The following is a 115,343-nucleotide window of genomic DNA, read 5'->3' on the forward strand; positions in this document are numbered from 1 at the left end:
TTTTTTTTTATTACTTCGCCGCTCTTTCTTTGTGGCGTTTGTGGTTGTTTTCCTATCTTTTTCTTGCCCCCTAGCCCAACTGGGCGGGGCTCCCCCCCACCCCCGGGCCCCCCCTGCTCCTGACAACCAGGCGCCGATCAATAGGCGCTGATCCCGGTGCCCTTGTAGACCTTGTCGAACTCGGCCTTGACCTTCTCGTTCTGGTAGGACGCGACCAGCGTCTTTACCCAGCCCTCGTTCTCGTTGCCGGATTTGACGGCGATGAAGTTGCGGTAGGGGTTGTCAGCCACCGGCTCCTGGGCGATGCGGTTATCCGGGCCGAGACCGCTCTTCAGCGCCCAGTCGGTGTTGACGACGGCCGCATCGAGATCCTCGACCGAGCGCCCGACAATGCCGGCATCGAGTTCCTTGATGACGACCTTCTTCGGGTTCTCGGCAATGTCGGCGGTGGTCGCCAGGATGCCGGTGCCGTCCTTCAGCTTGATCACGCCTTCGTTCTGCAGAACGCGCAACGCGCGGCCCTCATTCGAGGGGTCGTTGGGCAAGCCGATGACGGCGCCTTCGGGCAGGTCGGCAACCTTGGTGTATTTCTTGGAGTAGAGGCCGATCGGCCAGACGCCGGTGTAGCCGACGCGCACGATGTGGTACCCTTGGGTCTTGATCTGGTTGTCGAGATAGGGCTGGTGCTGGAAGGCGTTGGCGTCGATCTCGCCGCGCTCGAGCGCCTCGTTGGGCTGGGTGTAGTCGTTGAACACCACGGTCTCGACGGTCAGGCCTTTTTCGGCGGCCTGGGCGACGACGACGCGCCAGACATCCTCATCCTCGCCGCTGATGATGCCGACCTTGATAGACTTCTTGTCCTCGGCGAAGGACGGCGTCGGCTGAGCCAGACCGGCAAGCGTGACGGCCGAGGCAAAAAGTGCCGCAAGGGCAGCTCGCCGGCTGATGGCTGAAAAAAGAAGAGAGCTGGAAGCGTTTCCGCGTTCGGACATTGTCGATCCCTCGTAATCCTGAAGTCATTGCGGCGAGGTGGAATACCAAGCCTTGACGACATCATCGGCAATGCTGCTTGCCGGATCAAAGAACCGCATTTCTTCTCAAACACGAAGCCGGGAATATTCTCTCAAAGATTTCGCAATTGCGAGAACGGTCACGCCGGACCGGTCAGAATGTCTCGACAAAGGGCCGCAGCTCGACCTCGAAGCTCCAGGCGCTGCGATGCTGGCGATGGGTCGCGAGATAGGTCTGCGCGATCGCATCGGGCGACAGCTGGCTGTCCGGTCGCTCGGGCTTCGTCCCGACCGGCTCGATCTGGCCGTCGATAATGAAATGGGCGACATGGATGTTCTTCGGGAAGAGTTCGCGCGCCATCGACTGAGCCAGACCGCGCAGGCCGAATTTCGGCATGGCAAAGCCGGCGGAGTTGGGAAAGCCCTTGATGCTGGCGGAGGCGCCGGTGAAAAGAATCGAACCGGAGCCGCGCGCAAGCAGCCGCCGCGCCGCTTGCTGGCCGACCAGGAAGCCGCCATAGGCGCCGACAAGCAAGGCTTGTTTGACCGCATCGGGATCGACCTCGGCGATCGGGCCGCGCGTGCGGCCGCTGGCATTGAAGACGGCAAGGGCCAGCGGGCCTTGCTTGTCGGCGGCGTCAAACAGGCCGGCGACGGAGGCCGGATCGGCGACGTCGGTTTCGACGGCCAGCGCGCCGGTTTCCCCGACCAGCGCCGCGAGTTTGGCCGTGTTGCGGGCGGCCAGCACCACACGATAGCCTTCCGTGGTGAGAAGGCGTGCCAAAGAGGCGCTCAGGCCCGCACCCGCGCCGGCGATCACTGCGACTTCGGATGCCATGTCGTTTCTCCTTGGCGATGACGTGTTCGTCTCATAGCTGGCGTCTTGAGCGGCGAGACGCAAGAACGACGTTGCTCGATTTTCGCTGTTCGGTGAAAAACCCTGCCGGCAGGTTCGGAGCAATCGACCGCGGCCAGGGTCTTGCCTGGCGAGACAATCCGTCCGACAGGTGATTGCGTTGGAATCGCAAACGGTGTCGCAAGGGAGTCGACCGTGGAACCAATCTGGGCCGTCGGCCTGATGACCGGCACCGTGCTTGACGGCAATATCGACGTGGCGCTGATCAAGACCGATGGCGAGCGGATCGCCGATTTCGGCACCTATACGCTGGCCCCCTACCCCGCAGCGATCCGTGCCTTGCTGGAGGAGACGCTGCGTCAGGCCCGGGTGTGGAATTTCGACGGGCCGGAGCCGGCGATCTTTGCCGAAGCCGAGGAGGCGCTGACGCGGGCGCAGTCGGCGGCGGTGAAGGACCTTGTCGAAAGCTACGGCCTGACCATGGGCGATATCGGCGTGGTCGGTTTTCACGGCCAAACCGTGCTGCATCGTGCCCCGCAACCCGGGCGGCGCGGCGATACGCGCCAGTTGGGCGACGGCGCGCTGATGCATTCCATTTTGGGCGCCAAGGTCGCCTATGATTTCCGCTCGGACGATGTGCGCGCCGGCGGCCAGGGCGCACCACTGGCGGCTGCCTACCACGCGGCGCTTTTGAGGGAAGCCGACGCCAGCGGGGACACCGCTGTGCTCAATCTCGGCGGTGTCGGCAACGTCACTTGGTGGGACGGCAAGGACAACATCGTCGCCTTCGACACTGGCCCGGCCAACGCGCCGCTCAACGATTTCATCAAGGCAAACGGCCTCGGCGAGATGGACCGCGACGGCGCACTGGGCGCGGCCGGCACCGTCGATGAAGTGCGGCTGGCCAAATTGCTCCAGCATCCGTATCTGACCAAGCCCTATCCGAAATCGCTCGACCGTTTCGACTTCGGCGCCGCCATGGCCGACGGCCTCGGCGCAGAGGATGGGGCGGCGACGCTGACGGCCTTCACCGTCTCGGCCGTCGGCAAGGCGCTCGATTTGTTGCCGCGCCGGCCGAAGCGGCTGGCGGTCAGTGGCGGCGGCCGCCGCAACCCGACGATGATGGCGATGCTGGCGAGGCGCGCCAACGTCGAGGTTGTGCAGGCCGAGACACTGGGCTGGAAAGGCGATGCGGTGGAGGCCGAATGCTTTGCCTTCCTTGCCGTGCGCGTGCTGCGCGGCCTGCCGATCAGCTTTCCCAGCACCACCGGCGTGCCGCGGCCGATGCAAGGCGGGCGGCTGGCAGGTTAGAGCTTCTTCTGCAGGAAGATGCGGCTGCGGCCGACGGGAAAGTCAGGCAGTTCGCCGAAGCGCCGGTAGCCTTGCCGCTCATAGACTTTGGCCGCTGTCGGATTGAACGTATCAATCCAGGCGTTTTGGCAGCCGCGCTTGACCGCTTCCTCCTCGGCAGCGCCCAGCATGTCGCCGGCCATATGCCGGCCGCGCAGGCGTTCGTCGACCCACAGCCACTGCACATAGAGCCAGCCCCAGGCGGTGTATCCCGAAATGCCGGCGACGACAGCGCCGTGCTCATCACGAACGAAGACGGCGATCGGCTTGCGGCCGGAGGGGCCGACATCGCCGTCATTGAACGCCGTCAGCCGCTCGGCCAGGAAGGCGAGGTCGTCTGACGAGGGGTCGGCAGTGGTTTCAAGCGTCGTCTTCATCCGGGCGGGGCTCGCATGGCAAGCCAAGCTCTAGCGAAGGACGGGATGAGAACGCAAGCTTTACGGCTTGATGGGCAGCGGCGATCGCCATGACCCCGCTGCTGCCGCAACCAGCATCAGCACGGCGGCGACGATGGCGCAGATGGCAAAGCCGAACGATGAATAAAGCGGCCCGAAGCTGGTGGTGCCGATGAAGACGGCGAGGTAGGTGACCGAGCTGTTCAGGCCCATGATGGTGCCACGGCGCGACGGATCGAGCGCGGTAAGGCGCATCACCAGCACGTTCAGGCCGAAATGATTGGCAAGGCCCCAGATGGCGATCATAGCCAGGATCAGCACGAAATTGCTGCTTGCGAGCGCGATCGCGACATAGACGACGGCGACCAGCAGATAGGCGAAAGGCATGACGCGCCGTGCGCCGATGCGGTCGATGACGCCGTCGAGGAAGGCCGCGGCGCCGAAGCCGGCGCCGTAGGCGAGTGCGGCCAGCGCATTGGCGCTGACGGGCTCGCCCAGATCCTGGTGCAGATGATCGCCGAGATAGCCGTAGACGCCGTAAAAAGCGGTCATGAAGGCAGTGCAGGCGATGAGCAGCGGCACGATGCCCGGAATGGCCAGCGCAACGAACGGCGACGGCGCCGGGCCGCTCTTCCTGACGTCGCTGAGCGAGGTCATCGACAAGGCAGCAAGCGCAATGGCGGAAAGCACCGCGACGGCGGCGAAGACGGCGCGCCAGTGCACGAGATCGGCAAGCACGGCCGACAGCGACACGCCGGCCACCATGGAGACCGTCCAGCCGGTCAGCACGACGCCGATCGTGCCGCTTTCGCGGCCGGGCGGCGCAATTGCCGCTGCACTGGCATAGATGGCCGGCATGGCGACGCCGGCGGCGATGCCGGCGACGGCCTGGGCCGCGACCAGCATGATCACCGTCGGCGCCAGCGCGCTGGCGAGAAGCCCGACCGTCAGCAACAGCAGAGCGCCCTGCAGCATGCGGCGGGCGCCGACGCCGTCGATATAGCGGGCGAGGAACAAAGCGCTGGCGGAAGTGCCGAGACCGAAGGCAGCCGACGCGGCCATCACCGCCGGCACGCTGGTGCCGAAGGATGCGGCGACTGCCGGAGCAATTGGACCCAGGACCAGCGAGTTCGAGCCGATGACGGCGATGCAGCCGGTCAGGAGATAGGCCAGCGCCGGGATCGGCTGATGGAGCGTTGCAGCTTGATGCGCGTTCGTCATCGGGTCATAATGGCCGAACTGAATTCCGCGACAACAAGGAATTTCGATATGGACGAAGAAACAGATGGGGTTCTGCAGAATAAGGTAGCTCCCCGAGAGCTCGACGCAATCGACCGAAAAATATTAGGCGTGCTGGTCGAGGATGCGACGATCAGCTACGCCGAACTTGGCGAACGCGTCTGCCTGTCGCCGCCGGCGGCGCATGAGCGGGTCAAGCGCCTGCGGCGCAGCGGCGCCATCCGCGGCACGGCTGTGATCATCGACCCGAAGGCGGTGAAAAAGCCGCTGCTCACCTTCGTGCATATCGATACCAAGGGCTGGGGCAAGACGCCGGAGCTGATGGCCGTTTCGCAATATCCTGAGGTCGAGGAAATCCATTCGGTGGCCGGCGACACCTGCCTGCTGCTCAAGGTCCGCACCGAGGACACCAGGGCGCTCGAAGGCCTGCTGGCGCGTCTCTACGAAACGCCCGGCGTCACCTCGACGCGAAGCTATGTCGTGCTGTCGACCTATCTCGAGCGCCCGGTGCAGCCCGAGATCACCGCGCAATGGCCGACGCCCCGGCATATGGCCACGCCGTTGTACTGATCTGCGCTATCTTCGTCTTGCCGGGGCCACAACAATCCTTCACAAACGGCACCCTATATTGATGCCAGGCATTGATTTGGGGTGACGAGAGGCGCGGCTTGGAATTCGAACTGAAAACCATCGAGGCGCTGGCCCCCGATCAGGCGTCGCTAAGCGCCGCCTCGAAGCTCACCAAGCGCTCGAACTGGCCGCGGCTGGAGAAGAACGAGCAGCAGGCGCTGATCTGGGGCGAATGCCAGGGCTCGGGATCCAACCCCTATCGCACCGTCGTCGACACCGGCGACCACGGCTACAAATGCACCTGCCCGTCGCGAAAATTTCCCTGCAAGCACACGCTGGCGCTGATGTGGATCGCCGCCACGGCGCCGGCCAGCTTCACATCAGCCGAAACAACGCCGGAATGGGTCAATGACTGGCTTGGCCGGCGCAGGAAGAGTGCGCCCCCGCCGGTCGACGCAAAGTCTGGCAGGGGCGCGTCTGGCAAGAGCATTGGCGAGGCCTCGCAGGCAGAGGAAAGCACCGTCGATGACGCCGCCGCGACGGAGCGCCGCGAGACGGCGCAGCGCAAGCGGGCGGAAGATACGCGCACCGCGGTGGCAGGCGCGCTGGACGAACTCGACCAGTGGATTGCCGACCAGCTGCGGCTCGGCCTTTCCGCCTTTGCCGACGCCAGCAGCGAGCGCTGCCGCCGCATTGCCGCCAGGCTGGTCGACATGAAAGCAACGGCGCTTGCGGGACGCATCGACGAAATCCCGGCCCGGCTAATGGCGCTGCGCAGCGAGGAACGGCCGGACGCGGCGATCCGCGAACTCGGCAAGCTGGTTTTGCTGGCCAAGGCCTGGCGCTCGGCGCCAGACGATCCCGAATTGAAGCGGCTGGTGTCGGCATCCGAAACCCGCGACCAGGTGCTGGCCAATCCCGATGCAAGACAGGTCGACAGCCAGTGGGAAGTCATCGGCGAGAAGATCGAGACCCGCCGCGACGGCCTTGTCAGCCATTCTACCTGGCTGCTCGACCTGAAAAGCCCGACGCCGCAATTTGCGCTGCTACTCGATTTCTTTCCGGCCTCGGCCGGCCGCCGCTCTGCCGCGTTCACACCTGGCGACCGGTTCGATGCAAGGCTGGTGTTCTATCCGTCACGCCAACGGCTGCGGGCGCTGGTAGCGGAGCGCAAGGGCGATGTCGTGTCGGGCGCCTGGCCGGATTTCGGCCTCGGCATTGTCAAGGATCCGCTGGCGGCGCATGCGGCGCACCAGGACGCAGCACCCTGGTCGACCGATAGCCCGCTGATGCTGCCTGCCGGCGCGATCCTGCTCGATGAGCGCGGCACCGCCTGGTGGCAAGCGGCGCACGACCCGCAAGGGATCGCCCTGCCTGTCGCCGGAACCGTCGATCAAACCGTGCTCGGTCTCGACCTTTCGGCAACGGCAGCCCTGTGGAACGGCGCGCGGCTCGATCTGCTCGCCGCGCAAAGCGGCTTCGGGAGGCTCGATCTGTCATGAACGAGCTCGAGCAAACCGGCCTGGCGACGATGCGCGACTGCTGGATCACCGGCGGAACTGCGTTCGATCTGGCGCCAGCCGCGTGGAAGGAAATCGCCGGCGGCGCAAGCCCGGACGAACGGGAGCGGCTGTTGCTGGCCATCGCCGCGCAGGCGCTCGATGTGGGCTTAAGGCCAGCCGCGCCGAAGTCGCTGAAGCGGCGCCCGCCGCTGCCGAGGCTTGGCCTGCCGCTGCTGCCGGAGCGGTTGCGGCCGCTGTTGCGGGCTGCCTTGAAGAACACCGCCGATGCGCGGCGCAAGGCGCGCGTGGCGACGCTCGTCGCCGGCCGTGGCTACGTGCTGCATCCGATGGACTGGATGCCGTCGGCATCAGACCAGAACAGCCCTGACATCTATGCGCCGTGGATCGACTGGCAGGCCAGCGTCGAGGGGCTGAAGATTGCGCCGCAGGAGCAACTGACGGTGCAGAACTGGGATGACTTTTACCCCGCCGCGCGCCGTATCGCGTTGACCGAGATGCGCCGTCGCGATCCGGCCACGGCCCGCAGCCTGATGGAAGCGAAGGCGCCCGGCGAGCCGGCGGAAGTCCGGCTGGCACTGATCGAACTCATGCATTTCGGCCTGACGCCTGAGGACGCGCCGTTCCTGAAAAGCCTGGCCACTGACCGCTCCGGCAAGGTGCAGGAACTGGCGAGCCGGCTGCTGGCGAGGTTGGGCGAGCACGGTCGTGTTGGTGGCGGTGCCGACGATCCCGTTGCCGAACTTGCCACCTTCATCGCAGAAGGCAAATCCGGCTTTATCCGCCGCCGCACCACCTACACCCCGGCAAAACTCAAATCCCCGGCGCAGGAAAAGCGCCGCGCCGAACTGTTCGAGACCTGCAATCTGGTCGACCTTGCTTCCCGATTTGGGGTCAGCGAACCCGATTTCATTGCAGCCTGGCAGTTCGGTGCCGACAACAATGCCGACATCCAGATCTCACGAATGGTCGCCGCGTCGGGCAGCGACGCTGCAGTAACGCAGATGGCCGACACGCTGATCGCCGAGGGTGGCAAGCCGGCACTGTTCGTGCTGCACCTGACACCGCGCCTGGATAGCCGCAGGAAGCGTGTCCTGGTCAGATTGATCCTGAAAGATACGCCGCAGTATGTTAGCACGCTCACCCTTGCCGAGGGCTTCGAAGCCAACTGGCTGGATTGGCCCGACCTGACGAACGGCCAGAGCTTGGCGGTGTTGCGTTCGGCTGTCGCCGGCAATGATGACGCGATGAAGCGAACCGTCGACGACCTGTTGGAAACTTTGGGCTTTCTGGCCACTGCGGCGACAGCGGAAAAATTGATCGAGCATGTCGTTGCGGCCGGCATGCCGCCGGCGGCAGCCTCGCTCGCTTTCCTGCGCCTCAACGCGGCCCTGACGGGAACCAACCCATGACAATCCGGAGAACAGCACCATGAACGCAGCCATCCGCCTCCCTGTCGAGCAGGTCTATGCCGCTGAACTGCAGGCGCTGGCGCGCAATGACGAACGCCAGAAGCCGGCCGGATGGAGCCTGTCGCCGAAGGCCGTGCTGACCTATCTGCTCGGCGGCAAGGCAAGCGACGGCACCGTGATATCGCCGAAATATGTTGGCCGCCGCCGGCTGATGGAAACCGCGGTGGCGACACTCGCTACCGACCGCGCGCTGCTGTTGCTCGGCGTTCCCGGCACCGCCAAGTCCTGGGTGTCGGAACATCTCGCCGCCGCCATCATGGGCAACTCGACGCTGATCGTGCAGTGCACGGCCGGCACCGACGAGAACCAGATCCGCTACGGCTGGAACTATGCGCAGCTTTTGGCCAAAGGGCCGAGCCAGGAGGCGCTGGTGCCGACGCCGCTCTACCGCGCCATGGAGAGCGGCAAGCTATGCCGCCTGGAAGAGTTGACGCGCATGGGCTCCGATGTACAGGATACGCTGATCACCGTGCTGTCGGAAAAGATGATGCCGATCCCGGAACTCAACACCTCGCTCTATGCCCAGCGCGGCTTCAACATCATCGCCACCGCAAACAACCGCGACAAGGGCGTCAACGAGCTGTCCTCGGCGCTGAAACGCCGCTTCAATGTGGTGGTGCTGCCGCTGCCCGAGGACATGGCGGAAGAGGTGGCGATCGTCTCCAAGCGGGTCGACGAGATGGCCGGCGGGCTCGACCTGCCGGTGCCGAAAAATGTCGGCGAGGAGATCGCTCGCGTGTTGACCATTTTCCGCGAGCTGCGCTCGGGCGCGACCGCCGACGGCAAGGTGACGCTGAAGACGCCTTCGGGTTCGCTCTCGACCGCCGAGGCGATCGCCACCATGGTCGGCGGCCTCAGCCAGGCGGCGTGGTTCGACAGCGGCAAGCTCGGCGCCGAAGGCCTCGCCGCCAGCCTTGTCGGCGCCATCGTCAAGGACCCGGTGCAGGACAAGGTGGTGCTGGAGGAATATCTCGAAACGGTGCTCAAGAAGCGGCCGGACTATGCCGGCTATTACGCGGCGCTGAACGCAGCGATCTGAGGTCATGAGCGACGTCGCCTATTTCGGCATCCGCCATCACGGGCCGGGCTCCGCCGACAGCCTGGTGCAGGCGCTGCGGGACTTGCAGCCGGTCGCGGTGCTGATCGAAGGGCCGAGCGACGCGTCCGCCCTGCTGCCATTGCTGGCGCGCCCGCAGATGCAGCCGCCGGTGGCGCTGCTCTGCTACCCCGAGGACGATCCGGCCGCGACAAGTTTCTGGCCGTTCGCCGAGTTCTCGCCGGAATACCAGGCGGCGGTGTGGGCGGTGGAGAACAAGGCGGCATTGCGGTTCATCGACCTGCCGTCATCGGCACGGTTCGCGGCACCGGCAACCGACGACACCGACAAAACGGCTGACGCCGACATGCCCGAACCCAAGGACGAAACCGGTGAGGATGGCGAGCCCGCATCGCATCGCGACCCGATCGGCACGCTGGCTGCGGCCGCCGGCTATGAAGATGGCGAAAGCTGGTGGGCCGACATTATCGAGCAGAATCCGCAGCCGGGTCCAATCTTCGCTGCCATCACCGATGCGATGACGACGCTGCGCGACGGCGAAGGTGCGATCGCGCCGTTCGAGGCCAAGCGTGAAGCGCATATGCGATTGGAAATCGCTGCCGCGCGCAAGGAATTCGCCGGACCGATCGCCGTCGTCTGCGGCGCATGGCATGTGCCGGCCCTGCAGGCCGCGCACACGCAGAAGAAAGACCAGGCGCTGATCAAGGGAATTGCCCGGCGCAAAAGCATCATGACATGGGCGCCATGGACCGGGCCGCGTCTTGCGCTGGGCTATGGTTATGGCGCTGGCGTCGTCGCGCCCGGCTGGTGCAAGCATCTGTGGCGCACACGAGGGCGGCGCGACGCCGCGACGCTGTGGCTGGCGACGATCGCGGCGGTGCTGCGGGCGAAGGGCCATCTGGTGTCGACCGCGTCGCTGATCGAGGCCGAGCGGCTTGCGCGCACACTGGCTGCCATTCGCGAGCGGCCGAAGCCCGGCTTCGAGGAATTGCGCGATGCCGCGATCGCGGCGCTGTTCAACGGCGAAGCGGTGCTGTGGGCGCTGGTCGAGGCCGAGCTGCTTTTGGGCGCGGATGTCGGCGAGATTCCGCCCGACACGCCGCTGGCGCCGCTGATCGAGGACCTGCAGCGCAACCAGAAGGCGGCGCGGCTGAAGCCGGAGGCGCTGGAACGCGAGCTGTCGGTCGATCTGCGCAGCGAAAGCGGACTGTTTCGTTCGACATTGCTGCACCGGCTGAACGTGCTTGGCGTGCAATGGGGCAGGCTGGCCGACGCCGGCCGCAGCCGCGGCACCTTTCGCGAAAAATGGACGCTGGCCTGGGAGCCGGAATATGCCGTGCGCCTGGTCGAGAACCTGATCTACGGCCCGACTATCGAAAAGGCCGCCAATGGCCGCCTGATCCAGATGCTCGGTGCGGCCGCGAGCCTCGACACGCTTGCCGCCCTTGTCCAGAGCGCCATTACGGCGGATCTGTCGGAGGCCGCGAGCGCCGGCCTTGTAGCGTTGGAGGCGCGCGCAGCGCACAGCAGCGAATGCCTGGAGATGCTGGCCTCGGTGCCGCCGCTTGCCGACATCATCCGTTACGGCGAGGCGCGCAAGACCGAAACCAACCGGCTGTCCGGTTTGTTGGAACGGTTGATCGTCGAAGGCGCGATCGCGCTGCCCTATGCGGTGCGCGACCTGGACGAGCAGGCCGCCACCACGCTGGTCGGTGCTGTGCGCAAGGCCGACACGGCGATCCGGCTGGTCGAGCCCGGCGAAGGCGTGCTCGATGCATGGCGCAACGGCCTGACCGGCGTGCTGGAAGGTCCGGGCTCGACGGCGCTGCTCGCCGGCTGCGCCGCGCATCTGCTCTATGAAGCCGGCCAACTGTCGGCAGAGGACGCCGCCGGGCTGCTCGGACGCAGGCTGTCGCCGGGGACGCCGGTCGCCCAGGCAGCGGGGTTCTTCGAAGGTTTCTTCAGCACTGCCGGCCAGCGGCTGATCTACGACGAGGGCCTGCGCGGCGCCGTCGATGGGTGGCTGAAATCGCTCGACGAGGAAGCTTTCATCGCGCATCTGCCATTGCTGCGCCGCGTCTTCTCCAATCTGGACTCGATGGAGCGGCAGCGGTTGATCGAGGCCGTGCTCGGCCGCACCGCAAGGTTGCCGGCCGGCCTGACGCCGGCGCCGGATGGCGGCGAGGGCTGGCGCCGTCACCTGGAGCGGCTTGGGCCATTGCTGGCGGGCGGAGTGTGACAATGGATGACGAAGCCGAAGTGCCCGAACCCGGCCCAGCATCCTCCGATAGCGGGCGCGAGCGCCGCTGGCGGCTGGCGATCGGCGCCGATGACGAGGCTTCCTCCGCCCTTTCCAGTGATGACAAAAAACTGTCTTCGGCGCTCGATGCGCTTTACGGCGACGGCGCCAATGCCGATGCCGACCCGCGCAAGCGGCGCGGCGGGCTCGGCCGCTCGGCGCCACGCGTGGCGCAATGGATGGGCGATATCCGCTCCTTCTTTCCCGCCCAGGTGGTCCAGATCGTCCAGAAGGATGCCTTTGAGCGGCTGAACCTGAAGCAGATGCTGATGGAGCCGGAATTCCTCAAGGCGATCGAGGCCGACGTCAACCTCGTCGCCGACCTGATCTCGCTGCGTTCGGTGATGCCGGCCAAGACCAAGGACATCGCCCGCACCATCATCGCCGACATCGTTGCCAAGCTGATGCAGCGGCTGGAGCAGAAGACCGCCGAGGCGATCCGTGGCGCGCTCGACAAGTCGCGACGCACCAACCGGCCGCGCCAACGCGACATCGACTGGCCGCGCACCATCTCGGCCAATCTTCGCCACTACCAGCCTGAGCACAAAACCGTCGTGCCGGAAAAACTGGTCGGCTTCATGCGCAAGCAACGCCGGCTGGTCGATCTCGACGAAGTGGTGCTGTGCGTCGACCAGTCCGGCTCGATGGCGAGCTCGGTGATCTACGCCTCGATTTTCGCCGCGGTGATGGCGTCGCTGCCGGTCGTGCGCACCAAGCTGGTCTGTTTCGACACGGCCATCGTCGACCTGACCGAAGAGCTCAGCGACCCGGTCGAGGTGCTGTTTGGCGTGCAGCTCGGCGGCGGCACCGACATCAACCAGGCGGTCGCCTATTGCGCCGACCGCATCGAGCGGCCGACCAAATCCCACTTCGTGCTGATCACCGACCTCTATGAGGGCGGCAACGGCCAGGACTTGCTGCGGCGGCTTGCGGCGCTGGTCCGGTCCGGCGTCAATGTCATCGTGCTGCTGGCGCTGACCGATCAGGGCCGGCCGGGCTATGATCCGGCGATGTCGGCTTCGGTCGCGGCACTTGGCATACCGGTCTTCGCCTGCACGCCGGACCTGTTTCCCGACATGATGGCGGCGGCGTTGCGGCGCGAGGATATCGGCGCCTGGGCAGCCGGCGCCGACATCAAGCTGATCCGCGCCGAGACGGAGCCGAGCAGTCAGGCCTGACTATTCGAACGAATAGGCAAACCCGTCAGTGGAAGCGCTGACGGTCACCTTGGTCATCTTCTCGCCGTCGAGCGACCGGTTCAGCACGCCGCGGCTGAGTTCCGGCAACAGCGTGTTGGTGAGGATGGCGTCGATCATGCGGCCACCGGACTCGATTTCGGTGCAGCGCGCCCTGACCAGCGCCATGACGCCGTCGCCGATCACCAGTTCGGCGTCGTGGCTGGCGCGCAGCCGCCGCGCGATCTTGCCGAACTGATGGCGGGTGATGGCCTCGATCATCGAATCCGAGAGCGGATAGTAAGGGATGGTCACGACGCGGCCGAGGAAGGCCGCTGGAAACACCTTCAGCAGTGGAGCGCGCAGTGCAGCATCGAGGCCGTCGAGCCCTGCCCTCACCGTGCCGTTGCCGGTCCGCTCCATGATGACTTCGGAGCCGACATTGGACGTCAGCAGGATCAGCGTGTTCTTGAAGTCGATGCGCCTTCCCTCGCTGTCATCCATCATGCCCTTGTCGAAGACCTGGAAAAAGATCTCGTGGACGTCGGGATGCGCCTTCTCGACCTCGTCGAGCAGGATCACCGAATAGGGTTTTCGGCGCACGGCCTCGGTGAGAATGCCACCCTTGCCGTAGCCGACATAGCCGGGCGGTGCGCCCTTGAGCGTCGAGACGGTGTGCGCCTCCTGGAATTCGGACATGTTGATCGAGATCAGGTTCTGTTCGCCGCCATAGAGCGTCTCGGCCAACGCCAGGGCCGTCTCGGTCTTGCCGACTCCCGAGGGGCCGCAGAGCAGGAACACGCCGACCGGCTTTTCCGGCGCTCCGAGCCCGGCGCGGCTGGTCTGCACGCGCTTGGCAATCATCTCCATGGCGTGATCCTGGCCGACGACACGTTCGGACAGCGTGGTGGCCAGCTTGAGCGCCTTTTCGGTCTGGCTGGACAGCATCCGTCCCGTCGGGATGCCGGTCCAGTCCTGGACCACGGCAGCTACCGCATTGCGGTCGACCGACGGCAGGATCAGCGGCGTCTCGCCTTGCGCGGTGGCAAGCTCGGCCATGAGTTCACGCAGCCGCGCCAGATCGGCGGCAGGATCTGACGGCGCAGCTTCGGCAGCCGGCGCTTCGGTCTCGGACGTTTCGGCCTTGGGCGTCTCGGCCTTGGGCACCTTGGTCTTTTCTTCGTCCGGCGCTGCCGGTTCGGCTTCGGCCTCAGCTGTCGCCACCGCATCGAGCGGGACGCCGTCGCCGCGCAGCCGCGCGCGCAGTTCGAGGATCTCGGCAACCAGCGCCTTTTCGCGCTCCCAGCGCTCCTCGGCGGCGGCGAGCATGGTCCCGGCTTCAGTGAGCCCGGCCTCGACCCGCGCCTGCCGGTCAGTTACTTCGATGCCGATCGCGGCCTCGCGGCCGATGATGCCGCTTTCGACTTCCAGCGCCTGGCGGCGCCGCAAAATGTCCTCGACCTCGGCCGGCGTCGCATGCTGCGAGATCGCCACCCTGGCGCAAGCGGTGTCGAGCAGGCTGACCGCCTTGTCGGGCAATTGCCGCGCCGGGATGTAACGATGCGACAGGCCGACCGCCGCCTCGATCGCCTCGTCCAGGATCTGCACTTCGTGATGCTGTTCGAGCACGCCGGCTACACCGCGCAGCATGAGCACAGCGACCGCTTCCGACGGCTCATCGATCTTGACCACCTGGAAACGGCGGGTCAGCGCCGGGTCCTTTTCGATGTGCTGCTTGTACTCGGCCCAGGTGGTTGCGGCGATGGTGCGCAATTCGCCGCGCGCCAGCGCCGGCTTCAAGAGATTGGCGGCATCGCCGGTTCCGGCGGCACCACCGGCGCCGATCAGCGTGTGCGCCTCGTCGATGAACAGGATGACCGGCGTCTCGGATGACTGAACTTCGTCGATCACCGCCTTCAGGCGCTTCTCGAACTCGCCCTTGACGCTGGCGCCGGCCTGCATCAGGCCGACGTCGAGCATACGCACGCTGATGCCCTGCAGGGGCGGCGGCACGTCGCCCTGGGCGATGCGCAGGGCAAACCCCTCGACCACCGCGGTCTTGCCGACACCGGCCTCGCCGGTCAGGATCGGGTTGTTCTGCCGGCGCCGCATCAGGATATCGATGATCTGCCGGATCTCCGGGTCTCGGCCGACGACCGGGTCGATCTTGCCGTCATGGGCGCGCTGGGTGAGGTCTGTGGCGTATTTGGCCAGCGCGGAGTCCCCGCCCGGAGCTCGCCGCGGCGCCTCCGCGGTGGGAGCCACTGCTGCCGTGGCGCCGGCTTCGAGCGAACCGTCCACCACCTCGGCAAAGCGGGCGATGACCCCGTCGGCGTCGATCTGGTCGAATTCGCCGCTGATCTTCGCCACCAGGCCTTCCAGCACCGGCGTCTTCAGGCAGGCGAGCACGACATGGGCGCTGCGGACCTCCTCCATGCCGAATTCCAGCGTCGCCAGATTCCAGGCTTCCTGGATGGCGTGGAAAATGTGGTCGGAAAATTCCTCGATCGAGGTGGCGCCGTAGGGCAGCTTGTCGACGGCGCGGGTCATTTCGCTGGTAAGCCGGCTGGCATCGACGCCGGCATCGGCAATGATCATCTGCACATCCGAACGCTCGGACAGCACCAGTTGTTCTATGAAATGGACGAGTTCGACGTAAGGATTGCCGCGCAGCTTGGCGCTGTCGGCGGCGGCCTTGAAGGCGCGCAGGCAGACCGGATTGAGCTTGCCAACCAGTTCCTTGCGTTTGAACCCCTGCGACGACCGGCGCTGTTCCATCGAACGTGCTCCTGCAATCTGCCCCGTCGACAGCCTGCCACATAAGCAGCCGCTTGACAAAGCGCTTGATGCAGCCGGCCTTTTCCCTTTGTGGAGAGTCCCGCGCCGCCAAATGCAGACAACCACGATTTTTTCTAATCCTATGCGATGCGCTTCACATACGAGGTTGGCCAAGCACGCCATGAATTGCGCCATCCGAGACGCAGTTGCACCGACATTCATTAGCGCTCGTTAACTTTTGAGCGGATGGCGAATTGTGGGAATATGCAACCGTGTGCTAACGTTGGGTCACGTACGGTTTTAGAGCCGGTCGCCGGGGGTATCTGTGATCGATCTCGCACTCTGGCTTGCTCCGCTGGACGGTGAAAATCCGTCAGGCGAAGACTTGCGCAACGATCCGGCTTTTCATGAGCTGGAGCGGCTCACGGAGCCGCAGGTCAAGGTCGTCCATGACGGGCGCAACAAGCCAGCCGCGCAATCGACCATTCCGGTCGACTGGCCTGCCGTGCTCGGCAAGGCCGAGGAGTTGCGTTCGCATGGCCGCGACCTGCGCCTGCTCGTCATTGTCGCCCGGGCGCTGGCCAATGAAGAGGGATTGGCCGGACTGGCACAGGGCCTGACCCTGATTGCAAGGACCTTCGAGACGCATTGGGAGACGATGCACCCGGCGCTGCGGGCCAGCCCCCAACCACGCGAGGCCGCCCTGCGCCGCCTCAACGCGCTGGCCGACCTGCAGAACGGCCAGGAAGGCCTGCTGGCGAACCTCAGGCAGATGGTCTTCTTCGCGCCGCGTCCCATCGGGCCGATCAGTGGACGCGATCTCGAACAGGGTGCGCTCGACGATCGCGTCATGCTTCAGGAAGCGGCGTCGGGATTGAATGCCACGGAGAAGGCAGCACTGGTCAGCGCGCACGGACAGCTCCTGAACCGGGTGGGCAGCGGTTGTGCCGCCCATCAGGACCAGGCCGGTGAACAGATGACGGCGCTCATCGCCGGGGCGCACGCAGCGATCGAGGCGCTCGACGCGGTCGATGCGGCGCTGAATGCCCGCCTTGACAGCAACGGGGCCGCCGTCCCGGACCTGAAACGATTTTTGCAGCGCGTGCTGACGACGCTGGAACGCAATACGGCGGTCGAGACCACGGAAGAGGCAGCGACGAAGGGGGCGGCCAGCCCGGCTGCTCCCCCGGCAAGCCCGGCCGCGCCGGTCAGAAACGGTCATGGAGCCGAGACGATGGCAAGCTACGCGGAGACCGGTGCGGGGCTCCCGGACAGGATTTCCTCGCGCGACGATGTGGTGAAGTGCCTCGACCTTGTGGTCGCGTTCTACGACCGCACCGAGCCGTCGAGCCCGATCCCGCATCTCGCCCGCCGGGTGCGCAGGATGGTGCACATGGATTTCGTTGAACTGATGGAAGACCTCGCCCCGTCGGGGCTCAAGGAATTCCGGCTGCTCGCCGGCGTTCCCGACGCCAAGAAGACTGCCCAGAAGGATGAAAGGTAGCAACACATGCCAGCCGAAAGCAAAGCGAAGGTCATCGAGCGAAATCGCGCCCCGCGCGTGCAGATCGCCTACGATGTCGAAACCTACGGCAGCCCGACGACGATCGAACTGCCGTTCGTCATGGGCGTGATGGCCGACCTGTCGGGCGCATCGCAGACCAGGGAAGCGTCCAAGACGGTGCTCGACCGTTCCTTTGTCGAGACCGATGCCAACCGCTTCCCCAAATTCATGGAAGCGCTGGGACCCAGGGTCAAGGCGCGGGTGAAGAACACGCTGCCGCAGGCCGAGGGACAGGAGCGCGACGAAGAACTGGCGCTCGACCTGACCTTCACCAAGATGGGCGATTTCGCCCCCGACAAGATCGCCGAACAGGTCCCGCAACTGGCCGAAATCCTCAAGATGCGGCGCCAGCTCGAGGAGCTGCTCGGCTTCATGGACGGCCGCGTCGATGCCGAAAAGCGCATCGCCCAATTGCTGAACAACCAGCCGCTGCTTGGCCAGATCGCCGCCCAGGCGCTGTCCGACGACAAGGGTGAGGAATAGATCATGGCCGAACAGCAAAAGACCGCAGCATCCGTCGCCGAGGCCGAGGCCGTCGATCTCGGCGAATTCAGCCAGCTCTTGGAGAAGGACTTCAAGGTCAAGAAGGACGACAGCGAGAAGCTGCAGCAGCTGGTTCGCAACCTGGCTCTGGCGGCGCAGTCGCGCTCCGAGACGACGACGATTTCGTCCAACTCGATCAAGTCGATCAAGTCGTTGATCGCCGGCATCGACAAGATGCTGACGACCCAGGTCAACGAAATCCTGCACGCGCCGGAAGTGCGGCAGATGGAAGGCACCTGGCGCGGCCTCTGGTACCTCATCAACAACACCGAGACGGATCAGAAGCTGAAGATCCGGGTGATGAACATTTCCAAGGAGCAGCTGGCCGATACGCTCGAAGACTATGAAGGCCAGATGTGGGACCAGAGCCCGATCTTCAAGAAGGTCTACACCGACGAGTATTCGATGCTCGGCGGCGAACCGATCGGCTGCGTCATCGGCGCCTACGAGTTCTCCAACCACCCGCGCGACGTCGGCCTGTTGCGCAACATCTCCGGCATCTGCGCCTCGGCGCACACGCCATTCATCGCCGCCGCCTCGCCACGGCTGTTCCGCATGGACAGCTGGCAGGAACTGCCCAACCCGCAGGACCTGCAGCAGATCGTCTCCAACCCGGCCTACGCCTCGTGGCAATCGCTGCGCGAGAGCGAGGATGCGCGCTATATCGGGCTGACCATGCCGCGCGTGCTGGCGCGGCTGCCCTACGGCTCGGAGACAGTCCCGGTCAAGGGCTTCTCCTTCGAGGAGGAAGTGCAGGGCGACCACAACAAATATGTCTGGATGAACGCTGCCTTCCCGATGGGCGTCAACATCAACCGCAGCCACAAGCTCTATGGCTGGGGCACCCAGATCCGCGGCGTCGAAAATGGCGGCACTGTGCTTAACCTGCCGGTGCACTCCTTCCCGACCGATGACGGCTCGATCGCGATGAAATGCCCGACGGAAGTCGCCATCGACGACCGGCGCGAGGCGGAACTGGCCAAGCTCGGGCTGATGCCGATCCTGCACCGCAAGAACACCGATCTCGCGGCCTTCATCGGCGCCCATTCGCTGCAGGACGACGAGACGCGGGCGGGCCGCCTGGTCGACCCCGACGCCCAGTCCAACGAGCGGCTCTCCGCCAACCTGCCCTACCTGTTCCCGGTCTCGCGCTTCGCCCACTACCTCAAGGCGATTGCGCGCGACAAGGTCGGATCGTTCAAGGAACGCACCGACATGCAGATCTGGTTGACCGAATGGATCAACCGGTACGTGCTGGCCAACCCGGCCTTCGCCGACGACAAGGCGCGCGCCAAGCGTCCGCTTGCCGCCGCCGAGGTGCAGGTCGACAGCGTGGAGGGCCGGCCGGGCTACTACAACGCCCGCTTCTATCTGCGCCCGCACTACCAGCTGGAGGGCATCAACGCCTCGCTCAGGCTGGTGTCGGAATTGCCGTCCGTGAAGACCTGATTGCAGCAACCAAACCTTTGTTTGAAAGCGGTGGAGAACGAAAATGCCCACAATGAAGATCGACGGTTTTCTGAAAGTTCCGGATATCAAGGGGCCTAGCACACGCGACGGCCATGACGACGAGATCGAAATCCATGGCGTCGATTACAAGATGGTCGCGCCCTACGACCCCAATTCCCTCTCGCGCCGAGGCCGCGTGTCGATGGGCATGATCAAGTTCACCAAGCACTATGACAAGGCCTCACCCTATCTGGCCAAGGCCCTGTTCGAAAACAAGGCGCTGGACGAGGTCAAATTCTCCGCGCGGCGGACCATCGACGGCGAGAGCAAGGACTATCTGGTCGTTACCCTGACCGACGCCTCGATCATGGAATACGACATGTCGCAGGCCGATGATGAAGCCGACCTGATCCAGGAGGAAGTCTCCTTCGCCTACAAGAAGATCAAGTTCGTCTATGACGACAATGACGAAGCCGAAATGGATGTCTATGTCGGCAAGTGAGGGGCGAGCAAAGCGCCCTGCCGCCGACAAGGTACAGGCGGGCGGTTCACGGGCCAAGCGCGAGGCGGTACAGCCTTCGCTGTGGGACCGCCTCGTCAACGATCTGCCGGGCCTGAGCTCGGAGATAGACGGGCTCAGGCAGGCTCTGCAGGAGGAGCTTGGCGCAGAGCGCCTGGACGAGCTGCTGGCAGACGGACCGAGGCGCATCGACGCCGATGACGCATTGAACCCCGATCAGAAGCGCCGGCTGCACCGGCTGGCGTTTCAGAACCGGCACCGTGGCGAGCTTGAAAGCCGAGGCATCGTGGTGTCGCCCGATGTGCTGCGCGAGGCCGTGCGGCGCGACATCGAGGCGCTGTTCAACACCGAGCGTTTCGAATCCGCGCCGCTGCTATCCGATCTCGAGGCCGAGCAGATGACCGACAGTCCGACATCGCTGGCCGACTTTCCGGAGGTGCGCCGCAGCGTTGTCAATTATGGCGTGCCGTCCTTCTCCGGCCGGTCGTCGCGCGACTTCGATCGCGATGTTCTGGCACGCGAGATCCGCGCCGTGCTCGCCGCATTCGAGCCGCGGCTGAAGGAGAGCGCGACGAAAGTCACGGTCAACCTCGGCGACAAGACCGGCCTGAAGATCGAGATCGACGCCGTGCTGATCATGACGCCGACGCCCGAGCGCATGCGCCTGCGCACGACGATCAATCTCGACAACGGACTGGCGCGCACCGAGTTCAGGGAAGCCTGAGAGATGGACCGGGTCTTCGTAGAATATTACGAGGAGGAACTGTCCCACATACGCGGGCTGGCGGCGGAGTTCGCCGACATGCATCCGGCGGTTGCCCGCAATTTGTCGCTGGATACGGTGCCGTGTCCCGACCCCTATGTCGAGCGGCTGCTCGACGGCGTCGCCTTCCTCGCCGCGCGCACGCGCCTGAAGGTGGATGCCGAGCGCTCGCGGTTTTCGCGCAGCATCCTCGACGTGCTTTATCCCGATCTCGTCACGCCGGTGCCGGCAACCGCCATGGTGGTGCTGAAGCCCGGCCAGCAGGTGCAGACAATGCTTGCCGGCCACGTCGTCAAGCGCGGCACGCGGCTGGTCTCCAGCCTGCAGGCCGGCCTGTCGACACGCTGCACCTTCACCACCGCGCAGGACATGACGCTGTTTCCGATCGCGATCAGTTCGGTCGGCTATTTCCAGGACCGCAGCGCGCTTGCCGCCGCCGGCATCGGCCCGATCGCCGGCAAGGCCGGCGAAGCGGCACTTCGCATCACGCTGGCGCGGACCGGCAAAGGCAAGCTCGACGAACTGGCGCTCGACCGGCTCGACTTCTATTTCGCCAACCGCACCAAGGCGCCGCTAATCTTCGACGCCATCTTCGGAGTCTGCTCTGGTGTCGGCGCTCGACCGGAAGGCAAGACCAATCCATTGTCGCCGCTACCGCCGCCGGAGATGGTCGGCATTGCCGATGCCGAGGCGCTGATGCCGCGCACGCGGCCGACCTTCGAAGGCTACCGCCTGCTGCGCGAATATTTCATGATGCCCGAGCGCTTCCATTATGGGCGCGTCACCGGCTTGCTGCCGGTCGTGCGCAAATGCCAGGCCGGGCTCGAAATCATCTTCCTGTTCCGGCGTCCGGTGCCCGAACTCGCCGATCTGACGCCGGCGGATTTCGATCTCTTCGCCACCCCGATCATCAATCTCTTCGAGCGCGAGTGCAACATCGTCGAGCTCGACCAGCGCAAGACACGCCAGGTGCTGCATGCCGACCGCACGCGGGCGCGCGACTTTGAAATCTACCGCGTCATCCGCGTCGAAGACGCCGATGCCGAGGGACCCGACGCGGAGATACCGGAACTCTTCAGCCTTGGGCAAAATCGCGGCAGCGGCTGGGTCTATTCGACGGAGCGGCGGCCGCGCCGGCCGACCGAGGACGAGCGGCGCCAGGGCGTGACGCGGACCTCCTATGCCGGCGACGACGTCTTCCTGGCGGTGTCGCGCCCAGTCAACAGTCAGGCCAACCGGCCGCTCAAGCGCGTCGACGTCGTGGCACTGTGCACAAACCGCGATCTTGCCATCCTCGACGACACGCCAACGCTGACGCTGGAAGCGGGCGACCCGGTGGAATCGGTCAGGCTGCTCGGCGCGCTGCGTTCGCCGCAGCCGGCCATCCCGGCAGCGCTGCCGACCGGCGCCGACAGCGAGTCGCGCGCCGACGATCTGGCCTGGCGGCTGGTGTCGCAGCTGGCGCTGAACTTCCTCAGCCTGGCCAAGGAAGGGCGCGGCGTCGATCCGCTGCATGCGCTGCTCGATCTCTATGCCGAACGCGGCGATCCCGGGCTTGCCCGCAATGTACGCTCGATCGTGCGCATCGATTCGCGCGCGGTGATCGAAAGGCTGGCGATCGAAGGGCCGATGTGCTTCGGCCGCGGCACGGAGGTGACGCTGCATGTCGACCAGTCGGTGCTGGCTGGGCAGAGCACCTTGCTGATGTCGGGGCTGCTGTCGCGGCTGTTTGCCCGTCATGCCGGAATAAACGGGTTCGTGCGCACGCGCACGCGATTGCTCCAGAAACAGGAGGATGTGCCATGGCCGATGACGCCCGGCAATCGCTACCTGATCTAGAGCGAGCCGCAACCCTGTCCGAGAGTTTCGACTTCTTCGAACTGCTGCGCCGACTCGAGCGGCAAGGCGGCCTGTTCGGCCATTCCGGCCGGCCGGACCGCGAGCCGGCAAGGCTCGGCCAGAATGTGCGGCTGTCCTTCGCAGTGCAGGACGTGGTGGATTTCCGCGAACCGACGGACAAGTCGCCGGCGCGGGTGACGGTCAACAATCTGGGCCTGCTCGGGCCTGAAGGGCCGATGCCGCTGCATATGACGCGCTGGGTGCTCGATCGGCTGTCGCAGCGCTGGTATGCGGGCGCCGAGGCGCGGCAGACGAGCGACACGACCTTCGTCGATTTCGTCAACATCCTGCAGCACCGGATGATCGCGCTTTATTATCGCGCCTGGGCGGATGCGCATCCGGCCGTGCAGGTCGAACGCGGTGTCGGCGGCCGCGTCCGTTCCATGCTGGAAGCGATGGCCGGCATCGGGCTGCCGGGCACGCAGGACGCCGAACTCGATGCGGTAAAGCTTCGCCAGGCCGCCTCGCTCGCCAGCCAGGTCGACGGTCCCGAGCGGCTGACCCTGTTCCTGGCCGAAGCCTTCAAGGTTCCGGTGGTGCTGAAGGAATTCGTCGGCGCCTGGATGACCATTCCCAAGGCGCTGCAGAGCCGGCTGGCCGGCAGCTATGCCACACTCGGCCGCAGCGCCACCATCGGCCCGCGCAGCTTCAGCCGGCAAAGCCGGATCGAACTGCGCATCGGTGCGCTCAGCTATATCGACTACAAGGCGTTCCTGCCCGGCGGCGAGCGGCTGAAGTTGTTGAAGCAGGCGGTGCGCGACCTGATCGGCGAGACCATCGATGTCGATCTCAGGATCGTGCTTGCGGCAAAGGCAGTGCCGCCGGCAAAGCTCGGCACCGTCCAGCTTGCCCGCACCACCTGGCTGGCGCGCAACCCTGCGCGAGGCGATGCCGAAGACATGCGGCTGCGCACCATCGTCGGCTGGCGCGAAGAGGTGGCGGCATGAGCCTGCTGCTGACGCTCGAACAGGGACCCCGCGCGCAAGTCACGCGGCAGGCGCGGCTGGACGAGGGTGAGCTGGTGATCGGCCGCAGCGCCGACGCCGACTGGCAGATCAACGATCCCGACATGTTCGTCTCGCGCGCCCACTGCAAGATCACCAGCAAGCGGGGCGGCTATTTCGTCACCGACACTTCCAGCAGCGGGCTGTTCATCGACGATGCCAGCAGCCCACTCGGCGCGGGAAATACCGAGCGCCTGCAAAGCGGCATGCGGCTGCGGCTGGGCGACTATGTGGTGTGCGTCGATTTGCAGACAGCGAAGACCGAGGCGCCGGCCTTGAGGCCTTCGATGCCCAGCAAGCCGACCGCGTCGCGGGCGCCGGTCAGTCTCGGTGGCGACGATTTCTTTTCGTCCACGACCCAAGAAGAGCCGGGACGGCCACGCCCTGCCGACCTGCCCGATCCGTTCGAAAAGCCGGTGCCCGGGGCCTTCGCGCGTGCAGATGAACGCAGCTCGCAGGCGTTCGATGATCCATTCAGCCTCGACCCGGTGGCGACGCCTGCGCCCGAGACCGCCCCCGACAAGGGTGTTGGCAAGCCGCTGTTCGACGATCCCTTCGGCCTCGATTCCGCACCGCTGTCGCGAGAGCCGAGCAGATCCAGTTCCGAGAAGCCGCCGGCCTACGATGACGGGTTTGGTTTTGGCCCGGCCGAGTCCACCAGTCTCGACGCAGGCGCGACGGATGGCGGCGCGAGCGATGCGGCCTCGCCTGCTCCCTCCGCCGCGCCTTGGGAGCTGCCGGCTCGCGCGGCCGAGCCATCGCCACCGCAGCCACCGCCTCCCCCGTCTCCACCGCCACCACGCGCTCCTGTCCGCCAATCCGCGGCGCGGCCGTCAGCCGGACCGTCGGACGCGGAATTGCGCGCCGCTTTCCTGCGCGGCATGGGCATGGACGAGCCCGGCTTTCCCGGCCGCGATCCGGTTGCCGACATGGAGAAATTCGGCCGCGAGTACCGGCTGATGATGGAAGGGCTGATGCAGCTTTTGCGCAAGCGCGCCGAAGAGAAGGGCAACGCTCGCGTCGCTCAAACGGTGGTTGGCGCATCCGAAGTCAACCCGCTCAAATTCCTGCCCTCGGTCGACGATGCGCTGGTAACCATCCTGGCCGAGCGCAGCCCCGGTTTCCTCGGCGCCGAGGCGGCGATCAAGGACGCGGTGCGCGATCTGGCGCAGCATCACGTTCGCGCCTGGCGCGGCGTGCAGGGCGCGCTCAAGCGCATGATCGACCGCTTCGATCCGGCGGCGATCGAGCAGGAACTGAAGTCGAGTTCGGCGATCGGCAATCTGCTGACCGGCGGGCGCGGCGCCAAGCTCTGGGAATTGTACCAGAAACGCCACCGTGAAATCGCTCACAGCGCCGAGACGCGTTTTCTGGGCGAGATCGGCGCTGATTTTCGTGATGCATATGAGGAGGACTGAGACATGATCGACAGACGCCAATTTATCCTTGCCATCGGGGCGACGGGACTGCTGACGGCTTGTCAGAGCGGCCCGCCTAAACCCTCCGTCATAACGGTCAATTTGGCCGGTGGGGCCGGCATGAACCCGGGACCGGGCGGCGGGGACAGGCCGGTAACGGTAATGGTCTTACGGCTGAAGAGCACCGGCGCCTTCAATTCGGCCGATTATTTTGCCCTGCAGGGCGGTGCCGGCGCGGCACTTGGCGGCGATCTCATCGGCTCCGACACGGTTTCCGTCGGACCCGGCAAGACCGCATCGAAGACCATCACGGTCGAGCCAGAAGTGGCAGCACTCGGCTTCGTCGCGCTGATCAGGGAACCCGGCGGACGCAACTGGCGCACGACCAAATCGGTTTCGCCGGGATCGAAGTTCACGGTCAATGTGAAGCTCGGCAGCGGCGGGATTTCCGCCTAAAGCGCGTCGCGTTTGAACGGATTCAGGCGACGCGCTTTAGATCTTTATTTTTATGCATGTCGTTCTCTCAAAACCGTGACCACTTTTGAGCGACATGCATTGGCGGCAAAAGTCCGCAAGCCGCGCAACATGATGAGCAGGAAGCAGAGAGTGCCGGCATGAGCGATGCAAACAGGGTGCTGTGGTCGGAGGGACTGTTCCTCCGCACCCAGCATTTCCAGCAACAGGACCGCTTCTTCGAAGCGACGGTGCGCGGCGCCTTGCAGGCCGGGCATCTGCATACGTTCGGCTTTCGAACGCTGATGCTCGATCAGGCACAGCTCGATGCCGGCCAGATCTCGGTGCTCTCGGCACGCGGCATCTTTCCAGACGGGACGCCGTTCGCGATCCCCGAGACGATGGATGCGCCGCGGCCGCTGGCGGTGACGCCGGAGATGGGCGCTGGACCGGTGCTGATAGCGCTGCCGCTCGAACCGCCAGGCGGCGTCGGCTTCGACCCCGCTCACGCCGAGCCGTCCGGCGCGCGCTATCGCGGCCGGATCGTGTCGGTGCGCGACGCCGTGCATGGCGGCTCCGATCCAGAGGAAATCGAGATCGCACGGCCGCAGGCGCTGTTGCTGGCGCCGGGCACCGCCGTCGGCGGCTACACCGCGCTGCCGGTGGCCGAACTCAAGGGCGTGCGCGCCGATGGCGGCGTGGCCCTGGACGACACCTTCCTGCCGCCGACCTTGGTCATCGGCGCGGCGTCCTGGTACAGCCGGCTGCTGCAGGAAGTGGTCACCGGCCTCGACCAGATCGCCGAGGCGCATGGCAAGATGGTGCTGGGCGGCCCCGGGCGCAGCGTCGAGGATCTTCTGATCCTCAATTTGGTCAACGCCGCGCGGCCGCGGCTGGCGCACATGCTTGTGCAGGATGTCTTCCATCCAGCCGAGGTCTATATGGAGCTGGCTGGCTTAGCCGGCTCGATGGCGACCTATGGCTCGAGCGCAAGGCGGCTCGGCGAACTGCCTGTCTACGACCACATGGCGCCCGGACCCGCCTATTCGGCGCTGGCCGATGCGCTGCGTTCGCTGATCCTCAGCCTGCGCTACATCGAGCCGAAATCGCGCGCCCTGCCGGTCATGCGCCATGCCACCAATGTGTGGAAGATCCGCATCGACAACCCGAAACTTCTGGTGGCGAGCCGCATCGTGGTGCGGATCGGCTCCGAACTCTCGGAGGATGCCTTGCGCAAGATTTTCGTCAACCAGGCGACCGTCGGCTCGGCCAGCGAATTCGAAGGGCTGTGGAAATCACGCCTGCCCGGCATTCCGCTGAAGCCCCTGCATTCGCAGCCGCGCGAAATTCCCTATGACGGCGACCGGCTGTGCCTCGAACTGGACCAGAAAAGCGAGCACTGGGCCTCGCTGCTCGAAGCGCCCGGGTTTGTGATCGGCGTTTCGGGCGTGCTGCCCAGCGAACCGCAGGTCGACTGCTACTCGGTCAACAGGTGAGATGATGAGCAGGGACGATCCATTCGGACTGTCCGAGGATCGGGAGCGGACGCGCATTCGGCTGAGCGGAGCGCCAACGCCGCGCGCCATGCCGCTGCCGGCGTCAGGGGTGACCGCGAAACGCTCCGCGCGCGCGCATCCGAACGTGCTCGTCAACGCGTTCTCGCCGCTGCTGGAATTTGCACCCGAACTCGAAAACGCGCAGCCGCCTGAGAACCCGGAAGCCCTGCGCACCAGGCTGCTCGACGAACTCGTGCGCTGCCGCGACGCCACCATGGCACAGGGATCGTCACTTGAGCGCGCCGACCAGGCCGCGTGGCTGGTGGCCGCGTTGCTCGATGATCTGGCGCTGAACACGCCGTGGGGCGGCGCCAGCGCATGGCCACGCCAGCCGCTGGTGGTGATGCTGCGCGGCGACGTCGATGCCGGCGCGCAGTTCTTCGCCCGTCTTGAAGAGCTGGAGCGCCATCCCAATCGCGACCGCGAAATGCTGGAGTTGCAATATCATTGCATGGCGCTCGGCTTCCGCGGCAAATATCGCGTGCCGGGCCGCTCCGGCGACCGTTCGCTCAATGCCGTGCGTGTGGCCGCGGCGCGCTTCCTGCGCGACAGCGACGCCGAAGGCGCACAGCTTTCGCCCAACTGGAAGGGCGTGATCGCCTCCGACGAGCCGCAGCGCTTCATCGTGCCGATCTGGGTGATGGTTGCGGCAGCGGCGGTGATCGCCACCGCCATTCATATCGGGCTGTCGATGAGCCTGAGCAGCCAGGCGGTCGAGCTTTCGGCGCTGGTTCGCGCCTTGCCGCCGCCGACGCGTACGGATGTCACCCGCGCTTCGCCGAAGGTCGACGCGCCGCCGCCGGTGGCGGTGGATTTCGCGCTGCTGCCGGAATTCCAGGCGGCAGCACCCGACGAGATCAAGAGAGCGCTGAGCGGCACGGAGAGCGTGTCGCTGGCGCGGCTGGTCATCCAGGCCTCCAATCCCGAACTCTTCCAGTCGTCGCGCGCGCAGCTGACAGACGGCTTCGATCCGCTCATCGCCTCGGTCGCCAAGGTGATCCTCGAGAACCAGGAGCTGATCGGCGATATCACCGTGGTCGGCCACACCGACGGCGTTCCGTTGCAGAAGACCAACCCACTGTCCACCAACCAGCGGCTGTCGGAAGCCCGCGCCGCGGAAATTGCCGATATCCTGATTCAGAACGGCGTGCCGAAGGAGCGCGTGCGCTCCGAAGGCCGGGCCGCCACCGATCCGGTGGCCGACGACGGCACACGCGAAGGCCGGGCCTTGAACCGCCGCGTCGAAGTGCTGGTCGAAAAGAGGCTGTGACATGTTCATCCTGCGCTTCCTCTGGGCGGTCCTGACTTCGCGTTTCCTGTGGACGCTGATCGGCCTGGCGCTGCTGTCGCTGATCATCTGGGTATTCGGCCCGATCGTACGGGTCGGCGACTATGTGCCGATGGCGTCGGAGACGGTGCGCATCGTCATCATCGCTCTTCTGGTGATCTTCTGGCTGATCTGGCTGATCGTCGCGCAGCGCCGCGCGATCCGCGCCAACCGCATGTTCGTCGCCGAGATTTCCGCCCCGGTCGAGGAAAAGCGGCTCAGCCCGGGCGAGGAAAACGTCGCCGCGGTCGGCGCCAAGTTCCAGGACGTCATGGTCGAGTTGAAGCGCCGCAAGCTCGGCGGCCGCAAGTTCCTGCGCGAGATGCCGTGGTATGTGATCGTCGGCCCCCCGGCGACCGGCAAGACGACGGCATTGCGCCAATCCGGCCTCAACTTTCCGATCGACCTCACCGACGATCTGCAGGGCATCGGCGGTACCCGCAACTGCGACTGGTTCTTCTCCGAAAACGCAGTGATGATCGACACCGCCGGGCGCTATGTCCAGCAGGAAAGCCAGCCCGATGTCGACGCCGTGGAATGGCTGGGCTTCCTCGACCTGTTGAAGAAGCACCGTGGCCGCCGTGCGCTGAACGGCGTCATCGTTGCGCTTGGGATCGACGCGCTGTCCGAGGGCGACGAAGCCGTCAAGGCGCATGGCCGCAAGATCCGCAGGCGCCTGGCCGAACTCGAGGAGCGGCTGGAGATCCGCCTGCCGGTCTATCTGATGCTGACCAAGGCCGACCTGATCAGAGGCTTCGAGGCCTTCTTCGGCGGCCTGTCGACGGCGGCGCGCGAACAGGTGTGGGGGACGACCTTCCCACTCGACGCGCGCGTCGACGCCAAGACGATCGCGGGCGAAATCACGACGCTGTCGAGGGAGCTGGAAAAGCGGCTGGTGCCGCGGCTGGAGGACGAGGACAAGCTGGCCGAACGGGCCGAGATCTTCCGCTTTCCCGCACAGCTGCAAAGCCTGTCCGAGCCGATCCAGGTGCTGGTCGAGGCGATGTTCGGCGAGAGCCGCTACGAGGAGGCAGCCTGGCTGCGCGGCCTCTATCTGACCTCGGCCACCCAGGAAGGCGCGCCGATCGACCGGCTGACCGCGGCGCTGGCCTCCTCCTTCGGCCTGCCGGCACGACGCTCGATGCCGGCGCAGCGTTTCGAGAAGCGCAGCTTCTTCCTCAAGAACCTTCTGACCGAGGTGATCTTCAAGGAGGCCGGGCTCGGCACCTTCGATCCGCTGGCGCAGCGCCGCCGCAGCTGGATCTGGCGCGGTGCCGCTGCTGCCAGCGCGGCTGCGGCCATACTCGCCGGCGGCCTGTTCACCTGGTCCTACTACGACAATCGCAACGCCATCGCCGCGCAAGCCGGCCAGTTCGAAGCGCTGCAGGCGCCGCTGACGTCGACCGCGGCGACGCCCGCCTCGGTGCTGCAGCCGGCGATGGACGTTGCCCTGACCGCCATGGACGAAGTCGTCAATGCCAGGACTGCGCCTCCGAACAAGGCGCAGGACCTGCTCGGACCATCGGCTTCGGCCGAGATGATGCGGGCGCAGACCGACACCTATGACCACGCTCTGCGCAACGTGCTGGAGCCGCGCATGGTGGCGCTGCTCGAAGCGACCATGTGGCGGCAGATCCGCGATCCGGACTTCATGCTGGGGGCGCTCAAGACCTACCGCATGATGACCGGCCTGTCTCAGATGGACTCCGACTTCGTCGAGAATTGGTGGGTGAACGACCTGCCCGAATTCGCGCCGGCCGCGCCCTTCCCGACCGCCGATGCGGAAGAACATCAGTTGGCCGCGATCCGGCGCATGGCGGTCGACGACAGCTACATCGCGCCCGACCAGGCGCTGGTCGCCGAAGCGCTGAAAACGGTCTGCACGATCTCGCTGCCGGCGCGGGCCTACAAGCAATTGCTGGCCGATCCGGCGGTGGCCGGATTGAAGGAATGGATCCCCGCCAATTTCGCCGGGCCGAACGGCGCCAAGGTGTTTTCGCGACGCTCCGACAAGACGCTGCGCGTCGGCATATCAGGCGCCTTCACCTATGACGGCTTCCACGACGCGATCCTCGACCGGGTCGAGGATGTCGCCGCCCAGGCGGCACTCGACCGCGCCGTGTTTGCCGGCGGCTGCTCGGAAAATTCCGAGACCTCGGTGTCGGCGCTGTCGGAAGATATCCTGAAGCTCTACTATGACGATTACATCGCGCAGTGGGACAGTTTTTTGCGCGACATGCGGCTGGCGCCGCTCAGCGACCTCAACATTGCCAGCGAGAATCTGAAAGACCTTTCCAGTGCCGATTCCGCGTTGAAGCGGCTGTTGACGGCGGTGGTCCAGGAGGTCGACCTCACCCGCTCGGACGACGCGCCGGCCGGTGACGACAAGGCGGCGGCGAAGGGCGGCTCGAAACTGCTGGGCAAGCTCGGCAAACTGGGCAAGATCGTCAAGACCGGCGCCAAGCTGTTGCCGCGCGCAGGATCGGCCAGCGAAGTCGACCTGACCGGCACGTTGGTGGCCGAACACTTCAAGCCGCTCAAGAGCACGATTGCCGAGGTCGACGGCCAGCCGCCGGCGCTCGATGCCGCGGTCGTCGCGCTGACGGCGCTGTCCAACGTGCTGCAGACGGTGACCGCCAATCCCGACCCGCAGGACGCGATCAAGAAACAGGGCGGGCTTGCCGAACTGACCGGCGCCGTCGCCCGCCAGGCGCAAATCCTGCCCGACCCGGTCAACACCTGGCTGAGCGGCATTGCCGGCGACACCAGCGGGTTGACGCAGAAGGCCGTGGCCTCCGAGCTCAACGCCATCTGGCGCGCCGATATCCTGCCCTTCTGCCAGGCCGCGCTCAACGACCGCTATCCGTTCAGCCCAGACAGCGCCGTCGACGTCAATGTGCGCGACTTCGCCCGCCTGTTCGGACCGGCAGGGATGATCGACGGCTTCATCAACGACCATCTGATCGGCTATGTCGACACCTCGGCGCAGCCTTGGAAATGGCGTGCCGATTTCGGCCTCGACCCATCGGCGCTCGCCGCCTTCGAGCAGGCGCGGCGCATCCGCGACGATCTCTTTCCCGGCGGTCAGGGCCCGGTGATGGCCTTCACGCTCGAGCCGACCGACCTGTCGCCCAACGTGACCCGCGTCACGCTCAACCTCGATGGCCAGAACCTGGTCTATTTCAACAATGCGACGCGGCCGCAGCCGATGACCTGGCCAGGCAAGGATGGCACCGGCGTCATCTCGCTCGCCTTCCAGCCGATCGACGGCTCGCCCGAAATCATGCTCAACGAGACCGGCAGCTGGGCATGGCTGAGGATGCTTCGCGGCGGCCGCTTCACCGGGACGTCGCTGTCCGATGTCTACAGCCTGCGGCTGGGGACGAAAGGCATGTACGCCGATTTCAAGCTCAAGGCGGCGAGCGTCGAAAATCCCTACAACCTCCAGATGTTCAAGAAATTCTCATGTCCGCCGCAGATCTGAACATCGGCTTCTTCGGCAAGATTCCGGCCACCGGAGATTTCGTTGCCGTAAACCTGCCGCGGACCTTCATCGACCGCTGGGACCGCTGGATGTCGATGGAGTTGCGCGAGAGGCCAGACGGCGGTGAACTCGACCCGCGTGTGTGGCGCTTTAGGGTGCCGGCTGGCATATTTTGCGACCAGCCTTGCTCGGGCGCGTGGCGGATGAGCGAGGATCGTGTCGGGCGGAGATATCCATTCGTGGTCGCCGCCATCGGACTCTCGCCCCGCATGGATGACGGATGGTTCGATGCGGTTTCCGGGATCGCGGGCGACGCGGTGTCGCACTACTGGACGAGCGCCATGGTCACCGAGCGTCTCCACGCGGTTCCGTTGCCGTCAACCAACAGCACGGAGCCCGGAATAGTCTTCTGGTGCGACGGCTGGAGCGTCCACGAATGCCATTTCAAAGATATTCATGATCTGGCCGACAACGGCCTGCCTATCATGCGCACGGCGCCTCTGCCGGCAGAGGAAAGCTGAACATGGCCATTACCGTCTTTGCTGAGAACATGGGTTTCTTCCATAAGGGCAGCAATGGCAAGGGAATCGCGCCGGGCGATGTCTGTCTGTCGCCGCCGTCACCGCCGGCAGGCCCGGTGCCGGTGCCCTATGTCAATATGCTGTCCTCCTCCGACCTGTCGAATGGCACCAAAAGCGTCAAGATCGACGGCGAACCCACGGCGATCGAGAATTCTTCAGAGATATCGACCAGCACCGGCAACGAGCCGGCAACCCAAGGTCTTGGTGCAGGCGTCATCACCCACAAGATCAAGGGCAAGGGTGTCTTCAAACTGTGGTCGTTTACGGTCAAGGCCGAAGGCAAGGGGGTCGACCGCCATGGCGACATGATGGCGCAGAACACGGCCAGCGATCTGCCCAACTGCATCGATCAGACGGCGATCAATACCTTCAAGGCGTTGTTGAGACGCAAAGGTATCCCGCCAGGCCCCTGTCCCAGCAAGCCTTACGATGCAACGGTCCACCGGCCAGACAAGGATCCTTCCCCAGAGCAGAAGAAGGCAGTCCGCAATAAACCATGTTGGGAATGCGCGCGAGACGACAAACGGGTGAAGCGTGCGCACTGGCGCACTGTAAGGCCAAGCGGCGGAACGCTTACGCGATACGAGGATCCTGTCCATGGAAAGGATATGGCGCGCGGCCCAGGTCATATGACCCACGACCACCAGCCACCGCTGTGCGTGGCCTGGGCGCTTGGAGGATGCAATATGAAACTTGCGGATTTCAAGAAGTATTTCGAACGGGCAAGTCGGGTGAAACCTCACTGTGAAGCGCATTATCGCAGTCAGGGAAGTCAGGCTGAAGCTTATGCCGCCAAGCTGTGAGACAGATGAGCCATGATCGAGATTGCCAAGAGCTATGACGACATCCAGCAGCGCTACATAGCGGAACTGCGCGCGCTCCTCCCTGAGATCAAAGCCTGGTGGAACGGCATCGTCGCGGCAGAAACCTTTGATGCCATCTCCCTAATCTGGCCGACTGGAATCTCCGGACACCCGCGCTTTCTCAATGTCTTTAGAATGTCCTATTTCGAGGTGGAGAACCTAAACCGAAAGAACGAGCACGAGTTCGTGGAAGAGGCCGAGAAGTCACCTGAGGAGAAATGGGGTGTCGACGACCTTGGCGACAGCCCGCGCTATGTTGGCCACATAGACCTGCTAATCGACGATATCCCCAGCAAAGCGCCTGATCTGACCGAGGTGGTCAACGGCTTCATTTTCGTGCCGATAGGGCTCGACCAGGACGAAGAGATCACCTGATGGCGCTGATCACTTACTTTGAAACTGATCGCGGCATTCGTCGCCTGCTACGCCAGCCCGGCTACGTCGAGCCTCGGGATGCGAAAATCGCGGCGCGTAAGCTCGCCCAAAGTTCCGATCGGCACCAGGATCTTTTCGACGGTTACCTGGACGATATCCAAATGGCATACGAGATGGCGGCGCCTTGGTGGGCCGACACGGTCAAGGCGCAACAACAGCAGGGGTTGGGCCGCGACGAGGCTATCCGCAAGGCGTTCAACAAGCGCGCAGCCGGTGCAGCCGGGCATGGGAATGTGGTCTGGATTGTACGCAACTACTGGCTCGATTGCTGCGATCTCAACAAGAGTTCTGGAGAGATCGTCTACCCTGAAACCCTGCTTCTGCAATGGCTGATCGACGCCAAGAAGAAGGAACTGGTACGGCTGATCGCCTGTATGCCGTACTGGCCGGTCGGCATGGATGAGAACAGAGCCTGGTGCTGAGCGATGAGCTTTGCTGTCTGGTTGGAAAACCGTACGCCTTTCGAGACTGCGTCTTACACGCTGCCTGACGCGGACGGTCAGGAGGTTTTTCTGGGCCTTTTCTCAGCGAGCTTCGACGGCGCGGAGGACATGACCTTCCTGAAACCTGCCGAGGAACAACTGCCGGTGACGCTCAGCGATGTCCCTTTCGGCGATCCTGCCCTTTCATCGACGCGATACGAGGCCGATATTGCGATACTGAAGCCCGGCATCGACGTCATCGTCAACGGCACCGCTTATGCACCAAACGGCAAGCCGGTCCGGGAAATGCAGGCGGGACTGAAGTTCGGACCACTGCAAAAGGTGCTTAGTATCGTCGGAGACCGTATCTACGATGCCGGCAGCTATAGCGCGCCGCATCCATTCACACGGATGCCCATCATCTATGAACGCGCCTATGGCGGCACCAACGCTGATCTGAAGACCGATCCACGCAACCCGCTGGGAGTCGGCTTCGCCCATGCCCGCTCAGTTGATCCAGCAGTGAAGACGCAGGCACCAAACATAACCTACCCGGCCGAACCATTCATGAGTCCCTCGGACAAGCCGCGGCCGGCCGGTTTCGGGGCGCTCGGACGCGGTTGGCAACCGCGCCTGCGGTTGGCAGGGACCTATGATCAGAATTGGATCGACAACCAGTGGCCGTTACCGCCGAAGGACTACGATCCGCGCTACAATCTTGCGGCGCCGGCAGATCAGCAACTTCCAGATCTCAACGGCAGCGATCAGGTCACGCTGATAGGACTGACTCCCGGTGGCCGCTGGAGCTTCAAGCTGCCGCGCGTGGTCGCGCCCATCCGCCTGATCTTCGATGACCGTGTCGAAGATCACATTTTCAAGGCAGATACGATCATCATCGAGCCCGATATGTTTCGGGTGACGCTTAAGGCCCGGGTGACCGTGACGACGCGACGCAATCGACCTGCATTGCGGGAGCTTGTCTTCGGCCATGTCACGCCGGCGCTGATTGCGGCGAAGCGAAAGGGCAAGGACTATTTCGCGCTGCGCGGAACTGACGGTACCATCACCGAACGCCCGGCGTGGCTGCCGTGACGCGGCCACTCTACATCGTCGGCGGTGGCGCGGTGACGCCTGCTGGCCTGAACAGGCGGCAAACGCTCGCCGCGATCCGCGCCGGGCTCTCCGCCTACGAAGAGTACCTGCTGGCCGAGCCTATGGGTGCGTCGCAGGTCGTCTCGCGCATTCCCACTCACTGGTCGTTGAGAACCACGGGTTGGGACTGGCTGGTCAACATGGCGGCGCGCGCGATCATTGACGCGCTTGCATCGACAGGAGCGGACCCGCGCACGACCGTACTTCTGCTGGTATTGCCGGAGCCGTTCAGGAATCATGCAGCCTTCGAAGAAGAAGATCCGTCCAGCTTCCTGAATGCCGTTGTGCGCGCGTGCGGCAACCCATTTCATGAAGCGTCGCGCGCGCTCGACGGCGGTGCCGCCGCAAGCATCGGCGTGCTTGGCCAACTATCCGAGATACTTGGCCAGCCTGGCGTCGAGCGTATCCTGCTCGGCGGCGTCGACAGTATGGTCAACGACAAGGATATTGCGCGGCTCGCCGAGGCGGGGCGGCTGAAGGGCTCCGACAACGCTCAAGGGCTCGTTCCCGGAGAGGCGGCAGCCTTCGTTTGCCTCCAATCGAGGCCGGATCCGAAGTCGCCGGGTCTCGCCGCCATCCACGGCGCTGGCTTTGCCCAAGAAGCCGATACTGTTCTGACGGAGCGATATAGCCAAGGCAAGGCACTGCTCGGTGCGCTTCAAGGTGCGCTGAATGGGACCGGCAATGGTCCGCGCGAGCCCGACATCGTCTTTGTCGTCAGCAATGGCAATGGGGAGCGTTATAGCGGGTGGGAGGCAAACATCGCACGGTCTCGGTTCTATCGCACACGGCGCGAAATCTTGCCGATTGCCTATCCAGCAATGACTGTCGGCGAGGTGGGAGCGGCCGGCGGAGCGCTGGCGCTTCTGGTGGCGGCCGACAGTTTCACCGAAGGCTATGCGCCGGGTCCGGTCGCCATGTGCGAGGTCGCGTCCGAAGCCGGGTTGCGCGCGGCGGCGCTGGTCAGCCAAGTCAAGTCCGCCTGACTACATCCAGGCAGGGAAGCGCTGCGTACGCCGCCAGTCGGCCAAAGGGAGGTCAGGGTTGGCGAAAGAGGCGTGGATCGCGGCGAGCCGCTGCCGACGCATCGAGCGGAATGCGACGTGTTTGCCCGGTCCCCGCCCATGGTCCCACCACGCACTCGCGCGTTCGGCTATTGGAAGCGGCGAGTCCTCAATCTTGGCGAATTGCTTTCCAAGCAGCGCGGGATCGACAGTGAAGACGTTGGTGTCGTTGAAATCGACTTCGAACAGATCGCGCCAAGCTAGGCCCGCGGCATAGGCCGACTGCGGCTCGCGCATGCGTTCGATCAGCCATGGGACGATCGATCTGTCGCCAAGCAGTCCGATGGCGGCTAGAGCCGGCTGTCGCAACGACGATTTGTCCAGACATTTCTGAAGCCAGGCCTTTGCGGAAGTTTGGTCCGAGGCGAGTAAGCGGATGTCGATCACCTCACCTTGCGGAACACTGGCGGAGGCGAGCAAATCATCAAGGACAGGCAGAGCTGTGCGGCTCGCGCCGAGCAGACAAGCGGCGAAAGAGCCTGCCAGCCGCTCCCGCGGCTGGTCGGCAGCGAGACGCTCGATTACCATCGGGAGCAGATCACGGCGTCGCAACCCGCCTGCCAACCGCAGCGCCCGCATGCGGACCTCAGTCTGGCCATTTGTGACCAGTACGCCCAGGCTCGACCTGGCATCGGCGCGATGATGCCAGAGCGCCGCAAGCCCGATGCATTTGAGTATCGTTTCCCTGGAATCGACCCACGTGGCGACAAAAGGACGGAGTTTTTCGCGCGATGTCCGGGCAATGGCGCCTGATATGCCCTTGATTCCAGTCTCGCCAAGCGCGGCGGCGGCTTCGATCACCGCTGCAAGCGGCTTTTCCAATCCCCAATGAAGAGCCAGGCAAGCCATGACAAAGAGTTCTGGGGCTTCCGGATAATCAGAGAAACGTTTGTTTGCCGCCGCCCATGCGGCCTCACCCGATGCGAACAAGCCTTCAAGATTGGCGTCGAGCCGCTGATCGATACGGCCGATATCGATTTCGCCCAGAACCGGACCGTCGATCTCGCGGCGCCGCCGAGACCAGAGGAACGCAGCGTCCTCCGCGTGCTGGTCGACGATGACGGGGATAGTTGCTAGGCGCTGCATTGGCTCGGCCTAATTCAGGTGGACGGCCGCCCCTCGTATCCAGTTCGTACCGGTCGCATGACTGCTGAGCTGTGTGCCGCGGATAGAGACGCGCCCGTTCTTCTCCATAATGATGGACGCCAAGCCGCATCTGAGCTCGATCCGATCGCGCGCGTCCAATGTCACCGCCTCGCCGTCGCGCAACACTTCAACGGGATGCGCACTGGGCCGCGGATCGACTATCCGTCCGACCACAAGCGGCCGGGCGGGGTCACCTGCTTCGAACAGGAGCGCCACTTCCGAGCCGACCGAGGAAGCGTCGAGAGAGGCGAGGCTGCGAGCCTTGAGCGCCGTATCACTTGGGTTGCCAACAAAAACGACGAGCGGCGAACCTCCATCGAAGCCAATCAGAAGGCCGATGACCACACCGTCGATACGCTCCACAACGTCCATCGCTTCGCCCTCAATTGTTGTGAACACTGCTGCCTTTGATCTTGGTCTTGCCATCGGCCTTCACGTCGATGTCGCCACTGCCGTCGAGCCTTATGTCCTTGCCCTTGAGGCTGATTGTGCCGTCCTTCTTGAGGATGATGCTGGCGTCGCCACATTTGAGCGTAATCTCGTCGGCCGCCTCGATGTACAGCTTCTTGCCGAATTTCATCACGCCATCTTCGCCGACGATGACACTGCTTGCCTTGGCTACTTTTAACGAATAGGCCCCGCCGACTTCGATCCCCTCGTCCGCCGCAATCTTGGCCAGACGCGCCTTGCCAACCTGCGAGGAATGGGCCCCACCGACAGTAAAACTCTGGTCGGCGGCGACGTCAACCGTCTGCGCGGCGCCGATTTGCCATTTGTCTGCCGCGCCAATCGTATGGCTTTGCGCCGCGCCCACAGTGACCGACCGCGTCGCACCGATCGTGTTCGTCTGCGGACCGCCCACAGTTCGGGTCTCGGATGCTCCGACCGAATCGACCCGGGCCGCGCCAACGGTCACTGTCTGGACGATTGCAACCGTCTGGGTGTGGTTGGCACCTATGGTCTCCGTGGAGTTCGAGCCGATGTTGATCGTCTCATCGACCCCCACCGTCAGTGAGCGGTTCTTGCCCACCGTCTCAGTGTCGTTCGACCCGATATTGGTCGTCTGGTCGACGCCGACCTTGACCGTCTTGTTGTTGCCGACGTCCTCGTCGAGGTTGTGACCGACGGAGTGCTTGGCGTCGTGGTCTATGCGGTCGGACTGGTCGTGCTGGACCAGCTTCTGGCGATCATTCTTGATCAGAAGGTGATGGTCCTTCTGCGCCTGGAAATTGACCAGTTCGGAGCCGGCCTTGTCCTCGAACATCAGCTCGTTGTAGCCGCCACCGCCCTTCGACGAGTTGGATTTCCAGCCCGACTGCGTGGCGTTGCCGGGCAGCCCGTAGGGCGGCATCTGCGAGGCGTTGTAGACCCGGCCGGTGATGATCGGCAGATCCGGATTGCCTTCGATGAAATCGACGATCACTTCCTGGCCGATGCGGGGAATCTGGATGAAGCCCCAGCCGCTGCCGGCCCAGGTCTGCGACACGCGCACGAAGCAGGAGCTCTTCTGGTCCTTCTTGCCCAGGCGGTCCCAGTGGAACTGCACCTTCACCCTGGCATATTTGTCGGTGAAGATTTCCTCGCCGGACGGACCGACGACCGTCGCCGTCTGTGGCCCGCGCATGATCGGCCGCGTCGTGATGCGCGGTGGCCGATAGGCGACTGAAGTCGGCGCCACGCCGAGCACGACCTTGAAATTCTCGCCATCGGTGTCGACGCCGGCGCGGTAGCCCGGATCGAACAGCCGGTATTCGGCGCTGACGACCAGATACTCCTTGTTCTGGTCTTTGCGCGGAAAGCCGTCGAGCTTGAAGGTGCAGCCGGAGAACAGGCCGCGCACGGTGCCGACGGCGGCAATGCGCATATGCGGCGCCTGGATTTCTTCGCGCCTGATCGCCGCCAGGCTGTCGCCGCGGCCGACTTCCAGATGCGCGCCGGGGTGGCGATAGTTCTCGCCGGCAGCCTGCTTGTGGCCGAAGGGCTGTGCCGACTTCGCCATCAAATCGGCGGCGGGCTTCTCGAAATCATAGTCGGTGTGGGCATAGGCGCCCGGGCGCACCGCACTGCCTGGAATCCACTCGGTGATGTATTCGACGTCGCGGCGCGAGCCCTGTCCTTCGAACTGATAGAGCACGGTCTCATAGCCAGGCGCCGGCTTCAGCTTGCTCATGGCGTCGGCCAGGATCAGTGTGTGCTCACCCTCGGCATGCTCGAAGAAGTACATTATGCCTTCATGCTCGAGCAGCCGCTGCACGAAATCGAGGTCGCTCTCGTCGTACTGCACGCAATATTCGCGCGGCGGATAGGAGCCTTGCAAGCGCTTCTCGAACTTGGCGATGCCGCCATATTTGGAGAAAATCTCCTCCACGATCTCGACGGCGGTCTTGTCCTGGAAAATGCGGCAGTCGGTGGTATTGCCGAGGAACCACAGCCACGGCCTGACGACCGCCTCATAGTGAGCCAGCCGATCTTCGATGCGGGTAAGGCGAAACTCGGCGATGAGGCCGCTGAACCAGCGCTTGGGGTCGGCCTCGCCTTCGATCGAAACGGCGCCGCCCAGCATCTTCAGCGGGTCGATATCGGCATTGGTCGAAACAAATCCAACGGTGTAGGCAAGGCAGCGGCTGATCTCGTCGCGGCCGACGAGATGCGTGAAAGTCAACAGTTCGGCGCCGACCGGCGTCTGCACAAGCGCGGCGCGTTGTTCACTCGGCATGGGTCGTGCCCCTCCTGAGCGCTAGTGTGGCAGGTTCGAAGCCCTTCTTGTGTTAACGACCTCACGTTCAGGGATATTTCGCAACTTGCCACCCAAGCCATGTTGAGCCTACCACATGTTCTATGGCAGACCAAAGAGGACAAGCGGCAGGCCGTTGCTGTTTGCGCCGCTTTCGCCAGTGTGAAACGCCGCTCTCCCGCTGTGCCCGCAAGCTGCTAGACTGTGGCACATCGGATCAACGGAAACGGCAGCGGTCGACGGTCCATAGCGCATGTTCATCAGTCTGCAGATCAGCAATGTCGATGTCCTGCCTGCCGGGCTGCCGCCCGGCTACGCATCGCGCGACCGCGGCTTCGAGATCGGGCGGGAGAACTGCGCCTGGACCTTGCCCGATCCGGACAAGTTCATCTCCGGCCGACATTGCGAAATCCGCTACGAAGGCGGCGCCTTTTTTCTCCACGACGTCTCGCGCAACGGCACATTCGTCAACGGGTCGAGCCAGCGCCTGACCGGCCCGCATCGGTTGGCGCAAGGTGACCGGCTCCGGATCGGCCGCTATATCGTCTCGGTGTCGATCGATGACGGGAACCCAGCCTTCGGTGGCCATGGTTCGACGCAACGGCAGATGCCAGTTGCCGGATCCTTTCCAGACCATGTCGCATCGCCACGGTCACCGACCGCGCCACCCGCTTCGGTCTCCAGCCGGCCGCAGCAAGCCGACGAGATCCTGCGCGCGATTGCCGCCGGCGCCGGCATTCCGCCAGAGGTGCTTTTGCTGCGCCAACCGCAGGAGGTAGCCGGCGAGATCGGCGCGGTGCTGCGCATCGTCGTCGACGAGCTGGTGTTGCTGTTGAAGGCGCGCGCCGCTGCAAAAGTCCTGGCCAAGACCAGCGACCGGACCATGATCAATTCCGCCGACAACAATCCGCTGAAGTTCGTGCCCGGGACAGACGAAATCCTCGACATCATGTTCGCGCGGCGCAGGGCCGGCTATCTCGATGCCAGGCACAGCATCGAAGACGCTTTCCACGACCTCAAAACACATGAATTCGCCACCTTCGCCGCCATGCAGGCAGCGCTGTCGCGGTTGCTTGACGATCTGTCGCCCGAGGCGATTGCGAAAAAACTGCCGCCATCCTCCTTTGCCTCGAAGAAGACGCGCGCCTGGGACGCGCTGGTCGCGACCTGGCGGGCCAAGGAGGAAGCGCACGAGAACGGCATGCTGGACATATTCCTCACCTATTTCAGTGAAGCCTATGCCAAGGCCGCCAAACAGAAGACCGGCAAGGGCTAAGCCCGCGCACCGCTGAAGACACCGTGAAGGCGACCCGAGCACGGGCCGGCCACCAAAATTGCGCCGGGTTTCCATCGCAACCTTCTGAGACTACGATCACATACGACGATTGAGCACGCGGGTACGGTTGGTCGACCTCGGGGGTCTGCGGCACATGTCATGTCACGGCGAGATAGCGTCCTGCGGTCCGCGTTTGCGCGGACATGGCGCTGTGCGTCGCGGCGCGCGGGCGTAGAGGCAGGGATCGGCGATGAGCTCGAAGGATGATCCTTTCGATCCGACCGGCAAAACCGTCATCCGCCCCAGCCGCCCCAATCCCGGCCGCAAGCAAAAGACGGTTCTCGCCCGCGATGCGCCGGCCCCCGGCAGTACGGTGATCGCCCCTGCCAGCGTCCCGGAACCCACGGTTTTCGATCCCAACGCCGGCCGCCAGCCGCCGTCCGACGTCACGGGGACGGTGATCTATCAGGGAACGCCCTTCGCCAACGCGCCGGCCGATCCGCCCGTTCACGGCTCAGCCGGGACGGCGGGGAAAACGCCATGGGATGCGCTGCACGGCGCCAGCGATGCCGTCGATTATGGCGCGGCCAACCCGATCGTCGCTGCCGCGGCGCCCTTGCTGATACTGCTTGGGCATCTGCGGCTGATGGCTGTCGAAAGACCGGCCGAGCCGCTGGCGCAGCATGTCGCCGGCCTGATCGAGGATTTCGACCGCAAGATCGCCAGGACCGATACCTCGGAAGAGGATGCGCGCATCGCCAGCTATGTGCTTTGCGAAACCGCCGACGATATCGTCGCCAATCTGCCCGGTTCCAGCCGGGATGCGTGGGCGCAGCACGCCATGCTGCAGCGCTTCTTCCAGGTCAAACCCACCGGCGCCGGTTTTTTCCAGGCGCTGAACACGGTGCTGGCGACGCCGGAACCTCATCGCAATCTCATCGAGCTGATGCATGTCTGCCTGTCGCTTGGCTTCGAAGGCCAGTATCGCGGCCAGCCGCGCGAGAGCCTCGAACGGGTCCGCCGCGACGCCTACGAGACATCAGCCTATTTCCGCGTCCTCGGTGACGACGACATTTCGCCGCGCTGGCAAGGCTTGTCGGTCACATCGGCGCAAGGCTCCAGGCGGGTTCCGCTCTGGGCCATAGCCGCTGCAACCGCGGCAGTTTTGACCGCAGCCTTTTTCACGCTGCGCGTGCTCATCACCAATGATGGCGAGGCTGTTGCCGGCGAGTTGCTGGCGCTCAATCCGGCGACGCCGGTCACCATCGAGCGCACCGGTTTCGTGCCGCTGACCGAGGAGGTGAAAGTCGTCGCAGCGCCAACGACGATTGCGCAGGTCGATCGCATCCGCACTGCCTTGGCCAAGGAGATCGAAGGCGGCGGCGTCAGCGTCGGCACCAAGGGTGATTTCATCATCGTGGAAATCAGCAACGCCCTGCTGTTCCAGTCGGGACGAGCCGAGGTCAAGCCGGAGTTCGAGCCGGTGGCCGCCAGCATCGCGGCGGCTCTCGACGCGGAGCGCGGGCCGATCCGGATCGTCGGCCACACCGACAACGTCAAACCGAAGAAGACCAGCGCCTTCAAATCGAATTTCGACCTCTCCGTCGCACGTGCCCAGTCGGTGGAAAAGATGATCGCAGCGCATTTCAGCGATCCGTCGCGGACAAAGGTCGAGGGCAAGGGCGAGGACGAGCCCATCGCCGACAATGCAACGCCGGACGGCCGCGCCAAAAACCGCCGTGTCGATGTAATGATCCCGCGGGAGGAGATGCTGTGACCGGCTGGCTGCTGCGCATCTTCAGCGCGCTCGCGCTCGCCGGCTTTGCCGCCGCGGTCTGGTACGCCGGCCCGTTAATCCGCTTTGCCGGCGCCCGGCCGTTGGATCCCATCTGGCTGCGGGCAGCGATCATCGGCATCGTCGTCGGAACGGTGGCGATCATCTATGCAATCCGGTTCTGGCGCAGGCGCAAGGCGCAGAAGGCGCTGGAGGCCGCCATGGCCAGCGCCGAGGATGACGGCAGCGATGCAAAGGTGCTGGAAGCTCGCATGAACGAAGCAGTCGCGACGCTCAGGCAGTCGAGCGGCAAGCGCAACTTCCTCTACGACGTCCCCTGGTACATCGTCATCGGCCCGCCGGGCGCCGGCAAGACCACCGCGCTGGTCAATTCCGGCCTGAACTTTCCGCTTGCCGGGTCGGGCCAGGCGCAGCCGGTGGCGGGTGTCGGCGGTACGCGCAATTGCGACTGGTGGTTCACCGACGAGGCGGTGCTGATCGACACGGCCGGGCGCTACACGACGCAGGATTCCCATGCACGGACCGACAGCAAAAGCTGGCTGGCGTTCCTGTCGCTGCTCAAGCGGCACCGGACGCGTCAGCCGATCAATGGCGTCATCCTGGCGATCAGCCTTGCCGATCTGATGGCGGACGGAGAGCAGGCGGCCCGTGTCGCCGAGATCCGCAGCCGCCTGCAGGAAATCCACGAGGTCCTGAAGGTCCGCTTTCCCGTCTACGTGCTGTTCACCAAGGCCGACCTGGTCTCCGGATTCATGGAATATTTCGGCGGTTTCGACGAAGCACGCCGGCGCAAGGTGTGGGGCGCGACCTTCCAGACCGCCGAGCGCGGCCTGAACATGGTCGCAGAAGCGCCAGCCGAATTCGACGCGCTGGTGAAGCGCCTGACCGAAGAGATGAGCGAGCGGCTGCAGGCGGAGACCGATCCGGTCGCGCGCATCGCCATTTTCGGCTTCGCCGCGCAGCTCGGTGCGCTGAAAGGCCGGATCGTGAATTTCCTCGAGGGCGTTTTCGAGCCGACGCGCAAGCAGCTGAACGCCCCCCTGCGCGGCCTGTATTTTTCTTCCGGCACGCAGGAAGGCACGCCGATCGACCAGTTGCTGGGCAGCATAGGCCGCAGTTTCGGCAGGAATGCCCAGGCGCATCTTTCCGGCACCGGCAAAAGCTTCTTCCTGCACGATCTGTTGAGCCGCGTCATTTTCGCCGAGTCCGGCTGGGTGTCCTATGACAGGGCGGCCGACAGGCGCGTTGCGATCGCCCGCTACGCCGGCCTGACAGCGATCGCGGCCATAGCGATCGCCGCGCTTGGCGTTCTCGGCCTGAGCTTTACGACCAACAAATCGCTGGTCGCCGCGACCGGCCAGGCGGCAGGCCAATACCGCGCGACAGCCGCGCCGCTGCTGGCCAGCACGACGGTGTTGGATGCCGACCTCGAAACCGTCATCGGCGCGCTCGATGCGCTGCGCGGCCTGCCGGCCGGCTACGATACGAGAGACCAGCCCACCCCGGCCACGGCGACGTTCGGCCTCAGCCAGCGTGAGCGTATCCTTTCGGCCTCCGAGACCGCCTACCGGCAGGGGCTGGAGCGGATGTTCCGCTCGCGCCTGCTGTTCCAGCTCGAACGCACGATCGAGGCCAGGATGGCCGATCCGATGGCGCTGTACGAGCCGTTGAAGATTTACCTGATGCTGGGCGGCAAGGCGCCGAAAGTGGATGACGAGCTGGTCGTCACCTGGCTGAAGCGGGACTGGGAACAGAACCGCTATCCCGGCGCCCACAATCGCGACGGCCGCGCGCAACTGGAGAAGCATTTGCGCGCCATGCTGGCCCTCGACGATGACCAGGATCCCTCGTTCGAACTCAACCGCGCGCTGGTCGAATCCGCCCAGCGCTCGCTCGGCCGCATGAGCCTTGCCGATCGCGCCACCGCGCTCATCCAGTCGGCCACCTATGCGGCGGCGCTGGACGATTTTTCGGTGTCATCGCAAGCCGGCGCGGAGGCGCCGATGCTGTTCGAGCGCAATGACGGAAACGATCTCGCCGGCCTTCGCGTCCCCGGTCTCTACACCCATGCCGGCTTCGACTTCTATCTGGCGCAACTTGCCAGGAGCGCGCAGGCGCTGGTCGACGATCAATGGGTGATCGGCTCGAGCGGCGAGCAAGGCGGTTTCGACCAGGAACTGCTCAAGCTCGGCCCGGAGCTGCTCGATCGCTATGGCAAGGGCTTTGCGGCGGCGTGGAACGAGGTGCTCGACAGGTTGAAGTTCAAGGCAATGGCCGCCGACAAACCGCAATATCTGGCGCTGTCCGCAGCGGGATCACCGAGTTCGCCGCTGATGCAGCTGTTCGAGGCGATCGCGCGCGAAACAGCTTTGACGCAAGAGCGCAATCCGGCTGCGCCGTCTCAAGACAGCGACCAGGAAATCGCCGCGCGCGCCAAGGGCCTCGCCCGCATCGGCATCGAGATTGCGGCGCGCAAATCGCAGAGCAGGGCCGGGACCGCCTTTGTCAGCACCCAGAACCAGGATCCCGGCGCCAACATCGAAGCCCAGTTCCGGTCTTTCCAGGCTTTGGTGGCCGGGGCGCCGGGGCAGCGGCCGCTCGACGCTCTGACCCAGAATTTCCGCGAAATCTACCAAAGCGTGCGGCTGGCGGCCGATGTCCCCGCGCAGACCGACCAGGCCAACGCCAATCTGCAGCTGCAGATCTCGACGCTGCGCGCCAATGCCTCGCGGCTGCCGAAGGCGCTGGCCAGGATGGTGAGCGCGGCGGCGGACGATTTCGAGGGCACCGTCGCCGAAACATCGACCACGCGTCTCAACGAGATGCTGGAGGAGACCGTCGGCCGTCCGTGCGAAGAGATGATTGCCGGGCGCTTTCCATTCGCCCCCGCCGGTACCGACGATGTCGCCATGGCGGATTTTGCCAGATTGTTTTCTCCAGGCGGGGTTCTCGACCGGTTCTTCGCGCAGAACCTGGCGTCGCTGGTCGACATGAGCGGCCAGGACTGGGACTGGAAGCAGGACACCAGGTTCGGCCGCAATCTGGCGAAATCGACGCTGAAGAACTTTCAGCTCGCGGCACAAATCCGCGCGGCTTTCTTTCCGCTCGGCGGGCCGGTGCCGTCGATCAACATCACCTTCACGCCGCTGTCGCTGCATGGCGATGCCGACATGGCGCTGCTCAATATCGACGGCCAGGTGCTGCAGGCCACCCAGGCCGGCAACACGCCGGGCCTGATTCCGTGGCCGGGCAAGACCGGTTCGGCCAGTCTCAGCCTGACGCCGGAGCTGCCCGGCCGCGAGTCCGCAATCAAGTTCGACGGTCCCTGGGCGTTGAAACGATTGCTGGACAAGGGGCAGGTCACCGCCAATGGCGACAGTCTCGAAGCGCATTTCCTCATCGGCGGGCGCGATGTCGCCTACACGATCAAGACCGGGGAGGACGGTAATCCGTTCACGCTGCCGGCGCTCTCCGCGTTCAGCTGTCCGAAGGCTTTCTGATGGGGAATTGCATGGCAGGACCAGCGATTGCAGGACGCAGAGACAGCGGCGGCACCACACGGTCCGTCATCAGCGGCTTAGATTTCGATACTCTAATGAATGGGGCTGTGGCAGACTGGCCAGGCACGTCAGCCAAGGCGTTGCGGAGCGTAGGCAAGTGAACGATGCCGCCTTTGAGAGCTACGGCGTGAGCCACAAGGGCTGCGTGCGCGACCACAATGAGGACAGCTTTCTGGTCGAGCCGCGGATCGGCCTCTGGGTGGTGGCCGACGGCATGGGCGGGCACGAGGCCGGAGAAGTCGCTTCGGCAAGCATTGTCGAGCATCTGGCGACGATCGGCATCGCCAGTTCGGCGCCGGATCTGCGCGCCCGCTTTGAGGATCGGCTGAACCGGGCGCATGCCGAGATCCGCCGGATTTCGCGCTCACGCGGCGTGACCATCGGCTCCACCGTTGCCGCACTGCTGGCCATGGACGGCAGGTTCGCCTGCCTGTGGTCGGGCGACAGCCGCGTCTATCTCGTGCGCAACGCCGCGATCTCGCAGATTTCGCGCGACCACACCGAGGTCCAGGAACTGCTCGACAGCGGCGCGATCAGCGCGGCCGAAGCGGAGAACTGGCCGCGCCGCAACGTCATCACCCGCGCCATCGGCGTCAACGACGAAATCGCCATCGACTTCCAGCAGGGAGAGACCCTTGCCGGCGACATTTTCATCCTCAGCACGGACGGCCTGACGGCGCATGTCAGTGACGCGGAGATTGCGGCTGCAGTGCTCTCGGCAGCGCCGCAGGCTGCCTGCGAAAAGCTGCTTTCCATGGTGCTTGAGCGCGGCGGCACGGACAACGTCACCATCGTTCTGGTCAAGATCAGAGACAAAGGCAATGGCCTGTCCCGAGCAGAAGGCCGCGACCGATGAGCTCCGACGACAAGACCCGGCTATTGCCCAACATGGCGGATACCAGCGTCGGCACGCAGCTCAGCGGCATCTACGAGCTCGACGAACGCATCGCGTCGGGCGGCATGGGCGAAGTCTATCGCGGCCACAACATCCAGACCGGCGATCATGTCGCGATCAAGATCGTGCTGCCGGAATTCGCCCGCGATCAGACGATCCTGTCGCTGTTTCGCAAGGAAGCCTCGATCCTCAACCATCTGTCGCATGACGCGGTCGTGCGCTACCACGTCTTCACCATAGATCCCGGCATCGGGCGGCCCTATCTGGCGATGGAATTCGTCGACGGCCAGTCGCTGTACGACGTCATGCGCGGCGGGGCGATGGCGACTCCGGATGTGCGCAAACTGTGCCACCGGCTAGCCTCGGGCCTGAGCGCCGTGCACCAGGCCGGCGCCATCCACCGCGATCTGTCGCCCGACAACATCATCCTGCCGGGCGGCCGGGTCGAGCGGGCAAAGATCATCGATTTCGGCATTGCGCGATCGGCCGCGGTCGGTGGCGAGACGCTGATCGGCGGCAAGTTTGCCGGAAAATACAATTACGTCTCCCCCGAGCAACTCGGGCTCTATGGCGGCGAGGTCAGCGAACAGTCCGACATCTACAGCCTGGGGCTGGTGCTGGCGGCGGCGCTGCGCGGCAAGCCGATCGATATGGGCGGCTCGCAATACGAGATCGTCGAAAAACGGCGGACCGTCCCTGATCTCTCCGGCATCGATGCCGATTTCAGGGACATTGTCGAAGCGATGCTGCAGCCTGACCCGGATGATCGACCGGCCAGCATGGCCGAAATCGCCCGGTTGACGCGCGACGACAGCGACGCGACCTTGCCGCCGGCATCGCTCGCGCCCCGGCCCGGTCTGCCGCGAACCGGGCAGACCGCAGGGCCTGTCTCGAAGGTCGGGGACTCGCCGGCCCAAGGCTTCGGTTCGGCCCCGCCAAGCGGCACGGCGGAGCCGTCTTTCGTGCCGCACGTGCGCCCGGCGCACCTGTCGCACCCGAAACCGGCTGCTGAAACTCCCAAGCGAGCAAGCACACCACCGAAGCGTGCTACTACAGGCAGAAATCTGACGATCGCGGTGCTGTCGGCGGTGGCCGTGGTATCGCTTGGAGGGCTCTATGCATCGGGTATCGTGGGATTCGGAGACCGGCCTCGCGTCACCGACACCGGCAAGCCGCTCCAACCCGAACTGACAAAGCCGATCGTCGCTGACAAGCCCGTTTCGGACACTGCGCCGGTCGAGAAGACGGTGCCAAAGCCGCAACCAGCGGAGACTCCGGCTGAAGATCAGGCCAAAGCGCCGGTCGAGCCGCAGCCGACGCCGCCAGTCGCGTCGAGCGCCACGGCCCCGCTGCCGGCCGCACCAACCGACAAGACCGTCGCGCTGCAACCGCCATCCGGCCCGTCACAGTCCGATGCCGCGAAGAACCCCGAGCCTGTCAGTCCGCCGGTAGAGCCCAAGGCGACAGCGCCAGCCACGCAAACACCTGAACCGACGGCCGAGGCCCCCAAACCCACAGCACCGACGCCGGAACCCACCGCTCAAGCGCCCGAGCCCAAGGCGCAGGCGCCTGAACCGACCGCGCAGGCGCCCAAGCCGGACACGCAGGCGCCTGAACCGACCGCGGAGCCTAAGCCGAGCCAGCCCGATATCGCCAGCGGTGAGCAGGCCGACAAGCCGGCAGAGCCCGACATTGCCATGAACGTGCCCAAGCCGGAGGTGCCGCCACCGGCCGATGCGGCCGCGGAGCGGGTCACCTGGGTACGCGCCTTCAATGGTGGTGATTGTTTTTTTGCGACGGTGACGTCGGTCGCCGACAAGGGTGTCGCGATCGAGGGCTTCGGCACGTCGGTGCCACCCTTCGAACAGTTGCTTGGGGAATTCCAGGCGAAGTTCCATGTCGAGCCGGATATCAGCGTCCGCCTTATCCAGCCCCCGCAATGCGGGATCACCGGCTTCCTGCGTTTCATGGGCGCGAGCACGGCCGACAGGCCGCAGCTTGTCCTCGACCAGACATCGGTGCCGGACGGCTCGCCGATCGACGGCACGCTGATGACGCATGGCGGGCTGGTGTCGAGCGTGTTCCTGATCGACCACAGGGGCATCGCGTTCAACCTCGACGATCATGTTGTCGTACAAGCCGACAAGGCGACCTTCTCGATCCCGATCGGGCTCGGCGCCGCCGACAAGGCGGCAGGCAAGGCGTTGCCGCAGATCATCATGGTGATCACCGGGCCGCAGGACATAAAGGCGGCGGACTTCACAACGCCGACGCCGGCCTCGGTGCTGTTGCCCAGGATCCTCGACGAGATCGGCGCCAGGAGTTCGGCATTTTCGGCGACCGCCAAATACTTCCGCCTCGGCGGCTAGCACCGACGCCGATGCAACGCCGTCGCCGAGATCCCGTCCTGCTTGCCCGGAACGTGCGCGTGAAGCTCGCCGCGAGCGCGGTCGCGACGCTGTTGCTGGCGCTTCTTTCCACCGGGCATGCGCGCGCCGAATTCACCGTCTGCAACCAGACGCTCGACGTCGTCAATCTTGCCGTCGGTCAGAAGGTCGACGATGCCGACCAGACCGATGGCTGGTGGACCATCGGCGCCAATCAATGCGTCAACGTCATTCGCGAGGAGCTGACCAACCGCTACATCTACATCTACGCGACGGATGTCTTCGGCCACGCCATTCTGGCAGGCTCCACCGACATGTGCATCGAGCGGCGGCGGTTCTCGATCCGCGGCATCGATGAATGCTGGCAGCGCGGCCATATCGCGGCGAAGTTTCTCGAAGTCGACACGCAGGAACAGGTGCGCTGGACCTTCTTCCTGACCGGAAGCGCACCGTGACGCACAGCATCGACACCAGCTTCAAGGCAAAGAAGCAGGCGCGCGCCGCGCTGCGCAGGCGCAGGATCTGGATCGGGCTGGCGGCTGGCCTGGCGACAATCGTCCTCGCCGCGATTGCCACCGGCTTTTATCTTACCGCCGACTACTGGTCGTTCGGCGACGAAGACGAGGAACTGCAAGCCGTCGAAGGCTCGGACGACGTGCCGGCCGACGCATCGGTCTACGTGCCGGCCATCATCGACCTTGCCGGCGACCCGATGTGGATCACACTGGCGCCGGAGGCGGGCGCCGCCAAGAGCCGCGGGATGCCGCGCCCGACGGAGCTCGACCAGGCCGGCATCTCCCCTCAGATCATGGTTCTCTCCGACGTGATGCTGAGCGCCAGCGAAAAATTCATGACGACGATCCCCTCGACGCAGGAGGATTTCGCCTTCTTCCAGGCGCAGCGGAAGACCGCGGTCGCGCCACCGGCCGAAACCGGCGATCCGCAGAATGACCTGCAGAACGATCTGAAGCCATCGCCCGGCGCGGACGGGGCTCCGGCGGCCTCCGGCCCAGCTCCTGACCCGCAGGTCGCTCCGGGTGCATCGACGGCGGCCGATGACCCCGAGGCCGGCTGGGGCGAGACCATCGATGAGGGCGAAGCAGCACTCCCCGCCTTTCAGAAGACAGCGGTCGAAAACAACACCAGCGTTGCCAACGTCAGCTCGGAATACCAGCGCTTCGAGGCGACCCAGGACATTTTCGTGAAAATCCTCAACGACCGCAGCCTGGACAGCGTGGCGCTCGATGCGCATTTTTCCGCCGACGACGCAAAGCTTGCCGGCGAGGCGCTGAAGGCGCTGTTCGACAAGGACGGCCTGCAGCCTGGTTATGTCGTGGCGATGCGCGGCTTTAGGCCGACGCGCGAGACCACGACGATGTCGCTGATGCAGGTCTCGATCTACGCCAGGAACGTCTTTGTCGGCACGCTGACACGCAACGCGGCCGGTGCCTTCGTGTCGGGCGTCGACCCGTGGGTGCGCGAGGACCTGTTCAATTATTCGGGCGCCGAGACCGAAGGCACGCAGAAACGGCAATACCGCCTGCTCGACGCGATCTATTCGACGGCGGCCCGCAACAATGTGCCGAGCGGCATCATTGGCGAAGCCATCATGTATCTGTCGCGGGGACAGGATCTGGATGCTTTCGCCAGCGAGGACCAGCGTCTTGTGCTGATCTATTCGCAGACGCCGCGCGGCAAGAACGAGACCGACGGACGGGTGCTCTATGTCGGTATCCAAGGCACGCAAAAGAGCTTGGATTGTTTCGTTTTCCAGCAGAGCGACGGCCAGTTTTCCTGCGTCTCGGGCGATGACCAGGTGCGCTCGCTGACGGTGGCCAACGGCATGGTGACGCCGGTCAACGGTGTCATGACGTCGACCTTCGGGCCGCGCAAGCATCCGATCCTGGGCGTTGTTCGCATCCACAAGGGCGTCGACTGGGCAGCACCCGTGGGGACCCCGATCGCAGCAGCCTTCGACGGCGAGATCATCTTCCAGGGCGACGGCGGCGGCTACGGCAATGTGGTCAAGATCGCCCATGGCGGCGGCCGCGAGACGCGCTACGCGCATATGTCGAAATTCGCCATTGCCAGCGGTGTCGGCACCAAGGTGAAGGCCGGCGACATCATCGGCTATATCGGCACCACCGGCCTGTCGACCGGGCCACATTTGCATTTCGAACTCTACCAGAGCGGTCAGGCGATCGATCCGCTCGGAACAGTGACCGCTGCAATCGCCGTCACTTCCAGCGATCCCGCCGTCGAAACGCTGACCGACCGTATCGTCCACGTCGAATCGGGCGGTAGCGCGCGGGCCAAGAACCCGCTGTCTTCGGCGACAGGCGCCGGCCAGTTCATATCCAAGACCTGGATCCGGATGATGAACACCTATCGTCCCGAACTCGCGCGATCGCTGTCGACCGCAGACCTGCTCGCTTTGCGCTACGACGCCACCATCTCGCGTGAGATGGTGCGCAATCTGGCGCGCGAGGGCGAAGCCTATCTCAAGGCGCGCGGCCATCAGATTACCGCCGGCCGGCTCTATCTCTGCCATTTCCTCGGCATGGAAGGCGCACATCAGGTGCTGGCGTCGCCGGGATCGGCGCAGTTGAGCGCCGTGCTCGGCTCGTCCGTTATCCAGGCCAACCCGTTTCTTGCCGGCAAGACCGCCAGCTACGTCGTCGACTGGGCGGAACGGAAGATGGGCCGCAAATTGCCGACGCCCGCCACCACCGATGCGGGCCAGCAGACGACGACGGAAGTCCGCCAGACATCGCCGGAGTTCGAAAAATACAAGCAGGCGATAACGGCACTGGTCGGCTCGATCCAAAATACTCTTGAGCCGGGCTAGAGCTGGCAGTTCGCCCCGGCTTTCGCCAAGCCGATTGGTTCTGAGGCCGGCGAATGGTATGTTTGCGGATATTTGGGAAGGTTTTTGGGTCCTTGTGAACCAAAACTGTGGCTGGGATCACATACGCCCAACAGCCATTTTGGCAGAAGCGATACAGTCGCTGGTGAAATTTAGCATGCGCAGCCATCAATAACGCGCCCCATTGGGGCGGAGGGCCGATCCCATGAAAGCGTTTGCCGTCCTTTTGAGCGGATTTTTTCTGTTAATGCTGACCGCGCTTGGCACCGTCCAGGCGGCGGCGCCGGATGCCGGTGGCGTCAAACGCGTCGCGCTGGTCATCGGCAACAGCAAATACGTCCATGCCGTCGAATTGCCCAATCCGGCCAATGACGCGCATCTCATCGCATCGACGCTGCGCAATGCCGGCTTCGAGGTGATCGAGGGCGTCGACCAGGACAATGCCGGCATGCACAGCCTGATCAGCAAATTCACCGAGCAGTCCTACGATGCCGACCTCGCCGTCATTTTCTATGCCGGCCACGGCATGCAGGTCGACGGCAAGAACTTTTTGATCCCGGTCGACGCCGAACTGACGTCACCTGCCTATCTCAAGACCCGCACCGTCCAGATCGACGACTTCATGGCCGCATTGCCACCCGACCCGGCGGTCGGCGTCATCATCCTCGATGCCTGCCGCGACAATCCGCTGGCACGCACACTGGCGGCCGCGATGCCGAAGACCCGCTCCACCGCGCTGGGCACCGGCCTGGCGCCGATCGACCCTAAATCAGAGGGCGTCGGCACCGGCGGCATCCTGATTGCTTATGCCACCGACCCGGGCGCCATCGCCTTTGACGGCAACGGCGTCGACAGCCCCTACTCGACCGCGCTCGCCAGGCACCTGACCGAACCCGGCATCGAGATCCAGAGCGCGCTGACGCGGGTGCGCGGCGAAGTGGCCGAGACCACGCAAGGCCGCCAGCGGCCATGGCACAACGCATCGCTGGGCCGCGAGGTTTTCCTTGGCAAACCGGCCGCCGAAGCCGTGCCGGTGGCAAAACCGGCCGCCGACGACGCGAACGCCGCGACAGCGCCCGCCCCTGCCCCCGTCACCAGCGAACCGCCTTCGTGGGAAGTCGAGCAGCGGCTTTGGGACGAGGCCTCGAAGCGCAACACCGCGCCATTCTACGAAGCCTATCTCGAACAGTTCCCGAATGGCCGCTTCGCCACGGTGGCGCGGCTCAACATCGATGCGCTGAACGATCCGAAAGCCCAGGAACGGCAGGTGGCAGCGCTCGATGCCGACGAAGCGAACTCGGGTTCTGCCGTGCGCACCTCGGTCGGCATTTCGGACGACATGAAGAAGGTGCTGGGCACCGAGGCGACGGAGAACGCGATCGGTCTCGATCGCCAGGGCCGCATCGACCTGCAATTGCGCGTCGAGGCGCTGGGCAACGAGCTTGGCCGCGTTGACGGCAATATCGGCGCCAAGACCCGGCAAGCGATCGGCGACTGGCAAGAGGGGAACGGGCTGCCTCCGACCACCTTCCTGACGCGCGAGCAACTGGCATTCCTGGTTATCCAGACGGATCCGATGATGGAGGCCGTGCGTGCCAAGCATGAGGCCGACCAGGCCGGCGTGGACAAGCCGAAAAAACAGATGGTGCAGAAGGCCCGCACGCTGAAGCCGGTGGCGGAAAAGCCACGCAAGAAGCAGTACGCCCAGAAGCCGCGCCGACAGCAGCAGTTCGTGCAGAAAAGGCGCAACCGGGAGGTCGTGCGCGAGGATGAGCCGCCGCCGCGGGACAACAATGATTTCCTGACCAAGGCGCTGATCTTCGGCACCGGCGTAGCGGTCGGCGGCGTGCTCAAGAACTGATCGATCATGTCAAACAATAAAAGCGCCGCGTGTCCGTTGGACGCGCGGCGTTGTGTTTGACGACGGCCGGAAGACGCAGCCGGCGAAGCTACTGCGCCTTGATCCGCATCTCGACCCGCCGGTTGACGGGATCGTAGGGATCGGGATTGCGTGGATTGGCCTCGCCGAGACCGACCGCCTTGATGCGGGTGGATTCGATGCCGTTGGATTCGAGGAAGGCGGTGACCGATTGCGCCCTGCGCTGCGACAGGCCTTCATTGTAGGTCGCCGAGCCGGATGCGTCGGTATAGCCTTCGACGACGAAGGACAGCTTGCTCAGCCGATCGTCCTTCAGCGCCTTGGCGAATTCGTCGAGTTCGCTGCGCGCCTTGGCGTCGAGCTCGGACGAATCCAGGCTGAAATTGATCAGCATATCGAGGCCGGTCTTCTCCGGAGGCTTTTCTTTCTGGTTGGTCTTGCTCTTGCACTCGTCCTCGGTGCCGACACAAATCCCGCGTGCCGCGCCGTGATCGATAGCGCCGGCAAAGAACTTCACAATGTCTTCCGATTTCTGAAGTGGGTCGGCATAGACGTGCGTCGAGAAAAGCACGGTCGCCAATGCCAAGACTGAAATGTGCCGCTGCATAACGGTTACTCCCGTTTCGAGCATCCGATTTTCACTCAGGCCCGATCCATGGATCCGGGCCAACTCTTCCTGTTCGACAATGATCTGTCGAGATCACGGTCGGCTGTGGAATATACCAAACCGTGAGGCGTTTGTCTGTGAACAACGTCATGGACATGTGGTGGTCGACAGACTTGACCCGCGCCTCGCAGGCGGGTTGAGTGAGGGCTGGGGGAGGATAACAGCAGCGATGGTCAACGGGCTTCGATTCCAGACCGCACGCGATCTCTTCGCCGCGAACACGGCTGTCGCCCGGGACATGACGGCTGTTCCGACCGACCAACCCTCGCTCGAGTTCTGCCGCCGGCTGATGGCCGGGCGCATCCCGGAGGAAGCGATTACCTTTTGCGCCTATCTCCTGCCTGACCGGGCCGCAATCTGGTGGGGCCATGAGTGCCTGGGGCATCTGACCGAGCTGCTCGAAGAGCAGGACCTCGCAACGCTGGCACTGATCCAGGAGTGGGTCGGCGACCCCAACAATGCAACCCGCCGGGAGGCTGTCGCCGGGGCGGCGATGACGCAGCAGCACACGCCTGCCGGCTGGATCGCGCTAGCGGCGCAACGGCACATCAATGGCCTGACGCCGCAGACCAACGGGTCGAGGCTGCGGCCGCTGCCGGCTGCGCATGCCGTCAATGCCGGCATACTGGCCGGACTGGCGCGGGTTGCGGTGGCGGACCGTTTCTCCGTGCTCACCGCCTTTGTCGAGATGGGCATCCATCTGGCCGAAACCGAGGCGCTGCGCCGAGCCTGATTGCTCCTAGATCATGACGAGATTTAGTTGAAATCTGATCTTTGATCTAAAATCGGTACCCGTTTTTTGGGTCATGCTCTAAATTAACTTGCGGCGGTTTCATTTGCAGCCGTTTTGCGCCCATTTGCCGAGCGCCACCTTGAAGCGCGTGCCCAGCGGGTGTTGCAGGCGCAACACCGAGACGTCATTGGTGACGTAGGTCTTGGCCTGGTCGCACAGCCGCTCCTCGGTCCATTGATGACAGTTGCTGCACTGGTTGTCCCAGACGGATTTTTCCAGGCCCTCGACGGGACTGAAGTGCGGCTTTCCCTGAATGAGCTGGGCGATGCTCTTGCCGTCGATCGCCGGGTCGCCAAAATTGACCGGAACGTCGAAAAGGACTGGCGCGTCCGAGCCCAGCTTCGGAATTTCCTCACGCAGCTGTTCCAGCGCCTGCTCGCCGGCGTCCGTACCCGGCGGATTGGCGGCCGCGCCGGTGCGCGCCTGCGTATCGCCTTCGGGCGCAGCCGCGCCGGAATCGCCGACGATCAGCGGCGCCTTGAGATCGACCTTGTGAAGCACGACATCGGTGGTCAGCGAAACGTTGACCCAGGGCTGCTGGCGTCCGGCTGTGGCCTTGAACACATCCGACGTAACCCGGTTCATCGCTTCGGTGATCGAGACGTTGACCTCGCCGATATGGGCAAGCAGCGCCGCCGAAAATGGCGAGTGCTCGCCCGGTCCGTCATAGGCGAGCTGGTTGGGACTGGCAGCGAAGGCGACCAGCGTGCCGGCGCCGCCATTCTCGATCGGTACTTCGGCAAGGCCGCTGCTTGCCGTGCTGTCGCCGCCAGTCTCCTTGGCAAGCACATCGGCGAGCGGGTTGTCGCGGCAGGCGTCGAGGAACACCAGCCTGATGCTGGTCTCGCGCGACATCTGCCGCAGGATGAAGTCCACCTGCACGGCTTCGAAGTCGAGCGAGGTCTCGTCCTCCAGCGCCGCATCGACAGGCAGCAGGTAATTCCTGCCCGAGACCTGCAGGCCATGACCGGCATAGAAGAACAGCGCGATATCGGCGCCACGCACCTGCCGCGCGAATTGCGCGATCTTTTCCTGCGTCTGCGCCTTGGTGAGATCGAGGCCGGAGACGATTTCGAAGCCCAGCCCCTTCAGGCGATCGGACATTGCCTGCGCATCGTTCACCGGATTGGGCAGCACCGGCGCGTTCCGGTAATGGGAATTGCCGAGCACCAGGGCGATGCGGCGTTCGGCACTGGCCGCGGTCATGGTAATGGTCATGGTCAACGCAAGCGCCAGCACGGCGAGGCCGATGCCGCGCATGAAGTTGCCGCAACTTGCAATCATGTCCAAACGCACCGGATTCCTTTTCGGTTGACGGGCCTTCTCAGTTAAGGACCGGCTCAGTTGGAGAGCGGCGTGGCGGAGAACTCGATCCGCCGGTTCAGCGCCTTGTTCTTCGGCGTATCGTTCGGCGCCACCGGCTTTTCCTCGCCATAGCCGGAAGCCGTGATCTGCGCCGATGGAATGCCCGCAGCGATGATCGCGTCGGCGACCGCCTTGGCGCGCCGTTCCGACAGGTTCTTGTTGGCCGTCGGCGAGCCGTCGGAATCGGTATGGCCCGAAACCTCGACCTTCAGTTTCGGACATTTGCCGACGACGCCGACCACCTCGGCCAGCAGTGGGCGGCTCTTTTCATCGAGCCGAGCGCTGGCTGGGCGAAAATAGACGGCGCCGGTGCGCGACAGCACCTCGAACCTGTTCAGGCATTCATCGTCGCTGAAGGACGTCTTGCCTGCATCTGTGGCGACCGGCCCGGCATCGGCTGGGGCTGCGGCGGCGACGGCAGGCGCCGCCGCCGGCTTGGCCCCATCAGCGGTGAAGACGAAGTCGAACGACACCGAAGCCGTCGGGACGATGCTGCTGACATTGGCCGCCTGCTGGAGTTTTTCGATGTTGGGCAACAGGCCGAAATCCTCGACATGCACGGCGACCGGCGCCTCCGAGGCGATCGACACCATGCTGTCGGTGATCATGGTGACCACGACATTGGCCTCAAGGTCCTTGTCGACGCCGTGCAGGCTCAGGCGAAACGGGATATGCGCGCTCATGCGCCGTTTGGTGGCGAGATCGGCAAAAGCGGCGGGATCGACTTTCGCCGTCACTTCCGCCGTCGGGAATTTGAAGGTTTCGAAGAACAGGAAGCGCATGCGGACATTGCGAAGGTCGATACCGGTGTCGACCGAGTTGAGGTCGAACGTGACCTTGGCGGCGCCATCCGATGTCAGCGTGCCCGAGAGGTTCCTGATCTTGTTGGTTTCGACAATGGTGTTCTTCTTCACCGATTGATAGGTGAGTGTCGAATTCGCCGGATCGAGCGTCCAGTTCGGCTGCGCATTCGCAACTTCCGGCGCAAGCAGCAACAGGCCGAACACCACGACCACCAGAGCCGGCGGACGCCAGCGCTGCGACGACTTTCCATGCCTTACTAGTCCGACGACCCCGAACATGCATGTCCCCCGTGACAACACATTTCAGTTGCGATGACGGCGGTCGAACGCCGTGACCTCAGCCAGCATAGAGCGTTAGCCGCGGCTTAGCGAGTAGCGGAGGCGTGATATCGCCGTTGCTTGCTCGGACAGGCCCCGGTTACCGGCTGGCCCACAGCACGCCACGCTCGAAGATGGTGCGCATTTGCGGGACGGAAAACTCATCCGCGGTGTGGCCGAGCGCGCTGAAGAAGACGCGGCCCTTGCCGTAGCGGCGCTTCCAGACCACGGGCATGACGACGCCGTCGATGAAGTCGAGATGCTCACCGCTGAACGTCGTCGTCGCCAGCACCTCGTTGCTCGGGTCGACATGCATGTAATACTGCTCGGAATGGTAGGCGAAACCCTCGATACCCCTGACGATCGGATCGTCGCTGATGATGTCGACACGGTAGTCGATGATGTCGCCGGGGTGCGCGACCCATTGGCCGCCGGTCATGAACTGATAGGCCGGCTCGTTGCGAAAACTGTCGCCCATTGTGCCGTGGAAGCCGGCAAGGCCGGTTCCGCCGCTGACGGCGGCGGTGAGGTTTTGCAGCTCCGGTTTCTCGATCGTCGACATGGTGATCACCGGCACGATCAGATCGATGACCGGGAGCTGCGGATCGGCGAGCGCGGATGTGCCCTCTTCTATCCGCACCTCGAAGCCATGCCCGGTCAATATCTCGCTGACGACAGCGGCGCTGCGGGCCGGCGTGTGACCCTCCCATCCGCCCCAGAAAATCAGTGCCGTCTTGCTCATGCTCGTCTCTCCTTTGGTCGGCAATATTGATAGGCAAGCGGAACGCTTTTGTCTTCCCTTCCATGATGGGCATTCTGGGACGGGCATTTCTGGTCGGAAATCACGACCCGGCGATGAATTCCGTGGATGAGGACCGATTGGCCGCGCTGGCGTCTTGTTTCAATGCCGGGCTGCACTCAAATCGGCTGTCTTCGCGTTTGCGCAGACATCGGTCCGATCCGCCGCAACCAGCCGGAGCCTTCCGGGGAGACCGCTCTATGAGTTTCGACCAGACGACTGTCGCCGCCTATCTGGAAGTCATCACCATTAACCTTGTGCTGTCTGGCGACAATGTCGTGGTGATCGGCATGGCGGCCGCAGGCCTCGCCAAGGCGTTGCGGCAGAAGGCGATCATCGCCGGCATTGCCGCGGCGGCGGTGATCCGCATCGTCTTTGCGGTGATCGCGGTGCAGCTGCTGGAAATTCCGGGCATCATGCTGGTCGGCGGCATGCTTTTGTTCTGGGTGTGCTGGAACATGTTCCAGGAGTTGCGCTCGGCCGGCGACGGCGAGGACGTCGACACTGAAGCCGCAGCACTTGCGACGGCGCGGCCGGCCAAGGCGCTGCGCACCGCGATCCTGCAGATCGTCGTCGCCGATGTCTCGATGTCGCTGGACAATGTGCTGGCCGTGGCGGGCGCCGCCGCCCACGACATGAATGCGCTGGTGTTCGGTCTCATCCTGTCGGTGGTTCTGATGGCGGTCGCCTCGACGCTGGTGGCGGCGCTGCTTGCCAGGTATCGCTGGATCGGCTGGCTCGGTCTGGCGATCATCGTCTATGTCGCGGGAAATATGACTCTGGACGGCATCGAGCAGATGAGAACGGTCGACTTCCACGCGCTGCTCTCGCCAGCTGCAAGTTAGATCCCTCCTGGCGATCGAACGATATCGAAAATCCGCCCGGGATTGAGGATGTTGTGCGGATCGAACGCCGCCTTCAGCCGGCGCATGGCCGATATCTCGGCGTCGCTGCGCACGAGGTTCAGCCATTTCTTCTTGTCGAGGCCGATGCCGTGCTCGGCCGAGACGGCGCCACCGCATGCCGCCACGCCGCGATAGATAATCTCATAGGCGGCCGCCGGTTCCGTGGTGTCGACCTGATAGTGCAGATTGCCGTCGCCGAGATGGCCGAAGACGTAGATCTCGGCGCTGCTGTCGACGGCGTGGATCGCGGCTTCGGCGTTGCGCAGGAAATCCGCCATGGCCGCCAACGGGATGCTAATGTCGACGCCGAGCATTCCCTCGATCGCAAACAGGAATCGGTTAGCCTCTTCGCGCACATCCCATAGCGCACGGAATTCGCGTGGCGACTGCGAGACGACCACGTCGTCGACGATGCCGTCCTCGACCGCCTGCATCAGCACCGAAGCGAAACGCTCGCCGTCCAGCTCGGCCTGGCTGCCCTGGATCTCGGCCAGCACATAGACGGGCGCGCCGACAGGCAGCGGCGCCGGCGCGGCCATGCCGGCAATCATGGCGCCGTAGAGCGGCGAGAAGTTTACCTCATAGGCCGAAAGCAAGGGCCCGAGCCGCTGCTTGAGCAACCCCAGCAACGCAATCGCCGCCTCCAGCGAGCCAAGGGCGCAAAAGGCGGCAACCTCGGTGGCGGGCTTGGGATGCAGCCGCAGGCAGGCGCGAGTAACCACGCCCAGCGTGCCTTCGCTGCCAATGAAAAGCTGGTTGAGATCGTATCCCGAATTGTCCTTGGCCAGGCCACGCAACGAAGTCAGGATCGAGCCGTCGGCAAGCACGGCCTCCAGCCCCAGCACCTGGGCGCGGTACATGCCGTAGCGCAGCACGCGAATGCCGCCAGCATTGGTGGCGATGTTGCCGCCGACCGTCGCCGTGCCGCGCGCGCCGATATCGACGCCGAACATCAGGCCGGACGCATCGGCCGCTTCCTGCACCATTTGCAGCGGCGCGCCGGCTTCCGCGATGATGGTTGCCGCGGCGCGGTCGGGCGCTTCGACCGCGGTCATGCGCTCCAGCGACAGCACCGCTTCGCCCGGCTGCACGCGCGCGCCGCCGGCCAGCCCGGTGCGGCCGCCATGGACGACCAGCTTCTGGCCGATACCACTGCATAGGCGCAGGATTTCGGCGACGTCGGCGGCGTTGCGCGGACGCAAGACCAGTTCGGGCTGGCCGCCGCCCTTGCCGGAGAGGTCGTCGCCATAGCGCGGATCGATAGCATCGCCGATCACAATCGCGGCGGCATCGAGCCGACGATATAGCTGGGAAAGAAGCCGATCGATCTGTTGTGTCATGGTGCCTGGACTTTTCAGCGCTCTTTGTGACCGAGACTTTGATGCGCGACAATTTTCGCGTCAATTGAACAAATTTACGCACGGTATAATCTGTCATTGCGCGTTGAACCCACTGACGTTTCCTGTAAATTTCGTCTGCCGTTGCGTGGCGGACGCGCCGGCTGCAGGACCGTGGGCAGCGTCAAGGGATGACCGAGGTTCTGGCGCGTGCCAGACGAGGATTGAATGCCAATGACGCACAAGACGATGGAGGATTTCGCCCGCTCCTGCGGCGTCTCCAGGCCGACGCTGTCGAAATATTTCGACGATCCGACCAGCGTCAAGCCGGCAACGCGCAAGCGCATCGAAGAGGCGTTGCGGTCGTCCGACTACCAGCCCAATCTGTTTGCCCGCAACCTCAACCGCAAGCGCACCCGCGCCATCGGCATTGTCGTACCGACGGTCACCGATCCCTTCTATTCCGAAATGGTCAGCCGCATCGAGCTCAGGCTGCGCGACGAGGGCTACTGGCCGATCGTCATCTCCTCGCATGGCTCAACCGAGCTCGAAATGGAGGCGACACGTACCATCCTGTCGCTGAAAGTTTCGGGCGCGCTGATCGCGCCGCTCGGCTTGCGTTCGGACCGGCGCACGCTGGAGAAGCTGACCCAGACAATGCCGGTCGTCTATTTCGACACCTATCTTGAAGGCGGCACGCCCTTTGTCGGCAACAACAATGCCCAGAGCGTCTCGACCATCGTCGACTATCTCTGCCGCTCCGGCGACGCCCCGATCTATTTCGACATCCCGCATGTCAATCACAATTCGCCGGAGCGCCTGAACAGTTACGTCGCCGCGATGCGTCAGCTTGGCCAGGAGCCGGTGGTTATCGGCAACACCCGAGACTACACATGGGATTTCGAGCGCATCGGCTACGAGCAGATGGAACAGATGCTCGGGGCCAGCGGCCTGCCGGGCAAGACCAGAGGTCTGCCCCCCAAGACCGGGGGTCTGCCCGGCAAGACCGGGGGTCTGCCCGGCAAGACCATACTGTGTGCGAATGACCGCCTGGCCTTCGGCGTGATGGCGGCAGCCTTCGCGAAAGGGCTGAAGATCGGCCGCAAGGCCGATTGCGACCTGCGTATCGCCGCCCATGACGACCATCCGCTGAGCCGCTACACCTGCCCCGCACTGACCACCATCGCGCAGGATTTTGCCGCCATGGCGGGGCGCAGCGTCGAGACACTGCTCGCTTTGCTCAACGAGGATACGGCAAACGTCGCGCCGAAGGTCAGCCTCGACGCCGCCCTGGTGATGCGTCAGTCCGCTTGAGCCTTTCCAAAGGCAGGATCGAAGCTTCGCCACGCGGCAATGGCGGCGGCAACCGCCTGTCTCGCTGCCGGGCCGTGACGGCCCATCGAGACGAAGCCGTGGATCTGACCGGGCCAGTGTTCCAGCACGACCGGCACGCCGGCCTGCTGCAGACGCCTGGCATAGGCCTCGCCTTCGTCGGCGAGGATGTCGTGACCGGCGATGGCGATGAAGGTGGGCGGCGCACCGGCGAGGCTTTCCGCCTTCAGCGGTGAGGTACGCCAGTCGCCGATGTCGGCGGCATTGCGGATATAATGGTCGCGGAACCAGGCCATGGTCGAGGCGGTCAGGCCAAAGCCTGCGGCGAAGCGGCGATAGCTGTCGGCCGTCTGCCCGGCATCGGTGTTGGGATAAAACAGAAGCTGCGCTGCCGGCGGATTTTTGTCCCCCCGCGTGAGCAGGCCGAGCACCGTGGCGAGATTGCCGCCGGCGCTGTCGCCGGCAACCGCGATGCGGGCAGCGTCGATGCCGAGTTCGTCCGCGGCGCTTTGCATGAAGGCAAGTGCCGCTCGGCAATCCTCTATTGCCGCCGGGAATTTGTGTTCCGGCGCCAGCCGGTAGTCGACGGAAACGACGACAGCGCCTGCCTCGTTGGCGAACCAGCGGCAGATCTCGTCATGCGAGTCGAGATTGCCGATTACCCAGCCGCCGCCATGGAGATAAAGCAGCGCCGGAGCGCCTGCCGAAGGCGCGCCCTGCCCGCGATAGATCCTGAGCCTCAGCGGACCGCCGGGTCCTGCAATGATGCGCTCGCTGATCGACGCGACCAGCTTGCGCTCGCCTTGCAGGGTCGGGAAGCCTTCATTGTAGGCGCGGCGCGCCTGCTCAGGCGTTCCCGTTTCGAACGGCGGCGCGCCGGCCTGGCTGCCGAGCTCGAGCACATGCCGGGCCTCCGGATCTAGGGGCGACGGGGACGGTGGCGATGGCGTCACGGGCGAACCTCCGTCAGGCAAGCAGGGTTGCGGCTTCGTCTTCGCCAAGCAGCGGCGGCTGGTCGACCGTGCCGTTGACGGCAACCGAGCCACGGCTTTCGCCCGAAGCCAGGATCGCCTCCATGATCTCAAGCACATGCAGCGCCAGCTCACCGGAGGCGCGCGGCTTTCTGCCCGTGGCCAGCGCGCGCGCCAGATCGGCGACGCCGAGCATGCGGTAATTGGCGCGGTCGGGCGCGGAATAGGGCCAGTTGCGGGCGCCGTAGAGTTCGCTCTCGCTGGCGAAAACGGCCCAGTCGGCGCCACGTTCCGACAGCGAGACCGTGCCGCCGAACGTGTCGGGATCGGGCAGCCTGAGCGAGCCTTCGGTGCCGTGCAGTTCGATCGGATGGTTGGAGTGTTTGAACACATCCCATGAGGCGCCGAAGGTGACGGTGGCGCCCGAGCGGAATTCGAGCAGCGACATTATGTTGGTCGGCGTGCCGACCTTGAATGTCGTGTTCTTGAACGGCCCGTCGGCCGTGATCAGCCTCTCCTCCTGGCCGCGCGTCGCCATCGCCATGACGCGCTCGACCGGCCCGAGCAGGTTGACCAGCACGGTCAGGTAATAGGGACCCATGTCGAACACCGGACCGCCGCCGGGCTGATAATAGAATTGCGGATTGGGATGCCAGTGCTCCATGCCCCGTCCCATCATGAAGGCGGTGCCGGTCACCGGCTTGCCGATCGCGCCGTCATCCATCAGCCGGCGCGCGCGGCGGCCGGCTGCACCCAGGAATGTGTCCGGCGCCGAGCCGATCAGCAGGCCGCGCTTCGCGGCCTCGGCGACAAGGCGGCGGCCGTCGGCGGCGGAAGTTGCCAGCGGCTTTTCGGTGAAGACATGCTTGCCCGCCGAGAGCGCTGATAACGAAATGTCGAAATGCGCCGCGGGGATTGTCAGGTTCAGCACGAGGTCGATATCGGGGTCGGCCAGCAGCGCGTCAACGCCCAGGGCGCGGATGCCGTATTCCCTGGCGCGCAGCTCAGCCATGTCAGCGGAAATGTCGGCGCAGGCGCGTAGCTCGACACCACCGAAGAGCGCTGCATTGCGCAGATAGGTCATCGAGATGTTGCCGCAGCCGATGACACCGATGCCGAGCTTTGTCTCTGATTTTCCGTGCATTTCCAGCTTTCCTCCCAAGCCAAGGGCATGCTGCGCAACCGTTGCAGTTCCCACGACCCCCCCCAATCCGCTATACAGGACTTTAAATGTTGACGCGCGTAAAATTTTTATAGAGCATGTGAGAGTTCTGGCGCAGGATTGGGAGGCCGCCAGCGTGAGGAGGAGAACATGACCGGCATGAAAAACGGCCGACGGCCGCTGCGAAGCCCGTGGGTCATGCGCGCTTTCCGTCGCGCATCAGAGACCGGGATGGGTTCAGGCATAGATCACCTTGGCCCCGATCCTATCAAGCTCGCTGCGTATTGGACCGGGCAGGCCATCGTCGGTGATCACCACATCGACGGCCGACAGCGAAAATGCCTTGGACGTCCCGCTGACGCCCCATTTGCTCGAATCGGCGAGCAAGACAACGCGCCGGGCCATGCGAACGAGGTTTCGCTTCGTTCGCGCCATGTCTTCGTTCACGTCGACCACATCCAGTGACGAGTCTATCGCATGCGCTCCAACAAAGACCTGATGCGCTACCAGGCCGCCGAGAGCCGTATCGGCATCGGTGATCAGCGTGCTCACCGTGTCGGGATAGACCCGGCCGCCGATCATATGAACGTCGAGCCCGGGACGATGCATAAGATGCTGCACGATGTTCATGGCCGTGGCCGCGACCACGACATTGCTGAGCGGCGGTAACTGCATGGCAAGCTGCATCAAGGTCGAGCCACCGTCGAAGATGACCGACTGGTTGTGCTCGAAAAGGTCGAGCGCCGCCCGGGCGATGCGCTTCTTTGCGTCGATGTTCGTTTGCATCCGCCGCGCGAACGCGGCCGTCGTCGAATCGGTGGTCCGGGTCACCGCCCCTCCACGGGTCTTGGTCAGCAGTCCCTTGCGGTCCAGTATTTCGAGGTCGGAGCGCACCGTGACCTCCGACACGCCAAACCCGTCCGACAGGTCCTTGATGCGAACCTGTCCGCTGCGTTGCACCTCGCCCAGGATCGATTGGCGTCTCTGCTCCGACAACATTGCCCTGCCCTTGCCTGCCTGCGCCGAGCAATCGCGCCGGCCTCGGCTCACCTTACCGAAAAATATGGAGATTCGAAAGCTTTCGAAAGATTGTTTTTCTTTTTTCTTTCGGAAACACTGGATCGAGCATTTTTAAATCAACCGATCAGGGAATTTTGGACTCATGAGCCTAGGAACCAAGGTGCGCCTCGCGCGCCTCTTCTCGCATCCATCGGGGAACCTTTTTGGCGGCGCGGTCGACCACTTCGTCGGCTATGGCGACGTGCGCAAAGGCGGCCTTGCCGACCTGCCGGGTGCGCTCGCACGCGTCATGGCGGGCAAACCCGACTACGTCAGCATCCAGCCTGGCACCGCGCGCCATCTGTGGCCGCAATATGCGGGCAAAGCTTCCCTGGTGATTCAGGCGGGCTGCTTCACCGCGGACGATCGCATCAGCGAGTTGATCGCAACGCCCGAGGACGCGGTGCGCGCGGGGGCCGATGCGTTGGCCGTGGCCATTCCGGTGCGCGGCGCGACGGAGGGCAAATACATACGCTGGCTGACCGATTCGGTGAATGCGGCGGCCCGCTACGGCATGCCTGTGGTGGCGCATATCTACCCTCGCGATTTCACCGACGGAGCAAAGATCGTCTTCACCCCCGACGAGATCGCCTATGCGGCGCGCATCGGCTACGAGTCCGGCGTCGACGTGATCAAGATCGGCTACACCGGGGATTTCGAGTCATTCAAAGAGACCGTCCGGACCTGCCCGGTGCCGGTTGTCATCGCGGGCGGTCCAAAGACCGATACGCTGCTCGGCGCGCTTCAGCAGACGGCGGACGCCATCCGTGCCGGCGCGCACGGCGCCGTGGTCGGCCGCAATCTCTGGGGGCACGGCGATCCGGAGAAGGCAGCGCTTGCCTTTCGCGGCGTCATCCATGACGGCCTTTCGGCGCAAGACGCCCTGGCGAAGGCGGGTGCCTGAACGATGCCCACCATCCCCTCGATCCTCGGCTTCGGCGCTATTGCGATCGACGACATCGTCTACGTCGATCAGCCATTGTCGGCGGGCAAGGGTAAGGTTCTGCAAAGTACCCGCGCCTTCGGGGGAAATGTCGCGACGGCGCTGGCCGCTGTCGCGCGGCTCGGCGGAACCGCCGGGTTCGTCGGATGGCTGGCCAGTGCCGCGGACGACGCGGTGCAGCTCGATCTCGTGGCGAGCGGTATTGAAACCGCATTCGCGCCGCGCCATCCCGACGCGCGCCCGGTGCACTCGCGGATCACCGTCGGCTCGGACGGGGAAAGGTTCATCGCGTATGACGACGATGCGATGCTGGGCACCGCTCCGGATTTTCCGGACGATATCCTCAGCCGCGCAACCGTCCTGATCGTCGATAGCTATGCGACCGGGTCGCTGGATGTCGTGGCTCGGGCTCGCGATCTCGGCCTTGCGATCCTCGGCGATATCGAATGGAGCAGCGGCCCCGCCACGGAGCGGCTGATCGCGCTCTGCGACCATCTCATTCTTCCACTTAGCTTTGCACGGACTGCCACGGGGCGCCGATCGCCTGCCGAGATGCTCGATGCCTTGTGGTTGCCATCGCGATCCGCCGTGGTTCTGACCGATGGAGGCAGGGGTGTGTACTATCGCGGCCGTGAAGAGACAGGTCTCTGGCACCTGCCCCCGCACCGGGTTGCGGTCGTCGACTCCACAGGCGCGGGTGACTGCTTTCATGGCGCCTATGCCCATGCGTTGACGCGCGGAGCCGACACCGCGGGCCGGATCGCATTCGCGGCCGCGGCGGCGGCCGTTTCGATAACGGGGCGTGGCGGGCGCGAGGCGCTTCCGACCGAGGACCAGGTCACGCAACTCCTGGCATCGGCGAACGCGCCGTCAGCAGTCGACCTGAAAAATGCGCATGTGGATGCTGGAGCATGACCTGAAACGATCCGACGAAACATTTCGCAGGCGAACACAAGCCCAGGAGAATCATAAAAATCAGGGCTTATACTTGTGGAGGGAGGAATATGGCAGAAGTCATTCTTGAGAAGATCTGCAAAACCTACGGGAACAGTTTTCGCGCAATCGACCAGTTGAACCTGTCGGTCAAGGACGGCGAGTTCTTGATCCTCGTCGGGCCTTCCGGCTGCGGCAAATCCACGGCGTTGCGAATGATCGCGGGGTTGGAAGACATCACCAGCGGCAGCCTTCGGATCGGCGGGGTCGACGTCGTCGACATGCCGCCCAAGGACCGCGACATCGCGATGGTGTTCCAGAGCTACGCGCTCTACCCGCATATGACGGTATCCGAAAACATCGCCTTTTCGATGCGGCTGGCAGGCAAGCCGAAGGCCGAGCGCAAGAAGCGCGTGGACGAGATCGCCAAAACTCTTCAGCTGACGTCTTTGCTGGACAGCAAACCCGCGAACCTGTCAGGCGGGCAGCGTCAACGGGTTGCCATGGGCCGCGCCATGGTGCGCGAGCCGGCCGCCTTTCTCATGGACGAGCCGCTTTCCAATCTGGATGCGAAACTGCGTGTGCAAATGCGCGCCGAAATCACCAGCCTGCAAAAGCAGCTCGGCGTCACGACCATTTACGTGACCCACGATCAGATCGAAGCGATGACGATGGGCGACAGAGTCGCGGTGTTGAAAGGCGGTGTGCTGCAGCAGGTCGACACACCCAAGAGGCTCTATGAATCGCCGGTTAACGCCTTCGTTGCCGGCTTCATCGGCTCTCCTTCGATGAACCTTTTCGAGGCGACCCTGAAGGGCGGCGAGCTCGCTTTTCGCGACTTCGCCGTCCGGCTGCAGGATGCAGCCTTCGTGCGCAGGCCGGCCTTGAGGTCGTATGCGGGGCGCAAGGTCGTGTTCGGGATCAGACCGGAGGATCTTTATGACAGCAGCCTTGAATCCGGTCGCAAGTATCAGACGATACCGGCCAGGGTGACCTCGATCGAGGAACTCGGCTCCGAACAGATCGTCCACATGAACATCGACGCGGTCCGGGTGGACTCCGGCGATCCGGATGCGGTGGATGATTTCGGCCTGGCGTCGAACGCGGTGGCGAGGTTCGAGCCGATCAGCGCCGTCCGCTCCGGCTCGGAAATCCGGTTGGCCGTGGATGATGCCAAGTTCCATTTCTTCGATCCCGAAACGCATCTGGCGATCTGAAGATCTGCGGAAGACCGCGGGCGGGAGCGAGGTGCCTGCGGAAGATACAAGAAGGCTTCTGAATGAACAGACGATCGTCCGCATTGTGCGGCCGATCTTGAAGAAGGAGGAGAAAATGATGTTTCGGATACGACCCGCGATGCTGAAAATAGCCGCGGCCGCATGGTTGCTTGGTGCAACCGGCGCCATGGCGGACACGACGCTGGAATTCACCCAATGGTGGGAGCCCGAATTGCCGGCGGGATCGCTCAGGGCAATCATGAACGACTTCGAGGCTGCAAACCCCGGCATCAAGGTGACGCTGGTCAGCGGTCCCTATGCGACCACGCGAGACCAGATCTCGGTCGGCGCCGCAACCGGAACGCTCAGCGACGTCGTCGGTCTCGACGGCGCCTGGGTGAACAATCTGAACGCGCAGGGTGCGCTAGCCGACATGAACCCGATGATGGATGCGAGCGGGTTCGACAAGACCCAGGTCGCGGATATCATCAAGGTGGACGGCAAGGCGGTGATGTTTCCCGTGGCTTCGTTCGTCTATCCGGTCTTCGTCAATCTGGACCTCGCCGCACAGGCAGGCGTCACCAAGCTGCCGTCGACCCGCGCGGAGTTTCTCGAAGCCGCCAAGAAGATGACCCATGCCGACAAGAACCAGTATGGCTGGGTGCTGCCGCTGTCGCTGCAAACGCCGTCCGGTGTCCAGAACGACCTGATGTCGTGGGTCTGGGCCTCGGGTCAATCGATGATGGTTGAAGGCAAGCCGGCTCTCGAGGGCAAGCCGGTCGTCGATATGCTCACCTTCGTCAAATCGCTGAACGACGCCGGCGTCATCTCGCCCGGCATTGCCACCAAGACCGAGCAGGAAAAGGTCGAGGAATTCGTCAACGATCGGGTCGGAATGATGATCGACTCGCTCGCGCATGTGAATCTCATCCGCAAACGCAATCCCAAGCTGAACTTCGACCTCATCCCGGTCCCAGTCGTGGCGGACTACAACGGCAAGCGCGGCCTTCCCTATGCCTCCTGGGGCATCGGCATCTCTGCCGCCTCGAAACATCAGGATGAAGCCTGGAAGCTCGTCCAATATCTGATGAGTGAAAAGGTGAATGCCAAGCTCGTGTCGCTTGCAAACGCCTTCCCGGGGAACGTCAACGCCAAGCCCGATTTCGTGACCTCGGACAAGGCTTTCGCCAAGGCTTTCGAAATCTTCAAGACCGGCTATCTCGCCAACGAGTTCACGGGCCTGCCGGTGGCTGAAGACCTGATGACCCAGTTCGACGTGGAGGCTCAGAAGATGCTTGCCGGCGAGCAGTCTCCGGAACAAGCCGCAACCAACGCTCAAAAGGGCTGGATGGCGAAATTCTGAGCGGCCCATTGCCCGTTTGCTATCTTCCACCGGGTGGCCCGGCCTCGGCCAGGCCACCCGTCAACAACGGATCGCAATTTGAGATGGACCTGTTTTTGAAGCGCACCTTCCTCCTGAAGGCACATCCCAGGGGTCGCACATGACCGGGCAGAAGCGCTCCCACCATCGACTGAAACGAGCGGTCGCACCCTATCTCTATCTGTCACCATCGCTCCTCATAGTCGGCCTTCTGATGCTGCTGCCGATGGTGACGGTGATTGGCTATTCGTTCCAGAACAGCGCGGTGCTGCGTCGCGACCCGTCCTTTGCCGGACTGAAACACTACCAGGCGATCTTTGCCGATCCGGTGTTCTGGGCCTCGCTGTGGCACACGCTCTACTTCACCTGCATGAGTGTCGTCTTCCATATGACCATCGGCATGCTCTTCGCACTCATGCTGAACAGCGACCGCATCAATCCGACGCTGCGCAACATTCTGCGCGTGCTGTACATACTGCCCTGGCTGTTCACCGCGGTAATTATCGCGGTGATCTGGCGCCTTCTGCTTGAGCCGAATGGTGTCGTGAACAGCGTTCTCATGCAGATGGGCATCATCGGTTCCAAGGTCGAGTGGTTTTCCTCGCCCGCGACCGCGCTGCACGCCGTCACCTTCGCCAATATCTGGGCGGGCTACCCGCTTTTCATGGTCAGCCTGCTCGCAGGCTTGCAGGGCATTCCCAAGGATTTCTACGAGGCCGCCGATATCGACGGCGCGAAGGCCTACCAGAAGTTGATCTTCATCACCATTCCGCAGCTGATGCCGATCATCATCAGCATCTCGCTGCTCGACTTCATCTGGACCATGCAGGTCTTTCCATTGATCTGGATAACGACGGGTGGCGGTCCGATCTACTCGACCGAGGTCCTCAGCACCTACACATACAAGCTGGCGTTTTCGAGCTACAACCTGTCGCAGGCCTCGGCGAGCGCCGTGGTCATCCTGCTGATCTCTCTCGGCCTGACGCTGTTCTACATCCGCTATCAAAAGGCTCGGTAGTCACATGAGGAAAATGCACACGCCGAAAGACAGGCTGATCACCGCCGCGCTCCATGTCGCGCTTGCCGCAGGGCTCTTTTTCGCGGCCTTCCCGATCTACTGGATGCTGAGCAGCTCGTTCAAGTCGAACACCGAAATCTTTGCCCTGCCACCAACCGTCCTGCCGAAGGCCTTCACGCTGGAAGCGTATGCGGCCATCCTGGGCGACCCGGTAAAGCTGCGCTTCTTCTTCAACAGCTACTTCGTGGCCGGAGCGGTGACCGTGCTGACGGTGCTGATCGCCTTGCTGGCGGCCTATGGGTTCAGCCGTTTCAATTTCCGCGGCAAGGGCAGCCTCAACACTCTCATCATCAGCACGCAGACGATCCCGCCGATCACGCTTTTGATCCCCTTTTTCGGGCTTGTCGTCTCGTATGGCATCTTCGACACCTATGTCGCGCTGATCCTGACCTATCTGGTGTTTACGCTGCCCTATGCGATCCTGCTGATGACGGGATATCTGAACACCTTGCCCCGCGACCTCGATGAAGCGGTGGCTGTCGACGGCGGCACCAGTTGGACCGCGCTGTGGCGGGTGATCGTGCCGATTTCACTGCCCGGTATCGTGGCGACGTCGGTCTACACCTTCCTGTTGTGCTGGAACGAATTTCTCTTTGCGCTGACGCTGACGAAGTCAACGTCCATGCGCACCGTCCCGATCGGCATCCAGCTGTTGATGGGACAACACGCCTTCGAATGGAACCAGATGATGGCGATGAGCGTGCTCGGCTCGCTGCCGCTCCTGGTCATCTACCTGGTTGCCCAGAGGTTCTTCCTCGCCGGCATGACCGCAGGGTCGGTCAAATAGGATGTCCCTCCAACGGAGAGTGGAATCAAGAAACGAAAGGATGACCGTGAAAGACCTGAAAGTCGGTTGCCAGACCTTTACCTGGGAAATGCTCGGCGACCGTTTTGCCGGCAGCCCGGACGATCTGCTCAAGGCGATCGCCGATGGCGGCTATGCCGGCATCGAGATCACCGACACGATGATCGGCCGCTATGCCGGCAAGCCAACGGAGTTCGCCGCCGCGCTGAAGTCATCCGGGCTGACGCTCGTCTCCTTCGCCTTCGGCTCCAAGAGCGGTTTCACGCTTAGGGATGAGATCGGCGCCGACCTGGAGACCGCCAAACGCTGGATCGACTTCGCCGCCGCCTTTCCCGGCGCGCTGGTGTCGATGGGCTCGGCCACGATCGTTTCCGACGGGCCGCGCGACGACAAGTTTGCCATCGCCGCCGAGGTCTACAACAAAGCCGGCGAGCTCGGGCGCGAGGCCGGCGTCCAGGTCGCGGTGCATCCAAGCTCGCATCACAACACGCTGCTGTTCGACCGCGCCGACTATGATCGCATCTTCGGGCTGGTCGACGCCTCGCTGGTCGGCTGGGTGCCGGACACCGGCCACATCTTGCGCGGCGGCCAGGACATGGCGGATACGCTCACCACTTATCGCGACCGCATCCGCTATGTGCATCTGAAGGATGTCGACGCGAATGGAACCTGGGCGATGCTCGGCAAGGGCGTCTGTGACACGGCGAAGGTGATCGAGATCGCTGGTGCTGCACCCAATTTCACCGGCTGGCTGGTGCTGGAGGAAGAGTCCGAAACGGCCGCCGCCGACCCTGCCGGCGCCGTCAAAACCAACCGCCAGACAATGCGCGGCTACGGAGCCTGAGACGATGACGACGAACAAGCCCCTGTCCGGCCCCGCCGCAATTGCCGCCCTGCCGCGCAACCGGCTTATCGGCGAGTTTTCGCTGTGGTCGGCCGACCTCGCCAATATGGAGCGCGATTTGAAGCGCATCGAGACCCATGCCGATGTCCATCATATCGACGTCGCCGATGCCCGCTTCACCCCTGGCTTCCTGTTCTTCCCGGACCTGGTGGCGCACATCGCCAAGCTCACCGCAAAGCCTATCCATGTCCATTTGATGGTCGAAGCCGAGATCGTCGAGGAACAGACGCGCCAGTTCATCGAGGCCGGCGCCGACCTGATCAGTGTGCACGCCGAAAACGGCGAGACCGGTCTGCGCGCCGTGAAACTGGCGCGTGAACTCGGGGCCGAGGCCGGCGTGGTGCTGCGGCTGGAAACACCGGTCGCGGCCGTCACGCCCTTCCTGCCGGAAGTGGCGTTCGTGACGCTGCTCGGCACTTCCATCGGCGTCAAGGGCCAGAGCCTGTCCGATCAAGCGTGTCCGCGCCTGATCGAGGCGCGCGCGCTGATGCGCAAAGCCGGCCGCGAGGCCGACATCGTGCTCGCCGCCGATGGCGGCATCCGCCATGAGACAGTGCCTTTGCTGCGCGCCGCAGGTGCGCAGACCGTGGTGCTGGGCTCGCTGGCCTTCGGCGATCCCGACCTTGCCCGGCGCATGGCCTGGCTGCACGGACTGGAGGTCGCCGCCTGATGAACAAGATTGCGCTCGCCTTCGATCTCGGCGGCACGGCGCTGCGCGGTGCGCTGGTCGAAAGCGATGGCAATATCGTCGCCCATGCTTCAGCGCCGACGCTTGCCGGTGCGGGATCGGAGGCGGTGATCGGCCAGATCGTCGCTCTGGCAGGCACGCTGCTTAGGGAACACCCGCAGGCAAAGGTCGCCGGCATCGGCGTCGGAGCACCGGGACCGCTCGACCCCAAGGCGGGGATCGTGATTGCGCCGCCGACGCTGGCCGGCTGGCACGACGTGCCGCTGATCGACATTCTGGGGCAGCATTTCGGCTTGCCGGTGCGGCTGGAGAATGACGCCAATGCGGCGGCGCTCGGCGAATGGCGTTTTGGCGCCGGACGTGGCAGCGGATCGCTGGTGTTCGTGACCGTATCGACCGGCATTGGCGGCGGCGTCGTCGCCGATGGCCACATCTATCACGGCAGGCGCGGACTGGCGGCCGAGATCGGCCACATGACCATCACCGGTGAAGGCGACCGCTGCTTTTGCGGCGCCATCGGCTGCTTCGAGGCCGTTGCCTCCGGAACCGCGCTCGGCCGCCGCGCCACGCGACTGACCGCGCCGGGCGACGGCTCGCTCTTACGACGGCTGTCAAATGACGGCGACGTCTCGGCCAGGCATGTCGTAGAGGCTGCCAAGGCCGGCGACGCCAACGCTCTCGACCTGATCGAGGCGGAAGCACAATGGCTGGGCATCGGCTTCACCAACCTGCTTCATCTCTATTCGCCCGATCTGATTGTCATGGGAGGCGGCCTTTCCAACGGGTTCGACCTTCTGGCACCGTCGATCAGAGCGGTCATCCAGCAGCGGGCGATGCCGGCCTATCGCGACGTGCCGATCGTGCAGGCTGAACTCGGCGACCGGGCCGGGCTGATCGGCGCCGCCAGCCTGATCCTGTGGGAAGGCGAACCGGGTGCGCCGCTGGCGATGGCGCAGGACGACAAGGACAGAGGCGCGACAGCCGATGCCACGGAGGCACGCCATGGCTGAACTCGAGCTGCGCGGCGCGCGCGAAGATGGTGAATGGTCCAGTTTGAATGCAGCGCCAAGGTCCCCGAAGAGGACCCCTACCCTTCGCGATTCCACCTGGCGTATTTTCGGATCGTTTGCCGCTTGTCTTCCGACAAGCCAACAAGGAGATTCTCCTCGAGATAGCCTTGCCGGATGAGATTGGCGAAGACCTGTATTAGCTGTGAATAGCGATAGTCGAACATCTGGTCGATCTTCCGTCGCTGCTGCAGCAGAAGTCTTCGACATCCCACATTTCGTAAGGCGTTGCCGCAACGTGGGCCCTGCTCTTGAGTTCAGCCAGCGTCTTGTCGAGCGCCACCTTCAGCGCTGCGTCATAGGCAGTGCGGGCGACTTTCTTTTCGGACGGAGACCATTTCTCACCAGCGGTCATCGACTGTCTCTATCGTGTTCGCGGCGGCCGTCATCCGGTAACCCTGGGACGCAGGACCCCGCCTTTGGGACCAATCTACTTTCCGCAATGGTGATCGTTGACCTTGTTCAGCGCATTCGCGTCCGGCCCGACCCGGTCGTAAGAGCACGGGCCGGCCGCCGTGGTGATCAGCATTTTGTCATAGTAGCGCGGGCCGCCGAACAGGGCGTAGATGAGGTCGCGATGGGCGGGGACGTAGCGTTCGGGTTCTGGCTGACGATGGCGATGCTTGTCCTTGGCGACACCCGCTGTGGACAGGCTGCAGCCGACAGCGAGAGCGAGCATGCAGGTCGCAAAGATCTTGGTGGTCATCGGCAGTACCCCTTCTGACGGTTCGGAATCGCAGCATATCCAAAAGCGCCTGCCGAACAAAGGTTCCCTCGCCGGCATTGCCGGCCGGTGCCGAAATCAGCCCGCACTGCGCGCGCGCCGCCGTTCGGCTGCAACCAGGAGGTCGACGAAAGCGCGCACCTTGGCCGGCCTGAAGCGCGCCGGCGGGAAGACGGCATGGATGCCACCGGACGGCAAGGTCCAGTCCGCGAACACCCGCACCAGCCGGCCGCGCGCAATGTCGTCGGCGACACTGTAATCCGGAAAGATGCCGAGGCCGATGCCGGCCAGCACGCAGGACAGCACGCCTGGTGTCTTGTCGCAGCTGACGACGGGGTTGAGTTCGGCCAGCACCGTTTCCGTGCCCCTCGAGAACAGCCATTGGCCGACCCCGCGCAACTGGGCGTTGCCGACCCAGGGCAGCGACTTCGCCTGCCTGGGGCTGGCTTCCCCAGGCAGCCTGGCGGCCAGTTCCGGGCTGGCGACGACGAATTGCTGCAGGCTGCCCAGCCGCCGCGCCAGATTGCTGGAATCGGCAAGCCAGCCGACGCGGATGCCAAGATCGATCTGCTCGTCGACCAGGTTGCTGACCGCATCGTCGAAGATCGTCTCGACCCGCATTTTCGGGTATTTTCTGATGTAGGCGGCGATGGTCGGCGCCACGACCTTCTCGCCATAATCGAGCGGCGCCGTCAGCCGCAGCGTCCCCGTCGGCTGCGCCGCTCGCTGCGAAATGTCGCCATAGGCTGCCTCCGCCTCGCGCAGGATGATCGCGGTCCGGTCATAGAACAGACGACCCTCTTCGGTCGCCGTCACGCGCCGGGTCGTGCGCCGCAACAGCGTGGCGCCAAGCTCTTCTTCGAGCTTGCCGACCTGATGGCTGACCACAGCCTTGGCAACATCGAGACGGTCGGCAGCGGCCGTGAACGAGCCGGTCTCCACCACGGTGGCGAAGTAGACGAGCCGATTGAGATTGAGGAGTTCGGTCACAGGCCACTCATTGTCTGATTTTATCAGACAGTTTGTATGATTGATCGCTATTTTTCGCAAGCGGTCCAGCTGTCATCTATCGGGCAACAGAATGAGGCCGCCATGACCAATGCAACCCTAACCTATCTTTTCGACCCGCTCTGCGGTTGGTGCTATGGCGCCACGCCGATGCTTGATCGACTGGCCGCCGGCGGGACCGCGCTCCAACTGCTGCCGGTGGGGCTTTTCTCCGGTGCCGGCGCGCGGCCGCTGGATACAGGTTTTGCCGCCCACGCCTGGGACAATGACCAGCGCATCGCGCGGCTGAGCGGACAGCGCTTCAGCCAGGCCTATCTCGACAATGTGCTCAATGTCAGCGGCACCTTGCTCGATTCTTCCGCTGCCACCATGGGCATCAACGCCGCCGGGCTGGACGACTGGCGCCAGGAACTTGCGGCACTGAAGGCGATCCAGCATGCGCGCTATGTCGACGGCCGCGATATTGTGACGGTTGACGGCGTCGCCGCGGTACTGACCGACGCCGGCATGAGCGACGCGGCAAAGCTCTTGAAAGCGCCGACGCAGCCGTTTCTGGCGAAGCATCACGACCTGGTCAGCCGCGGGCGGATGTTGTTCCAACGGCTGCATGCCAATGGCGTTCCCGCGCTGGCGGTGATCGGCCAAACGGCGCCGCGCCTGATCGGCGCCAACGCGCTGTTCGGCAGCTACGACAATCTCGTCGCTCACATCGAGGCGGCGTAATCCCAGAAATTCTCCCCAGATGAAATTCTCCCCAGACGAAAGGAAAATCCCCATGAAAATCGCACTTATCGGCGCGTCCGGCCAGGTCGGCTCCCGCCTGCTTAAGGAACTCTCCGATCGCGGGCACAGCATCACCGCCATTGCCCGGCATCCAGACAAGATCGCGGCACTTCCGGGCGTGACTGCCAAGAAGGGCGACGTCTTCGACAAGGATGGCCTTGCCGCCCTGATCAAGGGTCATGACGCGGTGATCTCCTCGGTTCATTTCCTCGACAGCGATCCCGATACGCTCATCGCAGCCGTGCGTGCTTCCGGCGTCAAACGCTACCTCGTCGTCGGCGGCGCCGGCAGCCTTGAGGTTGCGCCCGGCAAGCGCCTGGTCGACACGCCGACCTTCCCTGATATCTACAAGGCCGAGGCGCAGAAGGGCGCCGACTTCCTCGACACGCTGCGGACGGTCGACGATCTCGACTGGACCTTGCTGTCGCCTTCGGCGCTGTTCGTCGCCGGCGAGCGGACCGGCAAATACCGCATCGGCAAGGACACGCTGCTGACGTCCGACAAGGGCAGCAGCATTTCCTTCGAGGACTACGCCATCGTCATGGCTGACGAGATCGAAAAGCCGGCGCATATCAAGCAGCGCTTTACGGTCGGCTACTGAGCGCACTTCATTGACAGGCGGGCACTCGACGGAGCGGCCCGCGTCGGTTCCTATCGACGATAGTGCCATCGGAGCCTCCGATGGCACTATCGCTTTCTTCCGTTTCCACTCCTGCCGCCGGTCTGCGACTCTCGCCGGAGCGGTTCAGGACAGCAACGGAAACATGGCAGACATCGCAAAATCGAAAATCGCTATCATTGGCGGCAGCTCCGGAATGGGGCTGGCGTTGGCAAGGCGGTGCCTGGACTCAGGCGCCGAAGTCATCATCGTCAGCCGCAGTGAAGCCAGGCTCAAGCGTGCCGGCGAGGCGCTGCAGAACCCTTCCGCTTTGAGCGCCGTCGCGGCCGATATCGCCAGGGAGGATCAGGTCGCTGACCTGTTCAAGCGAATTGGCCGGCTCGACCATATTGTCAGCACCGCCGCCGACATCGAAGGCGCCTATGAGCTATTGCCTTCAGTCGACCTGAAGGCGGCGCAGCGGGTCGTCGAAAGCAAATTCTACGGGCCGCTGCTGCTCGCCAAGCATGGCGCGCCGCAGCTTTCGGCCAACGGCTCCATCACCTTCACCTCAGGCATTGCCGCCTACCGGCCGGCGGCGCGCGGCTCGGTCGTTGCCGCTGTCAACGCTGCGCTGGAAGGGTTGGTGCGGGCGCTGGCGGTCGAGCTGGCGCCGGTCCGTGTCAACGCCGTCTCGCCGGGCTGGGTCGACACGCCGATCTGGAGTTTTGTGGCCGGCGACAAGAAGGACGAGACGCTCGATGCAATGGCCAGGCGCCTGCCGGTCGGCCGCGTCGGACAGCCGGACGACATTGCCGATGCCATCGCCTTTCTGATGGGCAACGGTTTTACGACAGGGACGGTTCTGCATGTCGAGGGCGGTCATCGGCTGATCTGAGCGCAGCGAAATTCCTGGCCGCGGCAGCCAGCAGCAGTTTCAGCGCCGGCGGTTGCACCCGCCGGCGGCGCCAGATCATGACCAGCGACGCCGTGCGGGCCGAACCCGGCCATGGCAATTCGACGATCTCGCCGCGATCGAGCGCGTCGGCAACGGCCAGCCGCGGCACCAGGCCCATGCCGACACCAGTCGCCACCAGGCCCGCAATGGCGCCGATGCTGCCGACTTCGGCGGCAAGTTCTGGCGCTGCAATCTCGGCAAAGGCAGTGTCGAACAGATGCCGGTAGACGCATCCGGTTTCCGTCACCACGAAACGCATCGCGGCGAGCGTGGCCAGGTCGCTCTGCCCCGATGCGGGCGCATGTTCGGGTGAGGCGACAAGGACCAGCGGCTCGGCCGATATCGTGCGCCGGGCCAGACGTTCGTCCAGACCGCCTTTGTCGAAACAGAAGGCGACGTCAATCTCGCTCTCTTCGAGCTGCCGCAGCAGGGCATCGCTGCCGGCGATTTTCAGCCGCAGACCGATCTCCGGGTGGTCGCCTCGAAAGGCCGCCAGCCATTGCGGAAGTCTGACGGTCGCAATCGTCTCCAGCGCGCCGACCGTAACCGTTCCGGCGGTCATTCCCGTCGTTGCCTCGACGGCAATACGCGCCTCCTCCGCCAGTTGCAGAATCTCTTCCGCATAGGGTTTCAGCGCGTCGCCGGCCGTTGTCAGGTCGAGGCCGTGGCGCGAGCGGATGAAGAGGACGACACCAAGTTCGCTTTCCAGCGACTGGATCTGGTCGCTGACGCTCGACTGCGCCAGATGAACCTCCCGCGCTGCGCGGGTGATGTTGCGGTGCCGCGCCACGGCGAGGAAGGTCTTGAGCAATCGTGGGTGCATGCCGTTTCCGGATCTGTCTCTGTTCGACATTTCGGGCTTGGCTGGTCCATTTGCAACCCTGTTCCATTTGCAACCCCGGTCCATTTGCAACCCCGGTCCATTTGCAACCCATTGACGCCGGCGTCATCTGGTTGCGGCAGACCGAAGGGCCAGAATTTCGCGGCAATGACCCGCAAGTTTTCCCACGGCCGGCGCGGTGGCCCAAGAGATCGCCTCTGGCAGATCGCATCGTACGTATGCTCTATGCCAAGCTGATTTCCAGCACCGATGGAAGGACCGACATGCCCCGCCCGCAAGGAACCATCGCCCCGATCCTGACGCCGTTCGAGAACGATGGCCGCATTGCCCGTGACCTTTGGATCTCACACGCCAAATGGGCGCTGGGCCAGGGCGCGCATTTCCTGTCGCCGTTCGGCACCACGGGCGAGGCGCTGTCGCTCTCGCTCGACGAGCGCATGCAGGCGCTGGAATGGCTGGTTGCATCAGGCATTTCGCCGGGGCGCATGATGCCCGGCACCGGCGTCACCGCACTGCCCGAAACCGTCGAACTGTCGAAGCACGCGGTCGGCCTCGGCTGCGCCGCCGTGATGGTGCTGCCATCGTTCTTCTACACGGCCGCCGGGGACGATGGCCAGGCGCGCTACTACAGCGAGCTGATCGAAAGGGTGGCCAACCCGGCGCTGAAGATGATCCTCTACCACATCCCGCAGAACTCCGGCGTGCCGGTAAGCCCTGCCCTGACCGCCCGGTTGAGCGCGGCGTTTCCAGAGACGGTCGTCGCCTACAAGGATAGCGCCGGCGACTGGAACAACACGGCGGCGGTGATTGCCGCCGCACCCGACGTCGCGGTGTTCCCCAGCTCGGAGGCGCAACTGACCAAGGGGCTCGCCAGTGGTGCTGCGGGCTGTATCTCCGCGACCGTCAATCTCAACGCTGCGGCCATCCGCGCCCTCTACGACGCGACGATCGCTGGCCAAGACGTCACGGAAGCGGACGCCGCGATCAGGGCGTTCCGCAAGGTGATCCAGGATGCAGGCCTGATCCCGGCAATGAAGGCCGTGCTGGCGGTGCGCTCCGGCGACAAACGCTGGCTCAACCTGCGCGCGCCGCATGAGAATGCGACGCTGGAAAGCGGCAAGGCGCTGCTCACTGCGCTCGGTCCCGCAGCCGATCACATTGGCCGAGGTCACGCATGATGGCGGTTGGCGCAACCCACATGCTCGCATCTTTTCAATCGGCCTAAAGTGACGAGCCTGCCGCCTCTAACGCCGACACGGGCTTAAGCGGTCGCGGACGATCAGCCCCTTTCAGGCACAGTGCGATACCGCCATTGGCCCTTGAACGGTCAAAATCGAGGCGTACCATCGCGGTATCTGAAACTGAGTCTGTTTTCATTCGTCTGGGCTAATGTCCGGATCGGATTGGGTATTTTCCTTGGCAATGGATGCAACCCGCGGCGCAGCGATGCGCGGCAAATCGTTTGCCCATGTGGCGGAGGCGTCCTGGGGCAAGGGCCTCAGCACGCTGCTGCGCATCGTGCGCATGACGCTGCGCCATCCTTGGCAAGTTGCGATCACCATCGCCTCGACCTTCATTGCCGCGACGCTGCAGCTGTTCATCCCGCGCCTGCTCGGCCACGCCATCGACCAGGCGCAAGGCGTGATGGCTGGAGGCGGCGGCGCGGCGGCTGAGCAGGCGCTGTGGACGACGGCGATCACCTTGCTCGTCGTCAGCATTCTGCGCGGCCTCTTCACCATGGCGCAGAATTATTATGGCGAGGCCGTTGGCCACCGCACCGGCTATGAGCTGCGCCTGGCCTTCTACGAGAAGATCCAGCGGCTGAGCTTCTCCTTCCATGACCGGGTGCATACCGGCGACCTGATTACGCTTGGCCTGCTCGACCTCGACGGCGTGCGCATGTTCTTTTCCACCGGCATATTGCGCGTGGTGCTGCTCGGCGTGCTGATCGGCGTCGGCTCCTATCTCCTGATCAGCACCGATCTCGAGCTCGGGCTGCTCAGTCTGAGTTTCGTGCCGTTCGTCGCCTGGCGCTCCTCGGTCACACAGCTCAGGCTGCGCAGCACCTGGCTGACGCTGCAGGAGCGGCTGTCAGTGCTGAGCCGGGTGATGGACGAGAACCTCGGCGGAATCCGCGTCGTGCGCGCCTTTGCGGCGCAGCGGCATGAGCTGGAAAAATTCGACCGCGCCAAGAAGTCGGCGCTGGAGCTTGCCGACCAGCGCGTCGACATCCGCGTCTCTAACACCAGCGCCATGAATTTTTCCTTCCTGGCGGCCATGGGCCTGGTGCTGTGGTTCGGTGGCCAGAAGGTGATCGCGGGCCAGATCAGCGTAGGCACGCTGGCGCAGTTCCTCACCTTCATGACCATCCTGCAGATGCCGGTGCGCCAGCTCGGGCTGATGGTCAACTCGTTCGCCCGCGCCTCGACCTGCGGCACAAGGCTGTTCGAACTGCTTGACGCCGAACTTGACATCGAGGATGCGCCTGATGCCAAGGATCTCGTGGTCACCGAAGGCTTGCTGCGCTTCGACAATGTCGGCTTCCGCTACGCGGGCGCCGGCGGCCGGCCGGCGCTGTCGGGCATTTCCTTCGAGGCCAGGTCCGGCGAGACCGTCGGCATTGTCGGCCCGCCTGGCAGCGGCAAGTCGACCATCGCGCATCTGATCCCGCGCTTCTACGATGTGACGTCAGGCGCGATCACCATCGACGGGCAGGATATACGCGAGGTCACGCTGCAATCGTTGCGCAAGGCGGTCGGCGTCGTGCAGCAGGACGCCTTCCTGTTCACCACCTCGATCGAAAACAACATCGCCTATGGAAATCCCTGGGCGCGCGAGACCCGCATCGGGCAGGCGGCTGAATACGCCCAGTTGCACAATTACATCATCGGGCTTCCGGCCGGCTACACCACGGTCGTGGGCGAGCGCGGCTCATCGCTTTCCGGCGGCCAGCGGCAGCGCCTGACCATCGCCCGCACCCTGATGCTGCGGCCTTCGGTGCTGGTCTTCGACGATTCCACCGCGGCTGTCGACGCCGGCACCGAGCAGCGAATCCGCACCGCGATGAAGCGCTTCGCCAAGGACCGCGTGACGCTGATCATCTCGCACCGGCTGAGCTCGCTGATGCATGCCGACCAGATCCTGTTCGTCGAGAATGGCCGCATCTCCGAGCGCGGCACGCACCAGGAATTGTTGGCGCTGGGTGGACGCTACCGCGCGCTTTACGACCTGCAGCTGCGGCCGGACGACGATTTGCCGGTGGCGGTGGGAGCCGCATGATGTCGACACAGAACGACGACCAGAAGGAAGACACCAGCCGGCGGCCCACAAGGGCCGTCGTCGGTTCGCACCGCGACGAGGAAGAGGTCTTCGGCAAGGTCTACGATCCGCGCATCGTGCGCCGCATCTGGAGCTTCGTGAGACCGTATCAGGGCCGGATCTTCATCTCGGTCGCCGCCGTTTTGGTGTTCACTCTGACGCAATTGGCGATCCCGCTGGTCATCCGTTACGCCATCGACCACGGCATGGCGGCGGGCAAGGCCGACAGCTCCGTCATGAACTGGGCGATCGGTGCCTTCGCCCTGATCATCCTGATCAACTATGCCGCCAGCTATATCCAGGAAAGCGTCGTCGGCAAGGTGGCCGAGAATGTGCTGTCGGATTTGCGCCGCGCCATGTTCAGCCATCTGCAGCGCGTCTCGCTGAGCTTCATGGACAAGACCGAGGTGGGCCGGCTGATGTCGCGCCTGCAGGGCGACGTCAATTCGATGCAGGAATTCCTCGAGACATCGGTCATGTCGGTGGGCGACATCGTGCTTCTTTTCGGCATTGTCAGCGTGCTTTTGTGGCTCGATTTTCGTCTCGGCCTGTTGACGCTGTCGACCATGCCGGCGCTGTTCATCGTGCGCCTGTTCTGGCTGCCGCGCGCCAAGGTCGCCTTCATGGCCGCGCACGAAACCAATTCGATTGCCAATGGGGCGCTGGCGGAAGGCATCCATGGCGTGCGCACTGTGCAGAGTCTCGAACGCCAGCACGTCAATTTCGACCTCTATGACGAGAAGGTGCTGGCCAATCTCAGGGCTCACCTGACCTCGGCCAAATATGCGCAGGTGATGGTGCCGATCGTCGACACGCTGACCGGCATTGCGATGGCGACGGTCATCGTCGTCGGCGGTTCGATGGTGCTGTCGCACAGCCTCGACATCGGCGTCATGGTGGCGTTCCTGTTCTACATCCAGCGCTTCTTCGACCCGATCCGCTCGCTCACCATGCAGTACAGTGTCATGCAGCGCGCCATGGCGTCGGGCCAACGCATCTCCGAAGTGCTGGACGTGCCGGTCGACGTTAGCGACAAACAAGGCGCGGTGGCGCTGACGCGCGACATGGACGGTTCGGTCGAGTTCAGGAACGTCACCTTCGGCTACCGGCAGAACCAGCCGGTGCTGAAAAACATCTCCTTCCGCGTCAATCCGGGCGAGACGGTTGCGCTTGTCGGCCCGACCGGTTCGGGCAAGTCGAGCTGCATGGCGCTGGTGCACCGCTTCTATGATGTCTGGTCGGGCGAGGTGCGGGTCGGCGGCCACGACGTGCGCGACGTGACGCAGGATTCGCTCGGCGACCAGGTGGCGATGGTGTTGCAGGAGCCATTCCTGTTTTCCGGCACGGTGCTGGAGAACATCCGCTACCACAAGACATCGGCTACCCGCGAGGAGGTGGTGCGCGCGGCGCAGGCCGTCGGCGCGCACGACTTCATCGAGCATCTGCCCGATGGCTACGACACCGAGCTCGAACAGCGCGGCGGCAATCTCTCGCTCGGCCAGCGTCAGCTGATCAGTTTTGCACGCGCACTGGTCGCCGATGCGAAAATCCTGGTGCTCGACGAGGCCACGGCGAGCATCGATTCCTACACCGAGATGCTGATCCAGAAAGCGCTGGTCACGCTGCTGGAAGGCCGCACCGGGCTGGTCATCGCGCACCGGCTGGCGACCATACGCGGCGCCGATCGCATCATCGTTCTACAGAACGGCGAGATCGTCGAAAGCGGCAACCACGAGCAGCTGATGGCGGCCAAGGGCCTCTATGCCAGGCTCTACAACATGAACTACGCATCGTTCGACGATATTGCCGAGGAAGACATAGGCGCGCCGGCCGGCAAGGCGACGTGAGCTGCTGCCGGTTCGGCTCGACTGGAAATGGTGCGGGGCCAAAACTCGTCGTCGACCAATTCGGCTTTCAGATGCCGACACGTTTCATCTCGCCTTCCAGCGTAAGCCCGGCGTCACGCCTGCCGGCGCGTTCGGGTGGACGAGCCGCCGGTCGCCTTGAGGGCGATCCCGCCTAAATTCTGAATTCTACGCGCCGCCCAGCGCGCGCGATGGCACGCGCAGCTTGCGCCTGAACCTCAGCAAACGCCGTCATGATGGCTTTCGTTCCTTAGCCGTCGGATGAAAATCGCCGGGGAACAGGAAGGCTTGCTGGGAGTTTAGTTCTTCGAGCCGCGCCGTGAACGGCGCGGCAGCGAAGGAGACGGCATATGGGCCTGGGTACCATTCTTATTATCATCCTGATCATCGCGTTGCTCGGCGGCTTCAGCGGCCTCGGCGGCGGCCCGTTCTACGGCACTGGTTACTATGGCGGCGGTGGCCTCGGGCTGGTGCTGATCATCGTGATCATTCTGGTTGTTCTCGGGCGAATATAGCGTCGCCATTGGCGGCCGCCGAGTTTCTACGGCGGCCGCGTTTTCGCCTGACATCGAGGTTTGAAGACATGGCAGCTGAAGACATTGCTGGTCCGGACTGGGCCGGCGTCGGCGCGAGCGAGAGCGAACGCGACGAGCTGGGATATCCTAATGGTGGCACTATCCGAAGGCGGCGGGCGTAAGCTGCAGACCCCGACACCCGCCTGGCGGCCGTGGCGTTCATCGAGGCGGATCGGACGCTTCGAGAAACCCAGGACGGCGACGAGGCGGGTCCGGCCTTTCTCGCTATTGTCGACAAGGGCAGCATCGGCCTGAAGGCCGCAATGGCAGGCACGCCTTACGCCTGAACGCGGTCAACCCGCCGTAACTCCGCCAGCAGAAACACCACCAGCACGCAGCACAGCAGGCCAAGCGACAATGGCAGTCCCTGATGTCCGGTCAGTTGCATCGCCAGCCCGGCCACGGGTGAGCCGACGATGCCGCCTACCCCCCATACGAACGCGAAGGCGGCATTGCCGGCGATCAAGGCTTGACCGGTGAAACGCTCGCCGAGCTGGATCAGCGACAGCGTGTAGATCCCGAACGAGACCCCGCCCCAGACGAAGAAGAGCGGCCAGACAAGCCATGTAGCGAAGAGCAACGGCAACAGCAAACAACCGGCCAGGCAAGCCAGGACACAGAACAGCATCATCGGCTTCGAGCCAAACCGTTCGGCGGCGCGCCCAAGCACGACCTGCAGCACGGCATTGCCGGCGATGAAACAGGTGATGAGCGAAGCGATGCGCTGCTCAGTGCTGCCGAGCGCGGCACCATAGACCGCGAACAGCGAAAGCAGGACTTGCTCGAAGGCGGCAGCCGTGAAGACTGCGAACAAGAGCAGCGGCGCCAGCGCGAAGAAGCCGCCGACCGACACCGCTTCGCCCTCACGCGGCATGTCGGGCAGGCGTGGCGCGACGGCAAGCACGATCAGGCCGCAGACAAGGAAGGCCGCGCTGCCGATGATGAAGGGTGGCCATCCTTGCGTGCCGACCAAGCCTAGCGACAGCGGGCCGAGGCCAAAGCCGGCGGAAACGATGGAGGAGTATAGGCCCATGATGCGGCCTCGGCGTGCGGCGGGTGTGATCGAGACCAGCCAGGTTTCACTGATCACGTAAAGCGGATTGGCAAAGAAGCCGAGCAGGAAGCGCAACGGCATCCAGGCCCATACATCCTGCGTCCAGGCAATCGCGATCAGGACGGTTGCTGCCAGGATCGAACACACAACCGCAAAGCGCGCCGCGCCCACCCGCCGGACCAGCGCCGGCGTGAAGAGCGACGATATAATGAAACCCAGAGGCGTCATCGCGGCCGAGAGGCCGATGAGGCCCGGTGTCGTCCCTTGCCGTTCCAGGATGAAGCTGAGCAGCGGATACGTCAGCCCCTGTGCTATGGCGAACACCGTAACTGTCGCGATGATGCCGGCCATCGCGGCCCATGCGATGTGGTTCTCCGGCGGTGACGTCGCGTCTTCGGCGCTCATGCCGACTTCGAAGCAGGATCGGCACGTTCCGGCAAGTGCAAATGCCGGCAAAACGCCGCGGTACGCCCAAACAGGCGGGCGGGTCTTATCCGCGACATCAGCTCACACTTGCCAGAAGCGTTTGACGATTTCGGCCTCGAGCTGGCGTCTGGTCAGACCGATATCGTCGATCAGGTGCGGATTGGCCTCCGCCATCTGCTTGAGGTCCCAGCGAAAGCGTATCCGCTCGCGCCAGGCCGCGATCATGCCCCGCGGGCCCGTCGGACGCCGGCCCGATGACACCGCCTTTTCCGGCAAGGCTGCACGAGCAGAAGCAAGGGTATCGTTCATGGCAACCTCCATTCGGTTTGAGGAGCGACAGCCCTCGGCTTGCAAGAGGTTGAACTCTGCCGCATGCGGACGGCGCCGTAATTAAGCCCGGCCAAATAGTTCTCAAAAGTTCCAAACCGGCTAGAGCACCTCGCCGTTTCATGGAAACGGCGAGGTGCTCAACTCTTTGTTTTGACGCCATACGTCCGTGAAGCGCTCCGCCGCGCTTTCCCGTGGGAAAACCGCCTTCACACCTTTCCTGGAATTGCTCTATAGATGCGCGTTATGCAGGGATCGCGCTTTGCCTTTGGTCCGTTCGTGCTTGATCCGGGTGCGGGAACGCTCCTTCGGGACCAAGTTCCCGTAGCCGCCGGCCACCGCGGACTGCAGCTGCTGGCGGCGCTCGTCGCCCGGCCCGGCGAGATCGTGGCCAAGGCCGAGTTGATGGATGCGGCATGGCCAGGCACCGCCGTTGAGGAAGGCAACCTCACCGTCCAGATTGCGCAATTGCGCAAGCTGCTGGGTCCGGCCACGAACGGCGGAGAATGGATATCGACCGTTCCGCGCGTCGGCTATCGCTTCACCGGCGCCATCGAACAGCTCGGCGACGAGAAGCGACAGGCTTTGCCGCTGCCTGCCAAACCGTCGATAGCCGTGCTGCCCTTTGCCAATTTCAGCAACGACCCCGAGCAGGAAGCCTTCGCCGACGGGTTGACCGAAGACCTGATCACCGACCTGTCGAGGATCGGCGGCCTGTTCGTCATCGCGCGCAACTCGACCTTTGCCTACAAGGGCAAGGCGGTGGATGTGCGCGAGGTCGCCAGGGAACTTGGCGTGCGCTATCTCTTGGAGGGCAGCGCCAGACGCGCCGCCGGGCGCGTGCGCATCAACGCCCAGCTGGTCGACGCGCTGAGCGGCGAGCATTTATGGGCAGACCGCTTCGATCGCGGCCTGGAAGATATCTTTGCCGTTCAGGACGAGGTGACGGCCAAGATCGTCGAGGCGCTGCTTGGCCGGCTGCGCGCGCCGCTGCCGCGCAATCGGCCCCGAAATCTCGAGGCCTACGATCTGTGCGTGCGGGCCCGCAACCTGATCGACGTCTCGCCGGAGACGGCGCGCGAAGCGCATCTGTTGCTGACGCGCGCGCTTGCGCTCGATCCGGACTATGCCGAAGCCTATCGCTGGCTTGCCATGAACCACTGGATGGGATGGGTGCATTGGGGAGAGCCCATTGAGCCTGCCCGCGGCCTTGCCCTGGAACTGGCGCGCAAGGCTGTGGCGATCGATCCCAACGATGCCGGCTGCCACTGGGTGCTTGCCAACCTGCTTGCCTATGAGCGCAGATTCGACGAAGCGGATGTGGGATTTGCCAAGGCGTTCGAGCTCGACCCGAACGAGGCCGATGCCTGGGCGACATTGTCCGACATCGCGGTCCTGGCCGGGCGCGTCGAGGAGGGCCTCGACTATATCAGCAAGGCGTTCCGGCTGAACCCGTTTCCGGCAAGCTGGTACTATCTGACGCTCGGCCAGGCGCAATATGCGGCGCGCGACTATGAAGCCGCCGTCGAGACGACGCGCCGGGACGAGACGTATCGGACAAGCTCGCGCCGTTTCCTTGCGGCAAGCCTTGCGCAACTCGGCCGGATCGACGAGGCGCGCGCCGAGGTCGACCTGTTCCTCGTCGCGAACCCACATTTCACCACCCGTCACTGGGTCGAGACGGAGCCGTTCCGCGACACTGCCACGCTCGACCATTTCGTCGATGGCTTCCGAAAGGCCGGCCTTCCGGAGTGACGGACCGGCGTGCTCGATCGATGCCAGGCACCGTCGGTTGCGGATCAATCCTGCCAATGTTTGCACGTCGCGAGGCCGCTCGACCGATCTTGCTTCCGCGAGCAGTCATCCAACAGCGATTGCAGCGAAGCGGCGCGCGAAACCTCTGTCACGGTGAAGCCGGCTGGAACGGCCACGATCGATCCGGCCACGGGTGAGCGCTGGGTGGCGGCTGGCGACTGCCTGTTGCGCTCTCGTCTGCAATGCCGGCATCACGGTCGCCGTGGGCAATGATCGGCTTGCCTCATTGAGCTTTTAGCGACGCGCTCCGACAACTCGCGATGATTTTTCTAGATGCCATTTGTCGAAGCACAATCTTTTCCGAAAGCCGGTTTCCACTTTTCGGGACCATGCTCTAGCGGCTGTCTGTTTCTTGTTGCTGGCGCGATCGGAAGTCACCCGCACAACCTGGTTATCTGAGCGCCCTTTAGCTTTCCTTGTTTGAGGTCGGCGGCGGGAGTAATAGTCGCCAAGGAATTGCGAGGAGGAAGAGATGACGCTGAACTTCGACCCGAAGGCGAAGGCCACGGCGTTGTACCATGGCGAATTCCGACCGATGTTCATTGGCGGCAAGTGGGTCGCCGCGCAGTCCGGCCAGGGCATGCAGGCACTCAATCCGGCAACAGGCGAGGTGCTGGCGACAGTGCCGCGCGGCGGGGCTGCCGATATCGACTCGGCGGTGGCCGCCGCGCGCGCGGCCTTCGAAGGCCCATGGTCCAAATTCTCGCCCTACGAGCGGCAGTGCGTGCTGCTCAGGATCGCCGATCTGTTCGAGACGCATTGGGAAGAGCTCAGCGTTTCCGACACGCTCGATATGGGACTGCCGATCACGCGCACGCTCTCCAACCGGCGCCGCGTCATCGGCATGCTGCGCTTCTATGCCGGCATGGCGACGGCGCTGCATGGCGAGGCGATCGACAATTCGATTCCCGGCGAGATCGTCACCTTCACCCGGCGCGAGCCGGTGGGCGTCGTTGGTGCGATCATTCCCTGGAACGCGCCGACCGCCGCCTCGATCTGGAAGATCGCGCCGGCGCTGGCGACAGGCTGCACCATCGTGCTGAAACCGTCCGAGGATGCGTCGCTGACGCCGCTGCTGATCGCGCAACTGATGCAGGAAGCCGGCGTGCCCGACGGCGTCGTCAACGTCGTCACCGGCACCGGGGCCGAAGCCGGTGCGCGGCTCGCCGAACATCCAGACGTCAACAAGATCGTTTTCACCGGATCGACGCTGACCGGCCAGGCCATCGCGCGGGCAGCCGTGGCCAACCTCAAACGCGTTTCACTGGAGCTCGGCGGCAAGTCGCCGATCATCGTCTGCCGCGACGCCGACATCGACAAGGCTGTTCCGATCGCGGCGATGGCGGTGTTCGTGCATTCGGGCCAGATCTGCATTGCCGGCTCGCGGCTGTTCGTGGCGCGCGAAATCCATGACGAGTTCGTCCGCCGGCTCGCCGATTTCGCCGGCAGACTGCGGATCGGCCATGGCATCGAGGCAGAGACGGAAATCGGACCGCTCATCAATGCCAAGCAGGCAGCCAAGGTGGAGGGCTATATCAGGGCCGGCAGCGACGAAGGCGCCGAACTGGTCGCCGGCGGCTCGCGGCTGACCGGCGAGCTCTACGATGGCGGCAACTTCATTGCGCCGACGGTCTTCGGCGCCGTGTCGGACCAGATGACCATCGCGCGCGAGGAGATTTTCGGCCCGGTCATTTCGGCGATGCCCTTCGACTCGCTCGACGAAGCGGTGGCGCGTGCCAATGCGACGCCCTATGGCCTGGCCGCCGGCATCTTCACGACACATCTGGGCACCGCGCACAAGCTTGCGCGCCGCGTCAAGGCCGGCTCGGTCTGGGTCAACATGTACCATGCCATCGACCCGGCGGTGCCGTTCGGCGGCACGAAGATGTCGGGTTATGGCCGCGAGGGCGGCATCGAGCATCTGCACGAGTATCTGGAGACCAAGTCGGTCTGGATCCAGACCGACTGATATTCGCGCGGCGTACTCTGCGAAATCACGATGAAACCACAAGGGCCAGGACGGCGGCGCAGTCACCGGCTTTGACCAGGCCGGGGAAATGCCGCGCCGCCAGAATGCCGGACATTTTTGCCTTGATCTCCTGCGGAGCGATGCCGGTGCGGCCGGTGGAATGGATGCGCGCCAGCACCGAGCCTTCTTTCACAGGCTCGCCGAGATCGACCATGGTCTCGATCATGCCGTCGTCCTCGGCGAAGGAGAAACAATCGCCTGACGGCATGTCGAGCCACTGAGTTCTGCCCTTCTCGACCGCACCATCAACAATACCGGCATGGCGCAGCACATTGCTGATGCCGCGCCGCGCGATCCGCACGGTCTGGGCACGCGAGGTGCCGCCGCCGCCAAGCTCGGTGCTGACGAAGACCTTGCCCATTTCCTCGGCCGCCGTGTCATACATGCCGACGGAGTCAATCTCGATCATGCGCATCGAGAACGGGGCCGAGAACGCGGCGACCGCGTCGAAGGCTTTCTGCTCCAGCGCCTTGTCGGGCACCGTGTGGGCGGCACAGAAGGGCACGAAATCCAGCGTCCTGCCGCCGGAGTGGAAATCGAAGACGAGGTCGGCGCGCGGCAGCAGTTCGCGTTGAAAGTAGTCGGCGATCTTCTCGGTCACCGTGCCGTCGGGACGGCCGGGAAAGCTGCGGTTCATATTGCCCTTGTCGATCGGCGACGTCCGCGTGCCGGCGCGGAAGGCCGGATAGTTCATCGCCGGCACGATGATCACCGTGCCGCTGACCTGTTTGGGATCGAGCGTGCGGGCGAGATCGTAGAGCGCCAGCGGCCCCTCATACTCGTCGCCATGATTGCCGCCGGTGAGCAGCGCGGCCTGTCCCTTGCCGTTGCGGATGACGCAGATCGGGATCATCACCGAACCCCAGGCCGAGTCGTCGCGGCTGTAGGGCAGGCGCAGGAAACCATGTTGCACGCCGTCCTTGTCGAAATCGACGGTCGGCGCGATCGGAGATGGGCGGAGGCTAGGCATCGGGCTCAATTCTTCACCACCAGTTTGCGCGGTACATTGGCGAGGCACTCTACACCGGTTTCGGTGATCAGGATGGATTCGGTGATTTCCAGTCCCATCGTCTCCAGCCACAGGCCGGTCATGAAATGGAAGGTCATGCCGGGCTTGAGTTCGGTGCGGTCGCCGGGGCGCAGGCTCATGGTGCGCTCGCCCCAATCCGGCGGATAGGACAGGCCGATCGAGTAGCCTGTGCGGTTGTCCTTGACGATGCCGTATTTCTTCAACACGGCGAAAAAGGCGTTGGCGATGTCCTCACAGGCATTGCCGGGCTTTGCCGCCGCAAGCCCCGCCTCCATGCCTTCCAGCGTCGCCTTCTCGGCATCTAGGAATTCCTGCGTCGGCTTGCCGAGAAAGACGGTGCGCGACAGCGGGCAATGGTAGCGGCTGTAGCAGCCGGCGATCTCGAAGAAGGTGCCCTCGCCCGACTTCATCGGCTGGTCGTCCCAGGTGAGATGCGGCGCCGAGGCGTCGGCGCCCGACGGCAGCAGCGGCACGATCGCCGGATAGTCGCCGCCGATGCCGTCGACGCCGCGCGTGCCGGCATCGTAGATCTCGGCGACCAGATCGCATTTGCGCATGCCGACCTGGATCTTGTCGACGATGCGCTGGTGCATGGCTTCGACGATGCGGGCCGCCTTGCGCATATAGTCGATTTCAGTCGGGCTCTTCACCGCGCGCTGCCAGTTGACCAGCGCTGTCGCGTCGACGAAGCGGGCGTTGGGCAGGTGCTTCTGCAACGCGGCGAAGGCGGCAGCCGAGAACCAGTAATTGTCCATCTCGACGCCGATGGTCAGCTTGCCCCAGCCGCGATCACTAAGCACGCTGGCCAAAAAATCCATCGGGTGGCGCTCGGTCGACTGCACGTAGTGGTCGGCATAGCCGACGATGTTGTCATGCGCGAGATAGGCGGTGCGCTTGGCGCCATTGGCATCCTGGCCGCGGCCGTACCAGACCGGCTCGCCCGATGGGGGCACAATCACTGCTTGGTGCACATAGAACGACCAGCCATCGTAGCCGGTCAGCCAGGCCATGTTGGAGGGGTCGCTGACAACCAGGAGATCGACGCCCTTCACCTCCATGGCTTTCCGCGTCTTGGCGAGGCGATCCGCAAATTCGGCGCGCGAGAATTTCAGGTTCGGTTGCATTGTTCTTGGTCCTCGTTTGTTGGGCCTTGCGGCCAGCATCAGCTTTCAAAAATGGTTCCGGCATTGGCCGCCCGCGCCCGGTCGCGAGCGAGCGTGGCGATCGCCGTATCCTGCACGCCGGTGCCGGTGAGGTCGGCAATGGTGATATCGCTGGGTGAGCGCCTTCCGTGCCGTTCGCCGGCGATGATCTGGCCGAGTTCGGTGACCGCGGCATCGGCTCCCATCACGCCCGATGCGATGGCGTGATGCAGTTCTCCCAGACGCCGTGTCTGCTTGGCGCTGTCGGCGACATAGAGATCGGCCATGCGCAGGATCGCCGGCGCGATCTCGTTCTTGTGTTCGGCATCCGAGCCCATGGCGGTGATGTGCTGCCCGGCAACGACAAAGCCGGCCTTGATCAGCGGCTCGGTCGACGGCGTGGTGGTGACGATGATGTCGGCGCCGATGGTTGCTTTGGCTGCATCCGGCTCGGCGCGCACGAGAATGCCGAGCTTTTCGCGCAGCGCGCCTGCGGCCGTCTGCGCCTTGACCGCATCGCGCGCCCAGATACGTGCCTCGGCGATCGGCCGCACCAACATGAGTGCTTCGAGTTGCAGCCCGGCTTGCACGCCGGCGCCGAAGATTGCGGCGACGGACGAATCCGGCCGCGACAGATGCTTCGCCGCGACGGCGCCGGCAGCAGCGGTGCGGACATCTGTGAGATAGCCATTGTCCAGCAGCAGCGCCTCGACCACACCGGTTCTTGCCGAGAGCAACACCATCATGCCGCCCCCGCTGGGCAGACCGAGCTTCGGATTATCGAAGAAGCCGGAGCTTATCTTGACGGCGAAACCGTCTATTCCAGGCACATAGGCGGACTTCACATCCACCTCGCCGCGCTGCTCGTGAATGTCCAACCGCAGAATCGGCGGCATCGCCACCGGCAATGTGGCGAGCGCGCGGAAAGCGTTTTCGACGCAGGCGACCGCGTCGAGATCGAGCGTCACGATTGTGCGCAGTTCCTTCTCGGTGAGGATCGTCATCCGGCTCATGCGACGCGCTCCGCGAAGGCGCGCACTGCGAAGGATAGTGTTCCGTCACCCCCCCCTCTGGCCTGCCGGCCATCTCCCCCGCAAGGGGGGAGATTGGACTGCACTCCTGCCTTCGCCAATCTCCAGCGCAGCAAGAACAGCGACCGCATCGAAGCTGCCGATCTCCCCCCTTGCGGGGGAGATGTCCGGCAGGACAGAGGGGGGTGGGCGGGAATTCGGCGTGGGAGAGTTTTCATGCCGCGCGCTCCGCGATTGCGTCACCCCAGACGATCTTGCGATGCGTGTTCATGTCGATATTGCGGCCCGAGAGAAGAACGACCACCGGCCCGGTCGCCTTGACCTTCCCGGCAAGCAGCGCGGCGATGCCGACCGCGCCGGCGCCTTCGACGATCTCGCGCTCCTGTTCATAGGCATGGCGGATGCCGGCGGCGATCTCGTCCTCGCTGAGCAGGATGACGTCGTCGAGCAGATCGCGGCACATGGCGAAGGTCAGCCGGTTGCCGAGACCGATGCCGCCGCCGAGCGAATCCGCCAGCGTCGGCAGTTCTTCCACCTCGACCGGGCGACCGGCATCCAGGCTCGCCTTCATCGCAGCACCACGCGCCATCGAAACGCCGATGATTTTTGTCCCGGGGCTGACGCCCTTGACGGCGGCGGCGATGCCCGAGGCGAGTCCACCACCGGAGAGTTGCACCAGGACGAGAGCGGCATCCGGGACCTGCTCGATCATCTCCAGTCCGAGCGTGCCTTGCCCTGCGATGATGGCCGGGTGGTCGAAGGGCGGCAGCATCACCAGTCCCTCCTGCGCCACCAGCCGTTCGACCTCCTGCTGCGCCTCGTCCTGACTGTTGCCGATGATGCGGACATCCGCGCCAAGCCGACGGATTTCGTCGAGCTTGTTGCCCGGCACCAGTCGCGACATGCAGATCACCGCACGCATGCCTTCGAGCTTCGCGGCATGGGCCAGCGCACGGCCATGATTGCCGGTCGACGCCGCGACCACGCCGCGCGCCTTCTCCTCGGCGCTCAGCGAAGCAATGGCATTCGAGGCGCCGCGCAGCTTGAAGCTGCCGGTGGTCTGGCGGTGTTCAAGCTTGAGGTGGACGGGGATGCCCAGTCGTTCGGAAAGGCTGTGAGATAACCCTGTCGGCGTGCGTTCGATTTTGCCGGCAATTCGCTCCCGGGCGGCACGAATATCGTTAAGGGTGACTGTCGTCATGATCGTCAATCGCGCGGCAAAGGCAGCGTCATCAGACGGCCAAATTCGGGATGCGACGTCCCGTCGCCACACAACCGCAAACAATTCCAGGCGCTGGCCTGATTGCTGGTGACGACCGGGCGGTCGATCGCCTGTTCCATCCCGGGAACCGCGAGCGCTCCGCGCAATGCGGTGCAGGACACGAACAGTGCATCGGCCTGCGCATTCGTCGCCTCACGAGCCAGGTCGGCGATCGCTGCCGGCGCAATGCGCGCCATCTCGCGATCGTCCTCGAAGCCGAGGCAGGTGAAGCTGACGATCTCAAAGCCGCGCTCGGCGAAATACGTCGCCATCGGTCTGGAGGTTTCTACGGTGTAAGGGGTGAGGATGCTGATCTTCTTGGCACCCAGCGCCTTCAGCCCGCGCACGCCTGCCATGGGCGGCGTGACCACAGGAACACCCGGCTTGGCAGACTGGATCGCCGCCTCGATCTCGGCGTCGCCAATCACCACCGAGGCCGAGGTGCAGGAGTAGCAGATCGCGTCGAGCGGCTCGTCTGGCAGGATCAGCGCGGCGCCCGCCGCCAGCTCCGGCTGCATCTTGCGAAGGTTTTCCGGCGTCGTCGGATTCTTGTAGGGAATGCGCGCGACATAGACGCCGATGCGCTCGCTCGCCACCATGCGGCGGAAATCCGGTTCGCTGGTGTGGTCGGTGGCAAGGATGATCAGGCCGACGCGCTTTTCCAGCGGGCGCGCATCGAGCGCCGGCCTTGTCGGCATCAGCCTGATTTCGGGCAGCGGTTTCATCTTGAGAATTACCTTTCGATCTTGCCGTAGCGATGTTCCAGCCAGCGCAGCAGCACGACCGAGAAGAGGCTGATGACGAGGAAGAAAGCGCCGACCAGCGTGATCGGCTCAATGTAGCGATAGTAGGTGTTGGCGACGCTCTTTGCCTGGTTCATCAGCTCCAGCACGGTGATTGCCGATAGCAGCGGTGTCTCCTTGAACATCGCGATGAAATAATTGGCCAGCGCCGGGATCATCGGTGGGATCGCTTGCGGAATGATGATGTTGGTCCAGGTCTGCGTGGCGCTCAGATTGCAGGCCTTGGCCGCCTCCCACTGGCCGCGCGGCACGTTGTCGATGCCGGCGCGATAGACTTCCGCCGTGTAGGTGCCGTAGTGCAGGCCGAGCCCGATGACGCCAGCGACCAGCGGCGGCAACAGGATGCCGAAATCCGGCAGCACGTAGAAGATGAAATAGAGCTGCACCAGAAGCGGCGTGCCGCGGATGAATTCGGCCGCCCAACCAACGGTGCGCGACAGCGCCTTGTTGGGCGAGCGTCGTGCTAGCGCGATGCCCAGACCCACGACAGCGGCCAGCACGGAGCCGAGCAGCGTTGCCAGGATGGTGATCTTCACGCCCTGGATCAGCGTCGGCAGGATCTCCCAAACGAAGTTCCAATCCCAATCCATCAGACGCGCACCCCGTCGAGGCCGCGCGCCATGCGGCGTTCCAATGAACGCACGCCCCAGGAGATGATCAGCGCCAGGGCGAAATAGATGATCAGGATGGTGGTGAACGGCGCCAGCGTGTTGCCGGTCTGCGAGCGCACGACCTGCGCCTGAAAGGTGAGATCGGCGAGCGAGATCAGCGACACCACGGAGGTCGCCTTGAGCAGTTCGATGGCATTGTTGCCGAAGGTCGGCAGCATGACCAGCAGCGCCTGCGGCAGGATGACATGGCGCATGCCTTGCCAGCGGCCGAGGTTGAGCGCGATGCAGGCCTCATATTGTTCGCGGCCGACCGACTGGATGGCGCCGCGTACCACCTCGGCCGCATAGGCGCCGACATTGAGGCCCAGCGCCAGCACACCCGCCTGCAGCGGGGTCAGTTCGAGGCCGATCAACGGCAACACGAAATAGGCAAAAAACAGCTGCACGAAGATCGAGGTGCCGCGGAAGAATTCTATATAGGCGGTGGCCAGCCAGCGCAGCGCAAAGAAGCGCGACACGCGGCCCATGCCGGCGAGGAAGGCCATGATCAGGGCGAGCACCGACCCCATCAGCGTCAGCTCGATGGTGACAAGCGCTCCCTGCAATATCAGGCCAAGGTAGCCGGACCACTGGGTCATTCGGGTTCCAACGGTTGGGTTCTAGCTCCTTCTCCCCGTACACTGGGAGAAGGTGCCGGCAGGCAGATGAGGGGCAGCGCTAAATTCTCAGAACCTGGCGCCGCCCATCATCCGGCCCCTCGGGCCACCTTCTCCCCGTGAACAGGGAGAAGGCAAAAACGGCGCTATTTCGCCGCGCAGAGCTTGTCCCGCGTGGTCGACATCGCGGCTGCGGCCGAGAAGCCGTAGGGCTCGATGATCTTGGCGAACTCGCCGGATTTCTTCAGCTTGGCGAGCTCGACATCGAAGGCATCGCGCAGGGCCTCATCGCCTTTCTTGAAGGCGGCGCCGTCGCAATAGACCGGCGCGCCGACCACCGGGGCGATGACTTCGAGGTTCGGATCGTTGGCTTTCTTGACGAGGTCGTTGATCGACAGGACGGGAAGGGAATAGGCATCGATGCGACCGTCCTGCAGCATCTTCAGGCCGCTCTGGCCGTCCGGCACGACGATGACGCGCTCGCGCGGCACGCCGGCGTTGAGCGCCAGCTTCTCCTCGGTGCCGCCACCGGGCGCGCCAATGGTGGCCGACGTATCCTTGGCGACGTCCTCGTAGCTCTTGAAGCCCTTCGGATTGCCCTTCTTCACCAGCATCGCCTCGGCGTCGCACAGCACCGGCTCGGAATAGACGACCGCCGCGCAACGCTCCGGCTTCATGAACAGGCCGGCGGTGACGACGTCGAAGCGGCCGGCCTGCAGGCCGGGGATCATCGCGCCATATTCGGAGATCGAAGCGACGATGTCGGCAACACCGAGACGCTTGAAGACCTCGCGCGCCACGTCGGGCGCCGCACCCGAAACCTTGCCGTCGGCGGCGACCGCCGTATAGGGCGGCTCGTTGGCGATCGCGACGCGGGCAAAGCCCTGCGCCTTCAATTGCTCGAGCTTGCTGTCATCGGCCGAACCGGTGCTCGACGCGGCGAGCACCGCCGTCAGTGCGAGACCGGCGACGCCGGCCAGAATGCCAAGTTTCTTCATTGTTCCCAACTCCTTTGTTGTCTTCTTGGTTTTGTCTGGGGCGGTCTTCCGCCCCGCAAAGCGGTCAGACACGATGTCCGGCCGCGATGATCTTCTTCAGGAAGCCTTGCGTGCGCTCCTGCTTTGGATGGCGGAAAATCTCGTCTGGTTTGCCCTCTTCGACGATCTTGCCGCGGTCGAAGAACAGCACGCGGTCGGCGAAGTCGTGGGCAAAGCCCATCTCGTGGGTGACCAGCAGCATGGTCATGTCGGTCTCTGCGGCGAGCTTGCGCATGACATTCATCACCTCCTCGACCAGCTCCGGATCGAGGGCCGACGTCACCTCGTCGAACAGCATGATCTTCGGCGACAATGCCAGCGCACGGGCAATCGCCACGCGCTGCTTCTGGCCGCCGGACAGCTGCGCCGGCATCGACTTCGCCTTGTCAGCCATGCCGACCATGTCGAGCAGTTCCATGGCCCGCTTTTCAGCGGCGGCGCGAGGCGTGCCCTTGGTCAGCATCGGCGCCAGCGTGACGTTATCCATGACGCATTTGTGCGGAAACAGATTGAACAGCTGGAAGACCATGCCGATCTTCTGCCGCATCTTGGTCAGGTGCCGCTCGTCGGCGGGCAGCAGCTGGCCGTTGCGCTCCATGTGGTAGAGCTGCTCGCCATCGATCTGGATATGGCCGCCGTCGATCTTCTCCAGCGTCATCAGGATGCGCAGGATCGTCGTCTTGCCCGAGCCGGACGGGCCGATCAGCGCCAGCTTCTCGCCGGGCATGACCTGCATCGACAGGCCGTCCAGCACCTTGAACGAGCCGAAGCTCTTCGAAATGGCGTCGACCTTGATGATGGGTGCGGACAAATGAATTTCCCCTGCTGGAGAAGCCTGTGCCCTTAACGATGCGGAACGCGCAAAATCATGTCAATTGGGAAAATAAAATCATGACAATATTTCCGGCGCTGCATGATTCCAGAGCAATTCCCGCTTAGATTGCGAGCAGCAGATGCTCCGGATCGCCAAGCAGCAACTTGGTGACAACGCCGAGGCCGGCGCGCAGTTCCCCCTCGGTGGTCGAGCCGAGCGAGATGCGCACCGCCGGATGCCAGGGCGCATCCGAGATGCGGAAGGAGGTGCCGGGCGCGATCGCCACGCCTTGCAGGCGGGCCTGGGCGACGAAGCTTTCCTCGGCACGGTCCGCGGGCAGTTGCAACCAGACATGCAGCCCGTCGCGCCTGGCGCGATAACCAACCCCGCCCAGCACCTCGGCTGCGATGTCCTGGCGGCGGCGCAATGCCGCGCGCTGCCAGCGAACGAGTTCCATCGCCGTGCCGTCGGTCACCCATTTGGTGGCGATCTCGGCCACCAGCGGCGTCGCCATCCAGTTCGACACCAGATGCCGGTTGGCAACGGCGGCGACATAGCGGTCGGGCGCCGCGAGATAGCCGATGCGCAGGCCAGGTACGGTGATCTTGGTGAAGGAAGTGACGTAGAGCGTGCGCTCCGGCGCAAAGGCGGCGACCGGCGGCGGCCGGTCCTCGACCAGCGGACCCAGCACATCGTTCTCGATGATGGCGATGTCGTGCTTGCGCGCGACCGCGGCGATCTCTTCGCGCCGCCGAGCGTCCATCAGCGTCGCCGTCGGGTTGATCACCGACGGTTGCACGAATACCGCGCGAATGTCGGTGAGCCGGCAGACCTCGTCCAACGCCTCCGGGATCAGGCCATTGCCGTCGATCGGCAGGCCTTCCAGGTTGAAGCCGAGATAGCGCGCCAGCGGCACCAGCGTGTGGTGGCCGATAGCCTCGGTGGCGACAGTCGATCCCGGCGGCGCAACGCTCATCAACGCCACGGTCATCCCGGCGGTCGCGCCATTGGTCAGGCTGATATTCTGTGCGGAGACGTCGAGCCCACACAGTTTCAGCCATTCGACAGCCACAGCGCGGTGACGCGGGAACACCATGTTGGGCCGGAACGACAACGCCGAACTGGACGGCAGGTTTTCGGCCAGCCAGCCCAGCGCCTGCTTCAGCCGCTCCAGATGCATCGGCTCGCAGACCGGCTTCAGGATCGATAGGTCGATGACCTCGCCGAGGCGCTCCGGCAGATAGGGCGGCTCCGGTTCACGGCGCTGCGTCTGGACAAAGCTGCCGCGGCCGATCTCGCCCGAAATCAGGCCGCGCCGGATCAGTTCTTCGTAGGCGCGGCTGACCGTCTGCACCGACAGTTTCAGATCGTCTGCCAGCCTTCGATGCGTCGGCAGCCGCGCGCCGTTGGCCAGCCGCCCGTCATGAATGGCGCGGGCGAACTGGTCGGCCAGCGTTTGATAGGCTGGCCGGCGGATGAGCGCAGGGTCGGGTTGCCATAATGTCATGACTTAATAGAGATCGAAATCAGTGCAATTGACAATCGAAATAATGCGCCGTCATGGTGATGCCGACAAAAAGCGGACGCCGATGACATCAAAACTCGACGCGGTCGACCTCAGGATACTCGACGCCATCCAGCGCGACGGGCGCATCACCAAGCTGGCGCTGGCCGAACAGGTCGGGCTGTCGCCGACGCCGTGCTGGATGCGGCTGCGCAAGCTGGAGAAGGCCGGCATCGTCTCGGGCTACCACGCCAGGATCGCCATGCGCGTGGTGGCGCCGGTCGCCACCGTGCTGATGGAGGTGACGCTGGCCAGCCATCGCCAGGCCGATTTCGACCGCTTCGAACGCGTCATCCGCGACATCCCCGAAATCGTCGCCTGCTGGTCGGTGGGCGGCGGCGTCGACTATGTGGTCAAGGTGATGACGCGCGACATCGACGCCTATCAGCGGCTGGTCGACGGCCTGCTGCAGCGCGAGATCGGCATCGACCGCTACTTCACCTACATCGTCACCAAGACGGTGAAGGACGAAATCGTGCTGCCGATAGCCGACCTGTTGCCGGCGTCGGCATAAGCCCGGAGAGAATGTCTGTCGGGACGGCACAATAGAGAGAGTCTCTCTCCTTCAGGGCGTCGAAACAGCCTCTCTGTCTGCTTCTGGCCGATAGTCTTCCCGCATCAGTCCGAACCGGGAGGCCTCGACCATGTCCGCGAATTTCGCCCGCTCGCATCGCCACGAAGCGCTCGACCGCCTCGCCGACCGCCGGCTGCTGCGCGAGCTCGCCTATGTCGACGGTCACTGGACGGCAAGCGGAGCGGCGAAGAGTTTCGAGGTTACCGATCCGGCGACCGGCACCACTGTCGCATTTGTCGCGGCGCTCGATGCCGGGCAGACGACCAAAGCAATCGACGCCGCCGCACGTGCCTTTCCGGCTTGGCGTTCGTTGCTGCCGCAGGAGCGGTCCAAAATTCTGCGAAAATGGTTCGAGCTGATCATTGCAGCCAAGGATGATCTGGCCCTGCTGATGACACTGGAACAGGGCAAGCCGCTGCAGGAATCGCTCGGCGAAATCGACTACGCCGCCTCCTTCGTCGAATGGTATGCCGAAGAGGCAAAGCGCCCTAACGCCGAGAGCGTCACCAGCCATCTGCCGAATGCCGAGATGATGGTGAGGCGCGAGCCGCTCGGCGTTGTCGGCGTCGTCACGCCCTGGAATTTTCCGGCGGCGATGCTGACCCGCAAGGCGGCCGCCGCACTCGCCGCCGGCTGCACCATCGTCGCACACCCATCCTCGGAGACGCCGCTGTCGGCGCTGGCGCTGGCTGAACTCGGCGAGCGCGCCGGCCTGCCCGCCGGTGTCTTCAACGTCATCACCGGCAAGGCAGCGACGATCGTCGGGCGCATGTGCGAAGACCCGCGCGTCCGCGCCATGAGTTTTACCGGCTCGACGGAGATCGGCCGGTTGATCGCCGCACAGTGTGCTCCGACGATGAAGCGGCTGGTGATGGAGCTTGGCGGCCATGCGCCGCTGATCGTCTTTGCCGACGCCGATGTCGACAACGCAGTGAGCATTGCCATCGATGCCAAGTTTGCAACGTCAGGCCAGGACTGCCTTGCCGCCAACCGCATCTATGTCCAGCGCCCGATCTACGATCGCTTCTGCGCCGCCTTTGCCGAGCGCATCGAGGCGCTGCGGACCGGCAATGGGCTTGTCGACAAGATCGATATCGGACCGCTGATGCATGAGCGCGCCGTGACCAAGGTCGAGGAACAGGTCGCCGATGCCGTCGCCCATGGCGCGCGCTGCCTCACCGGCGGCAAGCGGCATCAGGCCGGGCCGCTGTTCTACCAGCCGACGTTGCTGGCCGATGTCAGCGACGAAGCGCTGATCATGCGCGAGGAAACCTTTGGGCCGGTCGCCGCAGTCACGCCGTTCGACAGTGAGGACGAGGTGATCGCCCGTGCCAACGCCACAGAATATGGCCTCGTCGCCTATGTCGTTACCGAGAATGGCGCCCGCCAGCAACGTATGGGCCGCGCGCTCGACTACGGCATGGTCGCCATCAACCGCGTCAAGATCACCGGAGCGCCGATCCCCTTCGGCGGCGTCAAGCAATCCGGCATCGGCCGCGAAGGCTCGCGCCACGGGCTCGAAGCTTTCGCCGATCTGAAGTACCTCTGTCTGGACGTCGCATAGTCCGTCCGGCCATCTCTCAAGGAGTAAAAAAAATGCTCGACCAGTCCAACGAACTCAACGCCTGGGATCGCGACCACTTCTTCCATCCCTCGACCCATATGGGCACTCATGCGCGGGGTGAATCGCCGACCCGCATCATGGCCGGCGGCGAGGGCGTCACGGTATGGGACAACAATGGCAGGAAGAGCATCGACGCCTTCGCCGGACTCTATTGCGTCAATGTCGGCTATGGCCGCCAAAAGATCGCGGATGCCATCGCCACCCAGGCGAAGAACCTCGCCTACTATCATGCCTATGTCGGCCACGGCACCGAGGCCTCGATCACGCTGGCCAAGATGATCATCGACCGCGCGCCGAAGGGCATGAGCAGGGTCTATTTCGGGCTCTCCGGTTCGGACGCCAACGAAACCAACATCAAGCTGATCTGGTACTACAACAACGTGCTTGGGCGGCCGGAGAAGAAGAAGATCATCTCGCGCTGGCGCGGCTATCACGGTTCGGGCGTGATGACGGGATCACTGACCGGGCTCGACCTGTTCCACAACGCCTTCGACCTGCCGCGCGCGCCGGTCCTGCACACCGAAGCGCCCTACTATTTCCGCCGCGCCGACCGCTCGATGAGCGAGGAGCAGTTCTCGCAGCATTGCGCCGACAAGCTTGAAGAGATGATCCTGGCCGAAGGTCCCGAAACAGTCGCCGCCTTCATCGGCGAGCCGATCCTCGGTACTGGCGGCATCGTGCCGCCGCCGGCCGGCTACTGGGAGAAAATCCAGGCGGTGCTGAAGAAATATGACGTGCTGCTGGTCGCCGACGAGGTGGTGACGGGCTTCGGCCGTCTGGGCACCATGTTCGGCTCCGACCATTACGGCATCAAGCCGGACCTGATCACCATCGCCAAGGGCCTGACCTCGGCCTATGCACCGCTGTCGGGCGTCATCGTTGCCGACAAGGTGTGGCAGGTGCTGGTGCAGGGCTCCGACAAGCTCGGTTCGCTCGGCCATGGCTGGACCTATGCGGCGCACCCGATCTGCGTTGCCGCCGGCGTCGCCAATCTCGAACTGATCGACGAGATGGACCTGGTGACAAATGCCGCGAGACCGGCGCCTATTTCCGCGCCGAACTCGCCAAGGCTGTCGGCGGCCACAGACACGTCGGCGACGTGCGCGGCGACGGCATGCTGGCGGCGGTCGAGTTCGTCGCCGACAAGGACGACCGTGTGTTCTTCGATGCTTCGCTCAAGATCGGGCCGCAGGTGGCGACAGCACTTGCCGCCAGCGGTGTCATCGGCCGCGCCATGCCGCAGGGCGACATCCTTGGCTTCGCGCCGCCGCTCTGCCTGACGCGTGAGGAAGCCGACATCGTCGTTTCGAAAACCGCCGATGCCGTCAACAGCGTGTTTTCCAATCTCTGAGATCGACCATGAATGCCATGACCAAGACCCTCCCCGCCACCATGGCCGCCGTGCTGCTCACCGGGCATGGCGGACCGGAAAAGCTCGTCTATCGCAGCGATGTGAAAGTGCCTGTGCCTGCCGCCGGCGAGGTGCTGGTCAAGGTCAGCGCTTGCGGTATGAACAACACCGATGTCTGGGTACGCCAGGGCGCCTATGGCACGGAGGAGGACGCTGCCGCCGTGTCGACGTGGCGGCGGCAAGGCAACACGCTTACCTTCCCGCGCATCCAGGGCACCGACACGGTCGGCACCATCGCTGCCGTCGGCGAAGGCGTTTCCCCGGGCCGTATCGGCGAACGGGTAATGGTCGATTTTTCGATCTACAACCGCGACGACGATTCCCTCGCCGACATCGACTATATGGGCCACGGTCGCGACGGCGGGTACGCCGAGTACCAGATGGTGCCGGGCGAGAATGCGCATGTCATCGATACTGACATGAGCGACGTCGAACTCGCCACCTTCTGCTGCGCCTACCTCACCGGCGAACAGATGTTGGAGCGCGCCGGGCTGCAAGCCGGCGAACGCGTGCTGGTCACCGGCGCCTCGGGCGGCGTCGGTTCCGGCATCGTGCAGCTGGCGCGGGCGCGCGGCGCCGTTCCCTACGCCGTCGTCGGCAAGGGCAAGGAGCAGGCGGTGCGCGACATCGGCGCCGAAGCGGTTATTACCCGTGGGGTTGCCGATCTTCCCGCCGCCGTGAATGAAGCCACTGGCGGCCAGCCGATCGATGTGGTCGCCGATCTCGTCGGCGGCGCGATCTTCAACGACCTGCTGCGCATCCTGCGACCTGAAGGCCGCTACACCACCGCCGGCGCCATCGCCGGCCCGGTCGTGCAGCTCGATCTCAGGACCATGTATCTCAAGCAGCTGCAACTGCATGGCTCAAGCCAGGGCACCCGCGCCGACTTTCGCCGCATCGTCGGTTATATCGAGGCGAAGAAGATCCGACCGCTGGTCGGCGGCGTCTACAGGCTCTCCGATTTTCACAAGGCGCAGGCAGACTTTATTGCCAAGGACTTCGTCGGCAAGCTGGTGATCGTGCCGGACGCCATGTGGAACCCGAATATCCGCCCATAACGCCCCTACGTCAGAGCGCGTCGTAAACGGCATCATCAATACCTTGCGTCGTGGATCGATGTCGTCGAAACCCAGCATGCGGTTGGTGACGTAGCCGAATCCGATGCTGGCGCCGGGATCGGCAAAACCGAGGGCGCCGCCCCAGCCGCCATCGCAGCGACGCGCGGCTGGCATAGGCGGCGTCCTCGAGCTGAAAGCCGGCGGCGAATTGCCGGCGCTTGAGACATAGCGCGCATGAGGCGAACCGAAATCATCGCAACGAATGCAAGCCACAGGCCGGCAACCAGACCATCTTGACAGACGAGGGCCAAAAGAGTGAAACCGGTTTCACTGGGGACCGCCGGTGCATTTCGATCTGTCCATTCTGCTCCCGCATCTGGGTTTTCTGGCGCGCGGCGCCGAACAAACGGCGGCGGCTTGCGCGCTGTCGCTGGTGGGAAGCGTCGTCATGGGCGCGTTGGTGGCGATCGCACGCACCTCCGCCTCGGCACTGCTTCGACGGATCGCCTTCGTCTATGTCGATCTCTTCCGCAATGTGCCGTTCATCGTCCAGCTGTTCTTCTTCTATTACGGCCTGCCCGAGCTCGGCATTTACATCGATGCCTTCACCACTGGCGTCGTGGCGCTTTCCATTGCCGGCGGCGCCTATGCCTCCGACATCATTCGCGCCGGCATCCTCGCCATAGACCAAGGCATCATCGACGCCGCTGAAGTGAGCGGCCTGTCCAGGCGCAAGATCTTCACCCGCATCGTGCTGCCGATTGCGTTGCGCACCTCCGTGCGACCGCTCGGATCCGTGCTCATCAACATGATCCTTACGTCCTCGATCCTCTCTACCATCACGCTCAACGAGCTCACCGGCTCAGCCCAGATCGTCGTCTCGCAGACCTATCGGCCCTTCGAGGTCTATGTGGTGCTGCTTTGCGCCTACGCGGCCCTGACCTATCTGGTCTCGCTGGGCGTCACCCTGCTCCACCGCCATCTCAATCGGGACATGATGGAGGCGGTCGACTGATGCGGTTCAGCGACTTCACCTCCTACGACCTGATCCTGCTGGCGCAAGGTCTCGGCACCAACATCGCGCTGTTTCTCGTCACCTCTCTGATCGGACTGCTGATTGGCCTGAGCTGGGCGTTGGTGCGGTTCTACCGTGTGCCGGTTCTGGCCCAGGTCGTCACCTTCCTGTCGGAGCTGTTGAAGAACTCGCCGGTGTTGGTGCAGCTGTTCCTGGTGTTCTTCGGCCTGCCGGCGCTGTTGCATATAAGGGTGACGCCGGTCACCGCAGCGACCATCACTCTGTCGGCGAACACCGCGGCATTCGTCTATGTCATCGCGGTCTCGGCGATCGAGTCGATCGAACGCGAGCAGGTCGAGGCCGCGCGTGTCTTCGGCCTGAGCCGGTGGCAGGTCCTGCGCCATATCGTTTCGCCCCAGGCTGCCGCCTTCGCGGTCGGCCCGCTCGTCGCGCTGCTGGTCAACCAGCTTCAGGTGACGTCGCTGATTTCTGTCATCGGCGTCGTCGACCTGACCAAGATTGGCCACATCCTCAACATGCGAACCTTGAAGCCGTTCGTGGTCTGGACCGTCGTCGGGCTGCTCTACTATGGCGCGGCAAAGCTGGTCGCCCTGCTTGGCGAGCGTCTTGAAAACCGCCTGCGGGCGCACAGCGCCTGGCGGGGGCTTTAACATGCTCAAGATCGAAAACGTGCACAAAGCGTTCGGCGAGGTCACTGTGCTGGACGGCGTCGACCTGACGATCGCGCCCGGCGAAGTGGTCTCGATCCTCGGGTCGTCGGGGTCCGGCAAGTCGACACTGATCCGTTGCATCAACGGCCTCGAAAAGCTGAAGTCGGGCCGCATCACGGTCGACGATTTCGATGTCAGCAAGCCGAAGGAGCTGGCCGAGGCGCGCAAGCGCTCAGGCACCGTCTTCCAGCTGTTCAACCTCTATCCGCATATGAGCGCGCTTCAGAACATTACGCTCGCCCCGATCGAGGTGCTGAAGATGCCGCGCCCTGAGGCCGAGGCGCTGGCGCGCAAGCTGCTCGAGTCCGTCGGCCTCGCCGATCGGGCCAACGCCTACCCGGCGCAGTTGTCGGGCGGGCAGCGCCAGCGTGTCGGCATCTGCCGGGCGCTCGCCATGCAGCCGCGCTATCTGCTGCTCGATGAAGTGACCAGCGCGCTCGACCCGGAAATGACTTCCGAGGTGCTGGCCATCCTGGCAAAGCTCGCCGCGCAAGGCACGACGATGCTGTTCGTCACCCACGAGATCGAATTCGCGCGCGAGATTTCCAACCGCATCGTCTTCCTCGACAAGGGCAGGCTGGTGGTCGATCTGCCGACGGATCGTTTCTTCGCCGCGGACGGCGGCCGGGCGCAGCCGCGGGTTGCGCAATTTCTCTCCAGGATGCGCAAGGACTAGGAATGCTGCTGTTAGCCAACAACGAAGCATGGCCGGGATTCGAGACCTCGGTGCAAATGCTGCGCGATGGCGCCGTCAGCCTGGACGCGATGGTTGCCGGCATCGGCATGGTGGAGAAAGAGGTCAAGGTTCGCAGCGTCGGTTATGGCGGCTGGCCGAACATGCTGGGCGAGATGGAGTTCGACGCCGGCGTCATGGACGGCAATACACGAGAGGTCGGTTCAGTCGGGGCTGTGCCAAGGACCTTGGCCGTCGCCGCCTTGGCGCAGCAGGTAATGAAGCGCCTGCCGCATGTGATGCTGACCGGCGAAGGGGCGCGGCGCTTTGCCAGCGAAATCGGTTTTGCCGAAGACGAAGTCTTGTTCGAGGACTCTAAGCGCGTCTGGTGGGAGCGGCTGCAACAGGAACTCACACCGCAACAGCTGGCGAAATTCCCCGATATCGATCTGGCGCCGCTCAGCCGTACTATCACCGATCCCGAGCGCGTCCGCGACACCACCGTCTTCCTGTCGGCGGATGCGCGGCGCGGCATCCATGCCGCGACTTCGACCTCGGGCTGGGCCTGGAAATATCCGGGCCGGCTCGGCGATTCTCCCATTCCCGGCGCAGGTTTTTACGCCGACAGCCGCTATGGTGCGGCGGCGTGCACCCATACCGGCGAGATGACGATGCGCTGCACGACCGCGCGGACCGTCGTGCTGGCCATGAAGCTTGGCCGATCCTTGTCGGATGCGGTCGCGCTGGCGGTCGAGGAACTGGCTGAACTCGACACCGGCTTCCTGGCCGGAGTGGTCATCCACGCCGTCGACGCCGAGCAGAACCACGAGGTGGTGAATTTCAGATGCGAGGGCAAGGTCCGCTATTGGCTCTGGAAGGATTCCATGTCCGCACCCGAATTGCGGGCGGCAAGACGCGTCACTTGAAAATAAGGAGAGGAACCATGAAAACCGTACTGCGTGCCTTCGCCGCGCTGGCCATCGTGGCCGGTTCGGCATTTCCGGCCCTTGCCGGCATGATTGACGACATCCGCTCACGCGGCACCATTCGCATCGGCGTATCGCTCGGCGGCGAGCCGATCGGCTTTCGCGATGCACAAAACAACCCTGTCGGCTTCGATGTCGATGTCGCGACGCTGCTGGCGCAAAAGCTCGGGGTGCCGGTCGAGTTCGTCGACGTCTCGGGCGATGCCCGTATTTCCATGCTGGTGTCGGGACAGATCGATGTCGCGGTCGCAAACACCTCGGCAACGCTCGAGCGGGCCAAGACCGTCAACTTCACCATCCCCTACAACCGGGCCGGGCTGCGCGTCATCGTCCAGAAGGATGCCGGGATAACCGACCTCAAGGGGCTCGCCGGCAAGAAGGTTGTCGTCGGCCGCGGCACCACGGGCGAAACCTTCCTCAAGGCAGCCGTGCCGGACGCAGAGCTCGTCTATGTCGACCAGTTCGCGCCCGACGGGGTTCTGCAGCTGCAACAGAAGCGCGTCGATGCGGCGATCGAGGATTCCTCGCTGCTCGATTACCTCGCGACCAAGACACCGAGCCTGGTGACGCTGCCGGGCCTCTATTCCAACGATCCGATCGGCATCGCGGTCGCCAAGGGCGATCCCGAATTCGTCCGCTGGCTCGACATGTTCGTGTCCGACTTCATCCAGTCGGGCACCTATGAGACGACCTACAAGAAGTGGTGGGGGCCGGACTCCAACCCGCCGGCGCTCAACCCGCTGTGGTGACACCCACTACCGGTAACCGATCGGCGCACACTCGAGGCGCCGTCGCAACGATCGCCGATGTCGCGCGGCTGGCAGGCGTGTCGCGTGCCGCGGCCAGCCGTGCGCTGTCGAGCGGACCGCGACCGGTCTCGGCGGACAAACGCGAACGTGTCGTGCAGGCCGCCGCGCAGCTCGGCTACAAACCCAATCTCCTGGCGCAAAGCCTGACCACCAAGACCGTCAATCTGGTTGCCGTCGTGGTCAACCACATTCACGACCTTTCAGATCTCGACCTGTTCGACCGGCTGCTCGACGCAATCCAGTCGATCGGCAAGCAGGTCATCCTCATCCGCATCGGCTCGGCGGATGGGGTCGAGGATTTTCTGCGCAACGGCGTTGCCTATCATGTCGATGCCGCCGTGGTGTTCTCCGACTTTGCCGATGCAGCGACGGTGCGGCGCATGTTTCGCTCGGACCTGGTCATCATGCTGAACGGACTGCATGACGATCTGTCACCCACCGTCATTCCCGATGAAGGCGTCGGCATCGCCGAGGCCGTGGCGGATGCGGCGGCCAAGCGCGTGCGCACGGCCAGCCTGCTGACCGGCCGTTCGTCCTCGCGCGTCGAACAGCTGCGCATCGGCCACTACCTCGGAGCGTTCCGGCATCATGGAATTGAACTGCTGCAGACGATCCAGGGAGACTATTCCTACGAGTCGGGTCATGCGGCGGCAGTCGGCCTGACGGAACGCGGCTGTCCAGATGCGGTCTTTTGTACGTCCGACGCGATGGCCATGGGTGTTCTGGATGTCTGCCGGGCGGATTTCCCCGACAACCGGCCCAGCCGCTTCCGCCTCTATGGCTTCGACAATGTGTCCCTGACCAATTTCGGCGCCTACCCGATATCGTCAATCGGCTACGACAAATCAGACTATGTGGGTCATATCGTTGGCGCCCTCTCCGATCCGCAGGTCTTGATGCCCGGCCAGCCGCCTGTCGTTATATTGACCCGGCTGATTTCGCGCTTGACCGCGTAACTAGCGCCGATGTTGGACTGCTTGTCCGGCGTCGATCTCCCAGAGATCGAACGGAGATCGCGCCGGACAATGTACCGGCGCCTACTGCAATTTCGCCTGCAGCGCGTTGACGTCGTCGGTTGTCATTTCACCGTCCGTCGTCACCTTGCCGTCGACGATCTTCCACAACCGGAACGGGCCGGTGATGTCGCCATATTTGTCGAAGCTGACCGGACCGATGACGCCTTCATAGCGGATCGGCTTGCCGTCCTTGATCAGGCCGAGCGCCTTGGCGAATTCGTCCTTGCCTGCAAAGATCGGTGTGCCGGTCGGATCGACCGCCTTGTACATGGCATCCTTGATCTTGGCTGGATCCTCGGAGCCGGCAATGGCAATGGCGAGGCCGACAATGGCGCCGGCATCATAGGAACGGTCGGCTGCCGGGTTCGACGGCTCGATACCCGAAAACTCCTTGTAGTTTTTGAGGAAGTAGTCGGTGGAGGCCGTCGGGCTGGTGCCGGAAGAGGTGCCATAAGCATCCTTCAGATAATCGGCGCCGACGGATTCGATGAAGTCCGGGCTGTTCATGCCGTCATTGAGCAGGAATTTTTGCACGCCGCCCTGCGAGATCCAGGTGCGGGCAACCGTTGCGCCGTCGACCGGCGTGCTGACGAGGTAGAGCCCGTCCGGTTCGCCTCCCATCGCCGCCGTGACCTCCGAGGCATAGCTCGACTGCTTTTCATTGTAGGGCGTGTCGGAGACGATGGTGCCGCCGAGCGCTTTGTAGGCGCGCGAGAATTCCGCCACCATGTTGACGCCGAAGTCGTTGTTGACGTGGATGATCGACAGTTTCTTAAAACCCTTGTCGATGGCGTATTTGGCGGCGGCCACGCCTTGCAGCGCATCCGACGTGATGGTGCGGAAGAAGATGCCGTTGGTCTTGCCATCGCGGCCAAGGGCGGTCAGCGTCGGCGAGGATGAAGCCGGCGACACCTGCACGATCTTGGCCGGCCCGGTGACCGAGGTCAAAATCGGGATCGACACGGAGGAGATGATGCCGCCGATGATCACCGGCACCTTCTTGACCTGTACCAGCTGGGTCGCGGCATCGACCGCGATATTGCCCTGGCTCTGGCTGTCGCGCGTGTCGGTTGCGAGATCGCAGCCGCGTACGCCACCGGCTTCATTGATGTCGCGGAAGGCCATTTCGACGGACTTCGCGCCGGCCTGGCCGTATTCGCCGGCCGGACCGGTGAGCTCCATGACCAGGCCGACGGTGATCTTGCAGTCCGCTGCGTGTGCGGCGCCGGCCATCGTCACGAGAGCCAGTGCTGTGGTGATTTGAAGTATCGTCTTCTTCATTGCCGTTCCCCTTTTCTTGTTTGAACTTTTGCCTGTTCAGCCTTCCGGCGCCTGCAGCCAGGTCTCATGCAGATGCCGCCATTCGATGCCGTTTGGTGCCGATGAACTGGTGGTGAAGACCGCACTGGACTGCCGGCGACTGTGTTTGCCGGCGCGCAGTTGCGCCTCGATGTAGAAGATGACGATCGTGTCCGCGTCCTGCCAACCCGGCCTGATGTCCTCGATCGATATGGCAAAACCGTCGTCGCAAGTGGCGCGGCTTGTCCGGACATGATCTACGACCGCGTCGCGATCGAGGATCTGGCCATTCGGCGCCACCATGGTGAGGCCTTCGCCCATGACAGCCTCGAAGCGGCCGAACTCCACAGCGTCGGCTCGCGCGGCGACAAACCAGTCGACGAAGAAGCGATGCAGGTCGATGATTTCAGCGCTGGCACGCGAAAAAAGGGAAGGCTCTCCGCTCATTTCTTCCCCGCATTGAGGTTGTAATGCATGATCGAGCCGTGGCGGCCATGACGGTCGCGCTCCAGCGCGTAGACATCGCCCGCGAGGCCGGTGCCTTGTGCGATGGCGGCAGCAATCCGCGTGCGATCGTCGGCGTCGAGCGCGACGTCCATGATTTTCGTATTGGCCAGCGCATGTGCCTGGTTGCGCGCACCCACAATGACGGCCGCGACCTGCGGCTGCTCGAGCACCCATGCCGAGGCGATGGTGGCGATGTCGACGCCGTGGCGATCGCCGACCCCTTTCAGCGCCTTGAGCAGGGACTGGAACAGCTCCCAGCCGCCGAAGTCGTCGATGATCAGCTTGTATTTGACCAGCGAGCGGTTTTCGAGCGGCGTGGAGGGCTCGGCCACGCCAAGCCATTTGTCGCTGAGGAAGCCCCCCGCCACCGAGCCGTAGCAGAGGAAGCGGACACCATTCTTAGCGGCAAGGCCCGCAAGGCTGTTTGCCGGCCGCTGGTCGAGCACTGAATATTGCAGTTGCTGGCTGACCACCGGGATGCCCGCGGAGAGGATTTCGGCGAGCCTCGGCGTATCGAAATTGGTGGTGCCGAGATTGCGCACCTTGCCTTCCAGCCGAAGCTCGTCGAGCCAACCCATCGCCTCTACGTAACGAGGCTGGTCATAATCCCACCAGTGAAACTGCACGAGATCGATCCGCTCCGTCTTCAGCCTGCGAAGCGACTGATCGACGATGCCCCTGATGTAGTCGCGGCTGATGCTTGCCAGTCGTTCGAGGTCCGGCACCAGCTTGGTGTGCACCTTCATCCTGGCCGCGACATCGAGACCGCGATCGCGCGCCAGCCGCAGGCGCGCGGCGCCGATCAGTTCCTCGACGCCGGTGTAGATGTCGGCGCAGTCATAGGTCCAGATGCCGGCATCGAAAGTGGCGATGAGGTCGGTCACCGCCTGGCTGCGGTCGACGGCGCCATGGCCACCGGCGAGCTGCCAGCCGCCGCGGATGACGCGCGAGATCGTATAGCCGGGGCTGAGTTCGATCGGCCTGGCGCTCATCTTTTGTCGGTCTCCTTCGGCAGCGGCACCGCTGTGGTTTCGGCATGGCTGAACCGCCGCTTGGCAAGCCTGACAATGCGGAGCCGGCTGGCGCAATTGGGATCGGGACAGGCGATCTCGGCATCCGAGGTCATCCAGTCATTTGCATGCGTCGGGCGCTGCTTTGCTGCGAGAAGCGGCAACACGGCGGAGATCGAATAGATCGAAAAACCCTGCCCCGCCGGCAGCGACAGCATTTCGCCCTTCAGTTCGAAATAGTCGCCGGCCCTGGCGCCGCAATAGACCGGCTTGCCTTCGGGAATGACCGCCTCGACGCGCAGATCGAAGAGCTCGAAACTGTCGTCGGCCATTCAGGCCTCCACCAGGCTGAAGGTGATGTCGCAGGCGCCGTTGCGGCGGATGACGCCGCAGGCGGTGGCGAACTGATCGCGCTCTTCGGCGCGGACCTGCGCCACCACGCTGCCGGCCAGCCAGCCGATCGGGAACAGCAGCCGCGCCCCCTGCCCGTAGTACAGGCCGATATCGAAGATGGCATTGGGATTGCCGCCCCACACGCGTGGCGGCACATAGGACAGCACGATATCGCCGGGCTGCGGCGTCAGCGTTGCATTCTCCGGTGGCAAAGACTGGGCATAGGCCTGGCCGTGGAGATCGGCTGACGGAACCGGGCACGAGATTTCCGGTCCTGTCCACATCGCATGGATGCCTGGGATGATGCGTGGCTGCGCCAGATACGCCAGCAGGAAGGCGGCATTCTCCGGCGCCTTTTCGGGCAATAGCAGCGCCGTCACGGAAAGCTTCGAGCGTGGTTCTGTGATGCTGATGGCGGGCTTGGTCATGTCAATCCTTCGCCGATTGAAGTTTGTCGCGCAGGAAGGCGAAGGGGCGGCTGATGTCGGCCACCAGCGCCTCGCGCGCCGCTTGCGCATCCTGTTTGGCAAGTGCCGCGACAATCCGACGGTGATAGTGGGCGGTATCGACCTCGCCGGCCTCGGAGAAGGCATAGATGGCGACGCGGATGCAGGGTCCAGATTGAAGCCAGAGGCTTTCGATCATCGGGATCAGGACAGCCGAGCCGCAGCAGCGGTAGATCTC

At 64.1% G+C, this 115,343-nt stretch carries 103 protein-coding genes and 1 pseudogene (1 of these 104 running past the window's edge); 65 read left to right on the forward strand and 39 right to left on the reverse strand.

Annotated elements, in window-relative coordinates:
* Positions 1-137 precede the first annotated feature (137 nt).
* Together NKI10_RS11095 and NKI10_RS11100 are read right to left on the reverse strand one after the other, a co-directional pair.
* Positions 138-992 (reverse strand): MetQ/NlpA family lipoprotein, encoded by an 855-nt coding sequence (locus tag NKI10_RS11095; protein WP_023738419.1) that lies wholly within the window; start codon positions 990-992, stop codon positions 138-140.
* Positions 993-1,164: 172 nt separating this feature from the next.
* Positions 1,165-1,848 carry an SDR family NAD(P)-dependent oxidoreductase gene (locus NKI10_RS11100; RefSeq protein ID WP_023668581.1) on the reverse strand — a complete coding sequence of 228 codons (684 nt, stop codon included), beginning with the start codon at positions 1,846-1,848 and terminating at the stop codon, positions 1,165-1,167.
* Positions 1,849-2,061: 213 nt separating this feature from the next.
* Between NKI10_RS11100 and NKI10_RS11105 the strand changes: the two genes are divergently transcribed.
* Positions 2,062-3,177: an anhydro-N-acetylmuramic acid kinase gene (locus NKI10_RS11105; RefSeq protein ID WP_023709949.1), complete on the forward strand. Its 1,116-nt coding sequence runs from the start codon at positions 2,062-2,064 to the stop codon at positions 3,175-3,177.
* Here the strand turns inward: NKI10_RS11105 and NKI10_RS11110 are convergent.
* Positions 3,174-3,593, reverse strand: coding sequence for a GNAT family N-acetyltransferase (locus NKI10_RS11110; RefSeq protein ID WP_023684459.1), 420 nt, complete (start codon positions 3,591-3,593; stop codon positions 3,174-3,176). The genes NKI10_RS11105 and NKI10_RS11110 overlap by 4 nt on opposite strands.
* A gap of 60 nt (positions 3,594-3,653) precedes the next feature.
* Positions 3,654-4,832: an MFS transporter gene (locus NKI10_RS11115; RefSeq protein ID WP_023696650.1), complete on the reverse strand. Its 1,179-nt coding sequence runs from the start codon at positions 4,830-4,832 to the stop codon at positions 3,654-3,656.
* 48 nt (positions 4,833-4,880) lie between these two features.
* Between NKI10_RS11115 and NKI10_RS11120 the strand changes: the two genes are divergently transcribed.
* The 6 genes from NKI10_RS11120 to NKI10_RS11145 all read left to right on the forward strand — a co-directional run bounded on the left by NKI10_RS11120 (position 4,881) and on the right by NKI10_RS11145 (position 12,946).
* The gene (locus tag NKI10_RS11120; RefSeq protein ID WP_023724276.1) at positions 4,881-5,420 is read left to right on the forward strand and encodes an Lrp/AsnC family transcriptional regulator; all 540 of its coding nucleotides are present in this window, start codon (positions 4,881-4,883) and stop codon (positions 5,418-5,420) included.
* A gap of 98 nt (positions 5,421-5,518) precedes the next feature.
* Positions 5,519-6,922 carry an SWIM zinc finger family protein gene (locus tag NKI10_RS11125; protein WP_023684463.1) on the forward strand — a complete coding sequence of 468 codons (1,404 nt, stop codon included), beginning with the start codon at positions 5,519-5,521 and terminating at the stop codon, positions 6,920-6,922.
* Complete coding sequence (locus NKI10_RS11130) at positions 6,919-8,352, forward strand: DUF5691 domain-containing protein (RefSeq protein ID WP_023732190.1); 1,434 nt, start codon at positions 6,919-6,921, stop codon at positions 8,350-8,352. The genes NKI10_RS11125 and NKI10_RS11130 overlap by 4 nt, the downstream gene beginning before the upstream one ends.
* 19 nt (positions 8,353-8,371) lie before the next feature.
* Positions 8,372-9,451 carry an ATP-binding protein gene (locus NKI10_RS11135; protein ID WP_352859906.1) on the forward strand — a complete coding sequence of 360 codons (1,080 nt, stop codon included), beginning with the start codon at positions 8,372-8,374 and terminating at the stop codon, positions 9,449-9,451.
* 4 nt (positions 9,452-9,455) lie between these two features.
* On the forward strand, positions 9,456-11,708 hold the full coding sequence (locus NKI10_RS11140; RefSeq protein ID WP_352859908.1) for a DUF5682 family protein: 2,253 nt from the start codon (positions 9,456-9,458) through the stop codon (positions 11,706-11,708).
* Between the two features lie 2 nt (positions 11,709-11,710).
* A complete protein-coding gene (locus NKI10_RS11145) occupies positions 11,711-12,946 on the forward strand; it encodes a VWA domain-containing protein (RefSeq protein WP_023687036.1) in 1,236 nt (411 codons plus the stop codon).
* Here NKI10_RS11145 and tssH read toward each other — a convergent pair whose 3' ends face one another.
* Positions 12,947-15,721 carry a type VI secretion system ATPase TssH gene (tssH, locus tag NKI10_RS11150; RefSeq protein ID WP_352859910.1) on the reverse strand — a complete coding sequence of 925 codons (2,775 nt, stop codon included), beginning with the start codon at positions 15,719-15,721 and terminating at the stop codon, positions 12,947-12,949.
* A 325-nt stretch (positions 15,722-16,046) separates the two neighbouring features.
* Here tssH and tssA point away from each other — a divergent pair, with 325 nt between their 5' ends.
* The 18 genes from tssA to NKI10_RS11240 all read left to right on the forward strand — a co-directional run bounded on the left by tssA (position 16,047) and on the right by NKI10_RS11240 (position 36,140).
* On the forward strand, positions 16,047-17,225 hold the full coding sequence (tssA, locus tag NKI10_RS11155; RefSeq protein ID WP_023687034.1) for a type VI secretion system protein TssA: 1,179 nt from the start codon (positions 16,047-16,049) through the stop codon (positions 17,223-17,225).
* Between the two features lie 6 nt (positions 17,226-17,231).
* Entirely contained in the window at positions 17,232-17,768 is a 537-nt protein-coding gene (gene tssB / locus NKI10_RS11160) for a type VI secretion system contractile sheath small subunit (RefSeq protein WP_023673718.1), read from the forward strand.
* A 3-nt stretch (positions 17,769-17,771) separates the two neighbouring features.
* Entirely contained in the window at positions 17,772-19,277 is a 1,506-nt protein-coding gene (gene tssC, locus NKI10_RS11165; protein ID WP_023682611.1) for a type VI secretion system contractile sheath large subunit, read from the forward strand.
* A gap of 52 nt (positions 19,278-19,329) precedes the next feature.
* The gene (locus NKI10_RS11170; protein ID WP_023673716.1) at positions 19,330-19,779 is read left to right on the forward strand and encodes an Hcp family type VI secretion system effector; all 450 of its coding nucleotides are present in this window, start codon (positions 19,330-19,332) and stop codon (positions 19,777-19,779) included.
* Complete coding sequence (gene tssE / locus NKI10_RS11175) at positions 19,766-20,521, forward strand: type VI secretion system baseplate subunit TssE (RefSeq protein WP_023673715.1); 756 nt, start codon at positions 19,766-19,768, stop codon at positions 20,519-20,521. Before NKI10_RS11170 ends, tssE begins: the two co-directional genes overlap by 14 nt.
* 3 nt (positions 20,522-20,524) lie before the next feature.
* Positions 20,525-22,399, forward strand: a complete 1,875-nt coding sequence (gene tssF, locus NKI10_RS11180; protein ID WP_352655720.1) for a type VI secretion system baseplate subunit TssF — start codon at positions 20,525-20,527, stop codon at positions 22,397-22,399.
* Entirely contained in the window at positions 22,363-23,406 is a 1,044-nt protein-coding gene (tssG, locus tag NKI10_RS11185) for a type VI secretion system baseplate subunit TssG (RefSeq protein WP_352859913.1), read from the forward strand. The genes tssF and tssG overlap by 37 nt, the downstream gene beginning before the upstream one ends.
* On the forward strand, positions 23,403-24,881 hold the full coding sequence (gene tagH, locus NKI10_RS11190; RefSeq protein ID WP_352859915.1) for a type VI secretion system-associated FHA domain protein TagH: 1,479 nt from the start codon (positions 23,403-23,405) through the stop codon (positions 24,879-24,881). Before tssG ends, tagH (NKI10_RS11190) begins: the two co-directional genes overlap by 4 nt.
* A 3-nt stretch (positions 24,882-24,884) precedes the next feature.
* Entirely contained in the window at positions 24,885-25,337 is a 453-nt protein-coding gene (tssJ, locus tag NKI10_RS11195; RefSeq protein WP_023751847.1) for a type VI secretion system lipoprotein TssJ, read from the forward strand.
* 158 nt (positions 25,338-25,495) lie between these two features.
* On the forward strand, positions 25,496-26,830 hold the full coding sequence (tssK, locus tag NKI10_RS11200) for a type VI secretion system baseplate subunit TssK (RefSeq protein WP_023751846.1): 1,335 nt from the start codon (positions 25,496-25,498) through the stop codon (positions 26,828-26,830).
* A gap of 4 nt (positions 26,831-26,834) precedes the next feature.
* Entirely contained in the window at positions 26,835-28,160 is a 1,326-nt protein-coding gene (gene icmH, locus NKI10_RS11205) for a type IVB secretion system protein IcmH/DotU (RefSeq protein WP_352859918.1), read from the forward strand.
* Position 28,161: 1 nt separating this feature from the next.
* Positions 28,162-31,701 carry a type VI secretion system membrane subunit TssM gene (tssM, locus tag NKI10_RS11210; RefSeq protein ID WP_352859920.1) on the forward strand — a complete coding sequence of 1,180 codons (3,540 nt, stop codon included), beginning with the start codon at positions 28,162-28,164 and terminating at the stop codon, positions 31,699-31,701.
* Positions 31,683-32,222, forward strand: a complete 540-nt coding sequence (gene tagF, locus NKI10_RS11215) for a type VI secretion system-associated protein TagF (RefSeq protein WP_352859922.1) — start codon at positions 31,683-31,685, stop codon at positions 32,220-32,222. Before tssM (NKI10_RS11210) ends, tagF begins: the two co-directional genes overlap by 19 nt.
* Before the next feature lie 2 nt (positions 32,223-32,224).
* On the forward strand, positions 32,225-33,085 hold the full coding sequence (locus NKI10_RS11220; RefSeq protein ID WP_023687025.1) for a DUF4150 domain-containing protein: 861 nt from the start codon (positions 32,225-32,227) through the stop codon (positions 33,083-33,085).
* A 12-nt stretch (positions 33,086-33,097) separates the two neighbouring features.
* Positions 33,098-33,520 (forward strand): hypothetical protein, encoded by a 423-nt coding sequence (locus NKI10_RS11225; protein WP_023687024.1) that lies wholly within the window; start codon positions 33,098-33,100, stop codon positions 33,518-33,520.
* Positions 33,520-34,002, forward strand: coding sequence for a hypothetical protein (locus tag NKI10_RS11230; protein WP_023687023.1), 483 nt, complete (start codon positions 33,520-33,522; stop codon positions 34,000-34,002). Before NKI10_RS11225 ends, NKI10_RS11230 begins: the two co-directional genes overlap by 1 nt.
* A 3-nt stretch (positions 34,003-34,005) precedes the next feature.
* A complete protein-coding gene (locus tag NKI10_RS11235; RefSeq protein ID WP_352859925.1) occupies positions 34,006-35,094 on the forward strand; it encodes a DUF2169 family type VI secretion system accessory protein in 1,089 nt (362 codons plus the stop codon).
* The gene (locus NKI10_RS11240) at positions 35,082-36,140 is read left to right on the forward strand and encodes a hypothetical protein (protein ID WP_023687021.1); all 1,059 of its coding nucleotides are present in this window, start codon (positions 35,082-35,084) and stop codon (positions 36,138-36,140) included. Before NKI10_RS11235 ends, NKI10_RS11240 begins: the two co-directional genes overlap by 13 nt.
* Here the strand turns inward: NKI10_RS11240 and NKI10_RS11245 are convergent, their stop codons facing one another.
* Genes NKI10_RS11245 through NKI10_RS11255 form a run of 3 tightly spaced genes read right to left on the reverse strand, consistent with a single transcriptional unit; the run spans position 36,141 to position 40,080 of the window.
* Positions 36,141-37,304, reverse strand: coding sequence for a hypothetical protein (locus tag NKI10_RS11245; protein ID WP_352859927.1), 1,164 nt, complete (start codon positions 37,302-37,304; stop codon positions 36,141-36,143).
* 9 nt (positions 37,305-37,313) lie between these two features.
* Entirely contained in the window at positions 37,314-37,736 is a 423-nt protein-coding gene (locus NKI10_RS11250; RefSeq protein ID WP_352859929.1) for a DUF6484 domain-containing protein, read from the reverse strand.
* Between the two features lie 10 nt (positions 37,737-37,746).
* Positions 37,747-40,080, reverse strand: coding sequence for a type VI secretion system Vgr family protein (locus tag NKI10_RS11255; protein WP_352859930.1), 2,334 nt, complete (start codon positions 40,078-40,080; stop codon positions 37,747-37,749).
* A gap of 271 nt (positions 40,081-40,351) precedes the next feature.
* On the opposite strand from NKI10_RS11255, the gene tagH (NKI10_RS11260) reads away from it, so the two are divergent.
* From tagH (NKI10_RS11260) to NKI10_RS11295, 8 genes are all read left to right on the forward strand, one after another.
* Positions 40,352-41,374 carry a type VI secretion system-associated FHA domain protein TagH gene (gene tagH, locus NKI10_RS11260; protein ID WP_023692193.1) on the forward strand — a complete coding sequence of 341 codons (1,023 nt, stop codon included), beginning with the start codon at positions 40,352-40,354 and terminating at the stop codon, positions 41,372-41,374.
* Positions 41,375-41,624: 250 nt separating this feature from the next.
* Positions 41,625-43,151 carry a type VI secretion system protein TssL, long form gene (gene tssL, locus NKI10_RS11265; RefSeq protein WP_352519180.1) on the forward strand — a complete coding sequence of 509 codons (1,527 nt, stop codon included), beginning with the start codon at positions 41,625-41,627 and terminating at the stop codon, positions 43,149-43,151.
* The gene (tssM, locus tag NKI10_RS11270; RefSeq protein WP_352859932.1) at positions 43,148-46,669 is read left to right on the forward strand and encodes a type VI secretion system membrane subunit TssM; all 3,522 of its coding nucleotides are present in this window, start codon (positions 43,148-43,150) and stop codon (positions 46,667-46,669) included. Before tssL ends, tssM (NKI10_RS11270) begins: the two co-directional genes overlap by 4 nt.
* 157 nt (positions 46,670-46,826) lie before the next feature.
* Positions 46,827-47,585 carry a PP2C family protein-serine/threonine phosphatase gene (locus NKI10_RS11275; protein WP_023692196.1) on the forward strand — a complete coding sequence of 253 codons (759 nt, stop codon included), beginning with the start codon at positions 46,827-46,829 and terminating at the stop codon, positions 47,583-47,585.
* Positions 47,582-49,993, forward strand: a complete 2,412-nt coding sequence (locus NKI10_RS11280; protein WP_023714862.1) for a serine/threonine-protein kinase — start codon at positions 47,582-47,584, stop codon at positions 49,991-49,993. Before NKI10_RS11275 ends, NKI10_RS11280 begins: the two co-directional genes overlap by 4 nt.
* 11 nt (positions 49,994-50,004) lie before the next feature.
* Positions 50,005-50,466, forward strand: coding sequence for a DUF1036 domain-containing protein (locus tag NKI10_RS11285; RefSeq protein ID WP_050485828.1), 462 nt, complete (start codon positions 50,005-50,007; stop codon positions 50,464-50,466).
* On the forward strand, positions 50,463-52,859 hold the full coding sequence (locus NKI10_RS11290; RefSeq protein ID WP_352596877.1) for a M23 family metallopeptidase: 2,397 nt from the start codon (positions 50,463-50,465) through the stop codon (positions 52,857-52,859). The genes NKI10_RS11285 and NKI10_RS11290 overlap by 4 nt, the downstream gene beginning before the upstream one ends.
* Positions 52,860-53,124: 265 nt before the next feature.
* Entirely contained in the window at positions 53,125-54,738 is a 1,614-nt protein-coding gene (locus NKI10_RS11295; protein WP_023695271.1) for a caspase family protein, read from the forward strand.
* Positions 54,739-54,826: 88 nt separating this feature from the next.
* Here the strand turns inward: NKI10_RS11295 and NKI10_RS11300 are convergent, their stop codons facing one another.
* Entirely contained in the window at positions 54,827-55,363 is a 537-nt protein-coding gene (locus tag NKI10_RS11300; protein ID WP_023815176.1) for an OmpA family protein, read from the reverse strand.
* Positions 55,364-55,592: 229 nt separating this feature from the next.
* Here NKI10_RS11300 and NKI10_RS11305 point away from each other — a divergent pair, with 229 nt between their 5' ends.
* Complete coding sequence (locus NKI10_RS11305) at positions 55,593-56,156, forward strand: DUF6931 family protein (protein ID WP_023735648.1); 564 nt, start codon at positions 55,593-55,595, stop codon at positions 56,154-56,156.
* 99 nt (positions 56,157-56,255) lie between these two features.
* Here NKI10_RS11305 and NKI10_RS11310 read toward each other — a convergent pair whose 3' ends face one another.
* The 3 genes from NKI10_RS11310 to NKI10_RS11320 form a co-directional block, all read right to left on the reverse strand.
* Positions 56,256-57,500, reverse strand: a complete 1,245-nt coding sequence (locus NKI10_RS11310) for a caspase family protein (RefSeq protein WP_031194609.1) — start codon at positions 57,498-57,500, stop codon at positions 56,256-56,258.
* A gap of 56 nt (positions 57,501-57,556) precedes the next feature.
* Positions 57,557-58,663, reverse strand: a complete 1,107-nt coding sequence (locus NKI10_RS11315; RefSeq protein WP_352859936.1) for an OmpA family protein — start codon at positions 58,661-58,663, stop codon at positions 57,557-57,559.
* Between the two features lie 139 nt (positions 58,664-58,802).
* Positions 58,803-59,444, reverse strand: coding sequence for a ThuA domain-containing protein (locus NKI10_RS11320; RefSeq protein ID WP_023695267.1), 642 nt, complete (start codon positions 59,442-59,444; stop codon positions 58,803-58,805).
* Between the two features lie 257 nt (positions 59,445-59,701).
* Between NKI10_RS11320 and NKI10_RS11325 the strand changes: the two genes are divergently transcribed.
* A complete protein-coding gene (locus NKI10_RS11325) occupies positions 59,702-60,346 on the forward strand; it encodes a YjbE family putative metal transport protein (protein WP_023754010.1) in 645 nt (214 codons plus the stop codon).
* On the opposite strand, the gene NKI10_RS11330 is transcribed toward NKI10_RS11325, so the two are convergent.
* The gene (locus NKI10_RS11330; protein ID WP_023804397.1) at positions 60,343-61,746 is read right to left on the reverse strand and encodes an FAD-binding oxidoreductase; all 1,404 of its coding nucleotides are present in this window, start codon (positions 61,744-61,746) and stop codon (positions 60,343-60,345) included. The genes NKI10_RS11325 and NKI10_RS11330 overlap by 4 nt on opposite strands.
* 225 nt (positions 61,747-61,971) lie before the next feature.
* On the opposite strand from NKI10_RS11330, the gene NKI10_RS11335 reads away from it, so the two are divergent.
* Positions 61,972-63,057 carry a LacI family DNA-binding transcriptional regulator gene (locus NKI10_RS11335; protein WP_352859938.1) on the forward strand — a complete coding sequence of 362 codons (1,086 nt, stop codon included), beginning with the start codon at positions 61,972-61,974 and terminating at the stop codon, positions 63,055-63,057.
* On the opposite strand, the gene NKI10_RS11340 is transcribed toward NKI10_RS11335, so the two are convergent.
* The 3 genes from NKI10_RS11340 to NKI10_RS11350 all read right to left on the reverse strand — a co-directional run bounded on the left by NKI10_RS11340 (position 63,045) and on the right by NKI10_RS11350 (position 66,207).
* Positions 63,045-63,977 (reverse strand): alpha/beta hydrolase, encoded by a 933-nt coding sequence (locus tag NKI10_RS11340; RefSeq protein ID WP_352859940.1) that lies wholly within the window; start codon positions 63,975-63,977, stop codon positions 63,045-63,047. The two genes, NKI10_RS11335 and NKI10_RS11340, sit on opposite strands and share 13 nt — an antisense overlap.
* 64 nt (positions 63,978-64,041) lie before the next feature.
* A complete protein-coding gene (locus NKI10_RS11345; RefSeq protein WP_023825960.1) occupies positions 64,042-65,190 on the reverse strand; it encodes a Gfo/Idh/MocA family protein in 1,149 nt (382 codons plus the stop codon).
* Positions 65,191-65,445: 255 nt separating this feature from the next.
* Positions 65,446-66,207, reverse strand: a complete 762-nt coding sequence (locus tag NKI10_RS11350) for a DeoR/GlpR family DNA-binding transcription regulator (RefSeq protein ID WP_352859942.1) — start codon at positions 66,205-66,207, stop codon at positions 65,446-65,448.
* Between the two features lie 163 nt (positions 66,208-66,370).
* Here NKI10_RS11350 and NKI10_RS11355 point away from each other — a divergent pair, with 163 nt between their 5' ends.
* The 9 genes from NKI10_RS11355 (at position 66,371) to NKI10_RS11395 (ending at position 75,226) form a co-directional block, all read left to right on the forward strand.
* On the forward strand, positions 66,371-67,171 hold the full coding sequence (locus NKI10_RS11355) for a beta/alpha barrel domain-containing protein (RefSeq protein ID WP_023825959.1): 801 nt from the start codon (positions 66,371-66,373) through the stop codon (positions 67,169-67,171).
* Positions 67,172-67,174: 3 nt separating this feature from the next.
* Positions 67,175-68,125, forward strand: coding sequence for a PfkB family carbohydrate kinase (locus tag NKI10_RS11360; protein WP_023699783.1), 951 nt, complete (start codon positions 67,175-67,177; stop codon positions 68,123-68,125).
* Between the two features lie 89 nt (positions 68,126-68,214).
* Positions 68,215-69,360, forward strand: coding sequence for an ABC transporter ATP-binding protein (locus tag NKI10_RS11365; protein ID WP_023686996.1), 1,146 nt, complete (start codon positions 68,215-68,217; stop codon positions 69,358-69,360).
* Between the two features lie 115 nt (positions 69,361-69,475).
* On the forward strand, positions 69,476-70,723 hold the full coding sequence (locus NKI10_RS11370) for an ABC transporter substrate-binding protein (protein ID WP_023729221.1): 1,248 nt from the start codon (positions 69,476-69,478) through the stop codon (positions 70,721-70,723).
* Between the two features lie 139 nt (positions 70,724-70,862).
* Positions 70,863-71,759, forward strand: a complete 897-nt coding sequence (locus NKI10_RS11375; RefSeq protein ID WP_023825956.1) for a carbohydrate ABC transporter permease — start codon at positions 70,863-70,865, stop codon at positions 71,757-71,759.
* 4 nt (positions 71,760-71,763) lie between these two features.
* On the forward strand, positions 71,764-72,606 hold the full coding sequence (locus NKI10_RS11380) for a carbohydrate ABC transporter permease (RefSeq protein WP_023686993.1): 843 nt from the start codon (positions 71,764-71,766) through the stop codon (positions 72,604-72,606).
* A gap of 40 nt (positions 72,607-72,646) precedes the next feature.
* Entirely contained in the window at positions 72,647-73,468 is an 822-nt protein-coding gene (locus NKI10_RS11385; RefSeq protein ID WP_352859946.1) for a sugar phosphate isomerase/epimerase family protein, read from the forward strand.
* Between the two features lie 4 nt (positions 73,469-73,472).
* Positions 73,473-74,198, forward strand: a complete 726-nt coding sequence (locus tag NKI10_RS11390) for a ribulose-phosphate 3-epimerase (protein ID WP_027050141.1) — start codon at positions 73,473-73,475, stop codon at positions 74,196-74,198.
* On the forward strand, positions 74,198-75,226 hold the full coding sequence (locus NKI10_RS11395) for an ROK family protein (protein WP_023823540.1): 1,029 nt from the start codon (positions 74,198-74,200) through the stop codon (positions 75,224-75,226). The genes NKI10_RS11390 and NKI10_RS11395 overlap by 1 nt, the downstream gene beginning before the upstream one ends.
* Before the next feature lie 77 nt (positions 75,227-75,303).
* On the opposite strand, the gene NKI10_RS11400 is transcribed toward NKI10_RS11395, so the two are convergent.
* The 4 genes from NKI10_RS11400 to NKI10_RS11415 form a co-directional block, all read right to left on the reverse strand.
* On the reverse strand, positions 75,304-75,450 hold the full coding sequence (locus tag NKI10_RS11400; protein ID WP_352758134.1) for a hypothetical protein: 147 nt from the start codon (positions 75,448-75,450) through the stop codon (positions 75,304-75,306).
* Complete coding sequence (locus NKI10_RS11405) at positions 75,423-75,638, reverse strand: hypothetical protein (protein ID WP_352758133.1); 216 nt, start codon at positions 75,636-75,638, stop codon at positions 75,423-75,425. The genes NKI10_RS11400 and NKI10_RS11405 overlap by 28 nt, the downstream gene beginning before the upstream one ends.
* Before the next feature lie 75 nt (positions 75,639-75,713).
* A complete protein-coding gene (locus NKI10_RS11410) occupies positions 75,714-75,989 on the reverse strand; it encodes a hypothetical protein (RefSeq protein WP_023732219.1) in 276 nt (91 codons plus the stop codon).
* Between the two features lie 96 nt (positions 75,990-76,085).
* Positions 76,086-76,997 carry a LysR substrate-binding domain-containing protein gene (locus tag NKI10_RS11415; protein WP_023699792.1) on the reverse strand — a complete coding sequence of 304 codons (912 nt, stop codon included), beginning with the start codon at positions 76,995-76,997 and terminating at the stop codon, positions 76,086-76,088.
* Between the two features lie 102 nt (positions 76,998-77,099).
* On the opposite strand from NKI10_RS11415, the gene NKI10_RS11420 reads away from it, so the two are divergent.
* The 3 genes from NKI10_RS11420 to NKI10_RS11430 all read left to right on the forward strand — a co-directional run bounded on the left by NKI10_RS11420 (position 77,100) and on the right by NKI10_RS11430 (position 79,294).
* A complete protein-coding gene (locus tag NKI10_RS11420) occupies positions 77,100-77,738 on the forward strand; it encodes a DsbA family protein (protein ID WP_023740596.1) in 639 nt (212 codons plus the stop codon).
* A 52-nt stretch (positions 77,739-77,790) separates the two neighbouring features.
* Complete coding sequence (locus NKI10_RS11425; RefSeq protein WP_023667893.1) at positions 77,791-78,399, forward strand: NAD(P)-dependent oxidoreductase; 609 nt, start codon at positions 77,791-77,793, stop codon at positions 78,397-78,399.
* Positions 78,400-78,562: 163 nt separating this feature from the next.
* Positions 78,563-79,294 (forward strand): SDR family oxidoreductase, encoded by a 732-nt coding sequence (locus tag NKI10_RS11430; protein ID WP_023753996.1) that lies wholly within the window; start codon positions 78,563-78,565, stop codon positions 79,292-79,294.
* Here the strand turns inward: NKI10_RS11430 and NKI10_RS11435 are convergent.
* The gene (locus NKI10_RS11435; protein ID WP_352859949.1) at positions 79,245-80,177 is read right to left on the reverse strand and encodes a LysR family transcriptional regulator; all 933 of its coding nucleotides are present in this window, start codon (positions 80,175-80,177) and stop codon (positions 79,245-79,247) included. The genes NKI10_RS11430 and NKI10_RS11435 overlap by 50 nt on opposite strands.
* Positions 80,178-80,458: 281 nt before the next feature.
* On the opposite strand from NKI10_RS11435, the gene NKI10_RS11440 reads away from it, so the two are divergent.
* From NKI10_RS11440 to NKI10_RS11460, 5 genes are all read left to right on the forward strand, one after another.
* Positions 80,459-81,373, forward strand: coding sequence for a dihydrodipicolinate synthase family protein (locus NKI10_RS11440; RefSeq protein ID WP_023738384.1), 915 nt, complete (start codon positions 80,459-80,461; stop codon positions 81,371-81,373).
* Between the two features lie 268 nt (positions 81,374-81,641).
* On the forward strand, positions 81,642-83,474 hold the full coding sequence (locus NKI10_RS11445; RefSeq protein WP_245260393.1) for an ABC transporter ATP-binding protein: 1,833 nt from the start codon (positions 81,642-81,644) through the stop codon (positions 83,472-83,474).
* A complete protein-coding gene (locus tag NKI10_RS11450) occupies positions 83,474-85,360 on the forward strand; it encodes an ABC transporter ATP-binding protein (protein ID WP_023726296.1) in 1,887 nt (628 codons plus the stop codon). The genes NKI10_RS11445 and NKI10_RS11450 overlap by 1 nt, the downstream gene beginning before the upstream one ends.
* 368 nt (positions 85,361-85,728) lie before the next feature.
* Positions 85,729-85,893 (forward strand): DUF3309 family protein, encoded by a 165-nt coding sequence (locus tag NKI10_RS11455; protein ID WP_023667887.1) that lies wholly within the window; start codon positions 85,729-85,731, stop codon positions 85,891-85,893.
* 212 nt (positions 85,894-86,105) lie between these two features.
* Positions 86,106-86,240: a hypothetical protein gene (locus NKI10_RS11460; RefSeq protein ID WP_023682661.1), complete on the forward strand. Its 135-nt coding sequence runs from the start codon at positions 86,106-86,108 to the stop codon at positions 86,238-86,240.
* On the opposite strand, the gene NKI10_RS11465 is transcribed toward NKI10_RS11460, so the two are convergent.
* Positions 86,231-87,412 (reverse strand): MFS transporter, encoded by a 1,182-nt coding sequence (locus NKI10_RS11465; RefSeq protein ID WP_023704772.1) that lies wholly within the window; start codon positions 87,410-87,412, stop codon positions 86,231-86,233. The two genes, NKI10_RS11460 and NKI10_RS11465, sit on opposite strands and share 10 nt — an antisense overlap.
* 102 nt (positions 87,413-87,514) lie before the next feature.
* Positions 87,515-87,742, reverse strand: a complete 228-nt coding sequence (locus NKI10_RS11470) for a DUF1127 domain-containing protein (protein ID WP_023735668.1) — start codon at positions 87,740-87,742, stop codon at positions 87,515-87,517.
* 255 nt (positions 87,743-87,997) lie between these two features.
* Here NKI10_RS11470 and NKI10_RS11475 point away from each other — a divergent pair, with 255 nt between their 5' ends.
* Both NKI10_RS11475 and NKI10_RS11480 read left to right on the forward strand, forming a co-directional pair.
* Positions 87,998-89,515, forward strand: a complete 1,518-nt coding sequence (locus NKI10_RS11475) for a winged helix-turn-helix domain-containing tetratricopeptide repeat protein (protein ID WP_023704770.1) — start codon at positions 87,998-88,000, stop codon at positions 89,513-89,515.
* A gap of 532 nt (positions 89,516-90,047) precedes the next feature.
* Positions 90,048-91,544, forward strand: coding sequence for an aldehyde dehydrogenase family protein (locus NKI10_RS11480; RefSeq protein WP_023704768.1), 1,497 nt, complete (start codon positions 90,048-90,050; stop codon positions 91,542-91,544).
* Between the two features lie 25 nt (positions 91,545-91,569).
* Here NKI10_RS11480 and doeB read toward each other — a convergent pair whose 3' ends face one another.
* From doeB to ehuR, 10 genes are all read right to left on the reverse strand, one after another.
* A complete protein-coding gene (doeB, locus tag NKI10_RS11485) occupies positions 91,570-92,574 on the reverse strand; it encodes a N(2)-acetyl-L-2,4-diaminobutanoate deacetylase DoeB (RefSeq protein ID WP_023704767.1) in 1,005 nt (334 codons plus the stop codon).
* Positions 92,575-92,579: 5 nt separating this feature from the next.
* Positions 92,580-93,758 carry an ectoine hydrolase DoeA gene (gene doeA, locus NKI10_RS11490; protein ID WP_023704766.1) on the reverse strand — a complete coding sequence of 393 codons (1,179 nt, stop codon included), beginning with the start codon at positions 93,756-93,758 and terminating at the stop codon, positions 92,580-92,582.
* A 38-nt stretch (positions 93,759-93,796) separates the two neighbouring features.
* Positions 93,797-94,789, reverse strand: coding sequence for a cyclodeaminase (locus NKI10_RS11495; protein ID WP_023704765.1), 993 nt, complete (start codon positions 94,787-94,789; stop codon positions 93,797-93,799).
* A gap of 232 nt (positions 94,790-95,021) precedes the next feature.
* Positions 95,022-96,008 carry a hydroxyectoine utilization dehydratase EutB gene (eutB, locus tag NKI10_RS11500; protein ID WP_023749754.1) on the reverse strand — a complete coding sequence of 329 codons (987 nt, stop codon included), beginning with the start codon at positions 96,006-96,008 and terminating at the stop codon, positions 95,022-95,024.
* A gap of 5 nt (positions 96,009-96,013) precedes the next feature.
* Positions 96,014-96,793 carry an ectoine utilization protein EutA gene (gene eutA, locus NKI10_RS11505; RefSeq protein ID WP_023682672.1) on the reverse strand — a complete coding sequence of 260 codons (780 nt, stop codon included), beginning with the start codon at positions 96,791-96,793 and terminating at the stop codon, positions 96,014-96,016.
* Positions 96,794-96,801: 8 nt separating this feature from the next.
* Positions 96,802-97,461, reverse strand: a complete 660-nt coding sequence (gene ehuD, locus NKI10_RS11510) for an ectoine/hydroxyectoine ABC transporter permease subunit EhuD (RefSeq protein WP_023709687.1) — start codon at positions 97,459-97,461, stop codon at positions 96,802-96,804.
* Entirely contained in the window at positions 97,461-98,120 is a 660-nt protein-coding gene (ehuC, locus tag NKI10_RS11515) for an ectoine/hydroxyectoine ABC transporter permease subunit EhuC (protein ID WP_023667875.1), read from the reverse strand. Before ehuC ends, ehuD begins: the two co-directional genes overlap by 1 nt.
* Before the next feature lie 164 nt (positions 98,121-98,284).
* Positions 98,285-99,136, reverse strand: a complete 852-nt coding sequence (ehuB, locus tag NKI10_RS11520; RefSeq protein ID WP_023682674.1) for an ectoine/hydroxyectoine ABC transporter substrate-binding protein EhuB — start codon at positions 99,134-99,136, stop codon at positions 98,285-98,287.
* A 64-nt stretch (positions 99,137-99,200) separates the two neighbouring features.
* A complete protein-coding gene (gene ehuA / locus NKI10_RS11525; protein WP_023729201.1) occupies positions 99,201-99,986 on the reverse strand; it encodes an ectoine/hydroxyectoine ABC transporter ATP-binding protein EhuA in 786 nt (261 codons plus the stop codon).
* A 124-nt stretch (positions 99,987-100,110) separates the two neighbouring features.
* Positions 100,111-101,496, reverse strand: coding sequence for a MocR-like ectoine utilization transcription factor EhuR (gene ehuR / locus NKI10_RS11530; RefSeq protein ID WP_352859953.1), 1,386 nt, complete (start codon positions 101,494-101,496; stop codon positions 100,111-100,113).
* 82 nt (positions 101,497-101,578) lie between these two features.
* Here ehuR and NKI10_RS11535 point away from each other — a divergent pair, with 82 nt between their 5' ends.
* From NKI10_RS11535 to NKI10_RS11580, 10 genes and pseudogenes are all read left to right on the forward strand, one after another.
* Positions 101,579-102,067 (forward strand): Lrp/AsnC family transcriptional regulator, encoded by a 489-nt coding sequence (locus tag NKI10_RS11535; protein WP_352446747.1) that lies wholly within the window; start codon positions 101,579-101,581, stop codon positions 102,065-102,067.
* Between the two features lie 130 nt (positions 102,068-102,197).
* Positions 102,198-103,691 carry an NAD-dependent succinate-semialdehyde dehydrogenase gene (locus tag NKI10_RS11540; RefSeq protein ID WP_352859956.1) on the forward strand — a complete coding sequence of 498 codons (1,494 nt, stop codon included), beginning with the start codon at positions 102,198-102,200 and terminating at the stop codon, positions 103,689-103,691.
* A 32-nt stretch (positions 103,692-103,723) separates the two neighbouring features.
* Positions 103,724-105,102 (forward strand): annotated as a pseudogene (locus tag NKI10_RS11545) (aspartate aminotransferase family protein).
* An 8-nt stretch (positions 105,103-105,110) separates the two neighbouring features.
* Positions 105,111-106,220 (forward strand): alcohol dehydrogenase family protein, encoded by a 1,110-nt coding sequence (locus NKI10_RS11550; RefSeq protein WP_352859958.1) that lies wholly within the window; start codon positions 105,111-105,113, stop codon positions 106,218-106,220.
* 343 nt (positions 106,221-106,563) lie between these two features.
* On the forward strand, positions 106,564-107,235 hold the full coding sequence (locus NKI10_RS11555) for an amino acid ABC transporter permease (protein WP_352859960.1): 672 nt from the start codon (positions 106,564-106,566) through the stop codon (positions 107,233-107,235).
* Positions 107,235-107,906: an amino acid ABC transporter permease gene (locus NKI10_RS11560; RefSeq protein WP_352859961.1), complete on the forward strand. Its 672-nt coding sequence runs from the start codon at positions 107,235-107,237 to the stop codon at positions 107,904-107,906. Before NKI10_RS11555 ends, NKI10_RS11560 begins: the two co-directional genes overlap by 1 nt.
* Position 107,907: 1 nt before the next feature.
* Complete coding sequence (locus NKI10_RS11565; RefSeq protein WP_023710015.1) at positions 107,908-108,642, forward strand: amino acid ABC transporter ATP-binding protein; 735 nt, start codon at positions 107,908-107,910, stop codon at positions 108,640-108,642.
* Positions 108,643-108,644: 2 nt separating this feature from the next.
* Positions 108,645-109,565: an isoaspartyl peptidase/L-asparaginase gene (locus NKI10_RS11570; RefSeq protein WP_352859963.1), complete on the forward strand. Its 921-nt coding sequence runs from the start codon at positions 108,645-108,647 to the stop codon at positions 109,563-109,565.
* A gap of 17 nt (positions 109,566-109,582) precedes the next feature.
* Positions 109,583-110,374 carry a transporter substrate-binding domain-containing protein gene (locus NKI10_RS11575; protein ID WP_352859965.1) on the forward strand — a complete coding sequence of 264 codons (792 nt, stop codon included), beginning with the start codon at positions 109,583-109,585 and terminating at the stop codon, positions 110,372-110,374.
* Positions 110,368-111,390 (forward strand): LacI family DNA-binding transcriptional regulator, encoded by a 1,023-nt coding sequence (locus NKI10_RS11580; protein ID WP_352859967.1) that lies wholly within the window; start codon positions 110,368-110,370, stop codon positions 111,388-111,390. The genes NKI10_RS11575 and NKI10_RS11580 overlap by 7 nt, the downstream gene beginning before the upstream one ends.
* Positions 111,391-111,471: 81 nt before the next feature.
* On the opposite strand, the gene NKI10_RS11585 is transcribed toward NKI10_RS11580, so the two are convergent.
* The 6 genes in view from NKI10_RS11585 to NKI10_RS11610 are tightly spaced (at most 36 nt apart) and all read right to left on the reverse strand, a layout consistent with a single transcriptional unit that may run on beyond the window.
* Positions 111,472-112,731, reverse strand: coding sequence for an ABC transporter substrate-binding protein (locus NKI10_RS11585; protein WP_023751816.1), 1,260 nt, complete (start codon positions 112,729-112,731; stop codon positions 111,472-111,474).
* A gap of 36 nt (positions 112,732-112,767) precedes the next feature.
* Positions 112,768-113,196, reverse strand: a complete 429-nt coding sequence (locus tag NKI10_RS11590) for a hypothetical protein (protein WP_352859969.1) — start codon at positions 113,194-113,196, stop codon at positions 112,768-112,770.
* Positions 113,193-114,248, reverse strand: a complete 1,056-nt coding sequence (locus NKI10_RS11595; RefSeq protein ID WP_352859971.1) for an aldo/keto reductase — start codon at positions 114,246-114,248, stop codon at positions 113,193-113,195. The genes NKI10_RS11590 and NKI10_RS11595 overlap by 4 nt, the downstream gene beginning before the upstream one ends.
* A complete protein-coding gene (locus NKI10_RS11600; protein ID WP_023732249.1) occupies positions 114,245-114,598 on the reverse strand; it encodes a TIGR04076 family protein in 354 nt (117 codons plus the stop codon). The genes NKI10_RS11595 and NKI10_RS11600 overlap by 4 nt, the downstream gene beginning before the upstream one ends.
* Positions 114,599-115,087: a DUF3830 family protein gene (locus tag NKI10_RS11605; RefSeq protein WP_352859973.1), complete on the reverse strand. Its 489-nt coding sequence runs from the start codon at positions 115,085-115,087 to the stop codon at positions 114,599-114,601.
* A 1-nt stretch (position 115,088) separates the two neighbouring features.
* Positions 115,089-115,343: the end of a GntR family transcriptional regulator gene (locus NKI10_RS11610; protein ID WP_023714897.1), read on the reverse strand. The gene runs 468 nt beyond the window's last position; only the last 255 of its 723 coding nucleotides appear in the window; the start codon falls outside the window, past its right edge — the gene reads right to left on this strand; the stop codon is at positions 115,089-115,091.

Origin of the sequence: Mesorhizobium sp. M0802 (assembly GCF_040320115.1) — a bacterium.
Lineage (GTDB): Bacteria > Pseudomonadota > Alphaproteobacteria > Rhizobiales > Rhizobiaceae > Mesorhizobium.

Bases quoted from the DNA above. Each gene is read 5' to 3' on its own strand.
- NKI10_RS11095 (WP_023738419.1), bottom strand. From the start codon at position 992: ATGTCCGAACGCGGAAACGCTTCCAGCTCTCTTCTTTTTTCAGCCATC.
- NKI10_RS11100 (WP_023668581.1), bottom strand. From the start codon at position 1,848: ATGGCATCCGAAGTCGCAGTGATCGCCGGCGCGGGTGCGGGCCTGAGC.
- NKI10_RS11110 (WP_023684459.1), bottom strand. From the start codon at position 3,593: ATGAAGACGACGCTTGAAACCACTGCCGACCCCTCGTCAGACGACCTC.
- NKI10_RS11115 (WP_023696650.1), bottom strand. From the start codon at position 4,832: ATGACGAACGCGCATCAAGCTGCAACGCTCCATCAGCCGATCCCGGCG.
- NKI10_RS11120 (WP_023724276.1), top strand. From the start codon at position 4,881: ATGGACGAAGAAACAGATGGGGTTCTGCAGAATAAGGTAGCTCCCCGA.
- NKI10_RS11130 (WP_023732190.1), top strand. From the start codon at position 6,919: ATGAACGAGCTCGAGCAAACCGGCCTGGCGACGATGCGCGACTGCTGG.
- NKI10_RS11135 (WP_352859906.1), top strand. From the start codon at position 8,372: ATGAACGCAGCCATCCGCCTCCCTGTCGAGCAGGTCTATGCCGCTGAA.
- NKI10_RS11140 (WP_352859908.1), top strand. From the start codon at position 9,456: ATGAGCGACGTCGCCTATTTCGGCATCCGCCATCACGGGCCGGGCTCC.
- NKI10_RS11145 (WP_023687036.1), top strand. From the start codon at position 11,711: ATGGATGACGAAGCCGAAGTGCCCGAACCCGGCCCAGCATCCTCCGAT.
- tssH (WP_352859910.1), bottom strand. From the start codon at position 15,721: ATGGAACAGCGCCGGTCGTCGCAGGGGTTCAAACGCAAGGAACTGGTT.
- tssB (WP_023673718.1), top strand. From the start codon at position 17,232: ATGCCAGCCGAAAGCAAAGCGAAGGTCATCGAGCGAAATCGCGCCCCG.
- tssC (WP_023682611.1), top strand. From the start codon at position 17,772: ATGGCCGAACAGCAAAAGACCGCAGCATCCGTCGCCGAGGCCGAGGCC.
- NKI10_RS11170 (WP_023673716.1), top strand. From the start codon at position 19,330: ATGAAGATCGACGGTTTTCTGAAAGTTCCGGATATCAAGGGGCCTAGC.
- tssE (WP_023673715.1), top strand. From the start codon at position 19,766: ATGTCGGCAAGTGAGGGGCGAGCAAAGCGCCCTGCCGCCGACAAGGTA.
- tssF (WP_352655720.1), top strand. From the start codon at position 20,525: ATGGACCGGGTCTTCGTAGAATATTACGAGGAGGAACTGTCCCACATA.
- tssG (WP_352859913.1), top strand. From the start codon at position 22,363: ATGGCCGATGACGCCCGGCAATCGCTACCTGATCTAGAGCGAGCCGCA.
- tagH (WP_352859915.1), top strand. From the start codon at position 23,403: ATGAGCCTGCTGCTGACGCTCGAACAGGGACCCCGCGCGCAAGTCACG.
- tssJ (WP_023751847.1), top strand. From the start codon at position 24,885: ATGATCGACAGACGCCAATTTATCCTTGCCATCGGGGCGACGGGACTG.
- tssK (WP_023751846.1), top strand. From the start codon at position 25,496: ATGAGCGATGCAAACAGGGTGCTGTGGTCGGAGGGACTGTTCCTCCGC.
- icmH (WP_352859918.1), top strand. From the start codon at position 26,835: ATGAGCAGGGACGATCCATTCGGACTGTCCGAGGATCGGGAGCGGACG.
- tssM (WP_352859920.1), top strand. From the start codon at position 28,162: ATGTTCATCCTGCGCTTCCTCTGGGCGGTCCTGACTTCGCGTTTCCTG.
- tagF (WP_352859922.1), top strand. From the start codon at position 31,683: ATGTCCGCCGCAGATCTGAACATCGGCTTCTTCGGCAAGATTCCGGCC.
- NKI10_RS11220 (WP_023687025.1), top strand. From the start codon at position 32,225: ATGGCCATTACCGTCTTTGCTGAGAACATGGGTTTCTTCCATAAGGGC.
- NKI10_RS11225 (WP_023687024.1), top strand. From the start codon at position 33,098: ATGATCGAGATTGCCAAGAGCTATGACGACATCCAGCAGCGCTACATA.
- NKI10_RS11230 (WP_023687023.1), top strand. From the start codon at position 33,520: ATGGCGCTGATCACTTACTTTGAAACTGATCGCGGCATTCGTCGCCTG.
- NKI10_RS11235 (WP_352859925.1), top strand. From the start codon at position 34,006: ATGAGCTTTGCTGTCTGGTTGGAAAACCGTACGCCTTTCGAGACTGCG.
- NKI10_RS11245 (WP_352859927.1), bottom strand. From the start codon at position 37,304: ATGCAGCGCCTAGCAACTATCCCCGTCATCGTCGACCAGCACGCGGAG.
- NKI10_RS11250 (WP_352859929.1), bottom strand. From the start codon at position 37,736: ATGGACGTTGTGGAGCGTATCGACGGTGTGGTCATCGGCCTTCTGATT.
- NKI10_RS11255 (WP_352859930.1), bottom strand. From the start codon at position 40,080: ATGCCGAGTGAACAACGCGCCGCGCTTGTGCAGACGCCGGTCGGCGCC.
- tagH (WP_023692193.1), top strand. From the start codon at position 40,352: ATGTTCATCAGTCTGCAGATCAGCAATGTCGATGTCCTGCCTGCCGGG.
- tssL (WP_352519180.1), top strand. From the start codon at position 41,625: ATGAGCTCGAAGGATGATCCTTTCGATCCGACCGGCAAAACCGTCATC.
- NKI10_RS11280 (WP_023714862.1), top strand. From the start codon at position 47,582: ATGAGCTCCGACGACAAGACCCGGCTATTGCCCAACATGGCGGATACC.
- NKI10_RS11285 (WP_050485828.1), top strand. From the start codon at position 50,005: ATGCAACGCCGTCGCCGAGATCCCGTCCTGCTTGCCCGGAACGTGCGC.
- NKI10_RS11295 (WP_023695271.1), top strand. From the start codon at position 53,125: ATGCTGACCGCGCTTGGCACCGTCCAGGCGGCGGCGCCGGATGCCGGT.
- NKI10_RS11300 (WP_023815176.1), bottom strand. From the start codon at position 55,363: ATGCAGCGGCACATTTCAGTCTTGGCATTGGCGACCGTGCTTTTCTCG.
- NKI10_RS11305 (WP_023735648.1), top strand. From the start codon at position 55,593: ATGGTCAACGGGCTTCGATTCCAGACCGCACGCGATCTCTTCGCCGCG.
- NKI10_RS11310 (WP_031194609.1), bottom strand. From the start codon at position 57,500: ATGATTGCAAGTTGCGGCAACTTCATGCGCGGCATCGGCCTCGCCGTG.
- NKI10_RS11315 (WP_352859936.1), bottom strand. From the start codon at position 58,663: ATGTTCGGGGTCGTCGGACTAGTAAGGCATGGAAAGTCGTCGCAGCGC.
- NKI10_RS11320 (WP_023695267.1), bottom strand. From the start codon at position 59,444: ATGAGCAAGACGGCACTGATTTTCTGGGGCGGATGGGAGGGTCACACG.
- NKI10_RS11325 (WP_023754010.1), top strand. From the start codon at position 59,702: ATGAGTTTCGACCAGACGACTGTCGCCGCCTATCTGGAAGTCATCACC.
- NKI10_RS11330 (WP_023804397.1), bottom strand. From the start codon at position 61,746: ATGACACAACAGATCGATCGGCTTCTTTCCCAGCTATATCGTCGGCTC.
- NKI10_RS11335 (WP_352859938.1), top strand. From the start codon at position 61,972: ATGCCAATGACGCACAAGACGATGGAGGATTTCGCCCGCTCCTGCGGC.
- NKI10_RS11345 (WP_023825960.1), bottom strand. From the start codon at position 65,190: ATGCACGGAAAATCAGAGACAAAGCTCGGCATCGGTGTCATCGGCTGC.
- NKI10_RS11350 (WP_352859942.1), bottom strand. From the start codon at position 66,207: ATGTTGTCGGAGCAGAGACGCCAATCGATCCTGGGCGAGGTGCAACGC.
- NKI10_RS11355 (WP_023825959.1), top strand. From the start codon at position 66,371: ATGAGCCTAGGAACCAAGGTGCGCCTCGCGCGCCTCTTCTCGCATCCA.
- NKI10_RS11360 (WP_023699783.1), top strand. From the start codon at position 67,175: ATGCCCACCATCCCCTCGATCCTCGGCTTCGGCGCTATTGCGATCGAC.
- NKI10_RS11365 (WP_023686996.1), top strand. From the start codon at position 68,215: ATGGCAGAAGTCATTCTTGAGAAGATCTGCAAAACCTACGGGAACAGT.
- NKI10_RS11370 (WP_023729221.1), top strand. From the start codon at position 69,476: ATGATGTTTCGGATACGACCCGCGATGCTGAAAATAGCCGCGGCCGCA.
- NKI10_RS11375 (WP_023825956.1), top strand. From the start codon at position 70,863: ATGACCGGGCAGAAGCGCTCCCACCATCGACTGAAACGAGCGGTCGCA.
- NKI10_RS11380 (WP_023686993.1), top strand. From the start codon at position 71,764: ATGAGGAAAATGCACACGCCGAAAGACAGGCTGATCACCGCCGCGCTC.
- NKI10_RS11385 (WP_352859946.1), top strand. From the start codon at position 72,647: ATGACCGTGAAAGACCTGAAAGTCGGTTGCCAGACCTTTACCTGGGAA.
- NKI10_RS11390 (WP_027050141.1), top strand. From the start codon at position 73,473: ATGACGACGAACAAGCCCCTGTCCGGCCCCGCCGCAATTGCCGCCCTG.
- NKI10_RS11395 (WP_023823540.1), top strand. From the start codon at position 74,198: ATGAACAAGATTGCGCTCGCCTTCGATCTCGGCGGCACGGCGCTGCGC.
- NKI10_RS11400 (WP_352758134.1), bottom strand. From the start codon at position 75,450: ATGTTCGACTATCGCTATTCACAGCTAATACAGGTCTTCGCCAATCTC.
- NKI10_RS11405 (WP_352758133.1), bottom strand. From the start codon at position 75,638: ATGACCGCTGGTGAGAAATGGTCTCCGTCCGAAAAGAAAGTCGCCCGC.
- NKI10_RS11410 (WP_023732219.1), bottom strand. From the start codon at position 75,989: ATGACCACCAAGATCTTTGCGACCTGCATGCTCGCTCTCGCTGTCGGC.
- NKI10_RS11420 (WP_023740596.1), top strand. From the start codon at position 77,100: ATGACCAATGCAACCCTAACCTATCTTTTCGACCCGCTCTGCGGTTGG.
- NKI10_RS11425 (WP_023667893.1), top strand. From the start codon at position 77,791: ATGAAAATCGCACTTATCGGCGCGTCCGGCCAGGTCGGCTCCCGCCTG.
- NKI10_RS11430 (WP_023753996.1), top strand. From the start codon at position 78,563: ATGGCAGACATCGCAAAATCGAAAATCGCTATCATTGGCGGCAGCTCC.
- NKI10_RS11435 (WP_352859949.1), bottom strand. From the start codon at position 80,177: ATGCACCCACGATTGCTCAAGACCTTCCTCGCCGTGGCGCGGCACCGC.
- NKI10_RS11440 (WP_023738384.1), top strand. From the start codon at position 80,459: ATGCCCCGCCCGCAAGGAACCATCGCCCCGATCCTGACGCCGTTCGAG.
- NKI10_RS11445 (WP_245260393.1), top strand. From the start codon at position 81,642: ATGCGCGGCAAATCGTTTGCCCATGTGGCGGAGGCGTCCTGGGGCAAG.
- NKI10_RS11450 (WP_023726296.1), top strand. From the start codon at position 83,474: ATGTCGACACAGAACGACGACCAGAAGGAAGACACCAGCCGGCGGCCC.
- NKI10_RS11455 (WP_023667887.1), top strand. From the start codon at position 85,729: ATGGGCCTGGGTACCATTCTTATTATCATCCTGATCATCGCGTTGCTC.
- NKI10_RS11465 (WP_023704772.1), bottom strand. From the start codon at position 87,412: ATGAGCGCCGAAGACGCGACGTCACCGCCGGAGAACCACATCGCATGG.
- NKI10_RS11470 (WP_023735668.1), bottom strand. From the start codon at position 87,742: ATGAACGATACCCTTGCTTCTGCTCGTGCAGCCTTGCCGGAAAAGGCG.
- NKI10_RS11475 (WP_023704770.1), top strand. From the start codon at position 87,998: ATGCGCGTTATGCAGGGATCGCGCTTTGCCTTTGGTCCGTTCGTGCTT.
- NKI10_RS11480 (WP_023704768.1), top strand. From the start codon at position 90,048: ATGACGCTGAACTTCGACCCGAAGGCGAAGGCCACGGCGTTGTACCAT.
- doeB (WP_023704767.1), bottom strand. From the start codon at position 92,574: ATGCCTAGCCTCCGCCCATCTCCGATCGCGCCGACCGTCGATTTCGAC.
- doeA (WP_023704766.1), bottom strand. From the start codon at position 93,758: ATGCAACCGAACCTGAAATTCTCGCGCGCCGAATTTGCGGATCGCCTC.
- NKI10_RS11495 (WP_023704765.1), bottom strand. From the start codon at position 94,789: ATGAGCCGGATGACGATCCTCACCGAGAAGGAACTGCGCACAATCGTG.
- eutB (WP_023749754.1), bottom strand. From the start codon at position 96,008: ATGACGACAGTCACCCTTAACGATATTCGTGCCGCCCGGGAGCGAATT.
- eutA (WP_023682672.1), bottom strand. From the start codon at position 96,793: ATGAAACCGCTGCCCGAAATCAGGCTGATGCCGACAAGGCCGGCGCTC.
- ehuD (WP_023709687.1), bottom strand. From the start codon at position 97,461: ATGGATTGGGATTGGAACTTCGTTTGGGAGATCCTGCCGACGCTGATC.
- ehuC (WP_023667875.1), bottom strand. From the start codon at position 98,120: ATGACCCAGTGGTCCGGCTACCTTGGCCTGATATTGCAGGGAGCGCTT.
- ehuB (WP_023682674.1), bottom strand. From the start codon at position 99,136: ATGAAGAAACTTGGCATTCTGGCCGGCGTCGCCGGTCTCGCACTGACG.
- ehuR (WP_352859953.1), bottom strand. From the start codon at position 101,496: ATGACATTATGGCAACCCGACCCTGCGCTCATCCGCCGGCCAGCCTAT.
- NKI10_RS11535 (WP_352446747.1), top strand. From the start codon at position 101,579: ATGACATCAAAACTCGACGCGGTCGACCTCAGGATACTCGACGCCATC.
- NKI10_RS11540 (WP_352859956.1), top strand. From the start codon at position 102,198: ATGTCCGCGAATTTCGCCCGCTCGCATCGCCACGAAGCGCTCGACCGC.
- NKI10_RS11550 (WP_352859958.1), top strand. From the start codon at position 105,111: ATGAATGCCATGACCAAGACCCTCCCCGCCACCATGGCCGCCGTGCTG.
- NKI10_RS11560 (WP_352859961.1), top strand. From the start codon at position 107,235: ATGCGGTTCAGCGACTTCACCTCCTACGACCTGATCCTGCTGGCGCAA.
- NKI10_RS11565 (WP_023710015.1), top strand. From the start codon at position 107,908: ATGCTCAAGATCGAAAACGTGCACAAAGCGTTCGGCGAGGTCACTGTG.
- NKI10_RS11570 (WP_352859963.1), top strand. From the start codon at position 108,645: ATGCTGCTGTTAGCCAACAACGAAGCATGGCCGGGATTCGAGACCTCG.
- NKI10_RS11575 (WP_352859965.1), top strand. From the start codon at position 109,583: ATGAAAACCGTACTGCGTGCCTTCGCCGCGCTGGCCATCGTGGCCGGT.
- NKI10_RS11585 (WP_023751816.1), bottom strand. From the start codon at position 112,731: ATGAAGAAGACGATACTTCAAATCACCACAGCACTGGCTCTCGTGACG.
- NKI10_RS11590 (WP_352859969.1), bottom strand. From the start codon at position 113,196: ATGAGCGGAGAGCCTTCCCTTTTTTCGCGTGCCAGCGCTGAAATCATC.
- NKI10_RS11595 (WP_352859971.1), bottom strand. From the start codon at position 114,248: ATGAGCGCCAGGCCGATCGAACTCAGCCCCGGCTATACGATCTCGCGC.
- NKI10_RS11600 (WP_023732249.1), bottom strand. From the start codon at position 114,598: ATGGCCGACGACAGTTTCGAGCTCTTCGATCTGCGCGTCGAGGCGGTC.
- NKI10_RS11605 (WP_352859973.1), bottom strand. From the start codon at position 115,087: ATGACCAAGCCCGCCATCAGCATCACAGAACCACGCTCGAAGCTTTCC.